The organism is Marinomonas transparens (assembly GCF_016463975.1).
Taxonomy (GTDB): domain Bacteria; phylum Pseudomonadota; class Gammaproteobacteria; order Pseudomonadales; family Marinomonadaceae; genus Marinomonas; species Marinomonas transparens.
In genome coordinates this window covers 1-115,343 of sequence record NZ_JAEMNX010000008.1, presented here as the reverse complement: position 1 = coordinate 115,343, position 115,343 = coordinate 1, and the positions used below count along the sequence as shown (strand labels likewise).

Annotated in this window: 109 protein-coding genes, 1 tRNA gene and 1 riboswitch (1 of these 111 running past the window's edge); of the genes, 39 read left to right on the top strand and 71 right to left on the bottom strand. The window is 43.6% G+C overall.

All coding sequences use genetic code 11. From position 1 onward, the window contains the following. The 14 genes from I8J31_RS08855 to I8J31_RS08790 form a co-directional block, all read right to left on the bottom strand. On the bottom strand, positions 1-213 hold the 5' end (the start) of the coding sequence (locus tag I8J31_RS08855) for an aldo/keto reductase (RefSeq protein WP_199467955.1). 840 nt of this gene lie to the left of the window's left edge; only the first 213 of its 1,053 coding nucleotides appear in the window; the start codon lies at positions 211-213; its stop codon lies off the left edge, out of view. A 124-nt stretch (positions 214-337) separates the two neighbouring features. After that, a complete protein-coding gene (locus tag I8J31_RS08850) occupies positions 338-1,525 on the bottom strand; it encodes a cytochrome-c peroxidase (RefSeq protein WP_199467954.1) in 1,188 nt (395 codons plus the stop codon). 161 nt (positions 1,526-1,686) lie between these two features. Then, on the bottom strand, positions 1,687-1,947 hold the full coding sequence (minE, locus tag I8J31_RS08845) for a cell division topological specificity factor MinE (protein WP_199467953.1): 261 nt from the start codon (positions 1,945-1,947) through the stop codon (positions 1,687-1,689). A 1-nt stretch (position 1,948) separates the two neighbouring features. After that, complete coding sequence (gene minD, locus I8J31_RS08840) at positions 1,949-2,758, bottom strand: septum site-determining protein MinD (RefSeq protein WP_199467951.1); 810 nt, start codon at positions 2,756-2,758, stop codon at positions 1,949-1,951. A gap of 102 nt (positions 2,759-2,860) precedes the next feature. Further along, the gene (gene minC, locus I8J31_RS08835) at positions 2,861-3,601 is read right to left on the bottom strand and encodes a septum site-determining protein MinC (protein ID WP_199467950.1); all 741 of its coding nucleotides are present in this window, start codon (positions 3,599-3,601) and stop codon (positions 2,861-2,863) included. 335 nt (positions 3,602-3,936) lie between these two features. Continuing rightward, complete coding sequence (locus tag I8J31_RS08830) at positions 3,937-7,638, bottom strand: AAA family ATPase (RefSeq protein ID WP_199467949.1); 3,702 nt, start codon at positions 7,636-7,638, stop codon at positions 3,937-3,939. Then, positions 7,635-8,963: an exonuclease subunit SbcD gene (gene sbcD / locus I8J31_RS08825; RefSeq protein WP_199467948.1), complete on the bottom strand. Its 1,329-nt coding sequence runs from the start codon at positions 8,961-8,963 to the stop codon at positions 7,635-7,637. Before sbcD ends, I8J31_RS08830 begins: the two co-directional genes overlap by 4 nt. 51 nt (positions 8,964-9,014) lie before the next feature. Further along, complete coding sequence (locus I8J31_RS08820; protein WP_199467947.1) at positions 9,015-9,851, bottom strand: 2Fe-2S iron-sulfur cluster binding domain-containing protein; 837 nt, start codon at positions 9,849-9,851, stop codon at positions 9,015-9,017. 296 nt (positions 9,852-10,147) lie between these two features. After that, entirely contained in the window at positions 10,148-10,441 is a 294-nt protein-coding gene (locus I8J31_RS08815; protein WP_199467946.1) for a type II toxin-antitoxin system RelE/ParE family toxin, read from the bottom strand. Next, positions 10,442-10,708, bottom strand: a complete 267-nt coding sequence (locus tag I8J31_RS08810; protein WP_199467945.1) for a type II toxin-antitoxin system Phd/YefM family antitoxin — start codon at positions 10,706-10,708, stop codon at positions 10,442-10,444. Between the two features lie 218 nt (positions 10,709-10,926). Continuing rightward, on the bottom strand, positions 10,927-11,715 hold the full coding sequence (locus tag I8J31_RS08805) for an SIR2 family NAD-dependent protein deacylase (RefSeq protein WP_199467944.1): 789 nt from the start codon (positions 11,713-11,715) through the stop codon (positions 10,927-10,929). Further along, on the bottom strand, positions 11,715-12,269 hold the full coding sequence (locus tag I8J31_RS08800; protein ID WP_199467941.1) for a non-canonical purine NTP pyrophosphatase: 555 nt from the start codon (positions 12,267-12,269) through the stop codon (positions 11,715-11,717). Before I8J31_RS08800 ends, I8J31_RS08805 begins: the two co-directional genes overlap by 1 nt. Beyond that, complete coding sequence (locus I8J31_RS08795) at positions 12,259-13,242, bottom strand: amidohydrolase family protein (RefSeq protein ID WP_199467939.1); 984 nt, start codon at positions 13,240-13,242, stop codon at positions 12,259-12,261. Before I8J31_RS08795 ends, I8J31_RS08800 begins: the two co-directional genes overlap by 11 nt. 141 nt (positions 13,243-13,383) lie before the next feature. Then, the gene (locus I8J31_RS08790) at positions 13,384-14,316 is read right to left on the bottom strand and encodes a 5'-nucleotidase (RefSeq protein WP_199467937.1); all 933 of its coding nucleotides are present in this window, start codon (positions 14,314-14,316) and stop codon (positions 13,384-13,386) included. A 395-nt stretch (positions 14,317-14,711) separates the two neighbouring features. Here I8J31_RS08790 and I8J31_RS08785 point away from each other — a divergent pair, with 395 nt between their 5' ends. From I8J31_RS08785 to I8J31_RS08775, 3 genes are all read left to right on the top strand, one after another. Beyond that, on the top strand, positions 14,712-14,954 hold the full coding sequence (locus I8J31_RS08785) for a type II toxin-antitoxin system Phd/YefM family antitoxin (RefSeq protein ID WP_199467935.1): 243 nt from the start codon (positions 14,712-14,714) through the stop codon (positions 14,952-14,954). Positions 14,955-14,991: 37 nt separating this feature from the next. Beyond that, positions 14,992-15,198, top strand: coding sequence for a type II toxin-antitoxin system RelE/ParE family toxin (locus I8J31_RS08780; RefSeq protein ID WP_369122887.1), 207 nt, complete (start codon positions 14,992-14,994; stop codon positions 15,196-15,198). A gap of 85 nt (positions 15,199-15,283) precedes the next feature. Next, a complete protein-coding gene (locus I8J31_RS08775) occupies positions 15,284-16,165 on the top strand; it encodes a HEPN domain-containing protein (RefSeq protein WP_199467933.1) in 882 nt (293 codons plus the stop codon). 257 nt (positions 16,166-16,422) lie between these two features. Here I8J31_RS08775 and I8J31_RS08770 read toward each other — a convergent pair whose 3' ends face one another. Next, complete coding sequence (locus tag I8J31_RS08770) at positions 16,423-19,746, bottom strand: galactose oxidase-like domain-containing protein (RefSeq protein ID WP_199467932.1); 3,324 nt, start codon at positions 19,744-19,746, stop codon at positions 16,423-16,425. Between the two features lie 768 nt (positions 19,747-20,514). Here I8J31_RS08770 and I8J31_RS08765 point away from each other — a divergent pair. Further along, positions 20,515-22,143 (top strand): pectate lyase, encoded by a 1,629-nt coding sequence (locus I8J31_RS08765; RefSeq protein WP_199467929.1) that lies wholly within the window; start codon positions 20,515-20,517, stop codon positions 22,141-22,143. Positions 22,144-22,211: 68 nt separating this feature from the next. On the opposite strand, the gene I8J31_RS08760 is transcribed toward I8J31_RS08765, so the two are convergent. Both I8J31_RS08760 and gorA read right to left on the bottom strand, forming a co-directional pair. Next, on the bottom strand, positions 22,212-22,790 hold the full coding sequence (locus I8J31_RS08760) for a porin family protein (RefSeq protein WP_199467927.1): 579 nt from the start codon (positions 22,788-22,790) through the stop codon (positions 22,212-22,214). Between the two features lie 249 nt (positions 22,791-23,039). Further along, the gene (gene gorA, locus I8J31_RS08755) at positions 23,040-24,416 is read right to left on the bottom strand and encodes a glutathione-disulfide reductase (protein WP_199467925.1); all 1,377 of its coding nucleotides are present in this window, start codon (positions 24,414-24,416) and stop codon (positions 23,040-23,042) included. A gap of 169 nt (positions 24,417-24,585) precedes the next feature. Here gorA and xthA point away from each other — a divergent pair, with 169 nt between their 5' ends. Both xthA and I8J31_RS08745 read left to right on the top strand, forming a co-directional pair. After that, positions 24,586-25,401, top strand: a complete 816-nt coding sequence (gene xthA / locus I8J31_RS08750) for an exodeoxyribonuclease III (RefSeq protein WP_199467923.1) — start codon at positions 24,586-24,588, stop codon at positions 25,399-25,401. Positions 25,402-25,568: 167 nt separating this feature from the next. Further along, on the top strand, positions 25,569-25,883 hold the full coding sequence (locus tag I8J31_RS08745) for an ArsR/SmtB family transcription factor (protein ID WP_199467921.1): 315 nt from the start codon (positions 25,569-25,571) through the stop codon (positions 25,881-25,883). A 77-nt stretch (positions 25,884-25,960) separates the two neighbouring features. Here the strand turns inward: I8J31_RS08745 and I8J31_RS08740 are convergent, their stop codons facing one another. From I8J31_RS08740 to I8J31_RS08725, 4 genes are all read right to left on the bottom strand, one after another. Beyond that, positions 25,961-26,800, bottom strand: coding sequence for a DNA ligase (locus tag I8J31_RS08740; protein ID WP_199467919.1), 840 nt, complete (start codon positions 26,798-26,800; stop codon positions 25,961-25,963). Positions 26,801-26,928: 128 nt separating this feature from the next. Then, positions 26,929-28,857, bottom strand: a complete 1,929-nt coding sequence (gene htpG / locus I8J31_RS08735) for a molecular chaperone HtpG (RefSeq protein ID WP_199467917.1) — start codon at positions 28,855-28,857, stop codon at positions 26,929-26,931. A gap of 205 nt (positions 28,858-29,062) precedes the next feature. Further along, positions 29,063-29,764 (bottom strand): O-methyltransferase, encoded by a 702-nt coding sequence (locus I8J31_RS08730; RefSeq protein WP_199467915.1) that lies wholly within the window; start codon positions 29,762-29,764, stop codon positions 29,063-29,065. Further along, positions 29,754-30,509 carry a DUF599 domain-containing protein gene (locus I8J31_RS08725; protein ID WP_233402670.1) on the bottom strand — a complete coding sequence of 252 codons (756 nt, stop codon included), beginning with the start codon at positions 30,507-30,509 and terminating at the stop codon, positions 29,754-29,756. The genes I8J31_RS08730 and I8J31_RS08725 overlap by 11 nt, the downstream gene beginning before the upstream one ends. Before the next feature lie 168 nt (positions 30,510-30,677). Between I8J31_RS08725 and I8J31_RS08720 the strand changes: the two genes are divergently transcribed. Continuing rightward, a tRNA-Leu gene (locus tag I8J31_RS08720) sits at positions 30,678-30,762 on the top strand. A 131-nt stretch (positions 30,763-30,893) separates the two neighbouring features. Here I8J31_RS08720 and pyrC read toward each other — a convergent pair. The 4 genes from pyrC to sbcB all read right to left on the bottom strand — a co-directional run bounded on the left by pyrC (position 30,894) and on the right by sbcB (position 36,579). Further along, positions 30,894-31,928: a dihydroorotase gene (gene pyrC, locus I8J31_RS08715; protein WP_199467913.1), complete on the bottom strand. Its 1,035-nt coding sequence runs from the start codon at positions 31,926-31,928 to the stop codon at positions 30,894-30,896. Between the two features lie 152 nt (positions 31,929-32,080). Beyond that, a complete protein-coding gene (locus tag I8J31_RS08710) occupies positions 32,081-33,949 on the bottom strand; it encodes a DEAD/DEAH box helicase (RefSeq protein WP_199467911.1) in 1,869 nt (622 codons plus the stop codon). Positions 33,950-34,083: 134 nt separating this feature from the next. Then, positions 34,084-35,118, bottom strand: a complete 1,035-nt coding sequence (locus I8J31_RS08705) for an AI-2E family transporter (RefSeq protein WP_199467908.1) — start codon at positions 35,116-35,118, stop codon at positions 34,084-34,086. Positions 35,119-35,127: 9 nt separating this feature from the next. Then, positions 35,128-36,579, bottom strand: coding sequence for an exodeoxyribonuclease I (gene sbcB / locus I8J31_RS08700; protein WP_199467899.1), 1,452 nt, complete (start codon positions 36,577-36,579; stop codon positions 35,128-35,130). Between the two features lie 80 nt (positions 36,580-36,659). Between sbcB and I8J31_RS08695 the strand changes: the two genes are divergently transcribed. Further along, entirely contained in the window at positions 36,660-37,169 is a 510-nt protein-coding gene (locus I8J31_RS08695; protein ID WP_199467897.1) for a YchJ family protein, read from the top strand. A 71-nt stretch (positions 37,170-37,240) separates the two neighbouring features. Here I8J31_RS08695 and I8J31_RS08690 read toward each other — a convergent pair whose 3' ends face one another. The 3 genes from I8J31_RS08690 to I8J31_RS08680 form a co-directional block, all read right to left on the bottom strand. After that, entirely contained in the window at positions 37,241-38,989 is a 1,749-nt protein-coding gene (locus I8J31_RS08690; protein ID WP_199467895.1) for an ATP-binding protein, read from the bottom strand. 405 nt (positions 38,990-39,394) lie between these two features. After that, complete coding sequence (locus I8J31_RS08685) at positions 39,395-39,907, bottom strand: putative pterin-binding protein (protein ID WP_199467893.1); 513 nt, start codon at positions 39,905-39,907, stop codon at positions 39,395-39,397. Between the two features lie 162 nt (positions 39,908-40,069). Beyond that, positions 40,070-40,969 carry an aldo/keto reductase gene (locus I8J31_RS08680; protein WP_199467891.1) on the bottom strand — a complete coding sequence of 300 codons (900 nt, stop codon included), beginning with the start codon at positions 40,967-40,969 and terminating at the stop codon, positions 40,070-40,072. A gap of 252 nt (positions 40,970-41,221) precedes the next feature. On the opposite strand from I8J31_RS08680, the gene aroA reads away from it, so the two are divergent. After that, positions 41,222-42,499, top strand: a complete 1,278-nt coding sequence (gene aroA, locus I8J31_RS08675) for a 3-phosphoshikimate 1-carboxyvinyltransferase (RefSeq protein WP_199467890.1) — start codon at positions 41,222-41,224, stop codon at positions 42,497-42,499. 133 nt (positions 42,500-42,632) lie between these two features. On the opposite strand, the gene I8J31_RS08670 is transcribed toward aroA, so the two are convergent. The 7 genes from I8J31_RS08670 to rsmI all read right to left on the bottom strand — a co-directional run bounded on the left by I8J31_RS08670 (position 42,633) and on the right by rsmI (position 49,879). Beyond that, positions 42,633-42,875, bottom strand: coding sequence for a DUF2164 domain-containing protein (locus tag I8J31_RS08670; protein ID WP_199467888.1), 243 nt, complete (start codon positions 42,873-42,875; stop codon positions 42,633-42,635). An 87-nt stretch (positions 42,876-42,962) separates the two neighbouring features. Continuing rightward, positions 42,963-44,135 (bottom strand): 2-iminoacetate synthase ThiH, encoded by a 1,173-nt coding sequence (thiH, locus tag I8J31_RS08665; protein ID WP_199467886.1) that lies wholly within the window; start codon positions 44,133-44,135, stop codon positions 42,963-42,965. Beyond that, positions 44,132-44,908 (bottom strand): thiazole synthase, encoded by a 777-nt coding sequence (locus I8J31_RS08660; protein ID WP_199467884.1) that lies wholly within the window; start codon positions 44,906-44,908, stop codon positions 44,132-44,134. Before I8J31_RS08660 ends, thiH begins: the two co-directional genes overlap by 4 nt. Position 44,909: 1 nt before the next feature. Beyond that, positions 44,910-45,107: a sulfur carrier protein ThiS gene (thiS, locus tag I8J31_RS08655; protein ID WP_199467882.1), complete on the bottom strand. Its 198-nt coding sequence runs from the start codon at positions 45,105-45,107 to the stop codon at positions 44,910-44,912. After that, positions 45,104-46,636, bottom strand: coding sequence for a thiamine phosphate synthase (gene thiE / locus I8J31_RS08650; RefSeq protein WP_199467880.1), 1,533 nt, complete (start codon positions 46,634-46,636; stop codon positions 45,104-45,106). The genes thiS and thiE overlap by 4 nt, the downstream gene beginning before the upstream one ends. A gap of 15 nt (positions 46,637-46,651) precedes the next feature. Beyond that, the gene (gene thiC / locus I8J31_RS08645) at positions 46,652-48,646 is read right to left on the bottom strand and encodes a phosphomethylpyrimidine synthase ThiC (protein WP_233402669.1); all 1,995 of its coding nucleotides are present in this window, start codon (positions 48,644-48,646) and stop codon (positions 46,652-46,654) included. A gap of 193 nt (positions 48,647-48,839) precedes the next feature. Beyond that, positions 48,840-48,944: riboswitch (TPP riboswitch) on the bottom strand. 74 nt (positions 48,945-49,018) lie between these two features. After that, positions 49,019-49,879 carry a 16S rRNA (cytidine(1402)-2'-O)-methyltransferase gene (gene rsmI, locus I8J31_RS08640; RefSeq protein ID WP_199467879.1) on the bottom strand — a complete coding sequence of 287 codons (861 nt, stop codon included), beginning with the start codon at positions 49,877-49,879 and terminating at the stop codon, positions 49,019-49,021. A gap of 159 nt (positions 49,880-50,038) precedes the next feature. On the opposite strand from rsmI, the gene I8J31_RS08635 reads away from it, so the two are divergent. From I8J31_RS08635 to I8J31_RS08625, 3 genes are read left to right on the top strand one after another with little or no spacing between them, the layout of a single operon-like run. After that, positions 50,039-51,769: a penicillin-binding protein activator gene (locus tag I8J31_RS08635; RefSeq protein ID WP_325101188.1), complete on the top strand. Its 1,731-nt coding sequence runs from the start codon at positions 50,039-50,041 to the stop codon at positions 51,767-51,769. Further along, positions 51,714-52,103: a YraN family protein gene (locus I8J31_RS08630; RefSeq protein WP_199467877.1), complete on the top strand. Its 390-nt coding sequence runs from the start codon at positions 51,714-51,716 to the stop codon at positions 52,101-52,103. The genes I8J31_RS08635 and I8J31_RS08630 overlap by 56 nt, the downstream gene beginning before the upstream one ends. Positions 52,104-52,108: 5 nt before the next feature. Then, positions 52,109-52,702, top strand: a complete 594-nt coding sequence (locus I8J31_RS08625; protein WP_199467876.1) for an SIS domain-containing protein — start codon at positions 52,109-52,111, stop codon at positions 52,700-52,702. A 70-nt stretch (positions 52,703-52,772) separates the two neighbouring features. Here I8J31_RS08625 and I8J31_RS08620 read toward each other — a convergent pair whose 3' ends face one another. From I8J31_RS08620 to zapE, 5 genes are all read right to left on the bottom strand, one after another. Further along, the gene (locus I8J31_RS08620; RefSeq protein WP_199467875.1) at positions 52,773-53,150 is read right to left on the bottom strand and encodes a ClpXP protease specificity-enhancing factor; all 378 of its coding nucleotides are present in this window, start codon (positions 53,148-53,150) and stop codon (positions 52,773-52,775) included. Positions 53,151-53,438: 288 nt separating this feature from the next. Then, a complete protein-coding gene (locus tag I8J31_RS08615) occupies positions 53,439-54,071 on the bottom strand; it encodes a glutathione S-transferase N-terminal domain-containing protein (RefSeq protein WP_199467874.1) in 633 nt (210 codons plus the stop codon). 378 nt (positions 54,072-54,449) lie between these two features. After that, complete coding sequence (rpsI, locus tag I8J31_RS08610; RefSeq protein ID WP_199467873.1) at positions 54,450-54,842, bottom strand: 30S ribosomal protein S9; 393 nt, start codon at positions 54,840-54,842, stop codon at positions 54,450-54,452. 14 nt (positions 54,843-54,856) lie between these two features. Further along, complete coding sequence (gene rplM, locus I8J31_RS08605; protein WP_199467872.1) at positions 54,857-55,285, bottom strand: 50S ribosomal protein L13; 429 nt, start codon at positions 55,283-55,285, stop codon at positions 54,857-54,859. Between the two features lie 153 nt (positions 55,286-55,438). After that, positions 55,439-56,539, bottom strand: coding sequence for a cell division protein ZapE (zapE, locus tag I8J31_RS08600; protein ID WP_199467871.1), 1,101 nt, complete (start codon positions 56,537-56,539; stop codon positions 55,439-55,441). A gap of 128 nt (positions 56,540-56,667) precedes the next feature. Between zapE and I8J31_RS08595 the strand changes: the two genes are divergently transcribed. Then, on the top strand, positions 56,668-57,120 hold the full coding sequence (locus I8J31_RS08595; protein ID WP_199467870.1) for a Z-ring associated ZapG family protein: 453 nt from the start codon (positions 56,668-56,670) through the stop codon (positions 57,118-57,120). Positions 57,121-57,203: 83 nt separating this feature from the next. On the opposite strand, the gene I8J31_RS08590 is transcribed toward I8J31_RS08595, so the two are convergent. Continuing rightward, entirely contained in the window at positions 57,204-57,965 is a 762-nt protein-coding gene (locus I8J31_RS08590; RefSeq protein ID WP_199467869.1) for a Nif3-like dinuclear metal center hexameric protein, read from the bottom strand. Between the two features lie 21 nt (positions 57,966-57,986). Here I8J31_RS08590 and I8J31_RS08585 point away from each other — a divergent pair, with 21 nt between their 5' ends. Then, positions 57,987-59,039, top strand: a complete 1,053-nt coding sequence (locus tag I8J31_RS08585; protein WP_199467868.1) for a S1C family serine protease — start codon at positions 57,987-57,989, stop codon at positions 59,037-59,039. Between the two features lie 23 nt (positions 59,040-59,062). Here I8J31_RS08585 and I8J31_RS08580 read toward each other — a convergent pair whose 3' ends face one another. The 9 genes from I8J31_RS08580 to I8J31_RS08540 all read right to left on the bottom strand — a co-directional run bounded on the left by I8J31_RS08580 (position 59,063) and on the right by I8J31_RS08540 (position 65,994). Next, on the bottom strand, positions 59,063-59,608 hold the full coding sequence (locus I8J31_RS08580) for an SRPBCC family protein (protein WP_325101187.1): 546 nt from the start codon (positions 59,606-59,608) through the stop codon (positions 59,063-59,065). Beyond that, positions 59,601-60,920: a histidinol dehydrogenase gene (gene hisD / locus I8J31_RS08575; RefSeq protein WP_199467867.1), complete on the bottom strand. Its 1,320-nt coding sequence runs from the start codon at positions 60,918-60,920 to the stop codon at positions 59,601-59,603. The genes I8J31_RS08580 and hisD overlap by 8 nt, the downstream gene beginning before the upstream one ends. Beyond that, on the bottom strand, positions 60,921-61,565 hold the full coding sequence (gene hisG, locus I8J31_RS08570; RefSeq protein ID WP_199467866.1) for an ATP phosphoribosyltransferase: 645 nt from the start codon (positions 61,563-61,565) through the stop codon (positions 60,921-60,923). 1 nt (position 61,566) lies between these two features. Continuing rightward, positions 61,567-62,829, bottom strand: a complete 1,263-nt coding sequence (gene murA / locus I8J31_RS08565; protein ID WP_199467865.1) for a UDP-N-acetylglucosamine 1-carboxyvinyltransferase — start codon at positions 62,827-62,829, stop codon at positions 61,567-61,569. A gap of 24 nt (positions 62,830-62,853) precedes the next feature. Then, positions 62,854-63,090 (bottom strand): BolA family protein, encoded by a 237-nt coding sequence (locus tag I8J31_RS08560; protein WP_199467864.1) that lies wholly within the window; start codon positions 63,088-63,090, stop codon positions 62,854-62,856. A gap of 204 nt (positions 63,091-63,294) precedes the next feature. Continuing rightward, positions 63,295-63,909, bottom strand: coding sequence for an MlaC/ttg2D family ABC transporter substrate-binding protein (locus I8J31_RS08555; RefSeq protein ID WP_199467863.1), 615 nt, complete (start codon positions 63,907-63,909; stop codon positions 63,295-63,297). 6 nt (positions 63,910-63,915) lie between these two features. Next, positions 63,916-64,386: an outer membrane lipid asymmetry maintenance protein MlaD gene (mlaD, locus tag I8J31_RS08550; RefSeq protein ID WP_199467862.1), complete on the bottom strand. Its 471-nt coding sequence runs from the start codon at positions 64,384-64,386 to the stop codon at positions 63,916-63,918. 1 nt (position 64,387) lies between these two features. Beyond that, the gene (mlaE, locus tag I8J31_RS08545; protein WP_199467861.1) at positions 64,388-65,170 is read right to left on the bottom strand and encodes a lipid asymmetry maintenance ABC transporter permease subunit MlaE; all 783 of its coding nucleotides are present in this window, start codon (positions 65,168-65,170) and stop codon (positions 64,388-64,390) included. Continuing rightward, on the bottom strand, positions 65,167-65,994 hold the full coding sequence (locus I8J31_RS08540) for an ABC transporter ATP-binding protein (protein WP_199467860.1): 828 nt from the start codon (positions 65,992-65,994) through the stop codon (positions 65,167-65,169). The genes mlaE and I8J31_RS08540 overlap by 4 nt, the downstream gene beginning before the upstream one ends. A 137-nt stretch (positions 65,995-66,131) precedes the next feature. Between I8J31_RS08540 and I8J31_RS08535 the strand changes: the two genes are divergently transcribed. From I8J31_RS08535 to yjgA, 9 genes are all read left to right on the top strand, one after another. After that, positions 66,132-67,112, top strand: a complete 981-nt coding sequence (locus I8J31_RS08535; protein WP_233402667.1) for a calcium/sodium antiporter — start codon at positions 66,132-66,134, stop codon at positions 67,110-67,112. Beyond that, positions 67,112-67,690 (top strand): LPS export ABC transporter periplasmic protein LptC, encoded by a 579-nt coding sequence (lptC, locus tag I8J31_RS08530; RefSeq protein ID WP_199467859.1) that lies wholly within the window; start codon positions 67,112-67,114, stop codon positions 67,688-67,690. The genes I8J31_RS08535 and lptC overlap by 1 nt, the downstream gene beginning before the upstream one ends. Beyond that, positions 67,674-68,183, top strand: coding sequence for a lipopolysaccharide transport periplasmic protein LptA (gene lptA / locus I8J31_RS08525; RefSeq protein ID WP_199467858.1), 510 nt, complete (start codon positions 67,674-67,676; stop codon positions 68,181-68,183). The genes lptC and lptA overlap by 17 nt, the downstream gene beginning before the upstream one ends. Beyond that, positions 68,184-68,909, top strand: coding sequence for an LPS export ABC transporter ATP-binding protein (gene lptB / locus I8J31_RS08520; RefSeq protein ID WP_199467857.1), 726 nt, complete (start codon positions 68,184-68,186; stop codon positions 68,907-68,909). 75 nt (positions 68,910-68,984) lie between these two features. After that, positions 68,985-70,463: an RNA polymerase factor sigma-54 gene (locus I8J31_RS08515; protein WP_199467856.1), complete on the top strand. Its 1,479-nt coding sequence runs from the start codon at positions 68,985-68,987 to the stop codon at positions 70,461-70,463. Further along, entirely contained in the window at positions 70,441-70,932 is a 492-nt protein-coding gene (locus I8J31_RS08510) for a PTS sugar transporter subunit IIA (RefSeq protein WP_233402666.1), read from the top strand. The genes I8J31_RS08515 and I8J31_RS08510 overlap by 23 nt, the downstream gene beginning before the upstream one ends. 9 nt (positions 70,933-70,941) lie before the next feature. After that, positions 70,942-71,211, top strand: coding sequence for an HPr family phosphocarrier protein (locus tag I8J31_RS08505; protein ID WP_199467855.1), 270 nt, complete (start codon positions 70,942-70,944; stop codon positions 71,209-71,211). 7 nt (positions 71,212-71,218) lie between these two features. Beyond that, a complete protein-coding gene (mgtE, locus tag I8J31_RS08500; protein WP_199467854.1) occupies positions 71,219-72,571 on the top strand; it encodes a magnesium transporter in 1,353 nt (450 codons plus the stop codon). A 6-nt stretch (positions 72,572-72,577) separates the two neighbouring features. Then, the gene (gene yjgA / locus I8J31_RS08495) at positions 72,578-73,114 is read left to right on the top strand and encodes a ribosome biogenesis factor YjgA (RefSeq protein ID WP_199467853.1); all 537 of its coding nucleotides are present in this window, start codon (positions 72,578-72,580) and stop codon (positions 73,112-73,114) included. A gap of 72 nt (positions 73,115-73,186) precedes the next feature. On the opposite strand, the gene I8J31_RS08490 is transcribed toward yjgA, so the two are convergent. From I8J31_RS08490 to I8J31_RS08460, 7 genes are all read right to left on the bottom strand, one after another. Beyond that, the gene (locus tag I8J31_RS08490) at positions 73,187-74,017 is read right to left on the bottom strand and encodes a carbon-nitrogen hydrolase family protein (protein ID WP_199467852.1); all 831 of its coding nucleotides are present in this window, start codon (positions 74,015-74,017) and stop codon (positions 73,187-73,189) included. Next, positions 74,017-77,826 (bottom strand): YhdP family protein, encoded by a 3,810-nt coding sequence (locus tag I8J31_RS08485; protein WP_199467851.1) that lies wholly within the window; start codon positions 77,824-77,826, stop codon positions 74,017-74,019. Before I8J31_RS08485 ends, I8J31_RS08490 begins: the two co-directional genes overlap by 1 nt. Positions 77,827-77,844: 18 nt before the next feature. Then, positions 77,845-79,299: a ribonuclease G gene (gene rng, locus I8J31_RS08480; protein WP_199467850.1), complete on the bottom strand. Its 1,455-nt coding sequence runs from the start codon at positions 79,297-79,299 to the stop codon at positions 77,845-77,847. 61 nt (positions 79,300-79,360) lie between these two features. Beyond that, entirely contained in the window at positions 79,361-79,969 is a 609-nt protein-coding gene (locus tag I8J31_RS08475) for a Maf family protein (RefSeq protein ID WP_199467849.1), read from the bottom strand. Positions 79,970-79,978: 9 nt separating this feature from the next. Next, positions 79,979-80,452, bottom strand: a complete 474-nt coding sequence (gene mreD, locus I8J31_RS08470) for a rod shape-determining protein MreD (protein WP_199467848.1) — start codon at positions 80,450-80,452, stop codon at positions 79,979-79,981. Continuing rightward, a complete protein-coding gene (mreC, locus tag I8J31_RS08465; protein ID WP_325101185.1) occupies positions 80,449-81,228 on the bottom strand; it encodes a rod shape-determining protein MreC in 780 nt (259 codons plus the stop codon). Before mreC ends, mreD begins: the two co-directional genes overlap by 4 nt. A 67-nt stretch (positions 81,229-81,295) precedes the next feature. Further along, positions 81,296-82,339, bottom strand: coding sequence for a rod shape-determining protein (locus I8J31_RS08460; RefSeq protein WP_199467847.1), 1,044 nt, complete (start codon positions 82,337-82,339; stop codon positions 81,296-81,298). A gap of 235 nt (positions 82,340-82,574) precedes the next feature. On the opposite strand from I8J31_RS08460, the gene gatC reads away from it, so the two are divergent. The 3 genes from gatC to gatB are packed head-to-tail and all read left to right on the top strand — an operon-like array spanning position 82,575 to position 85,785. After that, the gene (gene gatC, locus I8J31_RS08455; protein ID WP_199467846.1) at positions 82,575-82,862 is read left to right on the top strand and encodes an Asp-tRNA(Asn)/Glu-tRNA(Gln) amidotransferase subunit GatC; all 288 of its coding nucleotides are present in this window, start codon (positions 82,575-82,577) and stop codon (positions 82,860-82,862) included. Positions 82,863-82,876: 14 nt separating this feature from the next. Next, positions 82,877-84,343: an Asp-tRNA(Asn)/Glu-tRNA(Gln) amidotransferase subunit GatA gene (gene gatA, locus I8J31_RS08450; RefSeq protein ID WP_199467845.1), complete on the top strand. Its 1,467-nt coding sequence runs from the start codon at positions 82,877-82,879 to the stop codon at positions 84,341-84,343. Beyond that, on the top strand, positions 84,340-85,785 hold the full coding sequence (gene gatB, locus I8J31_RS08445) for an Asp-tRNA(Asn)/Glu-tRNA(Gln) amidotransferase subunit GatB (RefSeq protein WP_199467844.1): 1,446 nt from the start codon (positions 84,340-84,342) through the stop codon (positions 85,783-85,785). The genes gatA and gatB overlap by 4 nt, the downstream gene beginning before the upstream one ends. A gap of 111 nt (positions 85,786-85,896) precedes the next feature. Here gatB and I8J31_RS08440 read toward each other — a convergent pair whose 3' ends face one another. Then, positions 85,897-87,147 carry a diguanylate cyclase gene (locus tag I8J31_RS08440; protein ID WP_199467843.1) on the bottom strand — a complete coding sequence of 417 codons (1,251 nt, stop codon included), beginning with the start codon at positions 87,145-87,147 and terminating at the stop codon, positions 85,897-85,899. Between the two features lie 200 nt (positions 87,148-87,347). Between I8J31_RS08440 and I8J31_RS08435 the strand changes: the two genes are divergently transcribed. Both I8J31_RS08435 and I8J31_RS08430 read left to right on the top strand, forming a co-directional pair. Continuing rightward, the gene (locus I8J31_RS08435; RefSeq protein ID WP_199467842.1) at positions 87,348-87,632 is read left to right on the top strand and encodes a YkgJ family cysteine cluster protein; all 285 of its coding nucleotides are present in this window, start codon (positions 87,348-87,350) and stop codon (positions 87,630-87,632) included. Further along, positions 87,629-89,299 (top strand): L,D-transpeptidase family protein, encoded by a 1,671-nt coding sequence (locus I8J31_RS08430; protein ID WP_199467841.1) that lies wholly within the window; start codon positions 87,629-87,631, stop codon positions 89,297-89,299. Before I8J31_RS08435 ends, I8J31_RS08430 begins: the two co-directional genes overlap by 4 nt. Before the next feature lie 79 nt (positions 89,300-89,378). On the opposite strand, the gene rlmM is transcribed toward I8J31_RS08430, so the two are convergent. The 3 genes from rlmM to I8J31_RS08415 are packed head-to-tail and all read right to left on the bottom strand — an operon-like array spanning position 89,379 to position 92,113. Beyond that, complete coding sequence (rlmM, locus tag I8J31_RS08425) at positions 89,379-90,431, bottom strand: 23S rRNA (cytidine(2498)-2'-O)-methyltransferase RlmM (RefSeq protein WP_199467840.1); 1,053 nt, start codon at positions 90,429-90,431, stop codon at positions 89,379-89,381. A 55-nt stretch (positions 90,432-90,486) separates the two neighbouring features. Continuing rightward, positions 90,487-91,209, bottom strand: coding sequence for a TIGR01621 family pseudouridine synthase (locus I8J31_RS08420; protein ID WP_233402665.1), 723 nt, complete (start codon positions 91,207-91,209; stop codon positions 90,487-90,489). 58 nt (positions 91,210-91,267) lie between these two features. Continuing rightward, on the bottom strand, positions 91,268-92,113 hold the full coding sequence (locus I8J31_RS08415; RefSeq protein WP_233402664.1) for a GGDEF domain-containing protein: 846 nt from the start codon (positions 92,111-92,113) through the stop codon (positions 91,268-91,270). A gap of 817 nt (positions 92,114-92,930) precedes the next feature. Here I8J31_RS08415 and I8J31_RS08410 point away from each other — a divergent pair. The 10 genes from I8J31_RS08410 (at position 92,931) to I8J31_RS08365 (ending at position 102,685) form a co-directional block, all read left to right on the top strand. Further along, positions 92,931-94,511 (top strand): ABC transporter ATP-binding protein, encoded by a 1,581-nt coding sequence (locus I8J31_RS08410; RefSeq protein WP_325101184.1) that lies wholly within the window; start codon positions 92,931-92,933, stop codon positions 94,509-94,511. Beyond that, positions 94,508-95,575 carry an ABC transporter permease gene (locus tag I8J31_RS08405; protein ID WP_199467838.1) on the top strand — a complete coding sequence of 356 codons (1,068 nt, stop codon included), beginning with the start codon at positions 94,508-94,510 and terminating at the stop codon, positions 95,573-95,575. The genes I8J31_RS08410 and I8J31_RS08405 overlap by 4 nt, the downstream gene beginning before the upstream one ends. A 9-nt stretch (positions 95,576-95,584) precedes the next feature. Further along, a complete protein-coding gene (locus I8J31_RS08400; RefSeq protein WP_199467837.1) occupies positions 95,585-96,517 on the top strand; it encodes an ABC transporter permease in 933 nt (310 codons plus the stop codon). 65 nt (positions 96,518-96,582) lie between these two features. Next, a complete protein-coding gene (locus I8J31_RS08395) occupies positions 96,583-97,650 on the top strand; it encodes a BMP family ABC transporter substrate-binding protein (RefSeq protein WP_199467836.1) in 1,068 nt (355 codons plus the stop codon). A 159-nt stretch (positions 97,651-97,809) separates the two neighbouring features. After that, positions 97,810-98,826 carry an adenosine deaminase gene (locus tag I8J31_RS08390; protein WP_199467835.1) on the top strand — a complete coding sequence of 339 codons (1,017 nt, stop codon included), beginning with the start codon at positions 97,810-97,812 and terminating at the stop codon, positions 98,824-98,826. Positions 98,827-98,981: 155 nt separating this feature from the next. After that, the gene (locus I8J31_RS08385) at positions 98,982-99,350 is read left to right on the top strand and encodes a DUF2750 domain-containing protein (protein ID WP_199467834.1); all 369 of its coding nucleotides are present in this window, start codon (positions 98,982-98,984) and stop codon (positions 99,348-99,350) included. A 53-nt stretch (positions 99,351-99,403) separates the two neighbouring features. After that, positions 99,404-99,916, top strand: coding sequence for a DUF2946 domain-containing protein (locus tag I8J31_RS08380; RefSeq protein WP_199467833.1), 513 nt, complete (start codon positions 99,404-99,406; stop codon positions 99,914-99,916). A gap of 126 nt (positions 99,917-100,042) precedes the next feature. After that, positions 100,043-101,422 (top strand): PepSY-associated TM helix domain-containing protein, encoded by a 1,380-nt coding sequence (locus I8J31_RS08375; RefSeq protein WP_199467832.1) that lies wholly within the window; start codon positions 100,043-100,045, stop codon positions 101,420-101,422. A 131-nt stretch (positions 101,423-101,553) separates the two neighbouring features. After that, entirely contained in the window at positions 101,554-102,495 is a 942-nt protein-coding gene (locus tag I8J31_RS08370; protein WP_199467831.1) for a class I SAM-dependent methyltransferase, read from the top strand. 19 nt (positions 102,496-102,514) lie between these two features. Then, a complete protein-coding gene (locus I8J31_RS08365; RefSeq protein ID WP_199467830.1) occupies positions 102,515-102,685 on the top strand; it encodes a hypothetical protein in 171 nt (56 codons plus the stop codon). 65 nt (positions 102,686-102,750) lie between these two features. Here I8J31_RS08365 and I8J31_RS08360 read toward each other — a convergent pair whose 3' ends face one another. Together I8J31_RS08360 and I8J31_RS08355 are read right to left on the bottom strand one after the other, a co-directional pair. After that, complete coding sequence (locus tag I8J31_RS08360) at positions 102,751-103,656, bottom strand: DMT family transporter (RefSeq protein WP_233402663.1); 906 nt, start codon at positions 103,654-103,656, stop codon at positions 102,751-102,753. 152 nt (positions 103,657-103,808) lie between these two features. Further along, positions 103,809-104,477 carry a class I SAM-dependent methyltransferase gene (locus I8J31_RS08355; RefSeq protein ID WP_199467829.1) on the bottom strand — a complete coding sequence of 223 codons (669 nt, stop codon included), beginning with the start codon at positions 104,475-104,477 and terminating at the stop codon, positions 103,809-103,811. Positions 104,478-105,060: 583 nt separating this feature from the next. Between I8J31_RS08355 and xylA the strand changes: the two genes are divergently transcribed. Beyond that, a complete protein-coding gene (gene xylA / locus I8J31_RS08350) occupies positions 105,061-106,380 on the top strand; it encodes a xylose isomerase (RefSeq protein ID WP_199467828.1) in 1,320 nt (439 codons plus the stop codon). 84 nt (positions 106,381-106,464) lie between these two features. Here xylA and I8J31_RS08345 read toward each other — a convergent pair whose 3' ends face one another. The 8 genes from I8J31_RS08345 to I8J31_RS08310 all read right to left on the bottom strand — a co-directional run bounded on the left by I8J31_RS08345 (position 106,465) and on the right by I8J31_RS08310 (position 115,183). Beyond that, positions 106,465-107,658, bottom strand: coding sequence for a XylR family transcriptional regulator (locus tag I8J31_RS08345; RefSeq protein ID WP_199467827.1), 1,194 nt, complete (start codon positions 107,656-107,658; stop codon positions 106,465-106,467). 71 nt (positions 107,659-107,729) lie between these two features. Then, complete coding sequence (xylB, locus tag I8J31_RS08340; RefSeq protein WP_199467826.1) at positions 107,730-109,181, bottom strand: xylulokinase; 1,452 nt, start codon at positions 109,179-109,181, stop codon at positions 107,730-107,732. A gap of 38 nt (positions 109,182-109,219) precedes the next feature. Continuing rightward, positions 109,220-110,350 carry a sugar ABC transporter permease gene (locus I8J31_RS08335; RefSeq protein ID WP_199467825.1) on the bottom strand — a complete coding sequence of 377 codons (1,131 nt, stop codon included), beginning with the start codon at positions 110,348-110,350 and terminating at the stop codon, positions 109,220-109,222. Position 110,351: 1 nt separating this feature from the next. After that, positions 110,352-111,872, bottom strand: coding sequence for a xylose ABC transporter ATP-binding protein (locus tag I8J31_RS08330; RefSeq protein WP_199467824.1), 1,521 nt, complete (start codon positions 111,870-111,872; stop codon positions 110,352-110,354). A 58-nt stretch (positions 111,873-111,930) separates the two neighbouring features. Then, entirely contained in the window at positions 111,931-112,929 is a 999-nt protein-coding gene (gene xylF, locus I8J31_RS08325) for a D-xylose ABC transporter substrate-binding protein (RefSeq protein WP_199467823.1), read from the bottom strand. Positions 112,930-113,130: 201 nt separating this feature from the next. Beyond that, positions 113,131-113,625, bottom strand: coding sequence for a DUF2165 family protein (locus I8J31_RS08320; RefSeq protein WP_199467822.1), 495 nt, complete (start codon positions 113,623-113,625; stop codon positions 113,131-113,133). A gap of 148 nt (positions 113,626-113,773) precedes the next feature. Further along, positions 113,774-114,607, bottom strand: coding sequence for an isocitrate lyase/PEP mutase family protein (locus I8J31_RS08315; RefSeq protein ID WP_199467821.1), 834 nt, complete (start codon positions 114,605-114,607; stop codon positions 113,774-113,776). Positions 114,608-114,643: 36 nt separating this feature from the next. After that, entirely contained in the window at positions 114,644-115,183 is a 540-nt protein-coding gene (locus I8J31_RS08310; RefSeq protein ID WP_199467820.1) for a DUF924 family protein, read from the bottom strand. Positions 115,184-115,343: the final 160 nt, after the last annotated feature.

Here is a 115,343-nt window from a genome sequence, read left to right as displayed (position 1 = left end):
GTTTCCTATAATGGTTTCGGTTTTACCATAGGACTCTGCATTCGGTGGGATAGAATACATTTCAGCAGTATCAATAAAATTAACGCCATTTGCTAAAGCGTATTCAATTTGAGCTTCTGCATCGGCTTGAGTATTTTGGGTGCCCCATGTCATGGTACCCAAACATACTCGAGAAACGTCTAAGCCAGTCCGGCCAAGCGGTACATACTTCATTATTTCAACCCTTTATATCTGAGTAGCACATCAAAGCTGCACTACAAAATAAACGAAAGGATCAATGTAATAAAAATATGGCTAGCAAGCCAGTTTTATCAATGAAAACAAAAAGGAGGTTTCCCTATTTATCCTTTAGTAAAGGCTCATAACGCTTATCCGTTAGCGTTTTCAGAAAGGCAACAATGGCATCCACACGCTGATTATCTAACGCCGGCCCTTTTTCAAGCTCTATAAGGTCAACGTTTTGCGACACTTCAGGCGCCACCCAAGGCTTGCCAGTTTCTGGGTTAATCGTTCGACTAGGATTATTGAATTTATCATAAAAAAGTACCACGGTACGCAAGTCCTTAAACACACCATTGTGCATATAAGGGCCAGTAACCGCCACATTACGTAAAGAAGAAACTTTAAACTTGCCCATCTGCTTAGGGTCATTTATGGCAGGGTTTTCAAACAAACCAAGGTCTTGCTTATTACCGTTATGGGCCATTAAAGCAGGGTTTGCCGGCACACCAATATTGCGATACTCATAATTACTAAAGGTTTCTTGGGGGTTAAAAGGCGAAGAATTGATCTGATGACAAGATTTGCAATTGGTAAACTGATTAGAAAAGAATAGGGTTTTACCTAATGCTTCCTGTGGCGTAAGTTTAATTTCGCCCCGCAAAGCCCGATCATATCGTGAATCAAAAGGCATGAACAAAGGCGTTTTTTCAAAGGTCGCAATCGCATCGGTAATCGCCGAATAGCCCCTGTCAATATCATTCAGCACACCCTTTCCATAAAGCGTATTAAATTGGCTAACATAAAGCGCATTCTCTTTTACCCGAGCCACCACAGCATCATCATCAGGCATCGCCATCTCTAGCGGATTCAGAAATGGCCCTTCCGCCTGCTCAGCTAAACCAGACGCCCTACCATCCCAAAATTGCCCACCACGATATTCGTCATTTGGCATACGATGAAAAGCCGGAGAAAATGCGGCATACGCCGCCGTTGGCGCATTGCGCCCCCCCATAGAATGGCCATCACTACCCAATGACACAGCCCCATCCAGTGCCTCTTTACGGTTATCCGTAAAAGCACTGGCAATATTATGGCAGCTAGCACAAGACTGGTTGCGCTCTTTGGACAAGTTAGTATCGAAAAATAACTGAGAACCCAGTATGGCTTTCGGATCATTAGATGGAATAGGTAATTCCGCCGACACTTTACGAGCTTTCGACTTATCGACAACAGCTTGATTAGGCTGACTACAACCCACTACAAAAATAGAAACAGCAATCACAGCAAGAGAAAAACGCGACATTCTATTTTACTCTACAAACCAAAAATGGGATAAAATCATACACCTAGGTCCAAGTTAAATAAAACCATGGCCGTTACCTAAAACAATAAAAAGCGCTAATTAAGACATATATCAACCACCTAATTTAACGCCTTCTACTTTTAACTATTGCTTTTAGAACATTAATTTTGATCGGGTAAAGTGACGTTCAACTCTAGCACTGAACAATCATCGCTATTATCAAGTTGAATCTGCACATCCTCATTACCCACCTTCACATACTTGCGAATCACATCAATAATTTCTTGCTGCATTTGCGGTAAATAATCTGGCTGCTGACGCTTGCTACGTTCATGGGCAACAATAATTTGCAAACGGTCTTTAGCAACAGAAGCAGAACTGGTCGATGCGCTTTTGCTTTTAAAATAATCGAAAATTCCCACACTAACCTCCTAGCAGTCGCTTGAAAAAGCCTTTTTGTTCAACTTCCAAGAAACGCAAAGGACGCTCCTCACCCATCATACGGTCAACCGCATCCATATACGCCATACCCGCTTCAGATTCAGTATCCAAAATAACCGGGGTGCCTTGGTTTGACGCTTTAAGGACCGCTTCCGATTCAGGAATCACGCCCAATAGAGGAATAGCAAGAATGTCTTCTACATCAGACACACTCAGCATTTCACCTAACTCGACACGCTTAGGGTGATAGCGAGTTAATAACAAATGTTCTTCAATGGGTTCTTTACCTTGCTCTGCACGCTTTGATTTACTCTGTAAAATGCCCAATATTCGATCAGAGTCTCGAACAGAGGAAACCTCAGGGTTCGTCACCACAATGGCAACATCTGCAAAATACAGAGCCATTTGAGCGCCCCTCTCTATTCCTGCAGGTGAATCACAAATAATGTAATCAAAATCTTTAGCAAGCTCTTCTAAAACGGCCTGCACACCTTCTTCTGTTAATGCCTCTTTATCACGGGTTTGAGAAGCCGGTAGAATGAATAAGTTTTTTGTTCTCTTATCTTTAATCAAGGCTTGAGAAAGCGACGCTTCTTTATTGATCACATTAACAAAGTCATAAACCACGCGACGTTCACAACCCATGATCAAATCAAGATTACGTAACCCCACATCAAAATCGATGATAACCGTCTTATGACCCTTTAATGCAATACCAGTCCCTATCGCCGCACTGGATGTTGTTTTGCCAACCCCACCCTTGCCTGAAGTGACCACAATGATCTTTGCCAATGCCATATCCCCCAATAACTCGATTGCGAGTTTATTAAAATTGTCTATCTAAATAGTGAATCTAAAATAATGAACCTAAACCAGTAGTGTTCAATCATTAACTTAAAGCGGTTCAACGGTTAAGTTGTCGTCAACTAATAGCACTTGAGCGCCTTCTTTCCAAACAATATCTTGCAACGCATCGCTCAACATAAAATTACCTGCAATGGAGACCAATTCCGCCTCCATGCTTTGACAAAATATACGGGCATTGATATCCCCTTTTACTCCAGCCAGAGCGCGGCCTCGTAAAGCACCGTAAACATGGATATTACCATCCGCCAACACTTCGGCGCCGGCACTTACTTGAGTCAGGACCACCAAATCACCTTCCGCATAGACCTGCTGGCCGGAACGAATCGGTTTAGTGATCACTTTCGTCTGTGGCGACACCAAGCGCTCTTCCACAACCGTCTTAATCACCACATCAGGATCTGCTTTTGCGACTCTTGACTCTAAGGCAGCGGCTTCTGAAATTGCAATTTGACGCGTTTTACTCGCTGGCAATAACGGCACCATCACATCGGCATGCCACTCAGGTATTTTTTCCGCATGACAACGCCAACCAATCACACTCAAGCCAAGACGATTAACAGACAGCACCAAAGCCTCAAGCTCTTTCAACGAAAGCAAAGACTCCATTTTAGACACATCAATAATAATAGGCGCCTGACTAAAAAACTGTGGCACTTGTGCAATCTTTTCTTGCAGCTGAGAAACAATCTCCTCAAATGAGAAGGTTTGAATCTCTAATAAAAACGTCGTAACAACACTTCCTTTAAGCCGGAAGCCTGAATCAAGCATGAAAACTGTCCTTTTCTAAAACGGTAAATAGCCCAAAAATCGTTCAAACTATACTCAACCATCATTCATTATCAAAAGCAGCACTATGTTAACAAGCCAAAGGTCGAAAGAAAGCATTCATAAAATGCCTTACACTTTCCTGAAAGGCCCTTACTGCTCTCTTATAGTGCTAAGAATAACGTAAAATGCGCAATAATAAACAAAAGATTAAACGTTTGATTTAAATAAAGTTTTACAACTTACTTACACACTTATTCTCATATTTCTGGGGAAAACTTTTGCACCATTAGCACACATTAAACGCGCCTCATAACACAAACACAGATCAGCCAAGGTTATTCTTGCGTCGAGAGCACTGCAAACTCTGGCGACAAACGACTCACACCTAATCCACTCTGCTTAGTTAATTTTATTTGCACCGGAATTCGCTCTTTCAGCGCACTTATATGACTGATAATACCAATGGTTTTACCGGATGAATGCAAGTTGTCCAATGCATCCAACGCCGACTCCAGCGTTTCACTGTCCAACGTGCCAAAGCCTTCATCTAAGAACAAAGAATCAATACTGGTTTTATGGGACACCAAATCCGACAGCGCCAAGGCCAAGGCCAAACTCACCAAGAAAGATTCCCCGCCGGATAGGGTTTTGGTATCGCGGGAAACATCAGCCTGCCAGGTATCCACCACCGCCAACGACAACGCCTCAGCGTTTCTCGCTAACTGATAGCGACGATGCAAAACAAGCAAATGCTGATTCGCCAAATACACCAAATGATCCAATGTCAGGCTTTGAGCAAAGCGGCGAAACTTTGCACCATCCGCCGAACCAATTAAATAATTCAAGCGATCAAGATGCACTAAACCATCGCGCAAGGCCTGTAGCTCCGCCATCGAGGCTGCGGCTTGCTCCCGTCGACTTTTCTCTTCTTGTATTTTCTGAGTCGTCTCACCCAAGCCTTGATACAACTGCTTTTGTTGCTCTTCAAGCGTCTCGACCAATGCCACCAGCTCATCAAACGCCACACTTTCTACATTGTCATTCTTAGGTTTCAATGCAAGATGAGCCGCACAAGCCTCTTCTGCTTGTTTTAACAACGCCGTTTGGCGAGTCAATGCGTCTTTTAAATCCACAGAGATTTGCAACAAGGCACGTAAATCCACATCGGACAAACAGGCTAATTGCCAATCTTGCTCACCCTTAAAGCCCTTTTCTTTTAAAGCCTCAAGCCAAAGAGTTTGTGCCGCATCGACCTCCTTGCCTAAAGCCACAAGAGACTTATCCAGCGCTTTTACATTCGCCGACAAGGCCGCCCGTTCCGTTTGGGCTTGCTCTCGCGCCTTCAACACAGCGTCATATTCTTCACGCTTTAACACCAAGGCCGCTTGGGCTTCTGCACGGCATTCCGACAGGGTTTTGCCGTTTAGTTTTTTCATTAACTGCACATCCAACTGGCTCAGCACCTTACTCAGCTCATTCCCCTGAGCAACCACCTCATCCAACTGAACGGCACTCTCTTTGACTCGCCCTTCTAAGGCCGTCACTTCATAACCCAGCTGTTCCACTTGCTGAGCTTGGGTATCATGATTCTGCTTTGCTTCTTGCCACTGCTGTAACGAGGTTTGCAATGCCAGTAGAGACTCTGCCAAAGGCGCTGCCAAATACCGCTCTGGTACTTGCGCAGCGCCTATCGACGCCATTAACTCTCCCTGAATACGCTCTTTCTCGGTGACCGTCTGCTGATAATCCGCCTGTTTCGTCTCAAAAGCCTGACGAAGCAGACGACCTTCAGATTCCAGCTCTTGAAGCTGCAAGGCCATGTCTTGAAGTTGAGTCTGACTCACAGTGAACTGCTCTTCTAACCCCAACCGCTGCTGATGCTTTTCTAGCAAAACAGCGTTCAGTTCATTCGTGCCATGCCACCCTTGTTGAATCAAAGAAACGCAGTGCGAAACCTGTTCTCCGTCTAACACATCGACCGGACCACTTACCCTCAAACCATTCACCAGCGCCAACAATTCCGTTTCCGCCGTGGCAAGTTCTTTTAACAAAGCCAGCCGTTGATCCTGACGCATTTCCAATTCGCGGACCAATACCTGTTGGTTGGCCTTTACACCTTGCCCCGCGTGAACCAAGGCATCAAGTTCAGCCGTTAACTGCTCCAACCTCTGCTGGTTTTCAACATTCACCTCTTGATGCAATGCCTGACTAAAATCATGCTCATGGGAGCCGCATAAGGGACAAGCCTGATGATCTTCCAAGCTAGCCCGCAACTCATTCAACGACACAATATGACGCTCAGCATCCACCAACCGAGACAAATCCACACAATGGGCATTTTTCTCTTTATAGGTTTGCCTTTGCTGAACCAGTTGCGCTTCTTGTTGCGCCATCTTAGTGTTCAGCTCAGCAATCGCCCCATCGATCTCTTGACCTTGCAAACATTTGGATTGATAGGATTCATAACGTGCCTGCAAATCGGCCGCTTTTTGCTGTTGCGTTTCTTCATGGCGAAAATGCTCTTGCCACTCGTTCATTTCGCGGCCAGACGATAAAGAAAGAAATTCATCTACCTGCGTTTTTAGCTGCTGTTCAATCGCCGTAGCATTGGCTTTTTGCTGCTCATGACCTTTGCTATGGGTAGCAAACAACGCCAATGCGGAATCTAAAGAGGCTTTCGCGCTAGCCACTTCCGCCCTTAACTCAACCAACCTTTGCTCTTGCGTTTCCACAGACGCTTGCTGGTATTGCCAGTTGGATAATTGCGTTGCTATTTTTTCTGGGCTTTGCCACTCAGATAAACTTTTTTGGCTTTGCTCCGCCGCTTGTTTGATCTCGCTTACTTGGGCTTTTTTCTGCTCTAATGCTGTTAAGCTCTCGTTATGCTTTTGCTCAATACCCGCACGGCGATTCGTCACTTCCGCCAACTGTTCAATGGTACTGTCTTTACGGGAAAGCAAAGGCTGAATAACATTCGTTATCTCTTCGTTTAGCGCGTCCCATTGGGCGGTTTGCTCATCAAACGCCTGTTTGCCTGTTGCAGCGTTTTCTTCCAGTGTTTGAAACGCTGTGCTTTGTTCATCGCGTTTTTTAGCAACCTCCGCTTGTTCGGTTTCAAGCGCCACCAGCCGACGCTGCAAGTCTTGCAAACCTTGCTGCTGGGGCAGTAACTTATTGGCCACTTCAGCACCATCTAGTGCGCTTTGTTTTGCTTTAAAGCTAGCCAAAGCCGCCACCGCTTCATCGTGCTGTTCAACACGGCTAGTCCGTTGTTCGGCGAACCTTGCTTCCGTTTGTTGCCACTCTAGATTTTGCTTATGGCCTTTTAACTGTGTCGTCAGGGTCTTGTCTTCGGCTTTATAAGCCTTCTCTTGCTCAACGAGGGCTTGCAGTTCCTCATCACTTAGCAACTGACGCTGAGCATTGACCGCTTCTAACTGGGCAATTTTCTGACGCTCGGCTTTGTGTTTTTCAAACACCCATTTAGACACCTGACCATAAATTTCCGTACCGGTGAGCTCTTCTAGTAATTCCGCTCTATCGTTGGCACTGGCATTCAAAAAGGCCGAAAAGCCCCCTTGAGCCAACAACATAGACTTGGTAAAACGGGAAAAATCCAACCCAGTAATTTCGGCTATTTTGTCTATTTTCTCGTTTATCTTGGTGGTAACAATGGTGCCGTCCCGTTCGCACAGCTCACAGGTCATCGGCTGTAACTTGCCCTCGCTGCTTCCCCGCGCGCGGCGCTGCCCCCAAAAGGCTCGGTAACCCTTGCCTTTAATCTCGAACTCCACTTCTGCAAGGCATTCCGCCGTATGGCGAGTCATTAACTCATTCTGACTCGGCGACACCTTTAAACGAGGCGTTTCGTGATACAAGGCCAAACAAATGGCATCCAGCAAGGTAGACTTACCCGCCCCCGTCGGCCCGACAATAGCGAACACGCCAGCATCGTCAAACGGTGCTTTAGTAAAATCGATTTCCCATTCCCCTTTTAGGGAATTGATGTTTTTTAGGCGAAGCTTACAAATCTTCATGCTTGCTTCTCCTTGGTGTTTTTCTTGTTCGCGTTTAGCTTCTCGGCAGCATCCAATTCCGCTTGCTCGCTCTCTTCCATTTCCACCAAACAGGTATTAAACAAAGCCGTCAGTGTCGCGGCTTCTTCGTCATCTACTTCTAGATTCAACTGCAAGTTTTTCTCGAACACATCTTTTACCGTAAGCTCAGACAAGGTTTGACGAGATTCAAACACATCTTTGTTTTTCTCAACCGCGCTCTTACGCATCACACGCAATAATTCAATGGGCTTATCGACGATGGCTTCCATCAATCGCTTATGCACATCACTTAAATACTCATCGGCTATGACCGTCACCTCTAGCCAAAGGCTTTGGCCTTCGCCCTCTTCCGGTAATGCGAGTGCTGATAGCTGTTTCAAGACACTTTTCAGGTTACCTTTTAGACTCTGCATCGGCTGAAAGTTAGGAATCGTCTGCGTCTGTATTGGCTCTTGTCTTTCTTCAAACAAATCCATCAGCGGTGCTTGTTCACCAAAGGCCGATGTATCAATCATCACTAGGGATTTCTCGCGGCCTAATTCATCAAAGCTCAAAGGAATCGGCGAACCGCTGTAACGAAAACGCCCATCTTTACTAATCGCCTGTGCGCGATGGATATGCCCAAGGGCAAGGTAATCGAATTTAGGAAACACCGAGGTCGGCAAGGCTTCTAAGGTACCCACATACAAATCCCGCACCGACTCGCTCACCTGCCCACCCATGGCGGTAAGATGCCCAGTACCGATAATCGGCACAGCTTGCTTAAGGCTTGCGTTCTTCTCACAGGCCAGATCAAACACCTGCTGATAAAAGTCGCCAATTTGCTCTAACAAACTGAGCTTCTTATCTTGTTCAGACTGGCCAGACACACTTTTCATCACATCTTTCGGGCGCAAATACGGCACAGCGCACACCCAAGCGCCTATCTCACCTTGCTGGTCTTTAAGCGGGATAACATGAGATTCAAGGTCATCAAGATTGCCTTGGCTGGCAACCTGAGTATCTAGATAGGAAAGCAGGCTTTTCGATTCATTGAGCATACTCACAGAATCGTGATTGCCCGCCACAATCACTAATTGGCAGTGGCGTGCTTTCATGTCTAACACCAGCTGATGATACATTTCACGGGCATAGCTTGGTGGCGAACCCGTGTCGAAAACATCCCCCGCAATAATCACCGCCTCGATCGACTCCCTGTCGACCAGCGCCAGCAACCAATCGATAAACGCCCTGTGCTCATCTCGGCGGGACTTTCCCATAAAATGTTGACCAAGATGCCAGTCAGAAGTGTGGAGAATTTTCATTAATACAATCCATTAAAAATATAATTAGGTCTTTTCATCAGCCACATAAAGCTAACGAACAAAATGCAGTTGTGTGGTACGAATACGTAACGGCCGTAACGCCTGCGCCCACTCTATTTCAGACACATTCTGCCCGTGGTAAATAATCTGTACGTTCGCGTTTCCAGAGTCGGCAGAAGCTTGTTTGATAAACTCGACAAAAGCGTCTTCTGTTAACGCCGTAGGTACATCGACCGATGGAGAGAAAGCAAAAAAGCCCAGCACCTTCGCAGCAGCCTGCTGCAAAGCCTCGCGCCAGTAACCTTCAAATAAGGCATTTTCTGGCGATGCGATCACCATAACGGGCGAATCTGCCACGCCCATTTCATACAACAAGCGACCTTTGCGGACACCAGATGAAAGCTGAACCGGTAACTTGTCCCCCACAGACAAGGACAATACTGCTTGCCAGACGGTGGCAGGCAATGACGCTTGCTGGACAATGATTTTTAACGGCGCACCGGCTTGATTTAATGCCATGTGTTCAAAGAATACGGCTTCAGGCGAGAAAGCCACCGACACCCTATCCCCAAAGGACTCATCACTGGGCCCGAGCAAGGTCAGTTCCATGGCAGCGTCACTGAGGGTTTGTAGGGAAACAATGGAAAAGGGAAAAGACGCAGACGGCGAATAGCTTGATAACACCATCGAAGAAAACACAGACATTTGGCAGGATAAAAGGGATTCACAGTTTTGCTGGTCATAAAGGCGACAAGCCCCACAGGCACCCGCACGGCAACCGTGGCGAACATACGCGCCTTGAGACAACAAAGACTCAAGCAAGTTATCACCCGTCTTTGCGTCAAACGCCTTACCGTCCAGCTCTACCGTTAACTCTCGTGAATCCATCGTGCAACCTAAGCCCTTCATGATGAAGGCTATTATGGCATTTCTGGATGGCTACCGCTTTACTTTATCAAGGTTACAAGCGCGGCAAGTGAGGCAAACAATCTGCAAAATCCCTTCCCCTTATGGCTTTCAAGGGAAAAGTTAGGATGGGGTCGCTCGTATGCGCAAAATGACATTCCGCCTCGAAACTCGCGCCTACCTCGTTGGAATGTCATTTTGCTTTACTTAGAATTAACAGTTGATGGTTTGCATATATTAAATCGACAACTTTGACCCTTGAGCCGAATTATTTACTGTCACTCTTCTGGAAGTAACAGTAGCCTTTCACTACGCCAGACTCTGACTAAACTAATTCTTACAGTATTTCGCAAGTAGACGATTCTAAAGGGAGGATGGATAATTTCACGAATATTTTCCTGATCAAATTCAGGCACTTTTCGACCCGAATCAGGGTGTTCTGTCAGAGTTTGTATTTTGTCAAAGATAGAAGTCACCATTTTCTGGCCTACATTAGGAACGCCTTGCTCTTGGTAATACAACTTAATATCTTGAAGGTCATCTAATGCGGACTTTGCAATCACTAACTTCATTCAAATACCCAGCGCCTTTTTGGCTTCATCCAAAGTTAGGGTATTTCCCTCTCGAATATCTGCAAGCCCTTTAGCCACAGCTTTTACGAACAATAATTCTTCGGCTGTTTTTTCATAATCATCAACCCCTTGAACAACCGCAACACCTCTGCCTCGACTTGTTACGAGAATAGGACGATGTGTTTCACTCGTACGCCCTACTACCTTCCCCGGATTCACTTTTAAATCGGAAAGAGGGATAACATCTTCAGAAAACTTAATTGCCATGCTACTGCTCCTTTTATTAATAGGTCGATTAATAGCACCTGTTTAAAGACACTGTCAATGATTAAAGCTCTAGAGAAAGTTGGGCTCGTATCCGCAAAATGACATTCCTCCTCGAAACTCGCGCCTACCTCGTCGGAACGTCATTTGGCTTTACTAGGGTTAATGGTTGCCTATATGAAAAAGCCAATCACTGGGATTGGCTTTGAGGAGTTGCTGGATTACTGGAACTTAGCTAGAAACTCTAATAATGCTTTTTGCGGATCATTTTCCTTTGAGGTAAGCATTTTTATACCCCATTGTTCTAATATTGTTTCTTGAATCGGATTTGGCCTATGTGTAAAAACATAAGACTTAGGCTGAACCCCACCTCCGTTATTAGACTTCCATAATTTGGCTAGCTTGTAAAAAAGAAACCTAAGATTCACATCCGTTAGACTGTATCCAATAAATAATACGGATTTTCCAAGAACATCTGATCTAAGTTTTATATCCAAAGGAGTTTCAAACTCTAACCGCTCATAGTAACTTGACTCGTCCAATACAATAGTGTCATCGTTATCAAAGTCACCATGAAATTTTATAACTTGAGTTACTCCGTCTTTAATCTTGGCAATATCAGATACGCCCGCAATTTTTGTGTATTGCTTTTCATATAGTTCATACGATTTTTCTAACCATCGATCATAATTCGTAGTATAAACCATTGGAAATTTCGAATTTGCAATAAGCTCATGAAGCTTAGAACCTTGCAAATCTACATTGGCAGAATGCCAATTTGTATCCATCCAGCTTCGGAGAGGACCAATACTACCTGTTTTCAGCCTATAGTATTCAGCCAAGGCCAAACTATCACCAAAAGACTTATATATTTCAGGATCATACCCTAGTTCATCAGCAACATGATCTATTAGTTCTGACCATGTAGGAAGACCAAGGTTTTTAGATATGCCTGCGCCCACAAAAAGGATGACATTTCTTTCTCTATAAGATGCTACAAGGTCATCCATTACAAAAACTCCGAAACTAAAAAATTTCTAAAATTGTCAAAAGCTAATTTCCGCATAGATATTTCATTCTTTTTTTCGCCCATTTCAGCGAATGTATCTTGAAAACCTTTTGGTATAAAGACACAGTCCCATTGAAAGTCCCTGCTGCCTCTTGGCTCAGGAGCAATGTTTCCTTCTATAGCCCCTTCAAAAGTATAAACTTTTTTGGCATCACAGAATGCGATGACTGTTTTTGCAGTTAACAATGTATTTTCTAACCCACCAAACAATTCAGAGAACTTTTCTGCCTTTAATTTATCCCAAAAAACCTGAGTTAGACCACCGGGAAATCCTTGTAAGCTATCAATATATAACCCTGTATGCTCAATAAATACAGGGCGCCCAACTTTGCTGAACGCTTTTAAAGCCTTATCCCTGACAATAAGATTAATATCTTCTGTCTGTATTTCATGAATTGTCAGTGGCGCATGGACTATTGAAACACCAACACCTCCCAAAATAGCTTCCACTTCTAGGAATTTATATGGGTTCTTTGTAACGAAGTTAATTTCCATACAGTCCCTTAATAAAACTATATTTTTTTTGATTCCTATACATATCGTGCAAATGCTGTGACGAACTTGTCTCACGATAAAACTCTAAATAGTCATCTGTAAGGCTCGATGCATGTATTGAAGGATTATCTGAGCATATTACAAAGGGAACCTTATGATTTATAAATTCAATTACAGGATGTAATTCACCCTCACCTACTGCATTAGTCAATCTATTACTTATAAGACAAACTTCGACGCATATATCTTTTTCTCTAAGTAACTCCAAAGTAGATTGAGATTTTATAGCGGCTGTTCCATGTCCAATTCGATCAGCTTTAAAATCATTTACAGCTGTTTCTATATTTTCAAAACACCCTGTTTCACCGGCATGTATAGTGATTTTTAGTCCAAATTCAGTTTTAGCGCGAATAAACTCGTATGGCAGTGCATTAGGATAATCAAGAGCTTCATCTCCTGCTAAGTCTAATCCAACAATTAATTCAGGCTTTCCTATTTTTACATAAGCATTTAAAAGCAACCGGAGGATTTCTAAAGAAGATTTACCTCTAGTAACCGTTAATATTAATCCAGCCTTAATTTTGTAATATTCAGATGCTCTTGAAATATCATCTAATAACCAAGACATTGCCACTTCGATGTTAACGTTATTGAGTAAGGCTATATATAAAACGCTATTCCTAATTTCGACAAATTTCACATTGCTTTTTCTTAGGTTTTCAAATGAATCAAATACAATCAAAGTTAAATCAGATCTGCTTTTAGGTATGAGCCTTAAAACATCCCAAGGTTTAAGATACGAAGTTAAGTTCTTAGCAGGCTCTAAAATATTCAGATCTTTTTTCAAATCAAAACTTTGTGGTATATCAACTGCACTTTTTTCGAGTAATTTAATTACAACTTCCGAGCTTACTAATCCATTAAGATGAACATGTAACTCTCCTTTTTTCATATCTAAAATTGAATTTACCATCACTACCTAATTATAATTAAAGACAAAGAAGACTCGTTTAAAAGAAATTCATTATTTAATTAATTTTTCACACTAAAATTTAAAAAATAAATCTTAGTGTGTAGAGATTCTCTTGAAATTAATAAAATCCCCCCACAATCCTTAAGTATTTTTCACACCAAATGGAATATGAACCGAAGGTGCAACGATACTGGTCGAGTTCAAATGCTGCGATTGATCATCAAAGAAAATATGTGGCTTAAGCACCTCTAGTATTAAGCCTTTATCAACTCCGCCTAAGAAAAATGCATCATTTGTAGTTACCCCCCACATTTTCAGAGTATTCAATGCTCTTTCATGTGAAGGAGCGTTTCGAGCAGTAACAATTGAAACCCTTAGCCGGTTTCGATATTCAGATTCAGATTGCTTTTTCTTTTCTTCAATTTTTTGAATAGCTGAGATTTTCACCAAGAATTCTTTCAATGGTCCAGGGTTATGCGGCTGCAAAACATTTTTTGTTTCATGCTCATGAAACTGTTTAACGTCATTAGTATTATGCATGACAGTTTCAGATTCATCGTCTGCTAAAACGCCGTCAAAGTCGAATGCAATTCTTAAATCTACATCATCCTCATCAATCATTGCTGATTTTATTACATGACCCGCTGGATAACCCAATCCAATAGCTTCTCTTACATCATTTGAATTACCTGATAAAAATAACGAAATACTTAACGCTGGAATATATTCATAAGGTGATTTACCTTGCATAAAAATCGCACGAGAAATAGGCAAACCATGATATTCAATTGATTTCATAACACGAAGCCCCGTATCTGGATCATTACGTGATAATAGTACAACTTCAACTAATGGATCTGAGTCAGGTTTTTTACTCAAGTTATTAAGAGAAAGTAAGCGTTTTATAAACGAAAATGACATTCCCTTATTTAACGGGTTATTAACATTCTCCGATTGATACTTCCGATACTCTTCTTCACCTTTTGTACGAAAAACATTATCCGACTCTGTCAAATCAAACATTGCACTTGAAGCAACACCGATAACTAGCCTTTTATCCAATTCATAGGGCATACAAATACTCCGAATTTTTATAATAAATAAACAATTTTTAGGCCACAGTTTTTTCAAATACTAGTGCCATCTGTACTTGTACAAGGGGGGTGTTTCGGAATTACTCTGTAAGAAAAATCCATCTATCACTGCTTCCCTTTCTTGCTTAAAACATTACTACAAGTCCCTTTCATAAAACCACACTATATTTGTGAGTTTTCTTTAACACATCAATGAATTGTATTGGATTAGTTGTTGGCGGTGTGTCTCTCGGTTCAAGTTCGTCTGTTAGTAAAACATTACTCCAACTTCCTCACTCTCTTTGAAAAAAAAAGCAAATCGCACGATTTAATCGCTTTAATTAAACATGCTATAAATTATACTTTTTTCGTCATTCTAAAAAATGGAACTCAATTATGTATAGGTTAACGGCAAACGATGCCAAGAGAAATTTTGGTGAGTTACTTTTAAGCGCTCAACGCGAACCTGTCATCATTAGCAAAAACAGTAAAGACACGGTTGTCGTGATGTCGATGAAAGACTTTGAAGAAATTGAAGCCATGAAGCGTGATTACCTAAAACACTGCTTTGAGTACGCGAAGAAAGATTTAGATAGTGGTGCGACTGTCGATGGTGAAACGTTTCTAAACTCTCTTTAGATAGGCTATTCACCACATATGCAAACATAAAACCACCTTGCTGTTAGGCTTTCAACATTTGGCGGATAACTCTGGATTGGGGCGAAGCTGTGGTGAGATATCCCCAAAAGTTTTCTACTTCCCCCTTGGTAAACATGTCGTTTATTACACAAAAGAAGCGGGGTTCATTCTTATTGTCGCTATTCTAGGTCAATCCCAACGACCAAAAAACACACTCATAGGGTCGGACTTAACGGCTGACTGAAAAGCCCAACTGCCTTGCCCATATGGCGATGAAAAACCCCGTTGGTTAACTTTCCCGCCTTACGGGTCTGTAGTAGGATAGTCGGATGAAAACGACGCTTGATCACCTCCCCGAACAAAAACAGCAAGAACTCCAAACCATTGTGAAAGTTTTTCGCGATACCTTGGAGGATTTTTTGCTGAATAAAGAGGAGAAAAAAAGCCGTTATCGCATTTTCAAAATCATTTTGTTTGGTAGCCACGCCAAAGGAACGTGGGTAAACGATCCGCAAAATGGCTATGTGAGTGATTACGACATTTTGGTTATTGTGAACCAAGCGGCTTTTGTGGAAGAAGACGAGTTTTGGTATAGAGCCAAAGACAAAATACAGCGTCGTATTGAAAGCGTCCCGCTCGGTCTGATCGTCCATTCATTCGCCGATGTGAGCGAGCAGCTTAAGCAAGGCCATTACTTCTTTAAAGACATTCGTGAGCAAGGCATAGAGCTGTATAGCAACAGTGCCAAAGAGCTGCCCATGCCGGGGAATTTGAACAATCAGGAACGTAGAAGTATTGCGCAAAGTCATTTTGATCAATGGTTTAGTCGAGCGGCAGATAGCTTCAAGAAATTTCACTTCTCACGACAAGAATCCATGGGTAATGAAGCCGCGTTCGATCTCCACCAAGTGACTGAACGGCTTTTTTCCTGCGCCCTGTTGGTCTGTACCAACTACCTACCGAAAAGCCACGACATCGAAAAGTTACACCACCTCTGCGCGGAACAGGACCTCGCCTTTGCCGACATTTTCCCGATGAACTCCAAGTTCCATCGACGCAGTTTCCGCCGCCTACAACGGGCCTACATAGACGCACGCTATTCAGAACATTACGAAATCACGGTGGAAGAACTGGACTATTTGCAAAGCGAGGTGGCAAAGCTACAAGCACTGACAAAAAGCGTCTGCCACGCACACCTATCGGAGCCATAAAATAAACAGAGCACACATGTTAAGAAGCTTGAAAGCACAGACGTCTCAAAGTTCGTGCCCCATTAATATGTCCCTCGTTACCACAAAACAATCCTCCTCGGAACGCATATCTATCTTGTCTAAATGCCATTGCACTTCACTTTAGGTTAACGATTTTCAATATTTCTATAAGAAAAAAGCCAATCACTTGGAGTGATTGGCTTTGAAAGAACGGGGTAGTTAAGAGCTCTTAGGATGTACGCTCTGTGTTTCCCACTTTACAGATTATCAAGAACCGTAATATATAAGATTTCGCCATCTAGTGGAGGATTGGCAGTCCAATTGGATGCTCCAACCAGCTTGTTGGCTCGCTCAACATTCGCTGGAACCGTTGTGGCTTGATACTCCCCTAAAAGATCGCCATTTTTATAAAGCTGCATGAGTCCGTTTGAGGTAATTTGTGCTCTGTAGGTGACGGTTTCGCCTTCGATAATGGCATCTGGAATATTGAGTGCATATTCCACCCCGTCTCTCCAGAAGGTAAAGCGCATGTCGTCACTGTCTTCTATTTGCGCCAGAAAAATATTATCGTCTGCTGGGCCATTACCATAGTCAAACACTGTCTGCCAAACGCCCCCTGCCAAATCATCAAAACGGACCGTTGCTTCAGCAAAAAAGACAAAGTCACTTAATAAAGGAAGACTGCCATTTTCATCCACTATGATGGAAATCACCTCACCAATTAACGGGTTGGTTCCGGTATTTCCAGTGGATGAGCCGATCAATTTATTGGGTCTGTTTTCTCGTTCAGGGGTTGTCGCCGCCTCTAACTCACCAATCAACTCACCATTTTTATACAATGACATGAGGCCGTTGGTTGTAATTTGAGCACGATAGGTGACTTGCTTACCTTCCTCAATGGCTTGCGCAATGTCGAGTATATGTTCAACACCACCTTTCCAGAAGGAAAAGCGCATTGTTGTCCCATCGCCGACTTGTGTCAGCATGATATTATTGGAAGCAGGACCATTTCCGTAATCAAACACCCGCTGCCATGTTCCCGCACTGATATCGTCAAAACGAACCGTTGCTTCAGCAAAAAACACTAAGCCTGTCGGTATCGGATTAGTGCCATTTTCGTCAATTAAAATAGCCGTAACAGCACCAATCAATGGCGTATCAGCATCCCAATTTGACGACGCGATAAGCTTGTTCGTCCGATCCGCATCATCCGGCAATGTCGGTGCTTGTACGTTGCCGATAAGGTCGCCATTTTTAAATAGCTGCAACAGGCCATCCTGGGTGATTTGTGCAATAAAGCTTGCCGATTCGCCCTGCACAAGGGCACCCGGTACATCAAGTATATGTTCCACATCGTCTTTCCAGAAAGAGAACCGCAATGTATTTCCTGAAAAGGCCTGAGTAAGCAAGATATTATTGGTTGCAGGACCATCACCATAGTCAAAAACCCGCTGCCAACCGCCTCCGTTAAGGTTGTCAAAATGCACTGTGGCTTTAGCAAAAAAATCTAAGCCGGTAGGCACGGGGGTGTAGTCCGACTCTGGGTAATCCACATTGCCGGTAAACACAAGACTCGAAACTTCACCGATCAGCGGACTGTCATCCGGCCAATTAGAATAACCAACAAGCTCAAGGTTTCTGTCAACGTCGGGCGGAACAATCCCCTGTATCGATCCGATCAGGGCGCCATTTTTATAAAGTGACATAAAGCCTGCTGCGTTCACACTGGCCGAAAACAGAGCCGTTTCACCTTCAACAATGGCATTTGGCACATCCAAAAGCGATGAGACGGCACCATTATAAATTTCAAAACGTATTGTATTTGATGCCCCTACTTGCCCCAGAAGAATGTTATTTGTTGCTGGGCCGTTACCGAAATCAAAAATACGTTGCCAATTGCCACCATCAAGATCATCAAAGCGCACCAGAGCATCCACCCTAAACGCACCATTGATATTAGGCTGATCTTTTCGTAGTGGTGTGGCGGCAGCAGATAAAGGACCAAAACCGTCAAAAAAGTCAGTCGCGACTCCCACGCCAATTGAAGAGAATATTGAGGGCACTCCGTTATTGTCTACAATCGCCAGCATCCAATGACCAGGAATCATGGTATTGGCATTCGGCACATCGGCTTCTATCGTTGTTGAATCGACCACTGAGAAATTAAGGCTAAGATAGCGAGTATCAGCGTTGGTGGAATGGGTCACAGAACCTGAACGAACCGCACCAACACGGTTAACTATCGATGAGTCATTTACTTTAATGGTGACTTTTGAGCCGTTATCCACCACTTTATCAATCGATTCAATGGTTGGTAATGTGGCAAGCTCACCTTGATCATCATAGAACACATCAGGTGTAAAGAATTGAACATTTAAGTTTTGTAGCGGGCCAGGGGCACCACCACCACCAGAGAGAATACGTCCGTCTTCAAGCAGAACTGCCGCCGAATGATAAAGGCGCGCAACCTCTTCTGCTTCCAGAGTAAGAAGTTGATCTGTTTGAGGGATATAGCGCAAGGCATCATACTGAGCGTTTATTAAATCGACCGGATCACTACCTTGGCCGACAAGGACTTGGTCATAATCTGTACCGCCGGTAATCAACACGGAACCATCGGCGAGAATATTCATACTGGCTGCAGTGCGGCCGTCTGACATTTGTGCGACTTCTGTATAGCTCGGCGTGCTAGTCGACAAATCGACTGACCAAAGGCCGCCATCGATGTCCACCATTAAGACTTTATCCACGTCATACATAATCGATGGATCCATCTTATGGCTATCAAAAGGCAAGGTACCCGCCGTAGTAATGGTTCCTGTTCCACTTGTCGTCATGATGTAAACGTCGTTTCCATGGGCATCCATCACCACAACCTCACCATTAGAACGCTGAAAAGCATGCGGGTACCACCATGCTTCATCTAGCGATACATTGTCATTCAAATCCCCTTCAAATTCTGGGATCGCGGCATTGGTTAGCGTTCGAAAGCCCGTTGAAGCATTCCAAACTTCTGGGATGTAACTGCCGTTCTGTGCTAAGTCTCGGCCACCAAGCAACAAAATTTCGCCATTTGCTAATGTCACAACGCTAGGATACCAGCGAGCATATTCCATGGTGTCGGTAGCGGCCGTTAAAGAAAATGTCTTTGGATCAAATATCGTCAGGGAATTTACGCCATCAAGAGCTTGTCCTGGTCCTGATTTTCGCGCATCGCCACCAAAAATAAGCACCTTGCCTGTGATAGGGTCAAGCGCCATATGAGAACAAAATATGTCCGTAGGCAATGGATTGGGTAACGTAAAGTGCACATCTTCAACAGGGTCATAAACATCAAAGATGAAAGAGCCCCCCTGCATACCATATTCATTGGTACCGAAGGAAAGCACTTTTCCGTCAGGCAGGGTAAGCATGTGCAGTGGGATTAAAGGCCAGCTTTTTAATGGCCCCCATTGTCCATTTCCCTCTGGATCTAACGGCGGGTGATTGGGCTGGGAAATGGCAACAGACGATAATGCCATACACAGGATGAAACACAACGATCTAATGAAATATAGATACCTCAAACTGACTTTTATCATAAAAGTACTCCTATCATTCTAGATAAAATACAAATTAACCAACTAAATCTGATCCTAATCCTTATCAAAAATACCGTTTTCACTGATAAGAATTTTTTATAGCAGGCCTATGTTAACTTTTGTAAAGACTTTATGCATTCGATAAATTTGACGTATGGAGAAGAGCTATATGGCTTTACATTTTAGAGTCAAGAAGTTGGAGCCTCCGAGGCTAGATAACGTATCCATGCTTTCTCGCGTCTAACATGACGGCCCCTCTCGCCGATAACAAACAGACGGTTCAAAAGAAAAATCATCACTTGGGGGCTTTTGGTTAAAGTGAAAGCAACCAACTACCGTATTGAAAGAGATGTACTTAGCGGCTTGAAATGAAAAGTGTTGCACTTCGAACTTGAATGCAGGGACTCATTAACGCTTATGCCCCGCTATTGAAACTTACGCACAAGAATCATTACCAAAAAATGACATATCTTATGGCAACATGATCAATGCACTAGACACCATTAGAGAGAAGCATGATCAAGACAACAGCCTCTGAAATAGTGAGGCCATTATTTCAATAAAAGAAGGATACTTAGATCTTCGATGTGTTCCTTTGTTGAATGGTATTAACGATAAAAAGCATTCAAACCCACCCATAAAATAAATGAAACACCGTTTTAATTTATTGTGGCAACAATTAACCAGATTCGATAAGATCAATGTCATTCAATTTTCATAGGTCTCTGCCCCTATGAAAAATAACAATAAAGACTCTGGATCGATTCCATGCAAGACATTCTGGATTACCTGACTCAATACGCCGATACGATTCTTGAAAATTATCGCGATCCTTATCACGGAACCCCTCTATTTTTTGACGGTTGCGACACTTTTACAGGCAAGCCTGTTACTTGGAAAAACACCGACGGTTCCGTTTGGGAACCTTCGAACATTGCCAGCCAACAAAACCTGTTTCGCTTTCTTAGTGGCTTAACCGCGTTAACCCATGAGCCAAAATACAAACAAGCGGCGAAAGACGCGATAAACTGGCATTTTGATCATGCCGATTCAAGTGGTCTTATCCGTTGGGGCGGACACTCTTTCCTTGATCTAAAAACCATGAATTCCGTTGGGCCAGAAAACAAGAATATGGTGCACGAACTGAAACACCATTGCCCTTATTACGAGCTCATGCATGAAACGAATCCCACTGCCACCAGCCGCATGATAAAAGCCATTTGGAATTGCCATGTGACCGATTGGAGCAGCATGGAAATGTCTCGCCATGGCCGCTATGGCTTGGCGTTAAACGAAGCGACGTTCTGGGATAAACCACAAAGTAGCAATCTTGAGCCGCTGCGGGAAATGAAAGGCCTGTCCTTCGTGAATATAGGCAACGACCTAGTATTCAGCGCAGGCATGCTCTACAAGCTAGATGACGACAAAAAAGCCCTATCTTGGGCTGAATTCTTAATGAGTCAATACATAAATAGCCGTCACCCAATAACCAAACTCGGTTGCTACCAGTACAACCGCCCAATGCAAACGGGCACGCCGCCAGAAGACGAAAGCCACCCACAATACACTTTCTCTTTTTGGGGAGACCGAGCACAACGCCAGTTCGGCCCAGAATACGGCGATGTGGCAAAAGAAGCATGGGTGTTGTTCAAAATGGACGAAGAAGCCCTTAACGGCCCAGAAGGCATTTATGGCGATTGCGCCTTAGCACAAACCCTATTGGCTCGTGAGCTTGGGAAAGATGGCAAACAATTATTAGATTGGACAACAGAAGGCTTAGAAGCGTGGGCGCATTATGCTTACGATGCCGACACAAACGAAATAAAACCCATGTTCGCCGATGGTAAAGATTTAACAGGCCAAAGCATTCCTCGCTACGGTTACTATGGGAAAAAAGGCGTGGAGATTATTCGTCGCCCTGTTCCTGTCCATGTCTTCCTCGCCTACGTGACCAACTGGGTAGAAAGCCGCAGCGAAAAACTATGGCCTACCCTGTGCGCCATGGCGAAACACTTTGAACTAGGCGATTGGCAAAACACTAAGGTGAAATTGGATACCCAAGCAGACGACGCTTTATTACTGTTTGCGGTGCTCGAAATGCATCAAGCGACCAAGGAATCCGCCTACCTTGAATTGGCAGAACAGCTTGGTCATAACATCTTTAAACGCAGCGCCAACCGAGGGCTGTTTACCGCCAGCGCCGAGCACATACATTGTCGCTTCGATGACATTGAACCCCTCGCCCTACTCAGCCTCATCGCCGCAAAACAAGGAAAAAGCGAGTTGGTCCCAGTCTATAGAAGCCGAGGCGGTTATATTCATGGGGACATGATGATGCCAGACGGCAGCTTGAAAAATACCATGGACGTGAAATCAATTTATTCGAGAACGATATGAAAATAGCCATAAAAAAACCGTTATCTAATGAGATAACGGTTTTAAAGATACAAGCTAATGGTTATTAATTAGAATTTATAACCAAGACCAAGCGCAAAATTACTTACATCCACTTTATCAGAATCAATGCTCATTGAAAGAAATGAATATTCCAGTGAGAGCAATAGATTTTGCTTTAACTCATAAGACAATCCCAACCCATAATACACATCACTCCCTGAGTTAGATCCCGAATCATTAGTCGTTTTTGTCGTTATCGTTGTCGTGGAAGTATTTTCAGAAGCCCAATCAAAGTTCCAAAGTGCCAAGCCTCCATGGACATTCAGTGAAAGTCCTTCACTCAAATCGAATGTCTTTTTTACACCTAAAGTAGTCGATGAAGTCGAATAGTCAATAGACTCTTTGTTGTCATCATCAATACTACTATAATTAAAACCACCATGGTCATGAAACGCACCTTCTACTGACCAACCATCCGAAAACTCATAACCAAGACGAATTCCTGTTGATGAGTCATCACCGTCAGCTAAATTACTTACTTTCTGACTTGATTGCCCTATCAAAACTTCTGCGATAAAAGGTGTTTCTGCTGCAAGAGCCAATGTCATTCCAGAAGCGGCAAACATACCAACAAGTATTTTTTTCATGCTCTTAAAATCCCTATGTTTTGTAAAATAAATGTAAGAGTAAACATTATCTTCATTAAAAAATTAGAATGTCAGTCTCAAATCTCTCAAGCCTCTCAAGAAAATCAAAAACTTAACTGTTTGGCCTGAACAGTTCAGCTCTAATATTTAAAAGGGAATATTTTAGTTTGATACTTGCTACTAATTCAGAACAAAAAAAGACGCTGCGAGGCGTCTTTTTTTATATCTGAAAACAACGCTTTTTTTACGCTACTTGCGCTCTTTCAACGAGCCTGCCGAGAAGGTGACAAACTCTTCTGCGCTGGTTGGGTGAACGCCAACGGTGGCATCAAAGTCGGCTTTGGTAGCCCCGGCTTTTATGGCGATGCCTAAGCCTTGGATAATCTCGCCGGAGTAGTCGCCCACCATGTGTGCGCCGATCACTTTGTCGTTGCCGTTGTTGACCAACAACTTCATCAATGAGCGAGACGTGCCACCACTTAGTGTGTGTTTCATGGCACGGAAGTCGGTTTGATAAACACGGAAGTCGATGCCACGGGCCTCGGCTTCTTGTTCAGACAAGCCCACGGTTCCGATTGCAGGCTGGCTAAATACCGCCGTTGGAATATTGTCGTAATCGAAGTTGTTGTCTTTGCCTTCAAACCAGTAGTCGATCAATGCCATGGCTTCTTTAATGGCAACCGGGGTTAATTGCACGCGATCCGTCACATCGCCCAATGCAAACACACTGTCCGCTGAGGTGGTGAAGTTGTTGTCTACAATGACCGCGCCATTTTTACCGGTTTCAATGCCCGCTTTTTCAAGGGCCAACGAGCCAACATTGGGTACACGACCTGTGGCGTAAAGAATAAGCCCAAACTCTTCCGAGCGGCCATCTTTGAAGTGAACGATACGAGCGCCATTTTGGTTGGTAGCATCAGCGAGTTCAATACGCTCAACATCCGTATTCAAACGCACATCAATGCCTGATTTCTTGTACTCTTCACTGGCAAATTCACGAACATCTTGGTCAAAGCCACGCAACAACTGCTCACCACGGTAAGCCAATGCGGTATCCACCCCTAAACCGTTTAAGATACCGGCAAACTCAACGGCAATATAACCCCCACCAACCACCAAGGCTTTGTTAGGAAGGGATTCTAAGTAAAACATTTCATTGGAGCTGACGACCAAGTCACTGCCCGTAAAGGTTGGGATAAATGGCTTAGCGCCCACCGCGATAAGAATGCGTTCTGCGGTGTAGGTTTTGCCGTCCACTTCAACGGTATGGGCATCCACAAAACGAGCAAAGCCAGAAATCACCTCAACACCTGCATTGCCCAGCATGTTGCCGTAAATGCCATTTAAGCGTTCTATTTCTTGAGTTTTATTGTCGCGTAAGACAGACCAGTTAAATTGCACGCCTTCATGCTTCCAGCCAAAGCCCGCTGCTTCATCAAAGCCATGACCATATTCAGAAGCGTAAACAAAAAGTTTCTTAGGCACACAGCCAATGTTCACGCAGGTTCCGCCTAAGGCACTGCCTTCGGCAACCGCTACTTTATAGCCTTTAGATGCTGCTACTCGACTCGCTCTAACACCGCCAGAACCGGCACCGATAACAAATAAGTCGTACTGATAGGCCATTAACTAGCTCTCCATTTTAAGTTCATTGAAATAATCTGTTGAGTGTAGCAGGCCAATTGAAGGATGTTAAAAACAATAGCGCTATTAGCTTAATCAAAAAAACTAAGCACTTTATGAGCCTGTAACATCTAGGTATGATTAGGAAAACTTTATTCATAGAAGGCATTACATGAAATTCGTCTCTTTCAATATCAACGGTTTGCGTGCTCGACCACATCAAATAGAAGCACTCGTTGAAAAACACACGCCAGATGTTATTGGTCTACAAGAAATTAAGGTCCACGATGATGCCTTCCCCCACGAAATCCCAGAGTCTGTGGGCTATCACGCTTATTACTATGGTCAAAAATCCCACTACGGTGTAGCGATCTTTAGTAAACAAGAAGCGACAAAAGTAGAATATGGCTTTCCCGGTGATGAGGAAGACGCTCAACGTCGTATGATTATTGCCACTTTTGATACGCCAAAAGGCCCAGTTAAAGTACTTAATGGTTATTTTCCTCAGGGGGAAAGCCGCGACCATGAAACCAAGTTCCCAGCAAAGCGTAAATTCTATGCCGATTTAATGAACTACCTTGCCTCTCACTCCCCTGACGAACACATTATTGTGATGGGTGATATTAATATTTCGCCAACGGATTTAGACATAGGCATTGGCGAAGCAAACGCAAAGCGCTGGTTAAAAACAGGAAAGTGCAGTTTCTTACCAGAAGAAAGGGAATGGTTTGCCACTTTGTCCAATTGGGGATTAACAGACACTTATCGTCAGTTAAATCCAACAAAAAATGATCGCTTTAGCTGGTTTGATTATCGCTCAAAAGGCTTTGACGATACCCCAAAACGCGGCTTACGTATCGACGTTATTATGTCTTCTACTAGCCTTACCCCTTATCTCGAAAATGCTGATGTAGACTATGATTTACGTGGCATAGAAAAGCCGTCTGACCATGCACCAATTTGGACTACATTTAATCTAGATCAATAATAAATGACTAAGGCGGTTACTGTTCAAAAAACAGTCAATTCGATGCAGAAGCCGCCTACCTTGATGAAAATCACTTTTATTTGCGCCTACCCCCAGATTTATCCACAGAGACTGTGGATGGTTTTATTTCTGGTATAAGATGGCGCAGTACATAACGAGAATAAAAAATGAATAATGAAACGTTAGCAATGCAAGATATGTTAAAGCAAGCCTCCCAAGCCGCCGGATTTTTAAAAGCTTTGAGCAACGAAAATCGCCTAATGGTGCTATGTCATTTATTGAATAAAGAGCTATCTGTTACGGCACTTAATGAAAAATTGCCGTTGAGCCAGTCCGCCCTATCTCAACACCTTGCGGTGTTAAGAAAAGATGGATTAGTCGCTACTCGCCGAGATTCTCAGACCATTTTTTACAGCATAGGCGACCCTAGAGTAAAAGAACTGATACAGACACTACACGGCCTATTCTGCCCAACGCTTTAAAAATATTTTTAAGCTACATTGCGCTAACAACACCCTATGATCACCGCTCCTAGTGTCTGCATCACGCTCAAGTGAGGTTAATTCTCGGTGTTGCGAATGCGTATAAAGCTCGCGAACCTTGGTATGCCATTTTTAGTCAAGCCATGATAACGGTAAGTGACCCTATCGCCTATAATTGGCGGATGTGCCCTTTCTTCATCACTAAATCCGCTGCCAATTTTAAAGCGAATACCCGATGGCATTTCTACCAATAAAGATCCCATCTTACCTTCATACTTGCCTTGACCCGGTAACACCTCAACCACAATAGCTTCGTCATCCATATAGGGTTTGAGCTTTAAAAGATTATCTGTTCGGCCACTTTCAAATCGAGCCAATTTGCGGTGCAACATTAGACCTTCAGCCCCTTCAGCAACATATTTATCCAATAATTGCTTTAGCTCTTCATTACTGGTCACTGAGAGTTGTGCCACTGGCTTAACATGAGGTAGATTCATACGATGAATGGCACGGGTATAATTCGCGACACGCTGCTGAAAGGTTTCTTTTTTCTCTTGATCTGGCGCGTCAAACACCATGTAGGTAATTTTTCGCCATTCGGCATCAACAGGCGTATCTTTGGTCACCGTCGATAGGACAAACTGAAAGTCCTTCCGTTTTGACCAGAGCTCACCATCTAACGAAACTTGCGGAAGATGCTCGATAAACCAACGTGGCGCATGAATAGGATTGCCCTTTCTCGTCAGCAGCTCTCTTCCTGTCCAGATTGCTCGAACACCATCGTATTTTTCACTAATAAAGTACTCGCTGGCTTGTACAGAATCAGAAAAACGCTTGGCTAGTTGCACCTCTGGCTGCGCCAATAACCCCACAGGGAAAAACAATAAATACAAAATACATTGCTTTATAAAAGACATCATTCACTCCTTTGAATAATCAACACTGCTATTCCTTAACAGCTGTTTAGAAAATATACGATTTTGAGACAATAAAAAAGCCCATATTCATCGCAGAATATGGGCTTTCAAATAACGCTCTAAGCGTATTATTGACTTAGCTGTACAATCAATTTGTTCATACGGCTAACAAAGGTCGCTGGATCTTCTAGCTGCCCACCTTCTGACAAGGTCGCTTGTTCGAACAACAACCACGCCATATCTGAGAAACGTTCTTCATCAGCTTCCGCATCCATTTTCACCACGATTGGGTGATCAGGGTTCACTTCAAGCGTCGGTTTAGACTCAGGAAGTTGCTGACCTGCTTGCTCAAGCAAACGGCGCATTTGTAGGCCCATATCGTATTCGCCAACCACCAAGCAAGCTGGTGAGTTCGTCAAACGATCAGTGGTATTCACCCCTGTTACCTTGTCTTCCAATACAGCTTTCATACGATCAAGCAGCGGCTTCATTTGCTCTGCTTTTTCTTCTTTCTCTTTCTTTGCGTCTTCGTTTTCTTCTTCCGCTAGATCAAGCTTGCCTTTGGTAACGTCTTGGAAAGACTTACCGTCAAACTCTTGTAGAGAAGACATCATCCACTCATCAATACGATCACTTAGCAACAAGACCTCAAAACCTTTCTTACGAAGGATTTCTAGGTGTGGGCTGTTTTTCGCCGTATTGTGGTTTTCAGCGTAGATGTAGTAGATCTTGTCTTGACCTTCCGCCATACGAGATACGTAATCGGCCAAGGATTCAGTTTGATCCACTTTATCCGTGTGAGTAGAGCTAAAGCGCAACAAGGCAGAGATCTTATCCTTGTTACCCATATCGTCTGCTGGACCTTCTTTCAGCACATTACCGAATTCATTCCAGAAAGACTGGTACGTTTCAGCATCGTTCTTCGCCATTTTAGACAACATGTCCAACACACGTTTAGTCAATGCAGCGCGCATAGAGTCAACGGCATGGTCGTTTTGCAGAATTTCACGAGAGACGTTCAAAGACAAATCATTGGAATCCACGACACCTTTTATAAAGCGCATGTAAGGTGGTAGGAAAGCTTCCGCTTCATCCATAATGAACACACGCTGTACATACAACTTCAGACCACGTTGCATGTCGCGGTTCCAAAGATCATGGGGTGCTTTTGAAGGAATATAAAACAGACTGGTGTATTCCAGCTTACCTTCTACCTTGTTATGAGACCATTTAAGTGGCTCTTGGTAGTCATGGGAAATATGCTTATAGAACTCTTGATATTCTTCGTCTGTTACTTCAGTACGAGAACGAGTCCAAAGTGCCTTCGCTGAGTTAACCGCTTCAAACTCTGGCGCTTTGTTTTCGTCAACAGGCTTAGGGTTACCCTCTTCATCCATTTCTGGATAAACCACTTTTTCCATCTCAACAGGAATAGAAATATGGTCAGAATATTTAGTCACCAAAGAACGTAGACGATAATTATCAGCGAAATCTTTTTCTTCTGATTTTAGGTGCAGCGTGATGCGCGTACCGCGAGACGCTTTATCAATGTTCTCAATGGTAAATTCGCCAGAACCATCAGACACCCAACGTACGGCTTCGTTTTCAGCAGAGCCCGCGCGGCGTGTTTCTACCGTCACCTTGTCTGCCACGATGAAGGCAGAGTAAAAGCCAACACCAAATTGACCAATCAATTGGCTGTCTTTTTTCTGGTCACCACTCAATTGCTCTAAAAATGAAGAAGTACCAGATTTTGCGATTGTACCTAGATTGGTGATGGCCTCTTCACGAGACATACCCACACCATTATCATCAATGATGACAGTATTCGCTTCCTTATCAAATTCGACACGCACTCGTAAATTGGGATCTTCTGCCAATAAGTCCGAGTTAGCGACAGACTCAAAGCGAAGCTTATCTACGGCATCTGATGCATTAGAAATAAGCTCTCTTAGAAAGATTTCTTTGTTTGAGTACAAAGAGTGGATCATCAAATGTAGAAGTTGTTTTACTTCTGTTTGAAACCCTAACGTTTCTTTTTGAGTATCGGTTGACATGTTATAGATTGCTCCTATTTGAATGAACCTTTGGTAATAGAATCAAAGGCGTATTACTTTTGCTTGTGCAACATACATAAAGCCTCTTAGAGCAATTTCAAGAGGCCGACACTGCAAAAAAGTAAAAACTCACAAAAAAGTTAGGGATATAAGCAATAAGGCTAATTACGAGGGACTATAGAGGTAAGAATAACGCAATGACAGACTATGATTTCCGAACAATGGTTAAGCCATCGCCTATTGGCAACAAGGAAAGTTCCACGTCAGCATCTTGATGAATCAACTTATTTAGTTCACGGACAATCCGCGTATCTTTATCATCAAAGGCTTCATCTGCTACATTGCCCCACCATAAGCTGTTGTCAATCACCATACAGCCTCCCGACTTTAGTAACTTTTTACTCAGATGGTAATAGGCAATTAGGTTCTGTTTATCGGCATCGAGGAAAATAAAATCAAAGCTTTCCGCTTCATTTTCCAATAATGACTCCAGCACTGGCATGGCTTTACTGCAATGGGTCTTCACTTTATTTATTACCCCAGCTTGCTCAAGGTAACGTCTTGCTATATCCAACCACATTTGCTTTTTTTCTATCGCGTAAAGCACGCCATCATCAGGCATAGCCAACGCCATAGATAAAGTACTGTAACCAGTGAAAACCCCGACTTCTAAGAGTTTTTTCGCCCCCTGTAGTTTAATGAGTAAAGCCAACAACTGCCCTACTTCTGGAGAAAGTTGCATGCGCGCCATATGATATTGAGCGGTTTCACGACGTAATGCTCTTAACAGATCCGCTTCACGAACAGACACGTCTACTAAATATTGATAGAGCCTGTCATCCACTTTTACCGTGCGATTAACCGGCTTATCGTCTTCTGGCAAAGGTTTGGGGAAATTAGGAAGCATGGGATTTCATCACCAGTCCACGACTTAAGGTTTTGAAGGTTTTAGAACGAAATTCACGACGATATAGCACACCAACGACCATAACACTGGCCGCCATACAAAAATAAGGGCCTAAAAACCAGCCACAAAACGCCATAGCAAAATAATAAGAACGTAAACCATAGTTAAACTGGTTCGCCGCTAGACTACAGATTTGTGCCATATGATTTGCGTACATTTCACGTTCACTTTCTTCAATGCCACGCTCGGTCGCCAAAGGCGCACTGCCCACTAAAACCGAGCAAAAATTATACTGGCGAATAGACCAAGTAAAAGTGAAAAAGGCATAGGCAAAAATCACCACCAACACAATGATTTTCAACTCCCATTCCTGCTGGCTCATGGGTGCTAACAAATAAAAGTCAGAAAGAATACCTAGGGCCTTTTCAGAATAGTTGAATGCCGTAAACAAGCCAGCAATAATCAGCAAGCTACTAGAGGCAAAAAATAAACTACTACGCTCCAAATTCGCCATCACTGAAGCATCGGCGATGCGGTTATCTCGCCTTAGTAAACGCGACATCCACGCTAATCTAAATTGATGCAAAACACTAACAAGACAAGGGCGACGCTTAGAATGATATTGGGCATATAAAGCGTATCCCCACCAAGATGCGAAGAAAACAAAAAGTGTTGTTAAATCAACAGGATTTAGAAACAATTCAACCGAACGGCTTTCCATAATATGCTCTACGTGGATGTTCATAGGATGTCGTTATTATTAGAGCATTTTTTCGTTTCTCTGTCCTTGTTTCATCTAGTAAAAAAACAGGAGGGGTTCTTAGAACAAATCCTCTTTATCATGTGAAATATGGGTAAAAATACTTGCATCAAACGGATATATCCGTAGTATTCCACCTCGTCAACACGACATGCGGATGTGGTGGAATTGGTAGACACGCTGGATTTAGGTTCCAGTGCTTCACGGCGTGAGAGTTCGAGTCTCTCCATCCGCACCATTTAGTCAGTTTCTTAGTGACCTCCTTTACGCAAACTCTTTTCTTAAGCTATAGGCCTAAAAAAACCGAATCCATTGCGAAATTCGGCTCTTTTTATGTTTGTCCGTTTTATAGGGGGAACACGCCAATTATTAAGTTTTGATTTTCCAAGACACAGATTTACCTGCAAAAAATGGCACAATGGGCTCACCACTCGGCAAAGCAATACTCTCCGGCACATCCCAAGCCTCACGCACCAAGGTAACCACCTCAGTATTCCGTGGTAAGCCATAGAAATCAGCACCGTAAAGGCTCGCAAAGCCTTCCAGTTTATCCAAGGCATCCAACTCATCAAAGACTTGCGTATAAAGCTCTAACGCCGACCAAGCACTATAACAACCCGCACAACCACAATCTGATTCCTTACGATGCCTAGCATGAGGCGCAGAGTCCGTGCCAAGGAAGAACTTAGGCGAACCAGATTTCACCACTGCACGAAGTGCTTCTTGGTGAGTACTGCGTTTAAGGATAGGCAAGCAATAATTATGTGGACGAACGCCACCATCCAGCATGTCATTGCGATTTAACAATAAATGCTGAGGGGTAATGGTCGCAGCGACGCCTTCTCTCGCATTCAATACAAAGTCTGCGGCGTCTTTGGTGGTAATATGTTCAAACACGACTTTTAAGTTAGGGACACGCTTAACAATATTCACCATATGTTGATCAATAAACTCTTTTTCACGATCAAAAATATCAATATGCTTTTGTGTTACTTCACCATGGATCAACAGCAACATATCATTTTCAGCCAAGGCTTCGAAAACAGGATAAAGCGACTCTAACGAATTCACCCCAGAGTCTGAATTGGTTGTGGCGCCCGCTGGGTACATTTTTGCAGCAAGTACACCTGCCTTCTTAGCGTCTTGAATATCTTCAACACTGGTTTTATCGGTCAGGTAAATCGTCATCAAGGGCGTAAAAGTACTGCCTGCTGGACGTGCCGCTAGAATTCGTTCTTTATAGCTTAAGGCCAGCTCTGCTGTAGTCACTGGAGGTACCAAATTAGGCATTACCACCGCACGTTCGAAACATCGAGCCGTTGCTGGAACGGTTTCAAGCAACATATCTTGATCACGAAAATGTAGATGCCAATCATCTGGCTTAATTATAGTAATTTCGTTCATCATTGGCCCTTGCGTTAGAAAAGAAATTGGCGGGATTTTAACAGAATATCTAACAAGTGGCAGTGCCAAACTACCCACTAAAAGTAATAGACATAAAAAAACCGAATCTTTTACAAGATTCGGTTTTTATTAATTACCCGCTAAAGCAGTAATTAAGAGTCTTTACGTGGCGCTCTTGGACGACGTTCACGGCTATCACTTCTTGGACGACGATCTCCGCCTGGGCGACGATCACCACCAGCAGAAGGACGTTTACCTGCTGAAGGTGCTGCGGCACGTTTATTCAGTGCTTCAGCATCATCAAGTACCGAAATATCTGAACGTTGGCCACAAATACGAGTTTTACCCAGTTTACCTAACGCGTCTGTAGACAAGTTAGTTGGTAAATCAACAGTCGCAAAGTCATCATAAATTTCGATGTGACCAATGTAACGACTTTCAATGTCTGCTTCATTAGCGATAGCACCAACAATATTGCCAGGCTTAACGCCATTGTTGTAACCAACTTGAACAACATAACGTGTCATCGCCGTATCTGGATCATCTTTCAGAGGCATTGCATCTTTAGTAACAGGGCGCTGTTTACGCTCACGAGGTGCACCGCGCTCTCCTCGATCACCACGGTCTCCGCGACCATTACGATCACGAGAACCTTCACGGTCATCACGACGCTCTCTACGTTCTTGACGAACTTCCATTTCCGATAGCAATAAAGGCGTTTTACCCTGTGCCATATGAGCAAGCGCCGCAATCATGTTCACTGGATCAACTTCGTTTTCTTTCAGGTAGCTTTGTGCCAGCTCCATGAAGAAATCAAGGTTTTCATTATCCATAGTGTCAGTAATACGTTGCTTGAAACGATTAACACGATGTTCGTTAATGTCACTTGCCGTAGGCAATTGCATTTTTTCAATTGGCTGACGCGTTGCACGCTCAATAGCTTGCAACATACGACGTTCACGATGAGCAACAAACAAGATTGCGGTACCAGAACGACCAGCGCGGCCAGTACGACCAATACGGTGTACATAAGATTCTGTATCGTATGGAATATCGTAGTTAACAACGTGACTAACACGCTCAACATCTAGACCACGGGCCACAACATCCGTTGCCACAAGAATATCAATTTGACCTCTTTTAATGCGATCAACGGTACGTTCACGAAGATTTTGGCTGATATCACCATTTAGCGCTTCACAGGCGTGACCACGGGCCGTTAGCTTTTCAGCCAATTCAACTGTTGCCGCTTTCGTACGTACGAAAATGATCATGCCATCATGTTCGTTCATTTCTAAAATACGAGTCAAAGCGTCTAATTTATGCAGACCGCTTACTGGCCAGTATTTTTGAGTAATGGTTGTTGCAGTAGATGTCTTAGTAACAATCTTAACTTCTTTAGGATTAGTTAAATGACGATTAGCCACCTGACGAATAATAGAAGGCATTGTTGCAGAGAACAAAGCGATTTGGCGAGTTGGGGGGGTTTGCTCAAGGATCCATTCGACATCATCGATGAACCCCATACGCAACATCTCATCCGCTTCATCAAGCACCAGCGCTTTAAGCGTATCTAGTTTCAATGTTTTACGACGAATGTGATCCATAACACGACCAGGCGTACCAACAACAACCTGTACACCACGTTTTAGTTGACGTAGTTGAGTGTCGTAAGACATACCGCCATAAATGGGCAAAACATGAAAATCTGGAATATTACGGGCGTAACTTTGAAATGCTTCAGCAACCTGAATAGCAAGTTCACGAGTTGGAGCCAAGACAAGAAGTTGTGTCGATTTATCCGCAGCGTTCATACGAGACAGCAACGGGAGTGCAAATGCAGCCGTCTTACCAGTACCCGTTTGCGCTTGTCCCAAAAGGTCACGACCTTCTAATAGATATGGAATACTTTGCGCTTGGATAGCTGAGGGTTGCTCGTAACCGAGGTCAGCAACCGCTTTAAGAACAGGGGCGATTAAACCCAACGAATCGAATGTAGGCTGATTATCAGCGTCAGACATGTAGATGTGTACCTTTTTATGAGATGGGGTAAGGCCCATCACCATAGATGTACCTTACAAGAGTTTCCGAGGACTAAACCTGATCGCAAATTATAGAGCATATAGCAAAATTAAGCTACCGAGATTATAAATAACTATGCTTTATCTTCTTCTGGATGAGAGTCGATCATGATCGCTAACCAGTGAGTTTTAGGATTCGCCTCTAATGCCAATTTCACAATGATTGTCAAAGGAATAGAAAGTAACATGCCGACTGGGCCAAATACCCAGCCCCATAACAACAAAGACAAAAAAACCACGAGCGTAGAAAGCCCTAAACCACGCCCCATATAACGCGGTTCAATAAAGTTCCCTACCACTAAATTAACAATTAAAAAGCCAAGCGCTGTGAGTCCTGACGATAACGCTCCCAACTGCACAAAAGCCAACATAACAACAGGCACAGCGGCAATAATAGAGCCTATGTTAGGAACAAAATTTAATAGGAAAGCACTGACCCCCCACAAGATGGGAAAATCTACCCCTAACACCCACAACCAAAGCGTAATACAGACGCCAGTCAAAACACTGACGGTGGTTTTAATGACCAAATAACGATTCACTGATTTAATAAAGGACTGAAAACCAACTAGAGATTGCGCAGCATCGTCTAATGCCAAGGCAAGCTTTCTTGGCAATTCAACCGCTTCAAATAGGATAAAGACCACTGTCATGACTACCAGCACCAAATTGGTTAAAGCACTGCCTAGGCCACTTAAGGTATTTACGACCATTTGCATCAAAGCGGAGGGGTCTATGTAGCCTTTCACTTGGTCATAGGAAATATGAAAGCCCAAACCATTAATGGCACTAACAGCGCCTGCAACCTCTTCAGCAAAACGCAGTTTATAGCTGGGCAACTGAGCAGAAAAGTTATCAATGGCCGACCCAACTAACAATGCAATAGAGCTAATCCCAATTAATATCAACCCAACGACCAAGAGAATAGAAAGCCAAGTTGGTACTCGATGTCGACGCAGGGTCGCCATCATAGGCGCACAAATAATCGCAATGAAGATAGAGAGCATAAGAGGAACCACAATCTGCGACGCCGCTTTCAGTCCTGCCAAAATAATAACAAACGCCGCTAAGCTAACGAGCCAGTGGGTTCCTTTATGCTGATCACTCATCTCTATTCCTCAACCTATTGGGTAAATACTTTGTGCATAATCTGCTAAGTCTTGCAGCATTGCCCGCTTAGATGCTGATAAATCTGGCGTCTGTGCAATCTGGTTCAAGCGTTCAAAATAGCTGTTCATCTCAATAGAACCACCACCGTCTTGTTCTAGCAGTCTCAACTGTCGATACTCTTCCCACTCAACCCTTTGCTGCTCACTTAATTGATCAGGGTAATTTCGACCAATATAGCGCATCAACATTTCAGGTAAGCGACGGTCATCAAATGACATTTCTAATTCACTAAGCGCATTAGCAGGCGTTGTTCGTATCGTTTCCATTCGAGCCTTGTCTTCACGTGAAAAGAAACCGCCGGCGTATAGCATCAGGTCAGGATCTTTTAGAATTGGACGTTCTGCTTGCATGAACACATCACTCAACTTGGCTGCTAAACCAGCTTGCCTTTTTATAATGGCAAGATTATGACGACAAACTTCACCATCCAGCTCAAGGCGCTTTACAACCGCCACATCTTTTAGAAAAGTCGCCGGAGCCACCGCAGGACTTTTGTTATAGTGAATCACCTTTAACGGCAATCTTTGCATGTCACCCAGCTCATCTTGACGAGTAAATACGCGGTGACGAATCTCATCAACACTCAAGTCCACTAAAGGCTGAGCGTCGGCCATGAGATCATAAACAATGACACCATTTTTGTTAGTCGGATGAGGCGCAATTGGAACGACAAAGGCTGCATATTTTCTAGCCTGACCAAACATGCCTGATATATGCAAAAAAGGCTTAAGTCGTACTACATCAATAAACTGCTGTAGCTCGTGTTTCTGACGCATTTTCAAATAATAATCGAACAGTTTGGGGTGCTTGGCACGGATTAATTTAGCAATTTCAATCGTGCCATAAACATCAGAAAGCGCATCATGGGCTTGCTCATGGGCAATGTCATTCGCTTTAGTCAAGGCCTCAAGCTTCATTGACACCTGACCATCCTCCCCTTTTGGCCAAACAATACCGTCAGGGCGCATAGCATAAGCCATGCGAACTAGGTCAATAATGTCCCAACGCGAACAGTTGTTTTGCCATTCTCTCGCATAAGGATCGATAAAGTTACGATAAAAACCATAGCGCACCACTTCATCATCAAAGCGTATCGAGTTGTAGCCAAGAGCACAGGTTCCCGGCAAAGACAATTCAGCTTCTACTGCCTGCATAAACTCGGCTTCACACAAGCCTTCTCGGTTCGCATCTTGCGGGCTAATTCCTGTCAGTAAACAAGCTTCAGGCTGAGGCAAAACGTCTTCCGCTAAGCGACAGTAAAGCATGATAGGTTCACCAATAGGGTTAAAATCTAGATCCGTGCGAATGCCAGCAAATTGCATGGGCCTATCTCGTGCAGGGTCAGTTCCCGTTGTTTCAAAATCAAACCAGAAAAAAGAAGTCGGTACCGATGAGGTCACAAATAATTCCTGTTAGCCGTTAAATAAAAAACGTATTATACGCATCTTGATAGCTATTTGGCGATGTAAGGAGTTGATCTATGCCAATCCCAGAATATTGCCCTTGCGGCACGGGAAGTCCCTATGAAATATGTTGTGGCATGTACCATAACAACCCAGGAACGGCCCCCACTGCTGAATCCTTAATGCGCTCCCGTTATACCGCATTTGCTATTAACAACTTTGATTACATTGCGGCAACACAAAAATTAAAAGAATCACCAGACCAAACCGCTGCAGAGATACAAGACAGCAATCAGAAGACCCAATGGATAAAGTTAGAAATCAACGCTACCGAAGAGGGCCTTGAAAAAGATAAAACCGGAGTGGTTGCTTTTTCAGCTCACTTTAAAGAAGGCAAACACATTGGCCGCCTGAGTGAGCGCTCTATATTTAAAAAAGTAAAAGGACAATGGTTTTATATTTCGGGGGAACACGAAGTGCAGAAAAACACCCCACTTGTTAATTCTGAAGCGATGAAAATTGGTCGTAACGACCCTTGTCTATGCGGCTCTGGTAAGAAATATAAGAAATGTTGTGCTGTTAACTAAGGAAAAATGAAACCACCGAGGTTTCTAGATGCTAATGCCTACAGTGATGTAGGCTAGTATCACTTATCTGGCTATTTTTCAGGCATCCAAGACTCGAGTTTGGCTAACATTAAGGCAGGATCAATAGGCTTAGATAACACATCATCAATGCCTTGTTTAGAGATTGATTTATTAGTCATAGTAAAACTGTCTGCAGTTAAAGCAATAATCGGTGGTTTTTTATCTTGAAGCGCCTTTTGAATTTTATCACTGGCCTCATAGCCATCCATAATAGGCATACGAATATCCATTAAAATCAAATCATAATGATTATTGGTGGCATGCTCAAAGGCATGCTGACCATTTTCCACCCAATCAACAGAGAGGCTCATTTTTTCTAAAAGTGCCTTAGCAATATCTGCATTGATCTTATTATCTTCAGCCAATAAAACCTTTTTCCCTACCATGGACTGGCTTTCGCTCAACCGCGATAAGGTAGATTTTTTTTCGACCTTTTCCCCATCAACATTAATTTGTAAAAATTTTTCGCTAATTTGCTTAGGAGTAATCAAGCTTGTTACTAGACATTTACGAGAAACAGCAACATCCATTCCTATCACTAACACCTTAGTGTAAAAGAGCGGGGGCAGTCCCTTACTAGCATATTTTTCACTAGTATCTAGCCATTCATCACTCACAATAACTGGAGTCTTTTGAACATCACCTACGTCATCAAGAGTAATGGTTTTAATAGGTTCAATATGCAGAGAAGAAAGTATACTACGTATTAATGTGTCATTTTCAACAACAAAAAAATCACTTCCGCTTAAGTCAGTAGAGGCGCTTTCAGGCTGATAAGGAAGGCTAATAGAAAAACAAGTTCCCTTTCCTATTTCTGTATCGTAACTGACCTTTCCGCCCAGTAGCTCAACAAGCTTCTTACTGATGCTTAAACCTAAGCCTGTTCCACCATAAAGCCGAGTTGTACTGGTATCAGCCTGAGTAAAGGCGTCAAAAATATTTGCCCCCTTACTGATGCCAATACCTGAATCTTTTACCTCAAAAATAAGCGAATTTTCACCACCCTTGTACACATTTACCGAGATGAAGCCAGAAGAAGTAAATTTAATCGCGTTACTAATCAGATTAATTAAAATTTGCTGTAAGCGAATTTTATCCCCGATCAAAAAACCAGCAATAGAGAAGTCTCTGCTTACCGTAAACCTTAACCCTTTAGAACTAGCAACATCTTTATTGAGGTAATAAATATAATCTAAAACATCATCTAAACAATAAGGTGCTTTTTCTAAAGACATCTTACCAGACTCAATTTTAGTGAAATCCAAAATATCATTGATAATAAAAAGTAAACTTTCAGTCGACTTTTGAATTTTTTCTAACTGTATTTTTTGCTTGTCATCAATACCACTATCAATGACTAAATGAGTCAGCCCAATAATAGCATTCATAGGCGTTCGGATTTCATGGCTCATGGTTGCCAAAAAGTTAGACTTTACGGTTGAAGCTTGTTGTGCCGTTTTTACTGCTGCTTTTAATTCAATGGTTAATCTTTTGGCTTTCTTATAGGAGTCTCGGCTTATTTTCGCCTGCCTAAATAACATGACAATAATAAACGACATGGTTAGCGTTAAAAGCGCCAACGATGAACCCAAAGACAAAAATAGCTTTAGTGTTTCTGCCCTAGAGTCCACTCTTTCTTTAGAACGAAAAGCCAATACACCTAAAACAAATGATTCACTTTTTTCTAAAAAGCTATTCGCTTTGGCTAATACTCCTTCAACATCAGGGGCTTGTCCTTCAATAAAAAGCAAACGATCCATTTCATTTAAGCGTTCTTGTAAAAAATGAAGTGTGCTTGCTCCGTTAGGGAGCTTAACGAATTCATCTCTTAACTGCCCTTTTGCTAGAATATTGACCCGACTGTAAAGCATGTCAAAGCGGGATCTCGCGTCTTCTAAGAGATGTTCGTCACTTTCCATATCCTCAAACAGCTTCAAAGCATGTATTAGCTTTAAGGTTTCCCTGTCTAACTGATAAGCCGCCCATAAAGCATCTTCCTTAACAGCAGATAAGATAACCTGTTGTTTTTCAACCAGCTCACTAAACACCATCACCGCAGTGCCCAAAAAAGCCAACGCAGAAAATACTAATGTCAGAATGGGTAATGATCGCTTTGTACTTTTTGATATCACAGACGCCACTAAACCCAACCTCAGAGAAAATGATTATTCAACATTAATAGACTTTATCTGCCAAACCGATCGATTATGGATAACTTCATTGTTTAAACTAGGCATATCACTAAAAGGATAAAGAATGAAAAGAGGTCCTTTGTTTCTTACGCTCATCGGCTCACCATTCATATCCATGGCAAGGATAACAGGGTAGTCGTAAGCATCCTGCACAGGCATTAGCGCAGCATAATCATTCAAAGCCTTCACAGATAAGGTTTTCGATTTGCTACCAACGACTTCCATCACAGACCGAAGTAAAGGTCCTTGATATTCATCGACACCTTCTGACCAAGGTGTTGTGGTTTTTTTACTCAATACACCTAAGGCCAAAAGCATGTCACGGTCAAATTCTGCAGTACCATTATTGGTATTGGTATGAGTAATATTACCCGTCACGGTCAAAATGACTCTACCGCTAGGTTTAGATAAATCTTTCGCCTGCGCCCCAGAAAAAGCAAAGACTGCGAACAGAACCGTAATATAGAAAAAAAAATTTTGTTTCATTTTAGAACCCTCAATCTGCAACTAACATGATTTCAGTATAAGTAATAACCACGCCATTTCCGCCAACAAATTACGAAACACTACGATTTTCTCACGCTCCACAACAAAACAATCAATCTAGCAGTCAAAATCGCACGTCAGCTTCCAACGTTAAAGCAAGGGTTATGGTACAGAATGTCCTTGAGAGGCAACCCAAACACGGAACCAATCATCATCACTCAGCACCAAATCATGAGATTCAACCACCAACCGCAGCCTGTCTATTTTCCCAGATCCCATAACAGGACAAATTCCTGACGGGTGTCTCAGAAGCCACGCAACAACCACCTGCTCGATAGAGATTTGCATAGACTCTGCAATCGCCATTAACACTTGCCTTACCCTTAACGTCTTTTCATCCTTGCCCGAAAACAAAGCACCGCCTGACAGCGGCGACCAAGCCATGGGCGTCACAACATGACGTTGGGCATGATCAAGGCTACCATCGTCAAAATGCTGCAAGGCTAAAGGTGATAACTCAAGTTGATTCACGACTAGGGGAGCATCAAGACGAGACTGTAATAAATCAAATTGCGCAGCACTAAAATTTGAAACCCCGAAATGCTTGACCTTACCAAGGGTAAACAATAAGTCTAACGCCTGAGCAATTTCATCGGCATCCATCAAAGGACTAGGACGATGCAGCAATAAGGTATCAATGTATTCGCACTCTAGCTTAGCAAGGGATTGATCAACACTCTCTAAAATATGTTTAGCGCGATAGTCATAGCGATGCACTGCAATATCGGGGCGATTATCAGAAGGCAGTAAAATCCCACACTTGGTCACTATCTCCATTTTATCTCGCAGCGCTGGCTTTAATTTTAAAGCCTCACCAAACAAGACTTCACATTGGTAATCACCATAAATATCCGCATGGTCTAACGTCGTCACCCCAAAATCCAAACAGGCTTCAATGAATCCCAAACGCTCCGAAGCAGACATATTCCATTCATGGGTACGCCAAAAGCCCTGCGCAATACGAGACCCTTCAAAACCCAGGGGATGATATTGATGTCGCATGACGATACTCCTTTATAATTTTTTTTAATGTCACTTATTTTAAGTCATCATCACAACAACACAAGCTTGTCTCTAGTAACTGACATAGCCAGCCTGCAAATGTATACTATGCAGCATTCAAGACCGACCTCATCATACAGAGTGACGCGACCACATTACAGATGGACATTTTATTGAGCACCACTTAACACTTTTTATTTAATCGCAGCGAAAACTCACCTCCAATAAACACACACTGTGACGGACTTAATAATGAATTCAATAACACTAGGCCCTCTTTCAAAAGCTCAAGGGGAAATCCAAATTCCCGGCTCTAAAAGCCTTTCAAATCGCATTTTACTCTTGGCAACCTTGGCCAAAGGCACGACCAAAATCACCAACCTGCTAGACAGCGATGACATTAAGCACATGCTGAATAGCCTAAAGTTACTTGGCGTCAACTACTCACTAGAAGACCAAGGTACCACCTGTATTCTAGAAGGTCTTGGTGGCCCAATTAATGCGGAAGTAGGCGACTTATTCCTAGGTAATGCTGGTACCGCCATGCGCCCTCTTACTGCGGCGCTTTGCCTAGGTAAAGGCCAATTCCACCTCCATGGTGAACCTCGTATGCACGAGCGCCCTATCGGTGATCTAGTGGAAGCCTTACAGGATCTTGGTGTCGACATAAGCTATGAAGGTGAAGCCGGTTACCCACCACTTCATATCAAGACAAATGGTCTATCGGGTGGTGAGGTTTCTATTAAAGGCAATATTTCCAGTCAATTTCTAACCGCTATTTTAATGAGTGCCCCACTGGCTCAAGATGATCTAACCATCAAGGTTGATGGCGAATTGGTTTCTAAGCCTTATATCGACATTACCCTACACGTGATGAAACAATTCGGCGTAGAAATAGAAAATCAAAACTACCAAGCCTTTGTCGTAAAAGGTCAGCAAAGCTATATCAGCCCGGGTGAAATCATGGTGGAAGGAGATGCCTCTTCTGCTTCTTATTTCCTTGCAGCAGCCGCTATTGCTGGCGGTAAAATCAAGGTTCATGGGGTGGGTTCTGACAGTGTACAAGGGGATGTGAAATTTGCTGATGTGTTAGCGAAAATGGGGGCAAAAATCACCTACGGCCCAACTTGGATTGAATCTGAACGTTATGAGCTAAACGGTGTAAATTTGGACATGAACCACATTCCAGATGCCGCCATGACCATTGCCACCACGGCCCTATTCGCCAAAGGTCCAACCACCATACGCAACATCTACAACTGGCGAGTAAAAGAAACCGACCGTTTATATGCCATGGCGACGGAATTGAAAAAACTTGGTGCGGAAGTAATTGAAGGGGACGACTTCATCACAGTAACTCCCGTTGAAACACTGCAACATGTGGCCATCGATACCTACAACGACCACCGCATCGCCATGTGTTTCTCACTGGTCGCTTTTGCGGATACACCAGTCACCATAAACGACCCAGGGTGTACCTCAAAAACCTTCCCAACCTACTTTGAGTTATTCAACACAATAGCTAGCTAAAACCACTGACTTGTCACTTCCTCCCCATATGAAGAAGATGCAAAACGGTGTTTCTATGAGGTAGGCGGTAGTTTCGAAAAACACCGCCTGCACTACCTTTTAATCCGCTTTCAACGCTATTCAGTTCAAGTTATTACTCGGCCATTTCCAATTCATAGATAGCATCATTGATGGTTTCGATTCGTCCCATCATGGCTTCTTGGGCATCCGATAAGCCCTTGTTATAAAACTTTGCTCCAAATTGCTCTGCGATAAAGTCTAGAAAGAACTCTGCTTCAAAGGTGCCAATCGGCATATCAAACTCTTGATCCAAGTAATTTTTCAATTTACTTGTCATGCGGCTTTTGTCTTCATCACTGAAGTTGAGTTTTGCCATTATTGCCTCTTATCTACCATGGAATTAAAAGCCAAATACTAAAGCATTTACAATAAATCGAACAGCAGCGGATCTGTAACCATAAGTTTAATCACAATGGGAAAGTGCTGGGTCCCAATCCTTCCAGATCACCTCTCGACCTTGGGTTTGGATCATGGCAGCAATGTCATTCACAGAGCGTTCGTCGCTGATTTCAAATTGCTCAAGGGCCGTTTGCGCATCTTCGGCGTAGCCACCCGGTTGGGTTTTGGATTCAGCACTCATAGTGGTAAACCCCATACGCACCGCATGGTCACGAAATTCGGGGGATTCACGGGTTGACAGGCTCATTTCCAAGTCTGCATCAAATAAGCGCCATGCAGCGATCAGCTGAACCAGCTGTCGATCCGAAATCACGGATTTTGGCACTATCCCGCCCTCACAAGGGCGAATTCGTGGAAAAGCGACACTAAACCGACTTCGCCAATAGCGTTTCTGTAAATGTCGTAGATGATGCGCCATTATGATGGAGTCTGTACGCCAATCCTCCAACCCAAGTAATGCCCCCAAACCAATTTTATGGATACCTGCCTGACCAATACGATCCGGTGCATCAAGACGATAATTAAAGTCCGATTTATTGCCACGTAAATGGTGTTCAAGGTAGGTTTTACGCCGGTAGGTTTCTTGATAAACCAACACACCATCCAAGCCAATAGTTTTCAGCTTTTTATATTGCTCCGCATCCAGTGGCTGAACCTCCATCGAAAGCTGGCTAAAATGCGGTTTTATATGCGGAATCATGCGTTCAAAGTACGGCATGGAAACCTTGTTCGTTTCCCCTGTTACCAAAAGCAGGTGATCAAACCCCTTCGCCTTGATCGCCGTAACTTCGCTTTTAACCTGAGTTTCATTGAGGGTTAAGCGCTTAATGGCATTACTCATGGAAAAGCCACAGTAGGTGCATTCATTGGCACAGGTGTTAGACAAATACAAAGGGGCAAACAGACTAATAGTATTGCCAAAACGCTGCTTAGTAAGTTGTTCGCTTTTTGTCACCATGGCGAATAAAAAAGGTTCCGCGGCTGGCGAGATTAAAGCTGTAAAATCATCAATATTTAAGCGTCGCTTAGCAAGGGCGAGCCGGACATCCTGTTCGGTTTTTGCTTGATGGGAAGCTGATATTCCTTGCCAAGATAAAGCTTCCAATTCTGCACTAAAATGCCCCTCGGTCACGGGACTTTGAGTCAACAAGCGAACTGGCGAGACAGTATTATTCACGAGAGTGCCCCTAGAAAATCCGTAAAGGGGCTCGATGCTTCAGCCTGTTGACGTTTCTCACCTAGACCAGACTCATAGGCCATGCGACCCGCTTCCACGGCTAAACGAAAAGCACGCCCCATTTGCTCTGGCTGGGCAGATACCGCCATAGCAGTATTCACCAATACCGCATCAGCACCGATTTCCAACGCCAAGGCCGCATCCGAAGGTGCTCCAATTCCGGCATCGACTATCACAGGCACATTACTTTGCTCGATAATAATTTGCAAAAAGGGGCGGCTCGCCAAGCCCATATTAGAGCCAATCGGCGACCCCAGTGGCATCACACACTGACAGCCCACTTCTTCCAAGCGCTTGCATAACACAGGGTCGGCATGAACATAGGGCATAACCACAAAACCTTTTTTGACTAACTCTTCTGCCGCCAATAAGGTTTCAATGGCATCCGGCATCAAATAACGCGGATCAGGATGAATTTCTAATTTTACCCAATTTGTGTCTAACGCTTCTCTGGCCAATTCTGCGGCAAAGACCGCCTCTTTTGCGGTTCTAGCTCCCGAGGTATTTGGCAACAACTGAATACCCAATTGTTTAAGTGGAAGCAAAATATTGTCGCTTTGATTTTTCAAATCCATGCGTCGCAAAGATAAAGTAACTAATTCACTACCACTGGCTTGAATAGAGGCCAGCATAGCATCGGCACTGGCGTATTTTCCCGTGCCAGTGAATAAGCGAGACTGGAATTCATGCCCTGCTATCATCAAAGATTCCATGCTACCCTCCTGCTATCGATTCAAAAATAAACACCTGAGCATCAGTTTCTAAAAGAGTTTCAGCCCAGATACTTTTTGGCACTATACTTTGATTAATCGCAATCGCCACACCTTCTATGGGTTTGCCTAACACCGCAAGAAGATCTAACAGGGTGCCTCCTGCAAAATGAAAAGCTTCGTCATTCAAAATAATATTCAATGAAAAGCCTCCCTTTCATTGCGCGCTAACTTTTCTTCGGCAAACAATGTGAGCAAAGATTGCGTTGCTGCCTCAGGATCAATCGCTTTAGTAATGGCTGTCACCAAAGCCACGCTATCAACGCCCGTTTGCACAACAGGCTGAACGCGTTCGGCATCAATGCCGCCAATAGCCACGGTTGGATAATGCCCCTCCAATAAACGAGCATATTGCGCAAGGCGTTTTAGTCCTTGCGGCTGGGATGGCATGTCTTTAGTTTGCGTAGGGAAAATATGACCGAGAGCGATATAGCTAGGTTGTATAGACTGCGCCCGAGCAATTTCATAATAACCATGGGTACTAATACCCAACGCTAATCCCGCCTTTCGAATTTCAGACAGGTTAGCTGTGCTTAAATCTTCCTGCCCAAGGTGCACGCCATAGGCATCATATTGAATAGCTAGGCGCCAATAATCATTAATAAACACCCGAGCATGATATTGGTTACCCAGATCAATTGCCTGCTGAATATCCGCAGCAAGACCTTTAGCACTCGCATCCTTGATTCTCAGCTGAGCTGTCTTGACACCATTCTCAAGCACCAACTTTAACCATGCCACTGAATCCACAACTGGGTATAAGCCTATTTCTTCAGCGGGAATGGCTGGAAAAGCCCTGATATAAGATTGCTCTTTCGTTTCTGGCAAGAGAATTTCTGGTAGGTTTTCGATCTGCAATGGCCAACCAGGACGACCCAATGGCCCCGCCCCGGTGCCAATTTTCACACCCGACTTTAACGCCCCAGTGATGTAGGCTTTCGCCATAGTTACAGCGTCTAATAAATCATAACCATGGGAAATAAAACTCGCCAAAGCGGTCGATAAGGTGCAACCCGTCCCCCGTGTATTGTGAACATTTAACCTAGGCGTTGAAAAACCGATTGTGGCTGTTTTATCTATCAACCAATCCGTTGCCTGTTCACTGCTACCATGACCACCTTTTAACAACCAGTGGCAGGTCGATAAGCTAAATTGAGTATTAAGCGAATCTTGCAACTCGGTTAGGCCTTGCTCACCCGATATACCAGTTAGCAACTCAAACTCCATCAAGTTCGGCGTAATCACATCCACATAAGGTAAAATATGATCCAACAAACTCATCCCAGCAGAAGTTTGCTGCAATCGATTTCCCGACTCACTGCTGGCAGCCATAACAGGGTCAAACACCACCAACAAATTAGGGTAGTCTGCTTTCATGCGTTTTAACCAAGTCGAGCAGGCTAGCACCAACTCTGCTGACGGCAAAAGGCTCACTTTGATCGCATCCGGCGGAATATCGTCCAATAGGGTTTGCCATTGCTCGTTGAACATTAGCAAAGAAACTGGCTCGACCAATCGCACCTGTTTAGAGTTTTGCGCTGTGACACAGGTGACAATAGTTTGTACATGACAAGCCAAGTCTTGTCCGCTACGTAAATCCGCTTGCAGGCCAGCGTGGGCGGACGAATCCGAGCCACCCACGCACCAAACAACAGGAGGTTTTAAAGACATAAATCCTCCCTTAGATTAGGACTGTTTTTCTGCGGCTAATTTATCGGTCGTTAAATAGACATCACTGCCCAACTCACGAAACTGCTCAGACATTTTTTGCATGCCACTTTCAGCATCAAGAGCACTCACATTAATATGTTGAACACCCTCTTCACTCTCTTTGCTCAATAAGCCCTTCGCATAATCCCGTACTTCTTGGGTAATCTTCATAGAACAGAATTTTGGCCCGCACATGGAACAAAAATGCGCCACTTTACCAGACGCTTGCGGCAGCGTTTCATCGTGATAAGTACGAGCGGTGATAGGATCAAGGGATAAGTTAAACTGATCTTCCCAACGGAATTCAAACCTTGCTTTAGACAAAGCATTATCACGAATTTGAGCCCCCGGATGACCTTTTGCCAAATCGGCTGCATGAGCTGCGATTTTATAAGTGATCAAGCCTTGCTTAACGTCTTCTTTATTCGGTAAGCCAAGGTGTTCTTTTGGTGTCACGTAACACAGCATGGCACAGCCATACCAACCAATTTGCGCTGCGCCTATGCCAGAAGTAATGTGATCGTAACCCGGCGCTATGTCTTGGGTCAGCGGCCCTAAGGTATAAAAAGGCGCTTCGTGACAATGCTCAAGCTGTTCAGTCATATTTTCTTTAATGAGCTGCATCGGAACATGACCTGGACCTTCGATCATCACCTGAACATCGTATTCCCACGCCACCTTGGTTAATTCACCTAGGGTACGCAGCTCGGACATTTGCGCTTCGTCATTGGCGTCCATGATAGACCCCGGACGTAGACCATCACCTAAAGAAAGTGCCACATCATAAGCCGCACAGATTTCACAAATTTCACGAAAACGCTCATACAAAAAACTCTCTTTATGGTGGGCTAAACACCATTTCGCCATGATAGAGCCACCGCGAGAAACAATGCCTGTCAGTCGTTTCGCCGTCATGGGCACATAACGCAGCAGGACCCCAGCATGAATCGTGAAGTAATCCACCCCCTGCTCTGCTTGCTCGATTAGGGTGTCGCGGAAGACTTCCCAATTAAGGTTTTCAGCAACGCTGTCGACTTTTTCTAAGGCTTGATAAATAGGCACAGTGCCAATCGGCACAGGAGAATTACGTAAAATCCATTCACGAGTTTCATGTATGTTTTTGCCAGTCGACAAATCCATTACCGTATCACCACCCCAACGGGTCGACCAAACCAGTTTTTCTACCTCTTCTTCAATAGACGAAGTCACCGCAGAGTTGCCAATATTGGCATTCACCTTCACTAAAAAGTTACGGCCAATGATCATTGGTTCAGATTCTGGATGGTTGATGTTATTCGGAATAATAGCGCGGCCTCTTGCCACCTCATCACGAACAAATTCGGGGGTAATGCGGGTTTGTAAATTGGCTCCAAAGCTTTGACCTGGATGCTGTTTCAACAAGAGCTCGCTTTTAATGGCATCCATATTTTGGTTTTCACGTAGGGCTATGTATTCCATCTCCGGCGTGACAATACCTTGCCGAGCGTAATGCATTTGCGTCACACATTTACCTTGGCGCGCTTTACGTACCTTAGGCAATTGCTTGAAACGCAATTCATCCAATGCAGGGTTATCTAATCGGGCTTGCGAAAATTCAGAGGAGACACTCAACAAGGTTTCCGTATCTGCACGCTTTTCAATCCAAGATGCACGCATTGGCGCTAAGCCTTTATAGACATCTATTTCTACTTCTGGATCGGCATAGGGACCCGAGCAATCATAAATATAAATGGCTTCATTGGGCTCAAAAGAAAGCTTATTAGGGTCAGAGCCAATGGGTGTATCCGTTAGATTAACTTTCCGCATAGGAACGCGAATAGAATCATCAGAACCGGTTAAATAAATGCGTTCAGAGGCAGGAAACGGTGTGGCTTGAAGTGATTCAATAAAAGACTTAGCTTCTAAGCGCGATTGTTCACGTGTTTTTTTATTGGGCTTCTTCGGTGTATTTTCGGTGTTCAAAGTCGACATGAGCATTTCCCTTTAATTAAAAATTGAGAATTGCTTGTCTGGGTGCTGTTTTACTAATCAACGCCTTCAAAGACGTTTTTAAAGCAAAACATGAACCCTGAATTTTTACTGAGGCATGATTGGCGAGATAAATCTGACAACATCAAATCAAACGTCAAAAAAAGACAGGAGTTCATTCGATGCAGAAAAGAAAATTTGAGACTTTCTTGTTTCCTACGCGGGTATTAACCCGATCAGGTTCTGCGGATCCCGCACTTAATTATGCGATCTCAGCCAAATGGCACTCCGACAAGTAGGGCTGAGTATACTCAGTCTGGCGATCTTGTAAACACCGAGGTAAAATTACTGTGCTCGCTCATACTGCGTCAGAATTTATGCGCCTTGCATTTCCAACGCCATTTTATACAGGTAATTTTTCTTTTGACCCGTCAGTTTAGCCGCCATAGCTGCCGCTTGCTTCACGGGGAGATCTTCCAACAATATAGTCAGAATACGCTTCGCTTCTAGCACCACTTCGTCACCACTTTCTTCGGTGAAACTGAGCATGACAACAAATTCACCACGTAGCTGATTAGCATCCTCGTCAAACATGGCAAGAATTTCAGTCGCCGTACCTGATAAAAAGGTCTCAAAGGTTTTTGTCACTTCCCGCGCTAAAACCAATTGCGCATCGTCGCCATAAACTTTTTGAACATCAACAACGGAATCGTAAACACGATGGGTAGACTCATAAAACACCACAGTACCTGACTGTTTTTTCCACGATTCAAATAAATCACAGCGCGCTTTAGATTTGGCCGGAACAAAGCCAGCAAAAAAGAATTGATCGGTTGGCAAACCAGACGCACACAAAGCAGACACTAGAGCGCAAGCCCCCGGAATTGGCACGACCTTATGCCCTTTGTCTCGCAATGCATGTACCACATGATAACCAGGATCAGAAATCAATGGCGTACCCGCATCGGAGACCAAGGCAACGCTTTTGCCCTCTTCCAATAAGCTGGCAACATAGTCAGCCTTATCTTTTTCATTATGATCGTGAATAGAAAACAATTTTGCTTCGATAGCAAAATGGTTTAATAATCGACGAGTATGACGGGTATCTTCCGCAGCAATATAGTCAACATCGCGTAAGGTTTGTTCTGCTCTTTTACTAAAATCATCTAGATTGCCAATAGGTGTCGCTACTATGTACAGGGACCCTCTCACATCGTCAGAACTATGTGCTACCATGTTGCCTCTTTTATCTGTTATTTATATAAGCTTATGTGCCTGATTAATTACCGCATCATACCATTAACGCTCTGTACATTTCTGCTAAGCGCCTGTGGTCCTGTAAATTTAAATACACAACCGCAACCAACTCAGGTTCAGCTAATAGAAAAACCTTCTGTGGAAGAGCAGGAGGCACCAGAAAGTATCTATCACCCGTTTTCGCCTTCTCATCGCTCGCAGACATTACAAGATAGCCTAAGCTCTGCCCAAGCGCTCTACGATCAAGGTGAGTACCAACAAGCAAGAGAAGTGTTAGGTACGAGTGTGTTAAGAATCTCTTCTAATATCCAGTTTGACGCTTATTTACTGGCCGCCTTAATTTCATCCAAACTCGATGATTCTTTTCAAACTTCGCGCCTCCTCGCCCAAGCTAATTTATTACCGGCAGCTCTACACCCAGATAATCAAAACACATTACAGGAAACAAAAGCCCAAACCCTAGAGCATTATGGCAACTGGCTAAGCGTGGTAAATGTTCGCTTAGCGTTAGCCAATACACTGCCATTAGGCGAAGAGTCCGATAACCATGCCAAGCTTTGGCAAGCGGTTCAAAACCTCACTCAAAATGAAATTGATGCCCTTAGTGAAAATCAAACTCAACCTTTAATGGGCTGGCTCACTATCAGTAATATTTTAAGAAACCAATCCCTATCGATCGAGCAACAATTAAACGCTTATAGGCAATGGCAAGTCACCAACCCAAGACACACTGCGGCTTTATTACCACCGCAAGACTTCCAGATAATGGCCTCTGTAAAAAACATGGCACCAAACAATATCGTCATCATGCTTCCTATGAAAGGCAACCTTGAACGCGCCTCTCAAGCCATCATCGACGGCTTCCTTTCTGCTTACTACAATCAACAGCACGCCAGACCTCAAATATCTGTCATCAACACAGACGACTATGCAAGTATTGAAGAAGCTCTGAATGCCGCCAACCTAAAGGAGCCTGATGTTATTATTGGGCCGTTACAGAAAAGCAATGTGGCACGCTTAAGCCGTTTAGAGCTTCCCTACCCTGTTATTGCCTTAAATCAGCTTGATATAAACCAACAAGCAAACAACCTTTATCATTTCTCATTGAGTGCAGAAGACGACATTCATGAGTTGATTTCCTTTGCCAAACAAGAAGGCGCAACCAAGGCTGCGATTTTAACCACCAAAGATACTTGGGCCTTAAAGCAAAGTGATGAATTCCGCGCCGCCGCAGAGCAAGAAAATATCACCATCACCTCAAATCAAACCTACTCGAATACACCTAAAAGTCGGCAGAATGCGATACAAAAGCTGTTGCTCGTCGATGAAAGCCACAATCGTAAACGCCTAATAGAAAACTGGACTGGCAGCAAAGTAGAAAGCATCGCCCGATCCCGCAAAGATCTCGACTATGTTTACTATGTTGGCAAGCTTAATGATGCCAAGCAAATCCGCCCACTGCTTGATTTTTATTTTGCAGATAAGATCCCTATGCTGGCTAGCAGCACCCTCAATGACACCTCTCCTGATAAATCGATAAAATCGGAAGACATAGAGCGTATTTTGTTCACTGAGATGCCAGCACTCACACAAAGAAGCAATGTCTTAACCAGCTTAAATACAAGCTCAAATATATTAAAACGCCTACAAGCATTAGGAGCGGACTCCTACCTGTTGGCAAATCGCTACCAACTATTTACCTTGCTTCCAAGTACAAAAATTTCAGCCAATACGGGCATCATTACTATAGATAATAGTGGTATATTCCATAAAAGACCTGAGATCATGACTTACCGAAAAGGACGTTTGGTAAATGCAACCAGTAATCAATTTTTTCAGCAAAAAGAAACAGAAAATAGCGAAAAATAATGGCGAAAAAGCAGAACAGGCAGCAGAGGCCTTTTTACTTGAGCAAGGACTGAAATTCGTCACTAGAAATTTTTTCTGTCGTGCAGGAGAAATAGACTTAATTTTTTTAGATAAAGACACTTATGTCTTTGTCGAAGTGCGTTTTCGAGCCAACAGCTCCCATGGCAATGCAGCAGAAAGCCTTGGGCAGTCAAAACTGAACAAGGTAAGAAAAAGCGCGTCATTATGGTTGCAAAAAAACAATAAGCTTGACTATGCAAGCCGCTTTGATGCGATATTATTCGACCAAAAAATAGACTTTCAACATTTAACTTGGCTTAAAGCAGTATTTTAATCACTATGGATTTTCAAGAAGCAATTTACACACAATTTGCCCAGAGTTTCGAAGCTCAACAGCAAGCTCTGGAAAGCTTACCCCCTTACATAGAGCACGCCGCTCGTGTCATCTTCTCAAGCATAGCCTCAGGTGGAAAAGTCATTTGCGTAGGTAACAGCACTGGCTCCCATCTCGCTCAATATTTTAGCACCCTAATGATAGATAGAATGGACAGAGAGCGCCCAGGCCTACCTGCGATCAATCTAAGCAGTGATGGTGCAGCCCTATTAGCCATTACCCATAATGACAGTTATCACGACGTATTTTCCAAACAAATTACTGCCATAGGTAACGCGGGTGATGTGCTGTTTGTGATAGCTAATCGAGGCAACACTTCCCCCATAATTCAAGCCATTCAGGCCGCCCATGAACGCAAAATGAACATTGTTGCACTCACCAGTCCAGAAGCAAAAAATGTCTCTTCACTGACCTCAAGAGACGATACCGAAATTAAGGTTAATTTATTGGGTACAGCCCGCGTTCATGAATGTCAGCTGACGGTCATTCATACATTAATAGACCTACTCGAACGTCAACTATTTGGCTATGAAGACTAAATCTTCAGCCACTAGATAATAAAAAAGAGCTTCGATTGAAGCTCTTTTTTATTTGTTAGCCTAAAATAATTTACTTCACAACTTTAAGCGTGAAGCCTTTTTTCGGCTCTGGCGGTGTCGGCTTTGGCTCATCGAAAAACTCTTCATCAGGAAAAACAAAACCGTCACCATTCTCTTTAGCGTATAAAGCCAAAGCGGCACGCATTGGCACATAAACCTGCATAGGCTTACCACCAAATCGCGCTTCAAAAGACACGGCTTCTTTATCCATAATTAAATGACGCACCGCAGACATACCTACATTAAGAACAATTTGCCCATCTTTTACAAATTCGGTTGGCACCACTACATCCTTCTGCTCAGCATCGACCAAAAGATAAGGCGTCATGTCATTATCAGAGACCCACGAATAAGCAGCATTTAGTAAATATGATCTTTTAGGTAACATTTTTTCTCCTATTAATTCTGCCTCATATTCGGCAGTATCAAGCTGCAATAAATATCGACTAGCCTATTTAAATTAACAAAGTTAAGCACTCTTTTTTTACACCAAGACACCAACAACATCAGCACTCATATTAACATAGAGAAAACCTCAGTCATCCTTCTCCAGCAATTTTTATGGCAGGATAGATATAGACTCTAAGCAACGGAACAAACCAAACTAGAGGCATTTATAAGCAAAAAAAGGAGCCTCTTGGCTCCTTTAAAGATCTTCACATTCAGCACACCTAGATTAATCTAAGCGCATTTCCTGTTCTGCTTCAGATAAACTTTCTTGGAAAGATTCACGAGCAAAAACAAGATCCATATAGGCATGTAAGGATTTAGCTTGCTCTTTAGGGATCTCAACACCAAGAATAGGCAAACGCCACAAGATGGGAGCCAAACAGCAATCAACGATAGTAAATTCATCGCTCATGAAATAAGGCTTTTCTTCAAATATCGGCGAAACGCTAATAAGCCCTTCACGCAACTCTTTTTGCGCTTGCTCTACTGCCGATTTGTCTTTGCTAGTAAGAATCAAATCAACCAATTTCGCCCAGTCACGCTGTATACGATACATGTATAAACGGCTTTCAGCACGAGCAACAGGGTAAACAGGTAAAAGTGGTGGATGAGGAAAGCGCTCATCAAGATATTCCATCATCACATTCGGCTCATAAAGAACCAAATCGCGATCTACTAAGGCTGGCAATTCATTATATGGATTAACATCAGCCAATTCATCTGGCTTGTTAAACGAGTCCACATCTATGATGTCCACTGTAACGGCTTTTTCTGCCAATACAATACGAACTCTATGACTATAATGATCTTCTCCATCAGAGAAGAACGTCATTGAGGAGCGCTTTGCAATAACACCCATGTCTAACCCCTATTTTGAAAACATCCAAGTCCCCTATCAAGAGGAGACAAACTATAAAATGACAACGAAGTAATAAACAACTCACTTCGGTGACGAAATCTTTCGTTCTTTCATTAAGCCGACATAAAAAAGAAAGCGACTCAATAAAAATATCGAACTGACATCAAAGTATGCTAATGATTCATGCAAATGACAGCAGCTTTAAGAGCTGGGTATTCTAGCATCATTTGACTCTGTTTTTTGTCTGAATCATCACTTTGCTACACGAATAGAACAATTTTCTCTTATTTTAAGGAAAAAAGCAGAGTAAAAGAGCAGAATAAAAAAAACGCTTGGCGAAAAACACCAAGCGCTTTAATAGCATTCCGAAAGCGAAAATTAACGCTTAGAGAACTGAGGACGACGACGTGCTTTGCGTAGACCAACTTTCTTACGTTCCACTTCGCGCGAGTCACGAGTAACGAAACCAGCAGAACGAAGGGTACGACGAAGTGTTTCGTCATATTGCATCAATGCGCGTGTAATACCATGACGAATAGCACCGGCTTGACCAGAGATACCACCACCTTTAACAGTGATGTAAACATCAAATTTTTCAGTTGCATCAACAAGTTCAAGAGGCTGACGAACAACCATTTGAGCCGTTTCACGACCGAAGTATTGAGCAAGCGTACGGTTATTGATAACTAGGTTACCAGTACCGGCCTTAAGGAACACACGAGCGGTAGACGTTTTACGACGACCTGTACCGTAGTATTGAGTAGCTGACATAATGATCTTCCGTATTAAATGTTAAGTTCTTGAGGCTGTTGAGCGGCATGTGGATGCTCAGTACCAGCGTATACTTTCATTTTCTTGTGCATTGCACGGCCCAAAGGACCTTTTGGCAACATACCTTTAACGGCGATTTCAAGAACACGCTCAGGAGCATGATCAATCAGCTTCTCGAAATTCATTGAACGCAAGCCGCCTGGATAACCAGTATGGCGGTAGTATTGTTTAGCAGCTGCTTTGTTACCAGTAACGTGAATTTTCTCAGCATTAACAACAACGATGTAATCACCAGTGTCAACGTGTGGAGTGTATTCCGCTTTATGCTTGCCACGTAAACGGCGAGCAATTTCAGTAGCCAAACGGCCTAATGTTTTGCCTTCTGCGTCAACCACGAACCAGTCGCGGCGCACTTCAGCAGGTTTTGCTGTAAAAGTTTTCATCAAAAAACCCTATCAATACACATGCTTTAAAACATGCAATACCTATTATTATTGGTTAATAACAAATGAATTTGCCATTAACGTACACTTACCTTTAAAAAGGCGAGCGAAGTATACATCAAAAAGACACCACAATAAAGCCATAAAATGCCTTTAAGGACGGTGCTCCAAGGACAAATATTCTTCGGATTGCATTTCTAAAAGTCGGCTCACTGTACGGTCATACTCAAAGGACAAACGCGTACCAGTATAAATATCAGGAATGGCCACTTCAGCAGAAAAAATCACTTTAACATGACGGTCATAAAACTCATCAACTAGATTAATAAAGCGCCTTGCTAAATCGTCCCTAGAAGAATCCATTTGCGGCAAATTAGATATAATCACCGTCGAATACAAACGTGCAATCTCAATATAATCCACTTGGCTTCTTGGTCCGTCACACAAGGCTTCAATATCAAACCAAGCCAAATCTTCACAGCTACGAAGCAAAGGAATTTCACGCCCTTCTATTTCTGCCGAACCGCCCTCTACAATATGAATAGCATCAGGAACCAGACTCATAAAACGCTCATTTAACGCAAGATCAGCTTCCTCAGAAAGTGGATAATGGTATAACTTGGCCTGCTTTAATGTTCTAAGGCGATAATCAATTCCCCCATCGATATTCATCACTTTAGTGTGTTTGTTTACTAAAGCAATAGCAGGCAAAAAACGCGCTCTCTGCAAACCATTTTTGTATAAACCATCGGGCTCAATATTAGAGGTCGCAACTAGAGTGGTACCATTTTTAAACAATACCTCTAACAACCCAGCCAAAATCATAGCATCGGTAATATCTGTGACGAAGAACTCATCAAAGCATAGTACCTGAGCCTTAGATGAAATCTCTTTACCGACGATTTCAAGAGGGTTTTTCACATCCTTCAGTTTGCGCATTTCCTGATGGACCATCTGCATAAAACGGTGAAAATGCAGGCGCATTTTTTTATCTGTTGGCAGACAGTCATAAAAGGTATCCATCAGATAGGTTTTACCTCGTCCAACCCCTCCCCAAAAATACAGTCCCATTTCCACACTTGGAGCTTTATTTTTACGAAAACGCCCCAGCAGTCCACCAGAAGCTGGCTTACTCTGATTAGCAACTAGACGATCAAATAAGTCTTGAAGTGCCTCTACAGCCTCTTCTTGGGCAGGATCATAACTAAAGTCTTCTCTCTCTAAGTCTTGCTTATAACGCGTAATAGGTGTCATCGTTGCTCTTTACGTTGTATAAATGAATGACAGGCATTCTAACAAATTGCTACTTAAACAACACCCATAGCCTATGATCACATGACCACTTTCGGCTATAATGGGCTATCGATTTTTGGGAGCACATTATGAACTTAGAAGAATTCAACATCATCGTATTTGTTACTGGCATTATTTTAGGTGGCGCCATTAGCCTTGCCTTTAAAAGCCTTACATCAAAAAACACCAACAAGCAGCCAATATCGAATTCTGGTACGGTTTCCATAAAATCGCTCCAACAAGAGTTGGACAAAAAACAAGTCATCATTGATAACTTTTTTGCTGATAGCAATGAACAACTCACAATGGTAGAAAAACGACTTGCTGAACTTAGAACGAACTTAGAAAGTGGCGCCGGACAAATTAGCAACATCAACATAACTAAAAGAACAGCAAGCATAGAAACGCCAGATACAGACAGCATTGTCTTCGAACCACCAAGAGACTACGCATTAAAAACCGACAAGGAGCAAGGCACACTGAGTGAAAAGTTTGGCCTCGACGACAAAGCAGACGATCTAGAACCAGTGCGAACCGTCTAAACTGCTCATCCACACCATATAAATATACAAAAAAAGGGGAGCCCAAAGCGCCCCTTTTTTATGTCGTTAAATACCAGCAACACTTAAGCTGGATTATCAACATCAATAAAAACAGCGTCCAACCCATGCTCTTCTGTTAAAAACTGAGCCACAGATCGAGCACCGAATCGCTCGGTTGCATGATGCCCAGCTGCGACAAAATGAATTCCCATTTCTCTCGCAATATGAATCGTCTGTTCTGACACTTCACCAGTTATAAACACATCAGCACCAACCAAGATAGCTTGCTCGATATAACCTTGAGCGCCACCGCTACATAACGCGACCCGACGAATACTAGACCCGCCTGAAGGTTCAAGCAAAACATCACGACCGACAACCCTTTCTATTAGCCCCTTAAAGTCCTCTGGAGAAATAGTTTCCCTCAATTCACCAACGATACCAATAGATTCAGCAATAGCTAATTCCGGCTGCAAAGACGCTCTATTATCAAGACCTATGGCATCCGCCAATCCCGCGTTATTTCCCAATTCAGGATGCGCATCCAGCGGTAGATGATAACCATATAGATTAATATCATGCTTAATCAAAGCAGAAATTCGGCGATATTTCATGCCTACTATTTGTGGAGACTCCCCCTTCCAGAAATAGCCATGATGCACAAAAATGGCGTCTGCCTTGTACTCAATTGCGGCATCAATGAGCGCCTGACACGCCGTCACACCAGTTACTACTCGGTTAATTTCGTTTTTCCCTTCCACCTGCAAGCCATTGGGCGCATAATCTTTAAAACGATTTGGACTCAAGGTTCGATCAAGTATTAATTCAAATTCTCTGCGCAGCAAAAAACGACTCCTTACATTCTTATGAATCAAAAAACACACTGGACACCACTCATTATCGCCATTCTAGTTGGCACTTGTATAGGCCTTGCAACATTGCTAATACAAGAGAAGCAGAGAACTGCCAATACAGGCTATGCTGCTCCAGTCAAAAAAGCCGCTCCTGCCGTGGTTAGCATCTATACTCAAGTAATACGCAACGACAGCCTAACCAACTCCAATAAAGTCATTCGTAGCATCAATCTAGGCTCCGGCGTTATCGCCTCATCAGATGGCTTCATCCTCACCAATCATCATGTTATTCAAAATGCCTCTAGCATTGTCGTGGGATTAAATGATGACAGACGCATCAAAGCAAAACTGATTGGTTCAGACCCATCAACAGATTTAGCCGTTCTTAAAATCAATCTGACTAATCTGCCCAGCATTAAATTAGGCAATAATGATTCAGTGGCCGTCGGAGACCGAATACTTGCAATTGGCAACCCATTTGGCATTGGCCAAACCGTCACGGCTGGCATAATTAGTGCGAAAGGTAGAAACAGCATAGGCCTCAATAGTTACGAAAATTTTCTACAAACTGATGCTGCAATCAACCCGGGTAACTCTGGAGGAGCATTGGTTAATTTGAAAGGTGAATTAATTGGCATTAGCTCTGCCATTTATTCCAGTACAGGTGGATCGCAGGGCATTGGCTTTGCGACTCCCGCTGATGATGCCCTACAAGTAATGACAGATATTATTCAATACGGGGAGGTGGTTAGAAGCTATCTTGGTATGGAAGCACAAAAAATCACCCCCTCTCTCGCAGAAAACTTATCACTACCGTCCGACCATGGTTTATTAGTTAGCGAAATAAGCGAGCAAAGCCCGGCAGAAAAAGCAGGAATTGAGGTGGGAGATATCATTATCAAAATCAACAACAATGTCAGTGAAGACCCATTTCAAATAAGAAACATGATAGCATCACTAAAACCGGGGACAACCGTATCTCTGCTGGGTATTCGAGGCCGACAATCCTATCAAGTCGATGTAGCACTTGAAAAGCAACCCACTATGAAATTGATCTCCCACTAAAAGAAACCTCACAACCAAAAGCATCAGTGTCTGGTTTCTAAAAGTTCTTTTAATCTTTGCAGGCTAATTTCGAAGTTTTTTCCAGCAAGCTGATTCGCAAATACGGCAATATAAGGCCCTAACAGACCAGCCTCTAGCTTGCCTTCTATCACCCATTGCACGCTGGTTTTCCCAGCACTTGGCCGCAAGAAAATCTGATTATGTACCAGATTAACATTTGGCTTGGGGCGAACATCAAAGCGAACCGAATCACCAGATAGATCAACAATGGTCAACTCGCCCTGCCCTACTTTCTCACTATAGGAGATAGCAACACGGCTACCCGCTTTTAGACTACCGTCAAAAACATCCACTTGACCATTTTTAACAAACATCCATTTTGACAGGCTATCACCCTGTAACATGACAGTGGACACCTCATCAACAGGCGCGTTAATTGTCACTTCACGCTCTACTCGATAATCTATCGGTAAAAAAAAGCCAATGACAATTAAAGCGATGATAATCAGAGCAAAAATGCGAGTCACTTTTCTCAAATGATAAAGAGCAGCAGGATGAGAATTACTCACCAGTATCACCCTTGATGATTCGATATTCTGCAGACATAGCATGAGCTTCTAATGACTCACCCCGAGCAAGCGGAGAGGCAATTTTTGCTAATTCACTGGCCCCTTCAGGCGAGCAGTAAATCAGAGAGCTGCGTTTTTGAAAATCATAAACCCCCAATGGCGAAGAAAATCTCGCTGTGCCCGAAGTCGGTAATACATGATTAGGACCCGCACAATAATCTCCGAGCGCTTCTGGAGTATGACGCCCCATAAAAATAGCCCCGGCGTGACGAATTTTCTCAGCCCATTTCTCCGGCTCATCAATAGATAATTCAAGGTGTTCTGCAGCAACTACATTGGCAATATCCATGGCTTCATCCATGTCTTTTACATGAATAAAGGCTCCACGCTCTTCCAGAGACACCTTGATGATGTCTTTACGACTTTGATCATCAATTAAACGCTCCATGGCCGCTTTTACTTTACCAATAAAAGCCAAATCTGGTGAAATCAAGATAGATTGAGCATCTTGGTCATGTTCAGCTTGAGAAAACAAATCCATTGCAATCCAATCAGGATCGGTTTTGCCATCACATACCACAAGGATCTCGGAAGGACCGGCAATCATATCAATACCAACCGCACCAAACACCATACGTTTAGCCGTCGCCACATAAATATTGCCAGGTCCAACCACCTTATCCACCTTAGGAATGGTTTCTGTTCCATAAGCTAAAGCGGCGACTGCTTGTGCGCCACCAATGGTAAAGACACGATCAACACCAGCAATGTACGCCGCAGCCAATACGATATCGTTAACTAGACCATCGGGAGTCGGTACGACCATGATGATTTCACCCACACCGGCGACTTTAGCCGGCATGACATTCATCAATACAGAAGAAGGGTAAGCGGCCTTACCTCCGGGAACATAAACCCCCACACGATCTAATGGCGTGACTTTTTGCCCAAGTACCGTGCCATCCTCTTCTTGGTACTGCCAAGACGGTTGTTTTTGATGCTCATGGTAATCATGCACACGTTTTGCAGCCGCTTCCAAACTAGTAACCAATTCGTCACTAACTCTCAATTTTGCCGCGGCCATTTCCGCTCGTGATATTTCCAACTCGGCAGCAGAAGAAATTTGTCGACGATCAAAACGGTTGGTAAATTCAACAACCGCTTCATCCCCTTTAAGACGCACCTGATGAACAATGTTCGCAACGGCTTCTTGAACACCCGCATCTGACACCGAGTCCCATGCCAGCAAAGCCTCTAGCTCCGAACGAAAACCATCAGCACTAGAAGAAAACTCTCGAATATTAAGGTTCAATTACTTACCCTCATTGCTTTCAACCGCACGACGTAACATTTCAATAATGGGTTCAATTTCCCCATATTTGGTCTTATAAGCCGCTTTATTGACCACCAAACGAGTACTAATTGGTGCAATCAATTCACGGGCTTCTAAGCCATTGGCTTTTAAGGTGTTGCCCGTATCAACAATATCCACAATCAAGTCAGCCAAGCCCATAATAGGGGCCAACTCCATCGCGCCATACAGCTTAATCACATCAGCTTGAATGCCTTGCTCGGCAAAATACGCCTTAGCGGTTTTAGAAAACTTAGAGGCGACCTTCAAACGACGGTTTGGAAGAGCCTGACCAACCACACCCGCTGTCATCAAACGACATTTGGATATTTTTAGGTCAAGTAGTTCATACAGATTTTTGGTCGCCGCTTCCATCAACACATCTTTACCAGCCACACCAAAGTCAGCCACACCATGCTCTACATAAGTAGGCACATCAGTCGCTCTTAAGATCACCAATTTGATATGATCATGATTAGTATCAAAAATTAGCTTACGGCTTTTGTGAATGTCTTCTGCCGGAATGATGTTGGCTTTTTCTAACAACGGCAAGGTTTCACTAAGAATGCGCCCTTTCGATAGCGCAATCGTCAATGTATTACTCATATTAATTTAAAACCCTTGAAATCTTGGCGCCTAAAGAACCAAATTTTTCTTCGATACATTCGTAACCACGATCAATATGATAAATACGATCGATTTTAGTATCCCCATTGGCCACCAAAGCAGAAAGCACTAAACTGGCTGAAGCACGAAGATCTGTTGCCATTACAGGTGCGCCTTTTAAACTATTGCAGCCACGCACAATAGCAGTATTACCTGTCACTTCAATGTCAGCCCCCATACGCAACATTTCATCTACGTGCATAAAGCGGTTCTCAAAAATATTTTCAATGACTCGACCCACGCCTTCCGCAACAGAGTTAAGTGCTACGAATTGCGCCTGCATGTCAGTAGGAAAAGCAGGATAGGGTGCGGTACTAATGTTTACCGCTTTAGGACGCCGACCTTCCATGTCCACTTCAATCCAATCTTCTCCACAGGTCACTTTGGCACCTGTCTCTTCAAGTTTAGAAAGTACGGCTTCAAGAGATTTTACATCGGTATCAGTCACTTTTACTTTACCGCCAGTAATAGCAGCGGCAACTAGAAAGGTACCTGTTTCGATACGATCAGGCATAACTGGGTAAGTTGCGCCGTGTAAAGCTTCCACCCCATCAATAACAATTGTATCTGTGCCATGACCAGTAATCTTAGCACCCATCGCAATCAGGCATTCTGCCAGATCAACGACTTCTGGTTCACGGGCCGCATTTTCTAGAATCGTTTGACCATCCGCTAACGTCGCTGCCATCAATAGGTTCTCAGTGCCTGTCACCGTCACCTTATCAAAGAAAATTCGCGCCCCTTTAAGGCGACCATCAACACTAGCAATGATATCGCCGCCTTCAACAACGATATTCGCTCCCATGGCCTCTAGGCCGCGCAAATGAAGGTCAACAGGACGACTACCGATAGCACAACCACCAGGCAAAGAAACAATCGCTTTGCCAAAGTGACTCACCAATGGTCCAAGTACTAAAATCGAAGCCCGCATGGTTTTAACCAGCTCATAAGGTGCCTCAGAATTATTCAAAGTTGAAACATCAAGCTGAACGCTCATTTTCTCATCGACCACCACACCACATCCCATAGAACCTAACAGTTCAAGCATGGTAGTGATGTCATGCAAATGAGGTAAATTTTTGATTGTAATTAGTTCTTTAGTTAGCAGGGTTGCAGCCAAAATAGGTAATGCTGCATTTTTCGCACCTGACGCACGAACCACGCCATTTAACCTAACACCACCAGTAATCAGTAGCTTATCCATAATATTTTTCTCTTATAATTGCTTTTATAGGGCGCTATATTGTTCTGGTGTGTAGGTTTTCATCGTTACAGCATGAATCGCACCGCTCGCAATTGCTTCCTGTAGATGGCTATACACAAGCTGCTGCCTTTTCACAGTGGAAAGCCCTTCAAATACAGTAGAAATAACGACTACTTGAAAATTACAACCTTCACCTTGTGCCACCACCTCACAGCTGTTGATGGCGGATTCTAAAAGTGCTTTAACTTCACCTGCGTTCACAATCGCTCCAATATATAAAATATGTTCAGTTGGTCATATTCTACCTCACTAAAGCGAACTACTTAACACCCCTAGGCATAACTCTCAGTAAAAAAGCATTTGTTTTCTAACATTTTATTCCATACAAGCAAATACGAGCAGCCAAACGAAAAAATCCGAACTCATTGATTGAGTTCGGATTCCTTTTAAAGTAAATAATTTAGATTAAGATTTCTTTGCAAGCGACTCTCGCCATGCATCAATCGCTAAACCGATATCATTCTTGTTTTGCTGCATCATTACGGCAAATTGCTTACGAAAAGTCAGGCCGAAGTTAATATTACTAATAACCACGTTACTCAATTTCCAACTGTTATTACCGTAATCTTCCATGTAAAAGCTGATATCAAGAGGACTACCGGAATCCATTTGAAAGTTCACATCCACCTTAACCTCTTTCCCCCTACCCTGAGGACCGAGAGGCAAAACTTTTATCTTGTCTGGATCAAGCTGTAATAAAGAGGAGCCATAAGTATTGATCAGAGTATCTTTCGTCACAGTAGCAAATCGAATGCGCTGCTCTGGTGAGGCTCGACGGTAATATTTCCCCATCACCTTTTTAGCAAAGGAATCAAAATCCACCACAGGAGTGAGTATTTTATCAACACGAGAAATAAGCAAAGCAGGATCTTTTGCCAACACAGCCTTATCTGCAACAATTCGAGTTCTAAAGGAATCGACCACACTCACCACCGTATCACGGGCAATGTCGTCATCAGCCCAAAGCAATGACGAAAACATAACCCCCACAGCAAGTAAAACATTGGCAATTTTCAGCATACTAAACTACTCCGACTTACTAGAACTACTCGAGTTAAACAAAAACTGGCTAATTAGATTTTCCAGCACCAGAGCAGACTGGGTATCATAAATTTCACTGCCATTTTTTAAAACTTCTTCTTCAGCACCGATAGTAAAACCAAGGTATTTCTCACCCAACAAACCACTCGTTAAAACGGCAATAGAGCTGTCTGTCGGAATATTATCCACATCGGAATTAATGTTCATGGTCACCAACGCCATGTATAAGTCTTTATCAAAGGTAATGGACTCAACATTCCCCACCGCGACACCTGCAATAGAAACTTTAGCTCGACTGGTTAAGCCTGCAATATCATCAAACCTTGCCACTACCTGATAAGTATCTTTCTTACTAGAAAAAGCCAAACCACTCACTTGTACTGCTAAATAAACCAAAGCAGCAACACCCAGCACAATAAAGCATCCAACCAATAACTCTGCGCGCTTACTTCTCATCCTAAAAATCTCCAAACATAGCAGCGGTTAATACAAAATCTAACGCTAAAATAGCCAATGAACCCAGAACCACAGTACGAGTAGTCGCTTTACCAATTCCCTCTGAGGTAGGGACACATTCATAACCTTGATAAACAGCTATCCAAGTAACCACTACGGAAAAAAACACTGCTTTAATAACGCCATTCATAATATCGGTATCAAAGTATACAGATTGCTGCATAGATGACCAAAACGCCCCATCATAAACACCCAGCCAACTAACCGAAACCAGGTGCCCACCAAGAATTCCTGAAGCCGAAAAAATCAGGCTCAGCAGCGGCAAGCAAATCACACCAGCAATAAACCGTGGTGCAATAACTCGCCTTAATGGATCTACTCCCATCATTTCATAGCTAGATAGCTGTTCAGTGGCTTTCATCAAACCAATTTCAGCAGTCAAAGATGAACCTGCTCGCCCAGCAAACAAGAGCGCTGTCACCACAGGTGAAAGTTCACGCAACAATGACAATGCCAGTAACTGCCCAACCGCCTCTTCAGAACCAAACTTAGCTAAGATACTGTAACCTTGCAGCGATAACACCATGCCGATAAAGGTTCCTGAGACAATGATAATAACCATCGATAAAACACCAACAGAATAGAGCTGTTTTACCAATAAACTAACCGATTCACCAAAACGTACCGGCATTCTAAAAATGCTTTGTACTAAAAAAATGCCAGCGCGACCCACGGCCTCAAGCCAGTCAAAAAGCCACGCCCCCATGGATGCTATTGCCTTCATAACGCAACCTCATCTTTGTTAAACATACTATTAACCCCTTCCGGATAATGAAAAGGCACAGGGCCATCTGGCTCACCATTTAAGAACTGCTTAACTTGAGGGTCATCTGAGGCTCGAATCTGTGCAGCAGAGCCCTCAGCGATAACACGACCACCAGCCAAAATACAAACATGGTCAGCAATAGATAAGGATTCTTCAACATCATGGGAAACCACAACGGAAGTAATATTAGCAGAATCATTTAGTTCACGAATCAAGGACACCAAAACACCTTTAGAAATTGGGTCTTGGCCTGTGAAAGGCTCATCGTACATAACCAATTCTGGATCAAGGGCAATCGCACGAGCCAAAGCAACTCTGCGCGCCATTCCTCCCGACAATTCAGAGGGCATTAATCCAGCCGCTCCGCGTAACCCCACACTATGAAGTTTTTGCCCAACTACTTTATTAATCGCCGCCGCATCCAATTGAGTATGCTCTTCTAGAGGAAAAGCGATATTTTCATACACAGACATATCGCTAAAAAGTGCGCCACTTTGAAAAAGCATGCCCATTTTCTTACGCACCTTGTATAACTCAGAACGCGACAAGGCATGAACATTCTGGCCATCGACCAAAACGTCTCCCGAATCTGGAGCAAGTTGCGCAGCAATCAATCGCAACAATGTGGTTTTCCCTGTTCCGCTTGGCCCCATGACTGCCGTCACTTTACCTCGAGGAATCGTCAAGGAGACATTTTCGTAAATGACTCGCCCTCCCCGCGTAAAGTGAACATCTTGAATTTTTATGTACGCATCTAGCACTGACACACCCTTTTCATCCATAACAAATGTCGCTAGATACTATCACCGAGTCCTAACAAATAAAATCACAACCAACTTTGTTTATTAAAGCAAGGTTTGTAAGATCAAGTCTTGAATTTAAAGAGCAAACCTCATTAAATGGGTGCCTTCTAATATTAATGAGTAATTTCAAAGTTATGCTGCTGTTTTCTGCTGCCCTAATCGCTGGCCTCATTCTACTCGTTGTAAGTTCTGATAAATTTATAGAGCACGCCGCTCTTGTTGCCGAAAAACTCAATGTCAGCCCCATCATCATAGGTATTACCCTAGTTGCCCTAGGCACCTCAGCACCAGAAATGGTCGTATCAGCCATTGCCGCTCTCGACAACGCCCCTGAAATTGCTATTGGTAACGTTCTAGGTTCAAACATTGCCAACATAGCACTGGTATTTGGCGTCACACTATTATTCTCTGCCGTCCCTATTGCCAAAGGCCTTAGCACCAAAGAAGTGCCTTTAGTGATTGCGATTACTTTATTAACAGGTGCTTTGCTGTATGACAGACAGCTCAGTATTTTTGATGGCATCATTTTGATCATGGCGTTTATCGTCATCTTAACGCTTCTACTGAGAGGCAATAAGAATCTTGAAAGCGAATTAGCAGAAGAACTCCCTGAAGACGATGGCAGCCCAGTCACTAAATCACTGATTATCGCCTTAATCGGCCTAACTGTATTAATTGGCAGCTCAAAATTGCTTGTCTGGGGTGCCATTGGTATTGCCACAGCATTAGGTGTTAGTGAATTAGTCATTGGCTTAACTATTGTAGCCATTGGCACTAGCTTACCTGAACTGGCCGCTTCTGTGAGTAGTGTCCGCAAAGGACATCATGATATTGCTATCGGTAATATATTAGGTTCTAATATTTTCAACCTTGCCACAGTGCTTCCCCTACCAGCACTTCTTGCACCAGGCATCATTGACGAAAGCGCGGTAAGCCGCGACTACCTTTGGGTTCTTAGTCTAACCTTAATATTAGCCGCCGCCATCTACCTCTTTAAAAAATCAAAAAATGGCAGCATACCAAGATGGATGGGGATCCCTTTAATTGGTTCCTACGCTCTTTATTTATTCATCATTAGCGCAGGTAGCACAATCTAATGCCACACCTTGTTAAACTCATTAATATCAAAAGCACATCTCTCATCGCAGCATTGGGTGTATTAGCTGCATTTTTACTTTGGTATGGCGTATCACCACCACAAAACCTAGTTCAAACAGAGTCATTAAGTAGCTCTCCAGACTACTTTATTACTAGGGTAGAGGTAAAAGGATTTGATGAAAACGGCCTATTGATAGAAACTCTAGATGCAGAAAAAACGCTTCACTACATCAAGGAAAAACGAACCCTACTTGATCGGCCCCATATAAAGCGCAATTCAATATCTGGAAGCTGGAATGCCAAGGCAGACAAAGGACTGATAGAAGACGGTAGTCGTGATATTCTTCTCACTGATAATGTCACAGCGAGCAAAACTTACTTAACGTCCCCTGACATAACGCTAAGCTCGGATAATATGCATTACTTAGACAGCACTAAATCATTAACCAGCTATGGCAGTGCAAAGCTTTTTTCGACACAGGGATGGACCATAGCTAATACCATTACAACCTACATAGATTCAGAAAAAACTGTTATGACAGGATCTGTACGAGGACAATATGAAACAACTAATTAATCTAAGTGTTCTACTGGCCTCTGCATTTATCGCCCAGAGCACCTATGCTTTGCCTGAAGACATTTCCAAGCCTTTAGAAATTCAAGCCAACGAAGCTTTCTTCGATCAAAATACAGGGGAAGCTATTTACAAAGGCGACGTTTTTGTCAAACAAGGCTCGATTGAAATCGAAGCACAATATTTAAAAGTAACAACAGACCCTCAAACGCGTCAATTCAGCGAGCTCGTCGCTACAGGCAAGCCAGCAAAATTCAGTCAACAAATTGACTGGAATGGCAACATGGTCATTAGCCAAGGTGACAACATCCACTACCTCACCAGTGAATCAAAGCTAGAAATAACAGGCAATGGCTACCTTAATCGTATGAAAAATAAAATCACCGCCGACTATATTCTATATATGATTAATGACGGAACCTTCAGCGCGCAGAAAAAAGGGACTGGTCGTGTTTCTATGACGCTAGAACCACAAGAAGCGGAGAAAACGAAATAGATGGCCCTCCTAGAAGTTAAGCATTTAGCAAAGAGCTACAAAAAGCGCCAAGTAGTTAAAGACGTCTCTCTTTCCGTTGAATCCGGACAAGCCGTAGGCTTACTCGGCCCTAACGGAGCAGGCAAAACAACTTGCTTTTATATGATAGTTGGTATGGTTGCCAATGATGCTGGCGGGATTTTTATTGATGGGCAAGACATTACAAACAATGCCATGCACACCAGAGCACAAAAAGGCATAGGTTACCTCCCCCAAGAAGCGTCTATTTTTAGAAAGATGTCCGTTGAAGACAATATTTCCGCCATTTTAGAAACACGCAAAGGCCTGACAAAAGCCCAACGAAAAGAAAAGCTCGAGAGCCTGCTCGAAGAGTTTCATGTTACTCATATTCGTAAAAATCTAGGCATGGCTTTATCTGGTGGTGAAAGACGTCGTGTTGAAATCGCTAGAGCTTTAGCCATGAATCCAAAGTTTGTCTTACTTGACGAACCTTTTGCGGGTGTTGACCCTATTTCAGTAGGCGATATAAAGCTCATTATCAAGCACCTACAAGAAAGTGGCATTGGTGTACTTATTACCGACCATAATGTACGGGAAACATTAGATATCTGCGATAAAGCTTACATTGTCGGAAATGGACACATCATTGCGTCAGGCGATGCTGACACTGTTATCAACAATGAACAGGTAAAAAAGGTTTATTTGGGCGACGACTTCCGCCTATAAGCTCTTATCATCACTGTCGAAAGAGAGTAGTATGCATAACTCGTTCCAATTCATTCAAACAGAAAGAGTTGCTCCATGAAGCAGTCTTTACAATTAAAAATCGGTCAACAACTGACCATGACACCTCAGCTGCAACAAGCTATTCGCTTATTGCAGCTTTCCACGCTAGATCTAAAACAAGAAATTCACGAGTTTCTTGAGTCAAACCCGCTACTTGAACTTGACGATGACGAACTCGTTAATTCTGAGTCATCGAGCATTGAATCTAATACGCTTAATGAAAAGAAAGCAGACAAGAACAACACGGAAGAGGCTCAGGTCGAGTCAGAATGGACAGAAAGCATACCCGAAGAACTTTCCATTGATAGCAACTGGGATGACACCTATCAAAATACAGCAGCGACAGCTGGCGGAGATCACAATAGCTATGAAGGTGATGGCGACTTTGAAAGCCGTAACGCTCCAGCGGAAAATATCCAAGACCACCTAATTTGGCAATTAAACCTAACCCATATGTCTGATAAAGACATAGAGATTGCCTACGCGATTGTTGAATGCGTACAGCCTGATGGCTACCTCAGCATTACACCCGACGAAATTTGGGAATCTCTCTGCGTCGAAATGGAAGACCTAGACCTAGATGAAGTCATCGCAGTGCAACATAGATTGCAACGCTTCGATCCCGTCGGTGTTTGTTCTATCGACTTACGTGACTGCTTATTGGTTCAACTGGAAGCGTTCAACAGCCACCCTCTTTATAAGAGCACTTATAACCTTATCGACAACTATTTACCGCTATTGGGAAATAGGGACTTCACTCAATTAAGCCGTAAAACAAAGTTGAAAGAAGAAGCACTGAAAGAAGTCGTACTACTCATACAGCAACTTAATCCACGCCCAGGCTCGGTAATAGATGTTGATGATACAGATTACGTAATCCCTGATGTGTCTGTGAAGAAACATAACGGTGTATGGCAAGTAGAGCTCAACAATGACGCCTTGCCACCAGTAAAAATCAACGAAACCTACTCTGCCATGGTAGGCACCGCGTCAACTCAAGAAGACATCACCTACATCAAAACCTCTTTACAGGAAGCAAAGTGGTTTATGAAAAGTCTACAAAGCCGCAACGAAACCTTACTGAAAGTTGCTAGCTGTATCGTGCATCGCCAAATAGACTTTTTTGAGTTAGGCGAAGAAGCTATGAAACCCATGGTACTCCATGATGTAGCTGAAGAAGTTGGCATGCATGAATCGACCATTTCTCGTGTTACCACACAGAAATACATGCATACACCGAAAGGCATTTTTGAACTCAAATACTTCTTCTCAAGCCATGTAAATACAGCATCGGGGGGAGAATGTTCTTCTACCGCAATTAGAGCTATGATTAAGAAGTTAGTCGCCGACGAGCCGGCTAAAAAGCCCCTTAGCGACAACAAATTGGCGACCATTTTAGCGGATCAAGGAATACAAGTTGCTCGACGTACTGTTGCCAAATATAGAGAGGCGATGAATATTCCTCCTTCAAATGAACGAAAACGACTTATTTAATACGGATACGACTTTTACCATGCCATTAAAATCACTCATAAAAGCAGACCTCGTTCTAGCCAAGCAAGAGATTATTAGCAAAAAACGCGTTCTAGAAAACCTTGCTGAAATTGTTTCCAATCGTCTGCACTGCAACCGTGAAGAAGTCTACGACGCTTTACTCGGTCGCGAAAAACTAGGCAGTACTGGCATAGGTAATGGCATCGCCATCCCCCACTGTCGATTAGAATCAGCTAACCACACCGCCGTGGTTATCATGTCTCTAGAATCAGCCATTGATTTCGATTCTGTCGATAGACAAGCGGTCGACCTCGTCTTTGCTTTAATAGTACCGCCACAAGAATGTGATCAACACCTTGCCACCTTGGCCGAAATTGCAGAACTAGCACAGTCTCCCGATACGCTTAACAACTTTAGAGAAGCCCAAACAAGCGAAGCTCTTTTCGAGAAACTTACTGCTACACAATAGGAGAACAGCATGCTGGAAGAGTCAGTCACTATTATCAATAAACTAGGGCTGCATGCACGTGCCGCTGGCAAGCTAGTCGAAACCACCTCGCGCTTTTCCTGTGATATCACTATCGAAAAAGAAGGCCGTAATGTGGATGGAAAAAGCATTATGGCCATGATGATGCTCGCCGCAGGTAAGGGCACAGACATCAGCGTGAAAACCAATGGTGAAGACGAAGCGGAAGCCATGACAGCCGTGATTGAATTAATCAACAATCGTTTTGGCGAAGCAGAATAACCCAAAGATGTCAGAGCAAAACACCCTAGCCCATCTGCAGACGGTCACCGAGTCGCTTGAATCAGGCGCGACCATGCAGATCCGCTACCTATTAAATGGTGCTTTACCCGCTCAAGACGTTGCTCGACTACTCGAATCCTCTCCTCCTAAAGAACGTAAACTGCTTTGGGAACTGATTGACGACAAAAATGAAGGCGAAGTATTACAATATCTAAGTGAAGATATTGGCGCTCAGTTCATGAAAGACATGAACACTGAGCAACTTGTTGCCGTCTCTGAACACTTTGAAAGTGATGACCTAGCCGATCTATTACAACATCTCCCAGAGACCGTTGTAACCGAAGTGCTCGCCTCTATGAGCACTCAAGATAGGATGCGAGTAGAAGCCCTCTTAAGCTACCCTGAGGACTCTGCGGGCGGCTTAATGAATACGGACACCATTACCATTCGCCCGAACATCACTGTTGATATTGTGTTCCGTTATCTTCGCAGACACACAGAACTACCAGACATGACAGATAACCTACTGGTTGTTAGTCGCTCAGACCGCCTGCTGGGCATACTCCCTCTCACTAAGTTATTGGTAGCAGATACCGACGAAACCATCCGCGATATCATGGAAACAGATTGCACCATCATAGATGCCAATACTCCAGTCAATGAAGTCGCCCAATTATTCGAAAAAATGGACCTTGTCTCAGCGCCAGTTATCGATAGTGAAAGCAAAAAATTACTCGGTCGTATCACCATAGATGACGTGGTTGATGTCATCCGTGATGAAGCAGAACACTCAATGTTGAGCATGGCAGGTCTTGATGACGACGAAGATACCTTTTCACCTATTTTCAAAACCACAAAGCGACGCGCTGTTTGGCTAGGCATAAACCTAGTTACCGCATTTATCGCCTCCTATGTCATTGGTTTATTCCAAAATACGCTTGATCAGGTTGTTGCCCTCGCCATTCTGATGCCAATTGTCGCCAGCATGGGCGGCATAGCCGGCTCACAGGTCCTCACCTTGGTCATTCGAGGTATCGCACTCAATCAAATTGGTGCAACCAATACCCGCTGGCTACTCAACAGAGAACTCATTGTTGGACTAATAAATGGTATTTTGTGGGCCACAGTAATCGCCGCACTTACCGCACTTTGGTTTGACAACCTAATGATTGCCTATATTATTGCGGGCGCTATCATTATAAACCTGCTATTTGCAGCCACCACTGGTACACTTTTACCCATTCTGCTTAAAAAACTTGGTATAGACCCTGCCCTTGCTGGCAGCGTAATTTTGACAACTGTGACTGATGTCGTTGGATTCTTATCCTTCCTAGGTCTCGCTACTATTTTTCTATTATAGGTTCCCATGACTGATTTCGATCAATTTGATAACGAAGAAGAAATTCCTAAGAGCAAAACACAGATCAAACGAGAAGTGGAAGCCCTACAAGATTTAGGCAAAAAGCTATTAGAGCTCAGCAAAAATCAGCTCAAAAAAGTAGCCATGTCTGAAACATTACGCGAAGCATTTGTTGAAGCCGACCGCATCAAACAGCGCGAAGCGATGAGAAGACATTTACAATACATTGGCAGAATAATGCGTACAGAAGATCACGAAGCGATCGCCAAGCAGGTTGCTCTTTTTGATACCAGCTCTGCCGCCTACAACAAATTATTCCAACAACTAGAGCAAAAACGTGACGCCCTCATTGGCGAACACAGCAAACAGGCGCTTTCCGATTACTTAGACCAAAACCCAGAGATTGAAGATATACAGCAACTTAGACAATTAATTCGACTGTCTCAGAAGGAAGCTGCCCAAGGAACAAAAACTAGCCATCGTAAAAAACTCTTCCGTTTCTTACGAGAAGCTGAAGAAAGACGTTTAGGGCTTCACGAATAGAACGTCCTTTCAACAGATAAAAACCTCAAACAACGAGACGTTATTTGAGGTTTTTTTATGGATAAACAGCGATCAAAAGCGACGATGGGATAAGCAAGGCATTTTAGCACGACACTCAGCCAGCTCATCTTTGTTTATATTAAAAACAAAATAGCCTGGCTCTTCCGCCAATCCAGTTAATTCCCCCCCAACAGGAGAATACAAAGCACTGTGCCCATACGTTTGTCGTGTAGCATTATGCCAACCACACTGATTAACACCCAACACATAGCATTGATTTTCAATTGCTCTTGCTGATAGCAAGATATTCCAGTGGCGCTTACCAGTCACATAAGTAAATGCCGCCGGCACTAACACCAACTCGGCACCAAGCCCAGTTAAAGCTCGGTACAACTCAGGAAAGCGCACATCATAACAAATACTCAAACCCACCTTAAAACCATCAACTTCAACAATTTTTGGTTCCAAATCTCCCGCTTCAATAACATCAGATTCTCGATAAGAAGCCGCTTTATCATCAACCGTGACATCAAAAAGGTGTATCTTATCGTAGCGCTCTATGAACACACCATCAGGGTCAATCACCCAACAGGTTTGCCTTACCCTGCCATCAGCCACAAGCTCCCCACGGGGCGAATACAAAGAGGGATGAGAGCCAATAACAAGATAAATACTCCATGCTTTTGCTAACGTCTGAACCGATTCCAGCAAAACATTTTGATCCGCAGATTCCGCTAACGCCCGCATTCCTTTACCATTGAATAAAAATACATTCTCAGGCAAAACAACCAAACGAGCACCATCCCTAACGGCCAATTCAAGCAATCTTTCTACTTCAGCTAAATTGTCCTGCCATCGAGACTTACTGGTTAATTGAATCGCAGCCACACATAAAACACTCATCACTTACCCTTCTCGTCTTTGGGCTGATATTTAATTGGCGTCATAATCGGTTCATCAAAAGTACCTTCCACCTTATAACGAACACTGGTCACCTTTGACAGCTGGCTACCAATTAGCTTATTAGTAATATAAAGCAGTCCAGCGAGCTGAGGTGTTCCCCATAGCAAGCCAGCAAGAGGCAAAGCACCGGATATCGGGATAGTCGCTGTCATTCTTTCGTCTAAGGTTTCATCAACAATATTTGCGGAGCCTTCTACAACAATTTCAGCGGAAGGCGAAATGATAGCAATCGGCGAAGTGGTGGTTAATATTCCATCACTCAAAGATAATGCCCCATCAAACTCATCATAAGATAAACCAGACGCATAAACATCGGAGAAGTCCAATGTAAGACGCCGAGTCAGCGCCCCCATATTAAAAATACCCAATACCTTTAAAAAGGAAGGAACCTCATCAATACTAGAAAAGTTCCCATTCCGAGAGTCAAAATTGATGTGTCCAGAAACGGACTCGCGATCAAAGTAAAAAGGATGCCCTTTCCAATTCAAAGCCACATTAATTTGATATTTTTTAGAAGTGACCACGGATTCCGTGGAGAATTTTTTTGTTAACTCTTCAAGATTGTCACCACTCGCTTGAACAACAAACTCAACATTAGAGTCTGCCTCCTCATCTAGCCAAACAATATACCCTTTGAGCTTACCAGTTTTTAATTGGGTAGTAATTGGGTCAATTCGAACCCGATTCCCGTCACGGGAGACCGTTAGCTGCCAATCCCCATAAGGGCTGTCATCAAGATAAAACTGATCGATTGACAGGGTCATATTTGGAATCTGATTAGCGTGAATCGGTGCCTCGTTAGTCGCTTTCTCTAGTGAATCCTCCTGAGCCGTATTCCAACTTAAAAAATTAAAATGCAAATCTGGTCCATACTCACGATCCGTTAACACCAAACTCACTTCATCAGAACTCACCCGTAAAGAGCTGTCCGTCATAGCATCATAACTGGCCTTCAAATTATGTAAGGTGTTCTGCTCATTCACTTTCAAATTATCAACAATGATGTCCATTCGGCTTAACCACTGAGGAGCCTTTAGCAACGAGCCCCCCTCAGCAGATACCGCCAATTCAGATAAGTCCTTTATTACTTCCTGCCACTCCATCACATCCAGCTGATCTAGACCGCCATTAATAACCAAGCCTTTGGGTATATTCGAACTCAAGGGCAAAGTGTTGTTTAGCATCACATCGCCTCCAATGAATTCCCCATCACGTACCAAAACTCGGGAGCGCATAAAGGCATCATAATCTTGATCAACAATCAAATCCTGACCATGACCACTCACTTTTACCGTCAGTTTTTTAGATTCCTCCGCGGTTTTCCCTATAGGTAAAGGAAAATCAATGACACCACCCTGCAAGTCACTGCTCAGGGTAAAATCAACTTGTCCCGATTGCACTTGATTCACCCATAATTGACCAGAGTAGCCAACATCACCCGAATATCTGGATGCCAATGGCTCAGACATTTTTCGCCATTTAGCGACCTTATAAAGGTCAGCAATACCCGATATATCGCCAGCAATAACAAGCTCATCAGTTGCAGAATAAGTCGATGACAACACTAGATGCGCATCGCCACCAAATGCTTCTAGATCAAACTCTGAGCCTGTTATTCCCTCCGCGGTCGTATAATTCACCCGCCCCTGATGGATCTGAGAATGAATATCCACATCGCCCACATAAAGCGCGTTATTCTGAAAATCTAACGCGAGCTCCACTTTCGGCTCAACATCATCAATAAGGGGAACTGAAATCTCAAAACGACTATCCACCGATCCTTCAATTTGCCAAGTATCAAAAGGCAATAGGACGCTTTCCGCTAAAGGCGTTGCCTGTAAAGCGCTGAAAATTTGTGACGACTCACCACTCAACGCCCCTTTTAAGTTCACCCAATCCGCAGAGCCAGCAGCAATTGGCACTGTCACTAAAAGGCCAGATACAGGCACACCTTGCCACAAAGCAGAGTCGACATTGACGGAAATACCAGCTTGGTTAAGATCAAAAGTGCCATTAACTTGCCTAGCAACAGGCCACTTTTTATCGAAGGCCACATCCACATCGCTCACTGCCATTTGCACACGCACATGGGGCGATGGCGCCTTAATTAACTCACTATGGACAAGCACATCTATGCTATCAACATTGCCTCCAACAAAGGCTTCATCTATCCAATCCACGACCTGCTCATTGAGTGCTTGCTGAGGTATATAGGTCAAACGGTCTTTAATAGAAACATTTTCTCCATGTAGATCCAATGAGATCCAATCAGGCTCAGAGCGACGTATCTCAAGCCTAAAACCCCCAGTAATCGATGAACCATTCCTATCCACCACCAAGTCTCGACCCGCCACCAAGAATATATTTTCTTGCCTGCGCCAATCGACATAGCCGGATAATGAGTCCGTTTTCCAAGCTTCATCATAGACAGTGTCAAACTCAATTTCGTTATCCCGGCCTCTAAAATCAATATAGCCACTCTCTTCCGACAAACTAAACACAGCATTAATATTAGAGGCTTTTGGAATCCCCTTGTAACCATCAACCGAGCCAGATACCAAATTACTTAGATACTGAAAAGACAACACCCCCTCTTCACGCCACAAACGCAACGACCCATTTTTAGCCATGCCAACAGGAGAGAGACCGGTCAATATTTTTGTGGCATTCCAGTCTGGCAGTAAAAAGTGCTTACCGATCTGATGAGCTAAAGCAATATCAAAGCGATCAAAACCAATATGCGAGCGATTGGTAAGCGCATTCCATTCATAAGAGAGGTTGGAAGCAGGATAGCCATGCCCCAATTGATCTTTAAGAACTAAATTATGGACATCTACATGCAAACTGGGACTTTTTTGCGAATAGCGAAGCTTGATCGAAGGTGACGCCTGATAACTCTCCCCATCACGGAAAGAAACCAGAACATTGGTTGACTCAAACTGCACCTCTAATTCTTTACCTATCTTAAAATCCACCCAAATATCGCCACCATATTGAATAGAAGCCAACTCAGGCACAGCAGAAACAAGAGATGAACCCAATGGCAAAGAAAGCACTGGAGCCTTAATTGAAGCCTTAACATGATAGCCACTAAAAAGACTGAGGGGATCCACAATCTTAGCATTCATCTCAAGGGGCGATTTATCATCATCCAAATAAAGAGTAGAGGTAAGAAAGGATTCACTGCCTTTGCGAAAAATATAAGTACTAGGAATAGTAAGGCTATGATTACCCATTTCTTCACTAATAATAAGAAGCTTGGCATCAACAATAGAAAAATTACGCTGTGCTGAAAGATAATCCAACACCCGCTCAATACCGACATCGTTAGTCACATTCTTTGAGGCTAACGCGCCATTTAAGCGCCACTTACCTCCCGTTTCCTGTAAAGAAATGACGGGATGTATAAAGCGAATATAGGTGAACTGAGGGCTTAATGTAAGAAGGGACTGAACAACATCAAAACGCACCCGCAGCTCATCAATAACAACAGCGGGTTGATCATTTGCCTGCACATTCAGGCCAATAACAGAAACGGTAGGATCTATCCCCTCTAAGCTCCCCTCAATATTTTCAAGGGTTACAGAGTAGCCTGTTATCTGCTTTAAATTACTTTCAATTTGAGGTCGGTAATGATCTAAATAAGGAAGTAACTGCTTAACACTCAAGACAAAAATAGCCAGTGCCGCTGACATAAATACAGCCAACCACCAACAGACTATTATTAACTTACGCAGCATTTTACTCATTTTAGAGGTTATTTCTCATTAGCGAAGCACAACATCATACTGATCTTGTGTATAAACAGAGTCCACCTGAAAACGAATCGTTTTGCCAATAAAAGCTTCTAAGTCCGCTACCCCAGAACTTTCTTCATCATGAAAGCGCTCTACTACGGCCGTTGAAGCCAAGACGGTATAGGTTTGTGAATCATAGGCCCTATCCGCCCTTAATATCTCACGAAACACCTCATAACAGACCGTCTCAGGGGTTTTAACCAAACCGCTCCCACGACATGACTTACAAGGCTCACAAAGTGTCTGCCCCAGACTCTCACGGGTACGCTTCCGTGTCATCTCTACCAAGCCTAGTTCAGAAACACCAGTAATCTTGGTTTTAGCGTGGTCTGTATCCAGCACTTTTTCTAGCATTCTCAGCACTTGTCGCTTATGTTCATCATCCTCCATATCAATGAAGTCGATAATAATAATGCCGCCAAGGTTTCTCAACCTAAGCTGCCGACCTATAGCGGTTGCCGCCTCTAGATTGGTTTTATAAATCGTTTCTTCAAGGTTACGACTACCAACAAAGCCTCCTGTATTCACATCAATTGTGGTCATTGATTCAGTTTGCTCAACCAACAAATAACCACCTGATTTGAGCTGGACTTTACGGTCAAGCGCCCTCTCTATTTCATCCTCCACACTGTATAGGTCGAAAATGGGACGCTCGCCAGGGTAATATTCAACGCGTTCCGCCAATTCTGGAATAAAATCTTCAGCAAAAGAACAAAGCTTGGTGTAATTTTCTTTGGAATCAATACGTATTTTTTCAGTAGTAAGACTCACCAGATCTCTCATAGTTCGTAAGTGCAACGGAAGATCTTCGTAGATGACAGAAGGCGCTTTGGCGGTCTTAATGCGACGCTTAACTGATTGCCACAAGCGCGTCAAAAACTTAATATCCGCAAGAATTTCTTCCTCTCCCGCCCGTTCAGCAGCAGTACGCAAAATATAACCGTTATTTTCATCTGCCTCAGTCAAAGCCCCAGAAACCAAAGATTTAAGACGCTCTCTCTCTTCCTCATCTTCAATACGCTGACTTACACCAACATGAGCTTGATCAGGCATATAAACAAGGTAACGGGAAGGAATAGACAAATGAGTTGTTAGGCGCGCCCCTTTTGTACTAATAGGGTCCTTGGTGACCTGAACAACAAGAGATTGGCCTTCTCGTAAGTAATCACCAATTTGATCACTTTGATTAACGGCATCACGATCCGCCACTTCAGAAACATGAATAAAGGCTGCCCTCTCCAAGCCAATATCAACAAAAGCCGCCTGCATACCAGGTAGTACACGCACTACTTTGCCCTGATAAATATTACCAACTATGCCTTTACGAGTGGAGCGCTCAATATAAACTTCCTGCAATACGCCGTTTTCAACCAAAGCAACGCGAATTTCCATGGGGGTGACATTGATTAGCACATCCTCACTCATGGCATATATCCTTCAATAAATAAAGGCTAATAAAACATACCAGCAATTGAGCTAAGCGCACTCACTTACTAGACATTTCTCTTAGCGAGTTAATTCCAAATTGCGCCAATAATTGAGACGTTTCAAACAAAGGCAACCCAACAACGGCAGAATAAGAGCCAGAAACACATTCAACAAAAATAGAGCCTACCCCTTGGATCGCATAGGAACCGGCTTTATCTTGCGGCTCCCCAGTTTGCCAATACTGCTCAATTTCTAAATCAGATAAATCACGAAACACCACGTCACTAATGACATTTTTAGTGGCAAGGCGCTGGAGAGATAAATCACATAAACAAAGAGAAGTCATTACTTGGTGAGATCGACCAGATAGCATACGTAACATGACCTTGGCTTCGTCAAAAGAAGCTGGTTTGCCTAGAATTAGGCCATCCACAACAACGCTAGTATCCGACGCAATAAAAACAGCACGTTTATTGTCTTTCGCTTGCTGTTGGTACTTGAGGGCAGACGCTTTTGCTTTTTCTTGCGCCATACGTATTACATAGTCACCAGCGTCTTCAGAAATATTGGGGGTTTCATCAATGTCTGCCGGTAGGACTTCAAACTCTTTAACTAAAAGACTCAGCAACTCTTTTCTTCTTGGTGACGCTGAAGCCAAAATCAACATAATCTTGCCCTAACGAATAGCGTAGATACGACGCACACTACGCAAAATAATAAACGACCAAGGCCAAAGTAAACCGGTAATCACAGCTGGCATAAAGATCATTAAAGTTGGCTCTGCATGCCCTAAATAATGATCGATCCAGAAATCTAACAACTGATTAATACTCACCAAGCAGCAAACAAAAAAACCCTGCTGCCAACGATGGTACATTCTTAAACGCTTATAAAATACCGCACAAATGTAAGCAATAATCACATAAGTAAGAGAATGTTGCCCAATAATACCGCCTTGCAACAAATCAACCATCAAGCCCAGAAACCATGCTAAGCCAACACCGACTCTATAGGGCAAGGCAATCACCCAATAAAGAATCACCAGTAAGGCCCATTCTGGGCGAAACCAAACCAACTCCTCAGGAAACGGCATAGCCTCGAGCATTAAAGCCGTTAATAGTGTGATGAAAAATACAAAAACTGGTTTCATGACTGTTTCGCTTTATCAATGAGCATAACGTGTCGGCTACGCCCTAATTGAGCCAAAGGCACTACTTCCACATCCGCATAGGATTTCCCTGCAACATGCTTAACGCTTCTTACCACGCCTACTGGATACCCACTAGGAAAACGCTTATCAAGACCTGAGGTCGTCAGAATATCGCCTTTTCTAATATCCACGGAATGGGGAACACTCATCAACTCCATTCGCTTCAGGTCACCAGTGCCCCTTAAGACCCCCCTAAAACCAGTTCGTGAAAGTTGAACAGGCAAGAAATGACTGGCATCTGCGATTAAAAGTACGCGACTACTGTAAGCTGTGGTTTCAACCACCTGCCCCAACACTCCCGTTGCATCAAGCACGGGCTGCCCAACATAAGCACCAGAAGAAAACCCCTTATCAATAAGAATCTTATGACTATAGGCATTTTGATCGAAACCAATCACCTCCGCCATGACAACTTTCTCATCAACCCGCTGAGAAGCATCGAGCAATTCGCGTAAACGAACATTTTCAGCCTGCAATGCCGTAAGCTTTTGCATACGGCTACGTAAAATCAAAATCTCTTGATTCAATGACTTATTTTCTTTGACCAAACCTTCACGACTAGTAAGGTGCTCTTTAGACCAATAGAAAACTTTTTGTGGGGTATTGACCACCACCTGAATGGGTGTGACCAATAAACTGAGATAAGGACGAACGGGGGCAAATACTGAATAGCGCACATCAGCGACTACCATGACAATAGACAAGATAACCAGCACTACAAAACGCGTACTGGAAACCTTTCCATTAAAATAAAGCGAATCTTTAATGGTGCGCTCCTAACCTTTACTCATTATCAGCAGTAAAAAGCTCAGTTGCATGTCTGTCCATCATTTCTAGAGCCATACCGCCGCCACGAGCCACACAAGTCAAAGGATCATCAGCGATAATAACCGGCAAACCAGTTTCTTCACTGATTAAACGATCAATCTCACGTAACAAGGCACCACCGCCGGTCAACACAAGACCCGTTTCACCGATATCGGCGGCGAGTTCTGGTGGTGATTGCTCAAGCACACCTTTAATGGCTTGAACAATTTGAGCTAGAGGCTCTTGCAAGGCTTCCAAGATTTCCGTGCTACTCAAAGTAAAAGAGCGCGGAATACCTTCGGCTAGATTACGGCCACGAACATCAATCTGTAGTTCTTCACCCGAATGATAAGCCATACCAATCTCAGTCTTAATTCGCTCTGCTGTTGCATCACCAATCAAGCTGCCGTATTGACGACGTACATAAGTGGTAATCGCTTCGTCAAAACGGTCACCGCCGACACGAATAGATTCAGATGTCACAATACCATTCAAGGAAATAATAGCGATTTCAGTGGTACCGCCACCAATATCAATCACCATAGAACCCGAGGCTTCCGCTACAGGAAGGCCAGCACCAATCGCCGCCGCCATTGGCTCTTCAATAATATAAACTTCTCGAGCGCCTGCACCTAAAGCGGATTCCTTAATTGCTCGCCGCTCTACCTGAGTCGACTTACAAGGAACACAAACTAAAACACGCGGGCTTGGCTTCAAAAAGCTATTTTCATGTACTTTCGAAATAAAATATTGCAGCATTTTTTCTGTAACATGAAAATCAGCGATAACGCCGTCTTTCATCGGCCGGATAGCAGTGATGTTACCTGGAGTTCGGCCTAGCATACGCTTCGCTTCGGTACCAACTGATGCGACTGTTTTCTGGTTCCCATTATGACGAATAGCCACTACTGACGGCTCATCCAGCACGATTCCACGATCGCGCACATAAATAAGGGTATTTGCCGTTCCTAAGTCAATCGACAAATCACTTGAGAACATTCCCCTGATTTTCTTAAACATGAATTCCTACACCCTGATAATTCGATACGAACAGCGTCAAAATGTAACAATGACGGGACCAATGGGCAAGTCGATTCCGCGTAAATCGTCAAAAACTCTTCATCTATTTCATTGTTTATTCAAATTATTTTGATTTCTTGCAAATGCAGTGAGTTTTTCACCCTCGTGTCTTTCTAGCTATTCAACTAAGAGATACAATAGAAAACATTTACGACAATCAATAATCAGGTGGAACATGTCCATAGATAAGCAAGACGTGCAAAAAATTGCACACTTGGCGCGCCTCGCTCTCACCGAGGAAGATGCCGACCAATACCAACACTCCCTATCCAGTGTCTTGACTCTTGTAGAGCAGATGCAGTCTGTTAACACAGAGGGTGTTGAGCCTCTTTCTAACCCGCTTGAGATGACTCAAAGACTTAGAGAAGACAAGGTGACCGAAGGCAACCGCCGCGATGAGTTCCTTGCTAACGCCCCACAAACTGAAGCCGGCCTTTTCTTAGTGCCGCAAGTCATCGAATAATATAAGAGCGAATTATGTTCCAACAAAACATCTCCTCCTTAGCGCAACAACTGCGCAACAAAGAACTATCGAGTGTCGAACTAACACGTGCCTTCTTAGATCGTATTGCACAAATCGATGGGCAACTAAACAGTTTCATTACCGTTAGCGAACACACAGCCTTAGAACAAGCCGCAGCCGCGGACAAAATCCTTAGCGAAGGCAAAGGCTCTAGCCTCACCGGTATCCCTATTGCCCATAAAGACCTTTTCTGCACTCAAGACATATTGACCACCAGTGGTTCAAAAATGTTGCATAACTTCGTGCCGCCTTATGAATCGACAGTAACCCAACGTCTAGCAGAAGCCGGTACAGTCATGCTTGGAAAAACCAACATGGACGAATTCGCCATGGGGTCTTCCAATGAAAACAGCTTTTTCGGCGCCGTAAAAAACCCTTGGAATTTAGATAAAGTGCCCGGAGGCTCTTCTGGCGGATCTGCCGCCGCTGTCGCCGCTGGCTTAGTGGTCGCTGCAACGGGTACAGATACAGGTGGTTCCATACGTCAACCTGCTTCTTTCTGTGGCATCACAGGCCTAAAACCAACCTATGGTCGAGTGTCTCGTTTTGGCATGATTGCCTATGCATCAAGCCTAGATCAGGCTGGACCAATGGCCAAAAGCGCAGAAGATTGCGCCCACATAATGCAATCGATCGCTGGATTTGATGAAAAAGACTCCACCTCATCTGAAAACAAGACAGACAATTACCTAAACAGCTTGAACACCCCATTAACTGGACTAAAAATCGGTTTGCCAAAAGAGTATTTCGGTGAAGGCTTAGACGCCGATGTCGCTAAAGTCATTATGGATGCCGTTGCTGAATTTGAAAAACTCGGTGCGACAGTTAAAGAAATTTCACTGCCAAACTTACAACTTAGCATTCCATCCTACTATGTTATCGCGCCATCAGAAGCCTCTTCAAACCTATCCCGCTTTGACGGCGTACGCTTTGGACACCGCTGTGACGATGCAAAAGACCTATTGGACATGTATACAAGAACCCGCGCTGAAGGTTTTGGCGCAGAAGTACAAAAGCGCATCATGGTTGGCACCTACGCCTTATCGGAAGGCTACTACGACGCCTACTACTTAAAAGCACAGCGCATTCGTCGTCTAATAAAACAGGACTTTGTTGCCGCACTCGATGAAGTCGACGTGATAATGGGCCCTGTTGCCCCAACTACGGCTTTTGGCCTTGGCAGTAAAACCAACGACCCGGTCGCTATGTACCTAGAAGACATCTACACCCTCTCAGCAAATTTGGCTGGCATACCAGCCATGTCAGTACCAGCAGGCTTTGCTGACAACATGCCTGTTGGCCTGCACATCATGGGCAACTATTTCGCTGAAGCTAAGTTGCTCAATGTAGCGCATCAATTCCAACAACATACTGACTGGCATTTACAATCCCCCGCTATGATAAAAGGAGCACAAGAATGAATTGGGAAGTCGTAATCGGTCTTGAGATCCATGCCCAACTCTCGACTCAGTCCAAATTATTCTCCGGTGCACCAATAGGCTTTGGCGCAGAGCCAAACACTCAAACCGCCTTGGTTGACCTTGGTATGCCTGGTGCCTTACCTGTGTTTAACAAAGAAGCTTTACGCATGGCTGTTATGTTTGGTCATGCGGTCAACGCTGAAATAGGTATGACATCTGTTTTTGCCCGTAAAAACTATTTTTACCCAGATCTACCAAAGGGCTACCAAACCAGCCAAATGGACCACCCCATTGTTGGCAAAGGCTACCTTGATGTGACCCTAGACGATGGCACCACCTCCCGTGTTGGCATCACTCGTGCTCACCTAGAAGAAGATGCAGGAAAATCCCTGCATGAAGACTTCCAGGGCATGACAGGTATCGACCTAAACCGCTCCAGCACCCCCCTGCTAGAAATTGTGTCTGAGCCTGATATTCGCTCCGCTAAAGAAGCCGTAGCCTATGTTAAAATGATTCACTCTATCGTGACTTATTTAGGCATTTGCGATGGCAATATGGCCGAAGGCTCAATGCGTTGTGACGTCAACATATCCTTACGACCAAAAGGCCAACAGGAATACGGTACACGAACCGAGATCAAAAACGTCAACTCATTCCGCTTTATCGAAAAAGCAATTTATACTGAGATCGAACGCCAAGCCGACATCCTAGAAGATGGTGGACGCATCACTCAGGAAACTCGCCTATACGACCCAGAGAAGAATGAAACTCGCAGCATGCGCTCAAAAGAAGATGCAAACGATTACCGCTACTTCCCATGCCCAGACCTTCTACCAGTCGTTCTCACACAAGAGTATGTTGATCAGATTAAAACCACTCTTCCTGAGCTACCCAGCCAAAAAGCCGCTCGTTTTCAAAGTGAACACAGCCTAAGCGAATATGACGCTGCGGTATTGTCCTCTTCTCGAGAAATGGCAGACTACTTTGAAAGCGCTAATGACATAGTAAAAGATGCCAAACTAACGGCAAACTGGGTCATGGGCGAGCTAAGCAAATTGCTTAACCAAGCGCAACTAGAAATAGCCCATTCTCCAGTCAATGCAAAGGCTTTTGGCGAGTTACTACAGCGTATCAAGGACAACACCATCAATGGCAAAACAGCGAAAGATGTTTTCCAGTTGATGTGGGAAGGGGAAGGATCTGCTGATGACATCATCGAAGCAAAAGGTCTAAAGCAAGTCACTGATACCGGTGCCATTGAAGCCATGATTCAAACTATTTTGGATGCCAACTCAGCGCAAGTAGAGCAGTATCGCGCCGCCGAACCAGACAAACAAAAGAAAATGATTGGTTTTTTTGTCGGCCAAGTAATGAAAGCTTCTCAAGGCAAGGCCAATCCGGGCATTGTAAACCCAATTCTAGCCAAAATGTTAAAAGGCTAAATTCGGTACGACGATCAAGAAAAGCACAAGCCAAAAAAATACCGCTCCTAAAGTTACAAATAGCAGCGGTATTTTTTTATAAAGTTAAAAATATGAAATTAAGGCTTTCCACTACTTATCCGAAACAATCCTATCTCTTCCCAAGCGCTTAGCTTCATATAAATTGTTATCAGCGATACGTATGGCTTCATCTAAAGAGTCTACGGCTTGACGACAGACCCCAACACTGCAAGTTATTTTAATTTTAGCCGCCGTATATTCTTTTGAACGAACCTGATCAGCAAAGCCATTCAACATAACCAAGAAATCCTCCCCTTGGTAATCTGAATTAACCACAATACAAAATTCCTCACCGCCAAACCGACAAGCCAACACATCAGGAAAAGCGGTTTTTATTTCTTGCCCGATAACGGCCAACAAATCATCCCCCACCATATGGCCATAGGTATCATTAACCGCTTTAAAATAGTCAAGATCAATCATAGCCAAGGAAACAACCCCAGTATCAGCCGTCGCCGCACGACTATAATAAGACTCTCCCTCATCGAATAGATAACGCCTATTATGAAGCTTGGTTAAAGGGTCAAGGTTTGCTAGATCTCGAATCGTCTCAAGCATTTCTTGAGCTTCTAAATTATGAATAACTCGACAATGAAACTCTTCATGATAAAAAGGTTTTTTAAGAAAGTCGTTTGCCCCTGCCTTGATAAATTTAGCCGAGAGCGAATTATCCCCTTCTGCCGACAGTCCAATAATCACTAAATCTTGAAAACGAGCGTTATACCTAAGCATACGAACCAACTCATAACCATTTACTAATGGCATATTATGATCCGTAATCAGCATGCGAATCTCTGGATCAGCCTCAAGCTTCGCTAACGCTTCCTGACCATTTTCCGCTTCAACTACCCTAAATCGACACTGCTCAAGTAAAATCTTAATAAACAAACGACTAGTAGATGAATCTTCAGCAACCAATACCTTTAAGTTTTGATTTTTCCGAAGCCGCTCAACCACCTTGATAACATGATTAAAAGAATAGCGACTGTCTTTGGTGATGTAATCTAAAACGCCTTTATTTAATAAGCTAAGGCGCAAGTCATCATCAAAGTTACTAGTCAAAACGATACAGGGGACTTTATGAGACAAAACAAGGTCGACCACTTCACCATTTTCTGCATCGGGAAGGTTCAAATCAACAATGGCAGCAAAATATTCTTCACCGGGCTCTTCTAATCTATCTTTAGCTTCTTCATAACACGCACACAAAACAGGAAGAAAAGCAGGATTTTGAATCAGCAAGTGTCTCAAAACCTTAAGTACAACAGGGCTATCTTCTACTACAAGTATTTTATGTTCCATGAGTTAACGCGGCACCTATCCATAAAAACAGCATCTCTGCTTGTTAAATTAGCATTTTTTAAATTATCCCCTATGCCCTATCATTCCGATACACTAAAATACTAGCCTAGCGTGTACATTTGTAAACTAAACACACAAAAATTACCAACTTCCCTTAACATTTGTCTACACAAAAAAACGCCAAATTAAGGTACTTTATTATGCAATGCCGTTCAGGCTGTGGTGCTTGCTGTACAGCACCCTCAATTAGCTCCCCCATTCCCGGAATGCCAAATGGAAAAGCCGCCGGAGAGCCTTGCATACAACTACTAGAGGATTTTCGTTGCGCGATTTTTGCTGAATCTTCCCGCCCTACTGTTTGCAGTACGTTTCAAGCTGAACAGGACATTTGTGGCGACAGCAGAAAAGAAGCAATCAGCATACTGTCTATTATGGAAAATGAGACAACACCCAATTCCAGCTCACTAACAAGGAAACATCAATGACACTGGCAAAACGCCTTATTCCTATTTTCTGTACTGCGCTACTGGCAAGCGCCTGTTCAACGCCTAACACAAGCAGCCGCTTTGTTGTTGAGCCACCTAGCGAATCTCAAATCGAAACCAGTGTAAAAGAACAAGTCGCACTTACATTAAATGCTTTCACCCCTGTTGCAGGCCAAGCTTTACCTAACAATAGTGTAGTAGAAGCCTACCAAGCTCGTGCTTACAATCCCATTTGGATTCAAGACAAAACCATTAACATGTCGATTTATAAACTTGTCGATATTTTAGAACAATCCCATAGCCATGGACTCAATCCAATTCACTACCACACCCAGATAATCCAAGAATATCTTGCACTGAAGTCCCCAACGCCACAGCAACTAGCGGAAATGGACGTCATTGCAACCATCTCCCTGTCCAGCTATGCCCATGACTTAAGCAATGGTCGCTATGAACCACAGCTCATTGACCCAAACTGGCAATTAGACGCCCCCAATAACAACTGGAAAGAGCTTCTATTGCTCAATTCCGCAACCGACATGGTCAACTCACTACCATTACTGGCACCCCGTAGCCCACAGTATCAAGTGCTGCAAAAGTGGTTGGTCTACTATCAGGACCTAGCTAGCAAAGAGCAAGACATTCAGGTCAAGCCAGGCGTGCCATTATCTATCGGCGACACAGGGCCTAGAGTCGCACAACTTAGAGCAAGACTTGTACAGCTTGGTGACATTCGCTTTTCAACAAGAAAAATCAATGAAGAAGAATTTGATCAACGACTAAAAGCCGCCCTAATACGCTTCCAAAATAGACACCACATCACAGCAGATGGCTCCGCCGGCTCAAAAACCATCAGAATGCTCAATGTGCCACTAAAAACACGCGCCAAACAAATTGCCTATAATTTAGAAAGATGGCGCTGGTTACCGAGCGAACTGGAACCCAATAGAGTATGGGTTGACCTTACCAACTACACCCTGGACATGTACCTAAACGACGAACATACTTCAATGAAGGTCGTTATCGGCAAAGCCAATAGAAAAACACCGGTATTTAAAGGCCTGATGACTTACATGGTGGTAAATCCCACGTGGCGCGTTCCGCACCGTATCGCTAGAGAAAACCTATTACCTAAGCTACAGCAAGACCCCAATTACCTATCTAAACATGGCTATAAACTATATGCACACTGGGGTATAGCCGCAAAAGAGCTTGATCCGACACAAATCAACTGGAAGGCCATTAGCGAAGACAAGCTTTCCTATCGATTTGAACAAGAGCCTGACGAAGGCAACGCCCTCGGTCAATTCAAGTTTATGTTTCCTAATAAAAATGAAATTTACTTGCATGACACACCCGCAAGACACCTTTTTCGCGAGACCAACCGAGCATTCAGCTCTGGCTGTGTTCGCCTAGAAAAACCAATGGCCTTTGCTGAAGCCATTACCAAAAGCAGCAAAAAAGAAACAGACATGCTAAAGGACCCAAGCAACGAAAAAGACACAGTCATCACACTTCCTACCTACCTCCCTGTTTATTTGGTTTATTTCACTGTAGTCCCTAATGCCAACGGCATGCTGGAGTTTCGTGATGACATCTATGATAGAGATCGCTTGATGGAAGAAGCTATGGGCTATAAGGCCTTTACCCCCCGCGAGTCCATTTAACACCGCAAAAACACAAAAAAAAGCCGCCTTAATCTGATGATTAAAGCGGCTTTCCCATACAAAGAGATAATGAATAAAGCTATTTCACCATAATGCAAACCGTCACTTCTTCGCGGTCATGGTAAAGATGCTTCACTTGATACTGATAACTTACACCAGACTTTTTTAGAGACTCATCAATCGCCTGCAAGCACAAAGAGACCTCCTGATAGCGTTTTTTCATCGGCAGCTTCAAATTAAAAACAGCCCTTCTAGTCCAGCCATTCGCCAGCCATTTCGCCATAAGGCCCGCCACTTTAATAGGCTGCTCTACCATGTCACAAACTAACCAATCAACCGTATAAGGCGGCTCAAATTTGAAACCATCCGCTTTTTCATGCTCCACCAAACCAGTAGACATCAGTTCTTTCTGCATAGGGCCATTATCAATCGCCATCACATGAATACCCCTTTTCACAAACTGATAAGTCCACCCCCCCGGCGCAGCACCAAGATCAACTGCCGTCATCCCTTCGGTTAAATCTGTCTCACGTCGTTTTTCTGGCACAAACTGCAAAAAAGCCTCTTCAAGTTTTAGCGTAGACCGGCTAGGCCCAGCAGCGGGAAAACGCAAACGGCGAATCCCCATAGGAAACTCACTACGACAAACAGCGTACGACACCCCCAAATAAGCCGCCTCGCCATCCAGTAAAAAAACGTGGTGGCGCACACCAACGGCTTTATTTCGCAAAACCCCAGACCTCTTCCAGCCCTCTTTTAAAGGTTTGTCTAATTTCTTAATCAGTCCAGACAAAGCCTTGGCTTCATTAGTATCCGCTGTTTCAATGCAAATATCTTCCGCCAAAGGCAAGTCACGAGCAGCTTCAAGCAAAGACTCAACACGAGCACCTTGCTCCAACTCAATAACATCATTCACCGCAATAATCTGACGCGCAAAGATCAAACGATTGAAATCCAATTGCTGAATAAGCAATTCACCTGCATCAGCTTGATCAAAGTTGTACACAACATATCCAGCATTAGGAACGACCTTAGCGTAGCCATAAAAGCCGTTACGACTAGATACTTCTGACAACTCTGCCACGCAGTCTTTTTCAAAGCCTGCACGGCAGTAAACCAAAACATTTTTCATTAAATTTCCTTCTCGACTCTAAGCACACACCATGCCGAGCAACAATAACTAACTTCTATAAAGACTTACTAGAAGGCCATGTCAATAAAGATTCATCAAACTGAGCAGAAATAAAATCAACCAATTCCGCTGAAAAACATTCACCCTCAAAAGGCAAATCTATAAAACGCTTTGCCTCGCCTTGCCAATCAAATTGTAAAGCATAAGCATGCAAATAACCTCGGTCAGCCCTATCACCACCATATCGAACATCCCCAAAAATAGGCGCCCCAAGACTTTTTAAGGCCACTCTAATCTGATGTGTTTTACCTGTTAATGGTCTTAGTAAAAAGACTCTAAAGCCTTGAAAAGAAGAAGAAAAAAACTGTGTTACTGCAAAATTTTCAGCATTTTTTGTCAACATCCACTGCCCTCTTCGACTTGGTTTCATTCCTCCCTTTATTGTCCCCTGCTTTTTCTTTGGCTTACGGTTAGATAAAGCAAGATAGCGTTTCTCGACTTCATGCCTCTCAAACAAAACACCAAACTGCGCTGCCGCTTTGGCATGACAAGCCACAACCAATAACCCTGATGTCATTTTATCTAAACGATGCACGGGGAAAAAACGCTGCTGAGGATAAGACAGTGCCAGTGATTGCATCACTCCTAACTCATCAGAATCCGCATGGAAACTCATCCCTGGTGATTTTCTGATAACCCAGAAGTCATCACAACGAAATAAAACAGAGAGCAAACTAGCCTCGCTACACATCAAATAAGGAAAAAATTGATTAGCCAACAAGGTTATCCACAGAGAAAGTGGACAACTCATATGTCAATAAAAAAAGGAAAAAACTTTAATCTTGGAAAGAGGACTCTATCGCAATTCTATTACGGCCATTTCGTTTAGCCACATATAATGCCTTACTCGCTTGCGCAAGTACTTCTTCAAAACGAGACACACCAGGCTCCATCGTCGACAAACCTATGCTAATGGTAACAGGAATCACAATCCCTTGTTCCGTTTCCACGAACATATTTTCTACCGCTGTACGAATTCGCTCCATTACCGCCTCAGCCTGCTTTAAAGTCACCTTGCGCATGATCACAATAAACTCTTCTTCACCATAGCGACCAATTTCATCTTGATCTCGTACTACTGCTGCCATGGTTTCTGATACCTTAACTAGCACCAAATCTCCTGCATCATGACCATAGGTATCATTAATTCTTTTAAAGTGATCTAAATCTATAATGGCAAACACACAAGAATCCTGCTGAACAATGGAATCAGCAAAAATATCGTCTGCATCCGCCAAAACCTTACGGCGGTTAGACAAGCCTGTCAGTTCATCCTTCTCTGTCAATATCCGTAAATGCTCATTTACTGTCCTCAGTCTATTTACCACCATGCTAACAATGACAGCAACAGCAAAAGATGAACATAAGAAAACCAAGAACAAAGCAACCTTCTGGTCCTGAGCAGACAAATAGAGCCCCTTCTCGGCTCCCATAAATTCACAAACCCAAAAGACACTTACAGTGCACAGAGCAGTACCATACTTCAAGACCCTTTGATCAGAGCGAAAAACAGCAAGCGCATAGATAATGAAGTCAATTAAAAACCAATGGAGAGCACTACCCGTACCGAAATAGAACAAGCTCAAAATAGACAATTCCAACATTGCAATAATAGGCAACATTATTTGAGCCCAAAAAAGCTTCCCTTTAAAATTTAAGCGCAAACCTAGTAAACCAAGTAGCAAAGCCAAAAAACAAAAGAGTACGATAGGTGATGTTTGGCGAATAACAAAAATTACTATCACAATCAAATTGATAGAACAGAAGAATAGGTACGAAAAACCCACCATCCGCTTTTGATTGAGATCGTTACTGTATTCTTCAGCAAGATCTGTATAGAGAAAGTTCTTTTGTATTTTTTTCATTATCGAAGACACTACGTCACCAACTAGAACAACTAAAAATATAAAGGCACAATTAATTAAAACAGACCTGACTAACGACCAATTTTACAAAAAATACCAGCAACTGACTACACAAAACACTTACCATAGACTACAAAACAATCCTCATAGTTCACACACATTACTGTTTAACCCTAATAAAGCAAAAATATATTGGGGCAATATATACTCATTAAAAATCGACTTTCCCATAAAGACAAAGATGTTAAAATTTCGTATCCTACGCCCCCATTCAAAACTGGCTTCTTAAGGGCCTTGGCATGAATATTGATAGGTTTTAAAGCAACCTATACAAGATCAACCCTATATAGAGAGATAAAAATGGCTAAGCCCCACATCAAGCTTAACCAAGTGGTCAAATATATAAAAACCTCTGCCTCACCCTATCGTGACAAGAGAAAATCAAACCTAACGCTCCATTACAGTGCAAAAAAATGTTGTTGTAACGTATTTTCACCTACTGGATAAGAAAATCTCTCAGTAAATAAACTAAAACGTCCTCATTTTAGGACCTATATAGTAGAGACATGAAACGGTGCCAGACTCATTGGAAAAACACATATCGATAGCTCGTCTTGAACTAGCAAATATCACCAAACAATACCCTGGCTGCCTTGCAAACGATAAGGTAAGCCTGACCTTATTACCTGGAGAAATTCATGCCCTGCTAGGTGAGAATGGCGCTGGGAAAAGTACGCTAGTAAAAACCATTTATGGTGTAGTCGCACCAGATAAGGGCGATATTTTATGGAATGGTAAGGAAGTAAGCATAAAATCTCCTTCTATCGCTCGTGATTTGGGCATAGGCATGGTATTTCAGCACTTTTCATTATTTGAAACTCTAACAGTCAGCCAAAATATAGAGCTTTGCTTAAGCAAATTACAACTGAAAAACATTGGCGACCTAGCGCAACGAATTTCCAAACTATCCGCTGATTACGGCTTAGACGTTGATCCTCATCGCTACGTACATTCTTTGTCTATTGGCGAAAGACAAAGAGTCGAAATAATGCGTTGTCTTGTGCAATCCGTAAAACTACTCATCCTTGACGAACCCACTTCGGTTCTCACACCACAGGAAGTCTCTGGTTTATTTGGTGTTTTACGTACTCTATCCGAGCAAGGCTGTAGTATTTTATTTATTAGCCATAAGCTTCACGAAGTCACTGAAATCTGCCATAAAGCAACCATCTTACGAGGAGGCAAGGTCGTTGATACTTGCGTTCCAAGCGAAGAAACACCTGCGACTATTGCCAAGATGATGGTCGGTGACCTAGCTGAACAGGACGCAGGCTACTCGAAACAAGAGGGTGGCCACATTGTTTTCAACATACATGATCTTTCTCTTACCACTAAGCAACCTTTCGGAACGGCGTTAAAAAACATCAATTTGTCACTAAAAGCGGGGGAAATACTTGGTATCGCAGGTGTCGCAGGCAATGGCCAAGACGAGTTAATGGCAATCATCAGTGGTGAAGAGGAACGCCATGTCAAAGCCTCACTTGAGCTCAATGGAACACCAATAGGCCACTTAAACGCTGGAGAAAGACGCAAGCTGGGTATGGCCTATGTTCCAGAAGAACGCCTTGGCCGTGGTGCCGTTCCTGACATGAGCCTGACTGAAAACACCTTGCTCACACACAGCGAAGGCTTTGTTAAAAATGGCCTTGTGCAATGGAACGTCTTAAAAGACTACGCCAACACCTTGATCGACAAATACAAAGTAAAGTGTCACGGTGAATTCTCTGAAGCAAAAAGTTTAAGCGGCGGTAACCTACAAAAATTCATCATGGGACGAGAAATTGGGCAAAACCCTAAACTACTCATCTGCGCTCACCCTACATGGGGTGTAGATGTCGGAGCAGCTCTTGCGATTCATCAAGCACTGTTAGAACTGCGTAACCAAGGCGCGGCTATTTTACTTGTTTCTGAGGATATAGATGAACTCTTTCTGCTAGCCGACCGAATGGCTGCCGTATGTGACGGTTACCTTTCTCCCCTAGTAAAAACCGAACAAACCAACATAGATCAAATTGGACAATGGATGGCTGGTACCTTTATTAATAACACCGCTCCTATTAACAGCGACACCGTAGAGCAAGGAACCAAAGCATGATGCACATACAAGCTCGTACAGAGCCAAGCTCTTTGATGAAAGTCGTTTCACCTTTACTGGCTATTGCCTTAACCTTATTTTTCGGCAGCATCCTTTTTAGTGTACTTGGCAAAGACCCTCTACAAGCATTACATGTATTATTAATTGCTCCTCTTGCAGACAGTTACAACATAGGGGAAATGCTAGTCAAAATGGGACCGTTACTCTTATGCGGTGTTGGCTTATCCCTCTGCTATAAAGCCAATATGTGGAACATAGGGGCAGAAGGTCAATTATTAGCAGGTGCTTTAGGCGGTTCAGCCATGGCGCTGTATTTTCTTAATTCAGAATCCGCTTTTGCGCTTCCCATTACCTTATTAGCAGGCATAGCTTCAGGCATGATATGGGCTGCTATTCCCACCTACCTGAAATTGAAATTCAACTCGAACCTGATTTTGACCACCATCATGTTCAATTACATTGCCCTATACCTCCTCATTTGGGCTGTTCACGGCCCTCTACGGGACCCAGAAGGCTTTGGCTTTCCTGAATCCGCTCTCTTTTCTGACACCACCCTTCTACCAACATTGTTTGAAGGCAGCCGAATTCATTTAGGCATCTTGTTTGCTCTAATTTCCGGCTTTATCGCTTGGTTCATTTTGTCAAAAACCCATTTAGGTTTTCAAATTAGAGTCTTTGGCGCCGATGAACCCGCAGCCAAATACGCTGGATTCAATAGTAAAAAGCTCAGCTGGTTTGTTATGCTCTTTGCAGGCGCTTTAGCAGGCTTAGCAGGCGTCAGTGAAACCACTGGCCCGATTGGGCAATTGGTTCCCAATGTCTCTCCCGGTTATGGCTATTCAGCCATCATCGTCGCCTATTTAGGGCGATTACATCCGCTCGGTGCCATCATTGCTTCCGTTTTCCTCGCCGTGCTTTACATGGGTGGTGATCTCGCGCAAATCGAGATGGGTATACCTATTGCCGTTGTCGGCATGTTCCAAGGTGTTTTACTGTTTTTCTTACTAGCCTGTGATTTTTTTATTCGTAACAGCCTAACTTTCACCAACAAAGCGACAAACTAGGAGCTCACCTTGGACGCAGATTTAATAGTACAGATCTTATTTGCCGCCATTAAAACAGGCACACCTTTACTCTTCATCGCCCTTGGAGAAGTGATTTGTGAAAAGTCTGGCATACTGAATTTAGGTCAAGAAGGCATGATGCTAATGGGCGCTGTGGTGGGCTTTCTTGCCGCCTATGGTACTGGCAACGCAGGATTAGGTGTCATTGCAGCAATGGCGATGGGCGCTATTATGAGCTTAATCTTCGCGGTATTGGTTCTGCAACTTGGGGCCAACCAGGTTGCAACTGGATTAGCCCTCACCATCTTCGGCACTGGCTTAAGCGCCTTTGTCGGCTCTGGCGTCGTCGGTCAAACCATTCAGGGCTTTCAGCCAGTTATGATTCCATTGCTGTCCGACATCCCCCTAATTGGCCGCATACTCTTTAGCCACGATATATTGGTCTATTTATCTTTTGTAATGGCTTTCATACTCTTTTTTGTGATTAACAAAACGCGCATGGGCCTAACCTTAAAAGCAGTAGGAGAAAACCCCCATGCCGCCAACGCTATCGGAATAAAAGTACTCCGCGTACGTTATTTAGCCATTATGTTTGGTGGGGCTATGGCGGGCATCTCAGGGGCCTATATGTCTCTGGTTTATACACCAATGTGGGTAGAAAATATGACAGCTGGCCGCGGCTGGATCGCCTTAGCACTGGTCGTATTCGCTTCTTGGCGAGTGGGCAGAATCGTGATTGGCGCCTACTTATTCGGTGTGGCTAGTATTATGCATCTCGTTTTACAAGGCATGGGCTGGTCTATTTCACCCAACCTATTAGCTATGTTGCCTTATGTGGCAACCGTTATCGTCATGGTCATCATTAGCGCAGACCATTTCAAAGAAAAACTACTGGCCCCTCGATCTTTGGGAAAAACCTTTGACCCAAGAGAAATGGCCTAAAGCACATTGCGAGTTTTCACCTTCACATTAAAAAGAAACGCCTTCGGGCACGAAAGGAGCTAAAAATGAAACTAAAGAGTTTATTCGTTGGTCTGGGGCTTTTAGCTAGCGTTAGCGCAGCTCAAGCCGAAGAACCATTTAAAGTGGGTTTTGTCTATGTTGGCCCTGTGGGTGACCTTGGTTGGAGCTATGAGCATGACCGTGGACGCCAAGAGCTAGACAGCTACTTTGGCGACAAAGTAAAAACGACTTATGTAGAAAATGTACCTGAAGGTGCCGATGCAGAGCGTGTTATTACGCAATTAGCAAAAGCTGGCAATGATCTGATTTTTACTACCTCTTTCGGTTTTATGAACCCGACCCTTAAAGTGGCAAAGCGCTTCCCAAAAGTGACTTTTGAACACGCAACAGGTTACAAGCGCTCTAAAAACTTAGGAACCTATGTGCTTCGCACTTACGAGGGACGTTATGTTTCTGGTGTCACGGCAGGCTTGATGACAAAAACCAATACCATTGGTTACATTGGTTCCTTCCCAATCCCTGAAGTTATCCGTGATATCGATGCGACTTTCATGGCGGCAAAAAGCGTTAACCCTAACGTAAAAATGAAAATTGTTTGGGTAAACTCTTGGTATGATCCAGGTAAAGAAACCGATGCAGCGAATGCTTTAATCGACCAAGGCGTTGATGTTTTGATGCAACATACTGACAGCCCTGCGCCACTTATTGCCGCAGAAAAACGTGGCATCCGTGCCATTGGTCAAGCGTCTGACCAAAGTAAATTTGCGCCTAACGCACACATCTTCTCTGTGCGTGATGATTGGGCTCCTTATTACATCAAAACCACTAAATCGGTTATGGACGGTACTTGGAAGCCAGCTGATTTCTGGGGTGGTTTTGATGAAGACATGCTTTCTCTAGCCTCTATTAACCCAAATCTTCCAGCTGCGGTTCGTGCAAAAATAGACGAAACCTACACAGCAATTAAATCCGGTGAATTCAAACCATTTACTGGCCCAATTAAGGACAACAAGGGCAACATTGTTGTCGCTGAAGGCCATACATTAACAGACCAAGAGCTTGCTCAAGTAAACTGGTATGTTGAAGGTATTACTGACGAAGTGCCTCGCTAAGCACTCTTGGCAGCCAGTCTAACTGGCTGCCAATTCCTTTAAAAATACTCCCTTCACTCATAACCTACTATTCCACCTTTAGTTTTATCGCTATATTCATCCATTATCCTTATAGCCATTAAGCACTAGAAGTCTATTTGTACTACAAAGAGGTACCTCATGAACGTCACTGATACGCTAATCACACTAGCCAAGCAAATGCCAAAAACCGAGCTTCATTTGCATATTGAGGGCACTTTCGAACCAGAACAAATGTTTGCTATCGCCCAAAGAAATAAGGTTGAGCTGACATACCAAACCGTCGAAGCACTTAAAGCGGCCTATCAGTTCAACAATCTACAGGACTTTCTCGATCTCTATTATCAAGGCATGTCAGTACTGCTGCACGAAGTCGATTTTTACGATCTAACCATGGCTTACCTAGAAAAGGTAAACGACGAAAACGTCGTGCATGTGGAAATATTTTTCGACCCACAAGGACATACAGAACGCGGCGTGCCATTCGACACACAAATCAAAGGCATTTATCGCGCTCTACAAGATGCCGAAAAGAAATGGGGCATGACTACACGACTCATTATGTCTTTTCTCAGACACCTAAGTGAAGAAAGTGCCTTCGAAACATTAGCCGCCGCCAAACCTTATCTTGATTGGATTGACGGCATTGGTTTGGATAGCTCAGAACTAGGCCACCCGCCAGAGAAGTTTCTTCGCGTTTTCCAAGCTTGCAAAGATTTAGGTTTAAAAGTTACAGCACATGCAGGAGAAGAAGGTCCACCAGAATACGTCTGGCAGGCAATAGAACAAATCCATGTCGACCGTATAGATCATGGCAACAGAGCACTGGAGGACGAAAAACTTGTCGAAACCATTAGACAAAAAAATCTCACTCTTACCGTATGCCCTCTTTCAAATTTAAAGCTCTGTGTTGTCAATGACATGACGCATCACCCAATTAAACGCATGCTAGCCCTTGGACTTAACGCCACGGTCAACTCAGACGACCCAGCCTATTTTGGGGGTTACATGAATGATAATTACAGCGCCCTCATCAAGGGCACAGGCATCAACAAAGCAGAGCTTTATCAGTTAGCCCAAAATGGCATTACAGGGAGCTGGATGAATAAAGAGCAACAACAAAATCATCTAAAAACGTTAGAGGATTTATTTCACTAACCTTCGCTAAACTTAATAAAAGTAAGCCAAACACAAAAACGACGGCATGTCGTTTTCGTGCCTTACTGTTAATAGCTGCATTTTTCCTTTCAGCGGTAACAACCTATTGTTACCAATATGATAAGATGCCCTTTTTCATATTCTAGGCAAAAGCAATGACCAACAACCTCCCTTTAAATGACACCTTTTTTCGCTTAACCAGTGCCGAGCGTTATGATCAAGTCATCAAACTCATCAAGAAAGGCCAATCTATCTGGACATTAGCCGATGCAGAAGGGTGTCTTATTATTGACCTAGGTAGTGACAAGGTACTGCCTGTCTGGCCAGTTGAAGCACTTGCACTAGATTGGGGAAAGAAAGATTACGAAGGCTTTACTGGACTGGAAGTCTCAGCAAAAGATTGGGCGAATAAATGGCTAGAGGGTATGAGCAAAGATGGATTCTCAGTCGGTGTCGCACCTAACCTTGCTGGTGAATGCATAGTATCCTCAGCGGCAGAACACGCTGCTGATATTAAGCCTTAATGTCAGGTCAAATCCTCCCATAAAGTCATCCACAAAACGACAAGATAAAGACAGTGCACCTGCAACTAAAGAGGCCTTATAACACATTAACGCAGCTCGCTGTGTTTGTGTGTTTATTTGCAGTGCTCATTATTTATTTCGCACCACTGTTTTCTCAAGTCAGTAATGCACTAACCCCCCATACCCAGCCAGCGTCTTTTCTTAAAAAAGCAAACGTCAAAAACGTTCATATTAAAGGCTCAGGGCTGGAAAGCATGACCATGGCTGGGTATGACCATACAAAAATGCTTCACCATGAACACAGTGAAGCCAACCAAAATACTCAGATAGCATCATGGGACAGTCATCAAGGTCATCACATTGAAGGCGAAAGCATTAATGTCATGGAAGCCTGCGGCTACTGCAGCTTACTTTTCCATCTCAACTGGCTTGATGTGAAAAGTTTTGAAATTATCCCTATTACACTAGGTCGCTATCCTAATGTCGTAACCACCACCATTACGCGTAAATGTTGCTTTCCGCTCACCTCAGCTACCCCCAGAGCCCCACCAATAGAAGCAACATAACCCATTCACTTTTAAGCAATACGAACTTTACTACTCTGGCTAATACTAGCTAGATATTGTCTCGTGCACTTTTATGACTTTAGAAAAGTGGTGCTCGCTATTTTTCTAATATGAGAAATTATTTTTATGCTTACAAAATCAAATACTAAGACGACCGAGTCGTCATCGAATGCCATGCTGTTACTCATCACGCGACTGCATTTCTACATTGGCCTGTTTGTTGGCCCATTTATCTTTATTGCTGCGCTAACGGGAACACTTTATGTACTCTCCCCTCAGATCGAACAAGCCATCTATAAAGAAGCGCTAACAACACAGAGTGTTGGTGAGAATAAACCACTCGCTGAGCAAATAGCGGCAGCACGATCTCACCTAACCAGCGACCTTAAGCTCTTTGCCGTTCGACCTGCACCTAAGCAAGGGGATACCAGTCGCATTATGTTCCTAGATTCCAGCGCAGCACTGTCAGGCGCACGCGCTTTATTCATCGACCCCATCACCCTAGAGCTCAGGGGTAACCTCCCTGTCTATGGCACCAGTGGTGTCTTACCTCTTGGTATGACAATCGACTTTATTCACCGCCAATTACTGCTCGGGGAAGTTGGTCGCTACTACAGCGAGCTAGCGGCTTCTTGGTTATGGATTGCCGCTCTTGGTGGTTTGTTTCTGTGGTACAGGGGGGGTAAGAAAAACAAAGCGGAGTTTGCCGCTCGTACAGAACGATTACGCAAACGTCGTCGTCATTACCAACTGGGCCTCTGCATACTACTGGGTCTGGTATTCTTTTCCGCGACTGGACTCACATGGTCAAAATGGGCAGGCGGTAACATAGGGGCTCTACGCGCTAATATCGGCTGGGTAACGCCTTCCGTTTCTTTGGATCTATCAAAGACAACAGCAGTAACAACAACGGATGAGCATGCCGACCACAGGAATCATCAAACACCGAACCAACAAGCCAAAGCGACGACTATCACCAACTCAGATCTGCTCTTTGATGGCGTGTTAAAAGCCGCTCGTGATGCGGGTATTAATGCCAATAAGGTAGAAATCAAACCCTCTAAGGGGGAAGGCAAAGCTTGGTTTGTTCGTGAAATAGACCGTTCATGGCCAACCCAAGTAGACAGTGTCGCCGTCGACGCCAACACCATGACAGTGACCAGTCGTGCAGACTTCGCCACCTTCCCCATCATCGCCAAACTAATTCGCTGGGGAATTGATGCCCACATGGGGGTATTATTTGGTGTGATTAACCAAATCGTATTGGCTATATTTGGTATTTCTCTGTGCTTGATGATTGTTTGGGGGTATCGCATGTGGTGGTTACGTCGACCAGCGGCAGGTGCAACATCTAAACCCTTACTTCAAGCTTGGGGTAAACTGTCTTCAATGCAGAAAACCCTCACCCTACTCGTTGCTCTGATTACCGGATGGTGCTTACCAGTAATGGGCGCTAGTTTGTTAATCTTCCTATTAATTGATATATGGCGCTGGAAGCGTCAGTAAAAATACAATCACTTCGCGAGTCTAAGGATGGACTCGCTTCTCTCCCATCATTTGCATTGGCCTGATCGGCAACAATCAGTAGAATAGCCAATCTCCGCTGTTTAACCTCAACTATTATTCGTGAATTTTCTATGGATATATCCGCTCTACCTCTTCTTTCAGAAAAAATATTGCATTCCCTCGCCACACCACCAGAAGGTGTAAAGCGAATCTTCCATGGACGAGGAAAATGCTTCCCCGGGTTGGAACAGATCACTGTCGACTGGTTAGAAGGTCAAATTTTGGTCTCTATTTTCAAAGAAACCAGTGAAAACTTCTTAGATAAATTAAATAAAGAATTTACACAATGGACAAATCATCCCCATTGGAAAGGCTGCAATGCCACGTCATTACTGCTACAGCACAGGAATCGTGATAAAAGTCCAACGGAATGCATTTGGGGGGCTTATCAAGAGCAACAAGTTGTTAATGAGCAGGGACTGCTTTTCCAATTAGACCTAGGTAAAAATCAAAACTCTGGTCTTTTCCTCGATATGAGCAATGGCCGCCACTGGGTAAAAGACAATAGCCAAGGCAAACGTGTATTAAATTTATTTGCCTACACCTGCGGCTTTTCGGTTGCAGCCATCTCTGGGGGCGCAGATTTTGTGATGAATCTAGATATGGCAAAAGCGGTGTTAAACCGTGGCAGAGAAAACCACAGGCTCAATCAACATGACTTAAATAATGTGAAATTTTTCGCCCATGATATTTTTAAATCATGGGGCAAGATAAAAAAATACGGACAATACGATCTGATTATCATTGATCCACCCACTTTCCAGAAAGGCAGTTTTGCACTCAGCAAAGACTACCAAAGAATTTTACGACGCTTACCAGAGCTTCTTAGTGACAATGGCCAAGTACTCGCCTGCGTTAATGACCCAACATTGCCAGCCAAATTCTTGATTGACGGAATGCGCGAAGAAGCCCCAGAATTAGCCTTTCTATTGCGCTTAGATAACCCACCAGAATTTCAAGACATAGAGATCGAAAGCGGCCTCAAAGCCCTCGTTTTTCAAAAAAACTCTTAATCATCATAAGGAAACCACAATGTCTAAAACCACAGTGACATTTGAATACGAAAAAGAAACCAAAAATAGTGTGCGTTATCAGGAAAAACCAGAGGAAGGTAAAGCGCCTATTATGGGCACGCTTTATGTACAGAAATGGTATGCAGGCAGCTCTAAAACCTTAGAGATAACCATAGACAAAAAAGACTAAACAAATAAAAAGTACTAAGGCTTATCTACAGGACAGTGCGCCATTGTTGCTGCCCTGTAGCAGGATCACTTTTCCAATAAAGGCCGTTTAATCGGTAATACATTGCCCACTACCGTTCCAGCACAAATGCACACCAAAGCGATAACAAGCCCAGTTGTGACATGCTCACCAAATAAAGGAACAGCAAGCACACTGGCTAACAATGGAACTAACGCCATAAGCGCCCCCATTTTTGTAGCGCCTAAAATATGCACCGCTTTACCATAGCAAACAAACTGTACAGCAATCGCCATAACCGCCTGATAGAAAGCTTGTAATGCAATCATGCTATAAGGAACGCCCTGAAAGGCATGACCCAATTGAGTTAAATAATAAGGTGTAAAAATCAGCGTGGTTACCGTAATAACGCCCAATGTGGCATGCCATGGGGCAAACTTCCAACGCCTTAACAGCACAGTAAAGATCCCCCAAAATAAACACGCCACGACAAAGCTAATATCTCCCAGCCAATAAGACACACCTGACAGCAAAGTTTCTAGCAACAAAGCTAGAATGCCTAAACTACTTACTCCTATTCCTATCCAAGCAAATCGAGAGTGCCTTTCCCCTGCCATAAAATACGCCAATACAGCAATCATGATAGGCATCAAGCCGGGCAATAATAAGGCCGCATGGGTCGCAGGGGCCGATTGAAAGCCATTAAAAACAGACAAGGAGTAAGCCAAACCTCCGATAGCGCCAACGACCATCATGCGCCATTGAAAAATGGCTTTACGATGAAGCCAAATAAAGGGGAAGAACAAGATAAACGCCGTGCCGAATCGGACCATCATCATGTCAGGCAAAGATAAAGAGGCCAGTGCTCCTGCCCGCGATATTAAGATAAACCCCGTCCAAATAATGACCGCGGTTAAAGCAAAGGCATAACCCTTCATCACTAGCTTACTGTCGAACTGTGACTGATCTTCCATACTTCAGAGTTCTCGGCGTCCAAAAAAGGAAAGGTAGTATATCCATCATTGCCACTTGGCAATAGTTAAAACAGCACACTTTTACTTTTTCCAACCGGAAAGACATGTTTCTTTAATATGCCTAGTGACACAAAAAAATGCCTAAAAGCAACTCATGATTGTGCCTCAGTATTCCTTTGGTAAGTTAAAATCTGCCCTTTAAATGGGGCTGATAAATAGTGAGTGTTCTCAGGCTTAGACTGGGTGTGGGAGTACCCTAATGTCACCATTTTTTTGCTAAAAGGTGCATGGTGGCCTCGACCAGGGTCCACCAGCAACACCTTACAATTTTCAGCAGCATGCTTCTCAATAAAAGCCGATAGCAAATTCACATGAAAACGTTCATATAAAATATCGCTGCCGATAATACAATCAAATTTGCCCAACCCAGATGAATCATCCTCCCAATTCGTTCTCACAAAAGGAATAGGCTTATCACCATTGAGCTCAGTATTCTCTAGAAGAAAGCCTCCTGCCTCTGGATGGTAATCAGTGGCCGTAATATTGGCTAATCTATGGTTCAACACCAAGCTTGCTAAGCCAATACCACAACCTACTTCTAGGATTCTTAAGCCATCAATATTATGTTCAAACATATGATGGGCAAGCACTTCACCTGAAGGCCAAATGACACCAAATAAAGGCCAAACGGCAGATGAAATGCCCAAATTTAAAGCAACATCATCATCATCTGAAAATTCTTGTTTATCACGGAGAGTACGTACATGAATATCGGTCTTATCAAACTCCAAAGTCTGATAACGAACGCGAAAATGCGACATAGAAGCCCTAATTGTTGCTCTATATGGCGAAAGCCATTGAGCTGAAGGAACATCCTAATCTTATTTTGCATATATAACCAATCTGAGTGGCCTCTCTTCAATTTAGAAATGAGTGATTCCTTTACTTAATCCACAATAGGGCCATACTGATTTGGCATCGTATAAAACACCATACGCAGCCACACCCTTCGGTTAGCTTAAGCTGACCATAGGTCAATGATAACAAACGAATGGTAACTATCATGAGCAAGGGTCAAGACAATAAAAAAGATTCCAAGAAAAAGCCGCTACTAACTGCAAAAGAAAAGAAAGCGGCAAAAGTGGCTAAGAAAAACTCAACCAATGTATTAGGCAATTAAATTCAAAAGGCCATGACTTTACCGTGATGGCCTTTCATTACCTTTCAATCACTCCTATTTAAATCACTATTCTTTGAAATTTTTTCAAAATAAACTTCCCTTCCCTGAAAACCCTGCTTACTCAAAATAGATAAACGCCACAGAAAATTTCGTAATTGAAGCCCTTGTGTAAAAAGCCAATCATCCATAAGGAGATAAAAACAATAAATTATTAGGAGTTCCAAATGAGCGAGTGCTTCGAAAATGTCCCCTTTATAAAATACGAAGGGCCAGAATCAAACAATCCTTTTGCCTTCAAACATTATGATGCCGACAAGGTTTTAATGGGCAAAACCATGGCAGAACACCTAAGAATGGCGGCCTGTTATTGGCACAATTTCTGTTGGCACGGCAGCGATGTATTTGGGACTAATACCTTTGATCGCCCATGGAGCAAACCAGCATCAGAAATGACCGCAGCAAAAATGAAGGCCGATGCCGCCTTTGAGTTCTTTTCAAAACTGGGCATTTCCTACTACAGTTTTCACGACATAGATGTCAGCCCAGAAGGCAATTCCCTAAAAGAATACACCAACAACTTCGCAGAGATGGTCGATGTATTGCAAGCGAAGCAAGAAGAAACTGGCTTAAAGCTCCTATGGGGGACCGCAAACGTCTTTTCTCACCCAAGATTCATGTCTGGTGCGGCATCCAATCCCAACCCTGAGATATTCACTTACGCAGCGACTCAGGTATTTCACGCAATGAATGCCACTAAGGCATTAAAAGGCGAAAACTATGTGTTATGGGGCGGACGTGAAGGTTATGAAACCCTGCTCAACACCGACCTAAAACGCGAGCGCACCCAGCTCGGTCGCTTTATGCAAATGGTCGTTGAGCATAAACACAAAATTGGTTTCACAGGCGCCCTATTAATAGAGCCTAAGCCTGCCGAGCCAACCAAACATCAATACGACTATGATACGGCCACCGTCTATGGCTTTTTGAAAGAGTTTGGTCTAGAAAAAGAAATCAAGGTCAATATCGAAGCCAATCACGCCACCCTTGCTGGACATAGTTTTCACCATGAAATTGCCACCGCATGCTCACTTGGCATCCTTGGTTCAGTCGATGCTAACCAAGGGGATGCGCAGCTCGGCTGGGATACGGATCAATACCCAACCAGTGTAGAAGAATACACTCTAGTCACTTACGAAATTCTAAAGTCCGGCGGCTTCCAAAATGGCGGCTATATGTTTGATACCAAACTACGTCGCCAATCAACCGAACTTGACGACTTATTCCATGGCCATATTGGTGCCATGGACACACTTGCTTTGTCACTTGAAAAAGCCGTCAAAATGATTAAAGCGGACACCTTATCGACCTTTGTTGATCAGCGTTATGCTAAGTGGAACGATACACTCGGCAGTGATATCCTCAGTGGTAAATATTCACTGCAAGACCTCGCTAATTACGCCGTCAACAACAACCTAGACCCTAAGCCCGTCTCTGGTCGTCAGGAAATGCTAGAAAACATCGTCAATGGCTATATTTATCGCTAATGTGATGCTTAACGGCTATGCGACAAGCAGTAAAAAAGCGCCAATGGCGCTTTTTTATCATTGAACATAAGGATTTAAATAGTGTTAGTGCTCTCTGTCCTGCTCTTTTGTAAGACGAGACGATACTCTATATTCTCTCGGTGTCATGCCTAGATTCTTCCGTGTCACCGTATACATGTATTGCACAGAAGGATAACCGCAGGTTCGGGCAATTTCATCAAACGGCAAGTCAGTCGAGGTGATCAACTCACAGGCGCGATAAAACTTCGTCATATGCAACTGTTCATGCATGGAGCAACCAATTTCTTCAATAAAGCGGGTTTCCAAGTTAGTCCGAGAAATGCCCACATAATCCACCACTTGCGCTACCTTCACTCCCCGACAAGCATTGTGACGAATATAATGCATGGCTTGCATCACATAAGGATCATTTAAGGCTCGAAAATCCGAAGACTGGCGCGCTTCAATACCCACTGGATCCACCACCACTAGGGAATTTTCGGCAGCATATCCCAACAGGGCACGATGTAACATTTTAGCAGCCTCATAACCCATCTGTTTACAGCCCTGCTCCACCGACGACAAAGCCGTACGATTCAGATACCTTGCCATATTTTCATTATCGATACCGACAATTGCCACTTCTTCTGGCACCAAAATATTAAGGTGGTCACAAGCTTGTAGTAAGTGACGAGCACGGGAATCGGTCACCGCGATAATGCCAATCGGTTTAGGTAAATTAACCAGCCAGTCTTCTAAATCCTGCTGGGCGGTTTGCCAAAGTTCAGCCGAAGTACACAAACCTTGATTCACATGGGGCTCGTAGCCATCGGCACTGACTTGTTCAATAAAGGCATGCTCTCGCTCATTCGACCAGCGAGTGTAAGAACTACTTGGTACCCCATAAAAAGCAAACTGTGGTAAACCTTTACGCTTCAAGTGATTGTAAGCAAGCTTTACCAACGCGGCGTTATCCGTCGCCACATAAGGAAATCTAGGGTAATCATTTTTATGATGATAGGAGCCACCAATCGCCACCGTAGGAATAGTCGTGTCTTTAAGTAACGCTTCAACTTCAGGATTATCAAAATCGGCAATGATGCCGTCCCCTTGCCAGTTTTTTAGACCATCCAAACGACAGCGAAAATCATCCTCGAAATACACGTCCCAATCACACTGAGCCGCCTGTAAATACTCGCCAATCCCTTCTATTATCTGTCGGTCATAGACCTTATTGGCATTGAACACCAAATTCAGTCGATAGCGTTTTTCAAACATAGACCATCTCTTATTGTTGTTATTTTATAAAGTCTTCCCAAGCGCAATAATCAAGTCGTGTCACAGTCCCATTAAAGCAGCCCTTTTACCCCTTGATACAAGGACTGGTAGCGAGCCCGTTTCTCAGTATATTGCTCAGCGCCCTGGGGGCGCGGCTCATAACATTTTATTAATTTTGGCGTAAAACAAATATCAGCCATTGCCGCTCGACCATGAACCCCCATCGCCGCCAAACGCGCGGCTCCCAGAGAAGGTCCGATCTCACCTCCTTCTCGGTAATGCATCGGTACGGTAAATATATCCGCAAGCAGCTGCAACCAATAGCGGCTTTTTGCTCCACCACCAATCACATCGATACTATCACTAATCTCTTGCGCTGAACGCACCGCATCCAAACCATCTAGCAAAGCAAAGCTGACACCTTCCAACACGCCATTAATTAAATCCACAGGCGTGGTTTCATGGGTAAGCCCCCAAAAAACACCTTTCGCATTAGGGTCATTATGGGGGGTTCGTTCACCGCTTAAATAGGGCAAGAAGGTAACAGGGTTAAATGGCCCCTGATGATTTTCTACCGCTTGAAGTGCGACTGCCACACTATCAAATCGAGTCAGTCTAGCCACCCAATCCAAACAACTTGCCGCACTTAAAATCACCGACATGGTATGCCAAGTGTTTGGCACAGCATGACCAAAACTGTGTAACGCCGCAGCAGGATTCGCCGTAAAGCCATCACTCACAGCAAAAATCACCCCAGACGTTCCTAAAGACAACATGGTCTGACCTTCAGAAATCACCCCCATGCCAACAGCGCCAGCAGCATTATCGCCACCACCGGCCACGACAGGAACAACGGGCAAAGACCAACGCTTGGCCAATGATTTATCCAGTTCTCCTGTAATATCAGAGCCTTCAAATACCATCGGCATCTGCTCAAGATTAAGCCCAGTCGCAGCAAGCATGTGCTCGCTCCACTTGCGCTGTTCCATGTCTAACCAAAGCGTACCTGATGCGTCAGAGACATCCGTGGCAAACTCCCCCGTCATGCGCAAACGTAAATAGTCTTTCGGTAATAACACCTTCGCTATTTGACTATAAATCTCAGGCTCATGTTGTTTTACCCACAATAACTTAGGCGCGGTAAAGCCCGGCATCACCAAATTACCGGTAATCGCCTGTACTTCTGGACATTGCCTTTGCAAGTCTAGACATGCTTCGTGAGAACGCCCATCATTCCAAAGTATCGCAGGCCTTAGCGCTTTATTGTGTCTATCTAACAAGGTCGCACCATGCATTTGTCCTGATAAACCAATGGACTTAACCGCCTTTAAGTCAAACTCTTTCGACAAAGCTAACATGGCGCTGTCTGTCGCCTGCCACCAGGCTTCTGGATCTTGCTCAGACCACAAATTATGGGGGCGAGAAACACTTAATGGTGAAGAACTACTGGCCTTAACTTGGCCATCTTCTGTCATCAGAATGACTTTAACGCCCGATGTGCCGAGATCAATTCCTAAATACATAATGTTTGTCTCTTATTGATCACTATAAAACGTGCCGATTACTGAGCTTTCTTGGTTTTCACATCCAGCCAAACAGCCAATAATAAAATCGCCCCTTTAACAATCAACTGCCAAAAGGTCGGTACATCTAACATGCTCATGCCATTATCTAAGCTGGCCATAATAAGGGCGCCCATGATGGCGCCAAATACACTGCCTATACCGCCCGCCAAGCTGGTTCCACCAATCACACAGGCAGCAATGGCATCTAACTCAGCCATATTGCCCGCTGCTGGTGACCCAGCACCTAATCGAGCGGTAAGTATCAGAGCTGCGACAGCGACCATCATGCCATTCAAACCAAACACCAGCATTTTGGTACGTTCAACGTTCACGCCAGACATCCGAGTGGCTTCAATATTACCGCCAATCGCATACACTCGACGGCCAAAAGACGTACGCTTCGCCACATAAGTGGCAATTAATATCAAACCGCCCATCACTAAAATGGGAGTTGGAATGCCACGATAACTGTCCAAAATAAGCAGCATACCTAACAAAGCCAATACAGCAACAAGCGCTTTTGCATACTCAAATTTCGCGGTCTGGTTCACCACACCATGCTTATGTCTCGCTTGACGACGAGAATACACTCTTGCGACCAACCCCAGACACAAAAGCCCGACCGCACTTACCCCCCACCCCGAAGGGATATAACTTTGCCCTACCACAGCCAATGCGCTAGACGTAGGTGCAACGGTCACGCCGTCCGTCAAGCCAACTAGAATACCGCGAAACGCCAGCATTCCAGCCAAGGTAACAATGAAAGACGGCACTCGTTGATAGGCAACCCACCAGCCATTAAACAATCCCAGTATCAAGCCGGCCACCACAGTCACCAAAATCGTTAAACCAATAGGAAAGTGATACCAAACGTCTAAAATGGCTGCGATGCCTCCGAGCAAGCCCATCATAGAACCCACTGACAAATCTATTTCCGCACTAACAATAACAAACACCATACCAATGGCGAGCACGCCAACAATCGCGGTTTGACGTAATAGGTTGGAAATATTGCGCGGGGAAATAAACGCCCCTTCCGTGGCAATGGAGAAAAACACCACAATAAATAGCATAGCCGCAACCATCGCCAGCAATTGCAACTGACTCGTTTTTATTCTTTTAAACATTCTATGCACCCTCTTTGATAGCGCAGTTCATGATGATTTCTTGTGTCAAACCCCGATAACCGAAATCGCCTTTTAATTTGCCTTCGTGCATGACCAAAACACGGTCGCTGATGCCAATCACTTCCGGCAACTCAGAGGACACCATGATGATGGATACCCCTTCTTTCACTAAGGCAAACATCAGCTTATAAATTTCATATTTCGCACCCACATCAATACCTCGGGTGGGTTCATCTAGAATCAGAATTTTGGGATGGGTTAACAGACACTTAGCAATGATGGCTTTTTGTTGATTACCACCACTGAGGTTTTTAATCGCCAAATCCGCGGACGCCGTTTTCACTTTTAAACGAGCAATATAATCATCAATATCTTGGGATTCTTTGTCTTCGTCGATAGCGCCAAACAAAGCTTTATAATTATCTAACACAGAAAGGGTAATATTTCGCCCTACCGACATAATGGGAACAATACCGTGGCGTTTTCTATCTTCTGGCACCATGGCAATACCGGCTTGCAGAGCAGTACGCTGGGAACGAATGGCTTTCTCTTTACCTTCCAGCTCAATATTGACGCTGTATTGGCCGTCATAACAGCCGTACAAACATTGCATCAACTCAGTTCGGCCTGAACCAATCAAGCCTGCAATGCCAAGAATTTCACCTTGATGCAGTTTAAAACTCACATCATCCACCTGTGGACGCGAAGCCCCAGCTTGCATCGCCGTGGCGTGACTCACTCGAAGAATTACCTCACCTATATCATGGACTTCACGGGGGAATAACTCATCTAGTTGACGTCCCACCATCATGCCAATGATGTCATTTTGCGTTAGATCGGCGGCGGCTTTCGTGGCGATATGCTCGCCATCACGGATCACCGCGACCCAATCAGACAAAGACAGCACTTCGTCTAATTTATGGGATATGTAAATACAGGCGATGCCTTGGGCTTTTAGCTCGCTCACAATATTCAATAGAATTTCAATTTCGGTACTGGTCAGAGATGACGTTGGCTCATCCAGAATAAGCAACTTAACGTTTTTATTCAGCGCCTTGGCGATTTCTACTAGCTGTTGCTGACCCACGCCCAAGTCACGCACCAGAGTATCGGGTAATACATCCAACTTAACCCGAGCTAATAACTCACTGGTGCGACGATACATGGCTTCGTCATCCAACCGAGCGAATGACCCTAGCTCATTCCCCAGAAAGATATTTTCCAATACTGACAACTCTTTCACCAACGCCAATTCTTGGTGAATAATAACAATGCCCAGCACTTCTGTATCGCGAATGCTGGAAGCCTTTACTTGGCTGCCTTCAAAGAAGATTTCACCCTCGTAGGAAGCAAACGGCCAAACACCACTCAGCACCTTCATCAGGGTCGATTTGCCTGAACCATTTTCACCACAAACCGACAGTACTTCGCCCTTTTCCAACTGAATACTGACACCATTCAAAGCGCGAACGCCGGAAAAGCTTTTCACAATCCCACGCATATCTAATAGGGGTTGCTTCATATTTACACCTCTATGAACAACAAATGGCACCCTGTTGAGTGCCATTCATAGGAATAAACTAAGGATTGTAAACAGAGTTACGAGAGTGGTAGCCGTCAGCAATGACCGTTGAGTCTAGATTGCTTTTATTGACAGAGATAGGCGTAAGCAGAATAGCATCAACGCCTTTTTTGCCGTTGTTAACAAAACCGTCAGCTTTAATTTTTTCACCACGGGCCAGCTTAACCGCCATTTCAGCACTGGCTTTCGCCAACTTAGAAATAGGTTTATAAACCGTCATGGTTTGAGTACCCGCCACAATACGACGCATTGCGGCTAAATCGGCATCCTGACCAGAGATAACCACCTTACCACTCAGGCCTTGAGCAGCCAGCGCTTGCACTGCTCCACCAGCAGTCGAGTCATTCGACGCAACGACCGCATCAATCTTGTTAGCATTCGCTGTTAAGCCGTTTTCCATAATGTTCAAAGCCGATTCAGCAGACCAACCTATCGCCCATTGGTCGCCAACAATGTTAATTTTCTTCGCATCAATCGCAGGCTGAAGCACATTCATTTGACCTTCACGGAACATCTTTGCGTTATTATCGGTAGGTGAACCGCCAATCAAAAAGTAGTTACCTGTTGGCTTACGTTGTATCAAGGCTTGCGCTTGCATTTCGCCCACACGGATATTGTCGAAAGACACATACAAGTCGATATCTGCAAACTTAATTAAACGGTCATAGGCCAATACTTTAATGCCTTCTGACTTAGCTTCTGCCAATACATTACTCAGCACTTCGCCATTTTCGGGCACGATAACCAGCACATCAACACCACGGGAAATCATATTTTCTATTTGGGAAATTTGCGCATTCGCATCGCCATTAGCGGACTGGGTATACACCTTTGCGCCCATCGATTCCGCTGCAGCAGTAAATAAGTCACGGTCTTTCTGCCAACGCTCTAAACGTAAATCAGACATCAGCAGGCCTATCTTCTCACCGGCAGCCATCACAGGTATAGACGCCGCCATACAAGCGGCAATCAAACTCATAGAAAGGATCTTTTTCATCTTCTTCATTCCTTTTATTTTTATTAAGTGAAGGATCTCCAAGATGGAGTAAGAAGAATGTAAATCTATGCTATAGGGAAGGGGTATTATCTTTTTTTGTTTCTGTTTAGCGTTTTTACAAAAATACCTCAGGGGTTACCTTAGTAGGAGTGTGATAACAACGTCTACTTTTTAGAAAAGCAGACGTTTAAGCCCATCAATTTAAGATTCTTGTTCTGTCTGATTAATAAACATCAGTACCAAGAATAGCACCACAACAAAGCGAAAAGCGGAAGCCTGTCCATTCCAAATTTGGGATTGCCACATTAAAAACCATTCCGCCCCAATCGTCATAAAACCAGTAAACCAAAGTAAAACGCCAAGTGTTAATCCTAGATTCGCCAGTGTTTTAGCCGTATTAAACGCTTTGCTATCAGCCCTTCTTTTTCGCCACATATTCCAGGCGCCTAACGCACACAAAACACCGACCAATACTTCACTTAAAATAATGAGCCAATAAAAGGCATGATGTAAAAATGAACCATGTATGGCCCGATACTTCAGTTGGTTACCTTCAAAAGTCGTATCCATGGTCAGTACATGCTCAACAAAAGCATAATTGGAACCGTAATCCACGACATTGTTAAAAGCGACTAAAGCCGCAAATAGCGCAACACAGGCAACCAAAACAATTTTTATCATCCTTAAATGACTCATTAATTTCTCTCCTTTTTATGATAGTAATTTCTTACAGAGTATCTTCCATTACTCGATCATTTTAAGTTGTCACAGCTGTTGTAAGCAATGAATATACAAGACTAATTGTCGTAGGTATTTTGGTGTTATTGGTTTACTGACCCATTCTTTAACAATCACTATTATTTTGAAAAAGTCGGCAGAGCTCATCATCCACAATTTGTTGGTTCGCATAGCTGAATGTGCCTTTTTCTAGCATCTCTTTTGCAGCGCTACGAACCAGTCCAAATGTGGCTCTAGCCAAGGAACCACCAATACTAATGCGTGCGACGCCAGCGTCCTTAAGCTCTGCCAAGGAAATGTTCGCGCCAGATAGCCCCATCACTACGCTGATCGGGCCTTTTACTTCCTTGACTAATTCTCTAATCATCTCAATGCTACTAATTCCGGGGGCAAAGAGGCAGTCGGCCCCCGCATCTCGATATCGATTGAGTCGATTAACCGCCTCATCGAAAGGGTTATCGTGTCCGGTAAGAAAACATTCCGCTCTAGCGGTAAGAGTAAATGGATATTCAAGGTTTGCTACCGCAGCTTTCGCAGAGCGGATACGCTGTTCAGCGACATCAACAGGATAAAGCGAGCTATTTTTATTTTCAGAGTGGTCTTCTATACTTGCGCCCACTACACCTGTTTCGGCGATTCTTTTCATATTGTTAAATACAGACTCAGCCGAATCACCATAACCATTTTCAGCGTCCATACTGACAGGGACTTTCACTGCTTGTACAATTCGACAAGTTTCTAACAAGGCTTCATCAAAGGACAGTGCACCCTCATAATCAGGCAATGCATGACTATAGGCAATACCTGCACTGGTGGTGCCAATAGCATCAAAGCCAGCCTCTGCCAACATGACAGCACTGCCTGCATTCCAAGCGTTCGCCATAATGAATGTATCCCCAGATAAATGGAGGTTTTGAAATTCAATCGCTTTTTTGTACATTAGTCCTCCTCAAATCAACACTATATTAAGAAACGATTAAAAGCCCGAATTTGGATGCTTTAAAAACTCCATTTCTTCATCAGTAGAAGCTCTCTCTAAAATCAAATTTCGATGGGGGTATCGGCCAAATTGAGCAATGATGTCTCTGTGTTTGATTTCAAAATCTAACGTGGCTTGAACACCATTATCTTTAAACAGAACTACGGCAACATCATGGATCTTCAAAGATTCGCTATGCATAAACGGCATATAAAGGAAGCTTCGCTCTGTTTCATTTAGCTCATGATGCTTACCAAGCGAAATGGCTTCTTGCGATAAGGCGAGCGCCAATGGATCCGATGCAAATGCTTTTGGGGTATCTCTGAATATATTTCGCGAAAGCTGATCTAATACGATGATCTCAGCCAAGCGCCCTTGCGCAGACGCTCTCCATTCAAATAACTCACACCGATTAGCTTGCTCATGCAAGGCTAAAAACCTATCTTCAATCAGACGATCAAAGTTAGCGTCTTTCACCCACCAATTAGATGGCTCGATTTCGTTAAACCAAAAAGATAAAACATCATCGTAGTTCATAGAGTTTCCTTAAATAGGACTAACATTAGGCACGAGTTTTATACAATGCCGCTCCAAAAGGTGTCGTCAAGCGCAGGAGATTTCCCACTCGACACATCATAGCCCAGCCTTCAATAGCGATTCAATCTGGGTAAGAAACTGAATTTGCTATTAGGGAAGA

What these genes read in the sequence shown, in the direction of transcription:
- I8J31_RS08850 (WP_199467954.1), bottom strand. Translation starts at nt 1,525, where the DNA reads ATGTCGCGTTTTTCTCTTGCTGTGATTGCTGTTTCTATTTTTGTAGTG.
- minC (WP_199467950.1), bottom strand. Translation starts at nt 3,601, where the DNA reads ATGCTTGATTCAGGCTTCCGGCTTAAAGGAAGTGTTGTTACGACGTTT.
- I8J31_RS08830 (WP_199467949.1), bottom strand. Translation starts at nt 7,638, where the DNA reads ATGAAGATTTGTAAGCTTCGCCTAAAAAACATCAATTCCCTAAAAGGG.
- sbcD (WP_199467948.1), bottom strand. Translation starts at nt 8,963, where the DNA reads ATGAAAATTCTCCACACTTCTGACTGGCATCTTGGTCAACATTTTATG.
- I8J31_RS08820 (WP_199467947.1), bottom strand. Translation starts at nt 9,851, where the DNA reads ATGGATTCACGAGAGTTAACGGTAGAGCTGGACGGTAAGGCGTTTGAC.
- I8J31_RS08815 (WP_199467946.1), bottom strand. Translation starts at nt 10,441, where the DNA reads ATGAAGTTAGTGATTGCAAAGTCCGCATTAGATGACCTTCAAGATATT.
- I8J31_RS08810 (WP_199467945.1), bottom strand. Translation starts at nt 10,708, where the DNA reads ATGGCAATTAAGTTTTCTGAAGATGTTATCCCTCTTTCCGATTTAAAA.
- I8J31_RS08805 (WP_199467944.1), bottom strand. Translation starts at nt 11,715, where the DNA reads ATGGATGACCTTGTAGCATCTTATAGAGAAAGAAATGTCATCCTTTTT.
- I8J31_RS08800 (WP_199467941.1), bottom strand. Translation starts at nt 12,269, where the DNA reads ATGGAAATTAACTTCGTTACAAAGAACCCATATAAATTCCTAGAAGTG.
- I8J31_RS08795 (WP_199467939.1), bottom strand. Translation starts at nt 13,242, where the DNA reads ATGGTAAATTCAATTTTAGATATGAAAAAAGGAGAGTTACATGTTCAT.
- I8J31_RS08790 (WP_199467937.1), bottom strand. Translation starts at nt 14,316, where the DNA reads ATGCCCTATGAATTGGATAAAAGGCTAGTTATCGGTGTTGCTTCAAGT.
- I8J31_RS08785 (WP_199467935.1), top strand. Translation starts at nt 14,712, where the DNA reads ATGTATAGGTTAACGGCAAACGATGCCAAGAGAAATTTTGGTGAGTTA.
- I8J31_RS08775 (WP_199467933.1), top strand. Translation starts at nt 15,284, where the DNA reads ATGAAAACGACGCTTGATCACCTCCCCGAACAAAAACAGCAAGAACTC.
- I8J31_RS08770 (WP_199467932.1), bottom strand. Translation starts at nt 19,746, where the DNA reads ATGATAAAAGTCAGTTTGAGGTATCTATATTTCATTAGATCGTTGTGT.
- I8J31_RS08765 (WP_199467929.1), top strand. Translation starts at nt 20,515, where the DNA reads ATGCAAGACATTCTGGATTACCTGACTCAATACGCCGATACGATTCTT.
- I8J31_RS08760 (WP_199467927.1), bottom strand. Translation starts at nt 22,790, where the DNA reads ATGAAAAAAATACTTGTTGGTATGTTTGCCGCTTCTGGAATGACATTG.
- gorA (WP_199467925.1), bottom strand. Translation starts at nt 24,416, where the DNA reads ATGGCCTATCAGTACGACTTATTTGTTATCGGTGCCGGTTCTGGCGGT.
- xthA (WP_199467923.1), top strand. Translation starts at nt 24,586, where the DNA reads ATGAAATTCGTCTCTTTCAATATCAACGGTTTGCGTGCTCGACCACAT.
- I8J31_RS08745 (WP_199467921.1), top strand. Translation starts at nt 25,569, where the DNA reads ATGAATAATGAAACGTTAGCAATGCAAGATATGTTAAAGCAAGCCTCC.
- I8J31_RS08740 (WP_199467919.1), bottom strand. Translation starts at nt 26,800, where the DNA reads ATGTCTTTTATAAAGCAATGTATTTTGTATTTATTGTTTTTCCCTGTG.
- htpG (WP_199467917.1), bottom strand. Translation starts at nt 28,857, where the DNA reads ATGTCAACCGATACTCAAAAAGAAACGTTAGGGTTTCAAACAGAAGTA.
- I8J31_RS08730 (WP_199467915.1), bottom strand. Translation starts at nt 29,764, where the DNA reads ATGCTTCCTAATTTCCCCAAACCTTTGCCAGAAGACGATAAGCCGGTT.
- I8J31_RS08725 (WP_233402670.1), bottom strand. Translation starts at nt 30,509, where the DNA reads ATGAACATCCACGTAGAGCATATTATGGAAAGCCGTTCGGTTGAATTG.
- pyrC (WP_199467913.1), bottom strand. Translation starts at nt 31,928, where the DNA reads ATGAACGAAATTACTATAATTAAGCCAGATGATTGGCATCTACATTTT.
- I8J31_RS08710 (WP_199467911.1), bottom strand. Translation starts at nt 33,949, where the DNA reads ATGTCTGACGCTGATAATCAGCCTACATTCGATTCGTTGGGTTTAATC.
- I8J31_RS08705 (WP_199467908.1), bottom strand. Translation starts at nt 35,118, where the DNA reads ATGAGTGATCAGCATAAAGGAACCCACTGGCTCGTTAGCTTAGCGGCG.
- I8J31_RS08695 (WP_199467897.1), top strand. Translation starts at nt 36,660, where the DNA reads ATGCCAATCCCAGAATATTGCCCTTGCGGCACGGGAAGTCCCTATGAA.
- I8J31_RS08690 (WP_199467895.1), bottom strand. Translation starts at nt 38,989, where the DNA reads ATGGATCGTTTGCTTTTTATTGAAGGACAAGCCCCTGATGTTGAAGGA.
- I8J31_RS08685 (WP_199467893.1), bottom strand. Translation starts at nt 39,907, where the DNA reads ATGAAACAAAATTTTTTTTTCTATATTACGGTTCTGTTCGCAGTCTTT.
- I8J31_RS08680 (WP_199467891.1), bottom strand. Translation starts at nt 40,969, where the DNA reads ATGCGACATCAATATCATCCCCTGGGTTTTGAAGGGTCTCGTATTGCG.
- aroA (WP_199467890.1), top strand. Translation starts at nt 41,222, where the DNA reads ATGAATTCAATAACACTAGGCCCTCTTTCAAAAGCTCAAGGGGAAATC.
- I8J31_RS08670 (WP_199467888.1), bottom strand. Translation starts at nt 42,875, where the DNA reads ATGGCAAAACTCAACTTCAGTGATGAAGACAAAAGCCGCATGACAAGT.
- I8J31_RS08660 (WP_199467884.1), bottom strand. Translation starts at nt 44,908, where the DNA reads ATGGAATCTTTGATGATAGCAGGGCATGAATTCCAGTCTCGCTTATTC.
- thiE (WP_199467880.1), bottom strand. Translation starts at nt 46,636, where the DNA reads ATGTCTTTAAAACCTCCTGTTGTTTGGTGCGTGGGTGGCTCGGATTCG.
- thiC (WP_233402669.1), bottom strand. Translation starts at nt 48,646, where the DNA reads ATGTCGACTTTGAACACCGAAAATACACCGAAGAAGCCCAATAAAAAA.
- rsmI (WP_199467879.1), bottom strand. Translation starts at nt 49,879, where the DNA reads ATGGTAGCACATAGTTCTGACGATGTGAGAGGGTCCCTGTACATAGTA.
- I8J31_RS08630 (WP_199467877.1), top strand. Translation starts at nt 51,714, where the DNA reads ATGCAACCAGTAATCAATTTTTTCAGCAAAAAGAAACAGAAAATAGCG.
- I8J31_RS08625 (WP_199467876.1), top strand. Translation starts at nt 52,109, where the DNA reads ATGGATTTTCAAGAAGCAATTTACACACAATTTGCCCAGAGTTTCGAA.
- I8J31_RS08620 (WP_199467875.1), bottom strand. Translation starts at nt 53,150, where the DNA reads ATGTTACCTAAAAGATCATATTTACTAAATGCTGCTTATTCGTGGGTC.
- I8J31_RS08615 (WP_199467874.1), bottom strand. Translation starts at nt 54,071, where the DNA reads ATGGGTGTTATTGCAAAGCGCTCCTCAATGACGTTCTTCTCTGATGGA.
- rpsI (WP_199467873.1), bottom strand. Translation starts at nt 54,842, where the DNA reads ATGTCAGCTACTCAATACTACGGTACAGGTCGTCGTAAAACGTCTACC.
- rplM (WP_199467872.1), bottom strand. Translation starts at nt 55,285, where the DNA reads ATGAAAACTTTTACAGCAAAACCTGCTGAAGTGCGCCGCGACTGGTTC.
- zapE (WP_199467871.1), bottom strand. Translation starts at nt 56,539, where the DNA reads ATGACACCTATTACGCGTTATAAGCAAGACTTAGAGAGAGAAGACTTT.
- I8J31_RS08595 (WP_199467870.1), top strand. Translation starts at nt 56,668, where the DNA reads ATGAACTTAGAAGAATTCAACATCATCGTATTTGTTACTGGCATTATT.
- I8J31_RS08585 (WP_199467868.1), top strand. Translation starts at nt 57,987, where the DNA reads ATGAATCAAAAAACACACTGGACACCACTCATTATCGCCATTCTAGTT.
- hisG (WP_199467866.1), bottom strand. Translation starts at nt 61,565, where the DNA reads ATGAGTAATACATTGACGATTGCGCTATCGAAAGGGCGCATTCTTAGT.
- murA (WP_199467865.1), bottom strand. Translation starts at nt 62,829, where the DNA reads ATGGATAAGCTACTGATTACTGGTGGTGTTAGGTTAAATGGCGTGGTT.
- I8J31_RS08555 (WP_199467863.1), bottom strand. Translation starts at nt 63,909, where the DNA reads ATGCTGAAAATTGCCAATGTTTTACTTGCTGTGGGGGTTATGTTTTCG.
- mlaD (WP_199467862.1), bottom strand. Translation starts at nt 64,386, where the DNA reads ATGAGAAGTAAGCGCGCAGAGTTATTGGTTGGATGCTTTATTGTGCTG.
- mlaE (WP_199467861.1), bottom strand. Translation starts at nt 65,170, where the DNA reads ATGAAGGCAATAGCATCCATGGGGGCGTGGCTTTTTGACTGGCTTGAG.
- I8J31_RS08540 (WP_199467860.1), bottom strand. Translation starts at nt 65,994, where the DNA reads ATGGATGAAAAGGGTGTGTCAGTGCTAGATGCGTACATAAAAATTCAA.
- I8J31_RS08535 (WP_233402667.1), top strand. Translation starts at nt 66,132, where the DNA reads ATGAGTAATTTCAAAGTTATGCTGCTGTTTTCTGCTGCCCTAATCGCT.
- lptC (WP_199467859.1), top strand. Translation starts at nt 67,112, where the DNA reads ATGCCACACCTTGTTAAACTCATTAATATCAAAAGCACATCTCTCATC.
- lptA (WP_199467858.1), top strand. Translation starts at nt 67,674, where the DNA reads ATGAAACAACTAATTAATCTAAGTGTTCTACTGGCCTCTGCATTTATC.
- lptB (WP_199467857.1), top strand. Translation starts at nt 68,184, where the DNA reads ATGGCCCTCCTAGAAGTTAAGCATTTAGCAAAGAGCTACAAAAAGCGC.
- I8J31_RS08515 (WP_199467856.1), top strand. Translation starts at nt 68,985, where the DNA reads ATGAAGCAGTCTTTACAATTAAAAATCGGTCAACAACTGACCATGACA.
- I8J31_RS08510 (WP_233402666.1), top strand. Translation starts at nt 70,441, where the DNA reads ATGAACGAAAACGACTTATTTAATACGGATACGACTTTTACCATGCCA.
- I8J31_RS08505 (WP_199467855.1), top strand. Translation starts at nt 70,942, where the DNA reads ATGCTGGAAGAGTCAGTCACTATTATCAATAAACTAGGGCTGCATGCA.
- mgtE (WP_199467854.1), top strand. Translation starts at nt 71,219, where the DNA reads ATGTCAGAGCAAAACACCCTAGCCCATCTGCAGACGGTCACCGAGTCG.
- yjgA (WP_199467853.1), top strand. Translation starts at nt 72,578, where the DNA reads ATGACTGATTTCGATCAATTTGATAACGAAGAAGAAATTCCTAAGAGC.
- I8J31_RS08490 (WP_199467852.1), bottom strand. Translation starts at nt 74,017, where the DNA reads ATGAGTGTTTTATGTGTGGCTGCGATTCAATTAACCAGTAAGTCTCGA.
- I8J31_RS08485 (WP_199467851.1), bottom strand. Translation starts at nt 77,826, where the DNA reads ATGAGTAAAATGCTGCGTAAGTTAATAATAGTCTGTTGGTGGTTGGCT.
- rng (WP_199467850.1), bottom strand. Translation starts at nt 79,299, where the DNA reads ATGAGTGAGGATGTGCTAATCAATGTCACCCCCATGGAAATTCGCGTT.
- I8J31_RS08475 (WP_199467849.1), bottom strand. Translation starts at nt 79,969, where the DNA reads ATGTTGATTTTGGCTTCAGCGTCACCAAGAAGAAAAGAGTTGCTGAGT.
- mreD (WP_199467848.1), bottom strand. Translation starts at nt 80,452, where the DNA reads ATGAAACCAGTTTTTGTATTTTTCATCACACTATTAACGGCTTTAATG.
- I8J31_RS08460 (WP_199467847.1), bottom strand. Translation starts at nt 82,339, where the DNA reads ATGTTTAAGAAAATCAGGGGAATGTTCTCAAGTGATTTGTCGATTGAC.
- gatC (WP_199467846.1), top strand. Translation starts at nt 82,575, where the DNA reads ATGTCCATAGATAAGCAAGACGTGCAAAAAATTGCACACTTGGCGCGC.
- gatA (WP_199467845.1), top strand. Translation starts at nt 82,877, where the DNA reads ATGTTCCAACAAAACATCTCCTCCTTAGCGCAACAACTGCGCAACAAA.
- gatB (WP_199467844.1), top strand. Translation starts at nt 84,340, where the DNA reads ATGAATTGGGAAGTCGTAATCGGTCTTGAGATCCATGCCCAACTCTCG.
- I8J31_RS08440 (WP_199467843.1), bottom strand. Translation starts at nt 87,147, where the DNA reads ATGGAACATAAAATACTTGTAGTAGAAGATAGCCCTGTTGTACTTAAG.
- I8J31_RS08435 (WP_199467842.1), top strand. Translation starts at nt 87,348, where the DNA reads ATGCAATGCCGTTCAGGCTGTGGTGCTTGCTGTACAGCACCCTCAATT.
- I8J31_RS08430 (WP_199467841.1), top strand. Translation starts at nt 87,629, where the DNA reads ATGACACTGGCAAAACGCCTTATTCCTATTTTCTGTACTGCGCTACTG.
- rlmM (WP_199467840.1), bottom strand. Translation starts at nt 90,431, where the DNA reads ATGAAAAATGTTTTGGTTTACTGCCGTGCAGGCTTTGAAAAAGACTGC.
- I8J31_RS08415 (WP_233402664.1), bottom strand. Translation starts at nt 92,113, where the DNA reads ATGTTGCCTATTATTGCAATGTTGGAATTGTCTATTTTGAGCTTGTTC.
- I8J31_RS08405 (WP_199467838.1), top strand. Translation starts at nt 94,508, where the DNA reads ATGATGCACATACAAGCTCGTACAGAGCCAAGCTCTTTGATGAAAGTC.
- I8J31_RS08395 (WP_199467836.1), top strand. Translation starts at nt 96,583, where the DNA reads ATGAAACTAAAGAGTTTATTCGTTGGTCTGGGGCTTTTAGCTAGCGTT.
- I8J31_RS08390 (WP_199467835.1), top strand. Translation starts at nt 97,810, where the DNA reads ATGAACGTCACTGATACGCTAATCACACTAGCCAAGCAAATGCCAAAA.
- I8J31_RS08385 (WP_199467834.1), top strand. Translation starts at nt 98,982, where the DNA reads ATGACCAACAACCTCCCTTTAAATGACACCTTTTTTCGCTTAACCAGT.
- I8J31_RS08375 (WP_199467832.1), top strand. Translation starts at nt 100,043, where the DNA reads ATGCTTACAAAATCAAATACTAAGACGACCGAGTCGTCATCGAATGCC.
- I8J31_RS08370 (WP_199467831.1), top strand. Translation starts at nt 101,554, where the DNA reads ATGGATATATCCGCTCTACCTCTTCTTTCAGAAAAAATATTGCATTCC.
- I8J31_RS08365 (WP_199467830.1), top strand. Translation starts at nt 102,515, where the DNA reads ATGTCTAAAACCACAGTGACATTTGAATACGAAAAAGAAACCAAAAAT.
- I8J31_RS08360 (WP_233402663.1), bottom strand. Translation starts at nt 103,656, where the DNA reads ATGGAAGATCAGTCACAGTTCGACAGTAAGCTAGTGATGAAGGGTTAT.
- I8J31_RS08355 (WP_199467829.1), bottom strand. Translation starts at nt 104,477, where the DNA reads ATGTCGCATTTTCGCGTTCGTTATCAGACTTTGGAGTTTGATAAGACC.
- xylA (WP_199467828.1), top strand. Translation starts at nt 105,061, where the DNA reads ATGAGCGAGTGCTTCGAAAATGTCCCCTTTATAAAATACGAAGGGCCA.
- I8J31_RS08345 (WP_199467827.1), bottom strand. Translation starts at nt 107,658, where the DNA reads ATGTTTGAAAAACGCTATCGACTGAATTTGGTGTTCAATGCCAATAAG.
- xylB (WP_199467826.1), bottom strand. Translation starts at nt 109,181, where the DNA reads ATGTATTTAGGAATTGATCTCGGCACATCGGGCGTTAAAGTCATTCTG.
- I8J31_RS08335 (WP_199467825.1), bottom strand. Translation starts at nt 110,350, where the DNA reads ATGTTTAAAAGAATAAAAACGAGTCAGTTGCAATTGCTGGCGATGGTT.
- I8J31_RS08330 (WP_199467824.1), bottom strand. Translation starts at nt 111,872, where the DNA reads ATGAAGCAACCCCTATTAGATATGCGTGGGATTGTGAAAAGCTTTTCC.
- xylF (WP_199467823.1), bottom strand. Translation starts at nt 112,929, where the DNA reads ATGAAAAAGATCCTTTCTATGAGTTTGATTGCCGCTTGTATGGCGGCG.
- I8J31_RS08320 (WP_199467822.1), bottom strand. Translation starts at nt 113,625, where the DNA reads ATGAGTCATTTAAGGATGATAAAAATTGTTTTGGTTGCCTGTGTTGCG.
- I8J31_RS08315 (WP_199467821.1), bottom strand. Translation starts at nt 114,607, where the DNA reads ATGTACAAAAAAGCGATTGAATTTCAAAACCTCCATTTATCTGGGGAT.
- I8J31_RS08310 (WP_199467820.1), bottom strand. Translation starts at nt 115,183, where the DNA reads ATGAACTACGATGATGTTTTATCTTTTTGGTTTAACGAAATCGAGCCA.